The sequence below is a fragment of the Cellulomonas alba genome, assembly GCF_030362835.1.
Lineage (GTDB): Bacteria > Actinomycetota > Actinomycetes > Actinomycetales > Cellulomonadaceae > Cellulomonas > Cellulomonas alba.
This window is the reverse complement of sequence record NZ_JAUCGQ010000001.1, coordinates 686,667-801,164: the sequence shown is the minus strand read 5'-3', so window position 1 is coordinate 801,164 and position 114,498 is coordinate 686,667. Positions and strand designations below refer to the sequence as shown.

108 protein-coding genes and 3 tRNA genes (2 of these 111 running past the window's edge) are annotated in these 114,498 nt (G+C 74.6%); 80 read left to right on the top strand and 31 right to left on the bottom strand.

Features of this window, described 5'->3' with window-relative positions; all coding sequences use genetic code 11:
- Together QRT04_RS03610 and QRT04_RS03605 are read left to right on the top strand one after the other, a co-directional pair.
- Window positions 1–3,347 carry the 3' portion of a glycosyltransferase gene (locus tag QRT04_RS03610; RefSeq protein ID WP_289453553.1) on the top strand. It extends 193 nt beyond the left edge of the window, so only the last 3,347 of its 3,540 coding nucleotides appear in the window; its start codon lies off the left edge, out of view; its stop codon occupies window positions 3,345–3,347.
- A 14-nt stretch (window positions 3,348–3,361) separates the two neighbouring features.
- Window positions 3,362–5,152, top strand: a complete 1,791-nt coding sequence (locus tag QRT04_RS03605) for a DUF5719 family protein (protein ID WP_289453550.1) — start codon at window positions 3,362–3,364, stop codon at window positions 5,150–5,152.
- A 22-nt stretch (window positions 5,153–5,174) separates the two neighbouring features.
- Here the strand turns inward: QRT04_RS03605 and QRT04_RS03600 are convergent, their stop codons facing one another.
- Window positions 5,175–5,609: a metallopeptidase family protein gene (locus tag QRT04_RS03600; RefSeq protein WP_407653603.1), complete on the bottom strand. Its 435-nt coding sequence runs from the start codon at window positions 5,607–5,609 to the stop codon at window positions 5,175–5,177.
- Between the two features lie 137 nt (window positions 5,610–5,746).
- On the opposite strand from QRT04_RS03600, the gene QRT04_RS03595 reads away from it, so the two are divergent.
- From QRT04_RS03595 to QRT04_RS03575, 5 genes are all read left to right on the top strand, one after another.
- Window positions 5,747–6,109 (top strand): DUF3499 domain-containing protein, encoded by a 363-nt coding sequence (locus tag QRT04_RS03595; protein ID WP_289453548.1) that lies wholly within the window; start codon window positions 5,747–5,749, stop codon window positions 6,107–6,109.
- 67 nt (window positions 6,110–6,176) lie between these two features.
- A complete protein-coding gene (locus QRT04_RS03590) occupies window positions 6,177–6,392 on the top strand; it encodes a hypothetical protein (RefSeq protein ID WP_289453547.1) in 216 nt (71 codons plus the stop codon).
- Between the two features lie 19 nt (window positions 6,393–6,411).
- A complete protein-coding gene (locus QRT04_RS03585; protein ID WP_289453546.1) occupies window positions 6,412–7,863 on the top strand; it encodes a phosphomannomutase/phosphoglucomutase in 1,452 nt (483 codons plus the stop codon).
- Window positions 7,860–8,108: a Trm112 family protein gene (locus QRT04_RS03580; protein ID WP_289453545.1), complete on the top strand. Its 249-nt coding sequence runs from the start codon at window positions 7,860–7,862 to the stop codon at window positions 8,106–8,108. The genes QRT04_RS03585 and QRT04_RS03580 overlap by 4 nt, the downstream gene beginning before the upstream one ends.
- 68 nt (window positions 8,109–8,176) lie before the next feature.
- Entirely contained in the window at window positions 8,177–9,097 is a 921-nt protein-coding gene (locus QRT04_RS03575) for a cation diffusion facilitator family transporter (RefSeq protein ID WP_289453544.1), read from the top strand.
- A 68-nt stretch (window positions 9,098–9,165) separates the two neighbouring features.
- On the opposite strand, the gene QRT04_RS03570 is transcribed toward QRT04_RS03575, so the two are convergent.
- Window positions 9,166–9,981 carry an RDD family protein gene (locus tag QRT04_RS03570; protein WP_289453543.1) on the bottom strand — a complete coding sequence of 272 codons (816 nt, stop codon included), beginning with the start codon at window positions 9,979–9,981 and terminating at the stop codon, window positions 9,166–9,168.
- 189 nt (window positions 9,982–10,170) lie between these two features.
- Here QRT04_RS03570 and QRT04_RS03565 point away from each other — a divergent pair, with 189 nt between their 5' ends.
- Window positions 10,171–11,160 (top strand): stage II sporulation protein M, encoded by a 990-nt coding sequence (locus QRT04_RS03565; protein ID WP_289453542.1) that lies wholly within the window; start codon window positions 10,171–10,173, stop codon window positions 11,158–11,160.
- 18 nt (window positions 11,161–11,178) lie between these two features.
- Here the strand turns inward: QRT04_RS03565 and QRT04_RS03560 are convergent, their stop codons facing one another.
- The 7 genes from QRT04_RS03560 to QRT04_RS03530 are packed head-to-tail and all read right to left on the bottom strand — an operon-like array spanning window position 11,179 to window position 18,536.
- Window positions 11,179–12,351, bottom strand: a complete 1,173-nt coding sequence (locus QRT04_RS03560) for a winged helix DNA-binding domain-containing protein (protein ID WP_289453541.1) — start codon at window positions 12,349–12,351, stop codon at window positions 11,179–11,181.
- 9 nt (window positions 12,352–12,360) lie between these two features.
- Complete coding sequence (locus tag QRT04_RS03555) at window positions 12,361–13,032, bottom strand: hypothetical protein (RefSeq protein ID WP_289453540.1); 672 nt, start codon at window positions 13,030–13,032, stop codon at window positions 12,361–12,363.
- Window positions 13,033–13,087: 55 nt separating this feature from the next.
- Complete coding sequence (locus tag QRT04_RS03550) at window positions 13,088–14,380, bottom strand: DUF58 domain-containing protein (protein WP_289453539.1); 1,293 nt, start codon at window positions 14,378–14,380, stop codon at window positions 13,088–13,090.
- 1 nt (window position 14,381) lies between these two features.
- Window positions 14,382–15,485, bottom strand: a complete 1,104-nt coding sequence (locus QRT04_RS03545; RefSeq protein WP_456064473.1) for an AAA family ATPase — start codon at window positions 15,483–15,485, stop codon at window positions 14,382–14,384.
- Complete coding sequence (locus QRT04_RS03540) at window positions 15,482–16,687, bottom strand: DUF4350 domain-containing protein (RefSeq protein ID WP_289453538.1); 1,206 nt, start codon at window positions 16,685–16,687, stop codon at window positions 15,482–15,484. Before QRT04_RS03540 ends, QRT04_RS03545 begins: the two co-directional genes overlap by 4 nt.
- Window positions 16,684–17,331, bottom strand: coding sequence for a DUF4129 domain-containing protein (locus QRT04_RS03535; RefSeq protein ID WP_289453537.1), 648 nt, complete (start codon window positions 17,329–17,331; stop codon window positions 16,684–16,686). The genes QRT04_RS03540 and QRT04_RS03535 overlap by 4 nt, the downstream gene beginning before the upstream one ends.
- Window positions 17,328–18,536 (bottom strand): hypothetical protein, encoded by a 1,209-nt coding sequence (locus QRT04_RS03530; RefSeq protein ID WP_289453535.1) that lies wholly within the window; start codon window positions 18,534–18,536, stop codon window positions 17,328–17,330. Before QRT04_RS03530 ends, QRT04_RS03535 begins: the two co-directional genes overlap by 4 nt.
- A 212-nt stretch (window positions 18,537–18,748) precedes the next feature.
- Here QRT04_RS03530 and mtrA point away from each other — a divergent pair, with 212 nt between their 5' ends.
- From mtrA to QRT04_RS03490, 8 genes are all read left to right on the top strand, one after another.
- Complete coding sequence (gene mtrA / locus QRT04_RS03525; RefSeq protein ID WP_289453533.1) at window positions 18,749–19,432, top strand: MtrAB system response regulator MtrA; 684 nt, start codon at window positions 18,749–18,751, stop codon at window positions 19,430–19,432.
- A gap of 28 nt (window positions 19,433–19,460) precedes the next feature.
- Complete coding sequence (gene mtrB / locus QRT04_RS03520; protein ID WP_289453532.1) at window positions 19,461–21,164, top strand: MtrAB system histidine kinase MtrB; 1,704 nt, start codon at window positions 19,461–19,463, stop codon at window positions 21,162–21,164.
- Window positions 21,161–22,855: an LpqB family beta-propeller domain-containing protein gene (locus QRT04_RS03515; protein WP_289453530.1), complete on the top strand. Its 1,695-nt coding sequence runs from the start codon at window positions 21,161–21,163 to the stop codon at window positions 22,853–22,855. The genes mtrB and QRT04_RS03515 overlap by 4 nt, the downstream gene beginning before the upstream one ends.
- Before the next feature lie 94 nt (window positions 22,856–22,949).
- A complete protein-coding gene (locus tag QRT04_RS03510) occupies window positions 22,950–23,768 on the top strand; it encodes a ComF family protein (protein ID WP_289453529.1) in 819 nt (272 codons plus the stop codon).
- Window positions 23,769–23,979: 211 nt separating this feature from the next.
- On the top strand, window positions 23,980–24,624 hold the full coding sequence (gene hpf / locus QRT04_RS03505; RefSeq protein ID WP_289453527.1) for a ribosome hibernation-promoting factor, HPF/YfiA family: 645 nt from the start codon (window positions 23,980–23,982) through the stop codon (window positions 24,622–24,624).
- Between the two features lie 151 nt (window positions 24,625–24,775).
- Complete coding sequence (locus QRT04_RS03500; RefSeq protein WP_289453526.1) at window positions 24,776–26,038, top strand: winged helix-turn-helix domain-containing protein; 1,263 nt, start codon at window positions 24,776–24,778, stop codon at window positions 26,036–26,038.
- 136 nt (window positions 26,039–26,174) lie between these two features.
- Window positions 26,175–28,952, top strand: a complete 2,778-nt coding sequence (gene secA, locus QRT04_RS03495) for a preprotein translocase subunit SecA (RefSeq protein WP_289453525.1) — start codon at window positions 26,175–26,177, stop codon at window positions 28,950–28,952.
- Between the two features lie 180 nt (window positions 28,953–29,132).
- Complete coding sequence (locus QRT04_RS03490) at window positions 29,133–30,776, top strand: ABC-F family ATP-binding cassette domain-containing protein (RefSeq protein WP_289453524.1); 1,644 nt, start codon at window positions 29,133–29,135, stop codon at window positions 30,774–30,776.
- Window positions 30,777–30,793: 17 nt separating this feature from the next.
- On the opposite strand, the gene QRT04_RS03485 is transcribed toward QRT04_RS03490, so the two are convergent.
- On the bottom strand, window positions 30,794–31,474 hold the full coding sequence (locus tag QRT04_RS03485) for an Rv3235 family protein (protein ID WP_289453523.1): 681 nt from the start codon (window positions 31,472–31,474) through the stop codon (window positions 30,794–30,796).
- Complete coding sequence (locus QRT04_RS03480) at window positions 31,471–32,586, bottom strand: LysM peptidoglycan-binding domain-containing protein (RefSeq protein WP_289453521.1); 1,116 nt, start codon at window positions 32,584–32,586, stop codon at window positions 31,471–31,473. Before QRT04_RS03480 ends, QRT04_RS03485 begins: the two co-directional genes overlap by 4 nt.
- Before the next feature lie 127 nt (window positions 32,587–32,713).
- Here QRT04_RS03480 and QRT04_RS03475 point away from each other — a divergent pair, with 127 nt between their 5' ends.
- Window positions 32,714–33,235 carry a hypothetical protein gene (locus tag QRT04_RS03475; protein WP_289453520.1) on the top strand — a complete coding sequence of 174 codons (522 nt, stop codon included), beginning with the start codon at window positions 32,714–32,716 and terminating at the stop codon, window positions 33,233–33,235.
- Window positions 33,236–33,301: 66 nt separating this feature from the next.
- Here the strand turns inward: QRT04_RS03475 and QRT04_RS03470 are convergent, their stop codons facing one another.
- A complete protein-coding gene (locus tag QRT04_RS03470; protein ID WP_289453518.1) occupies window positions 33,302–33,547 on the bottom strand; it encodes a helix-turn-helix domain-containing protein in 246 nt (81 codons plus the stop codon).
- A 105-nt stretch (window positions 33,548–33,652) separates the two neighbouring features.
- Here QRT04_RS03470 and QRT04_RS03465 point away from each other — a divergent pair, with 105 nt between their 5' ends.
- From QRT04_RS03465 to QRT04_RS03445, 5 genes are all read left to right on the top strand, one after another.
- On the top strand, window positions 33,653–34,324 hold the full coding sequence (locus QRT04_RS03465; protein ID WP_289453516.1) for a CpaB family protein: 672 nt from the start codon (window positions 33,653–33,655) through the stop codon (window positions 34,322–34,324).
- 1 nt (window position 34,325) lies between these two features.
- Window positions 34,326–35,612 (top strand): AAA family ATPase, encoded by a 1,287-nt coding sequence (locus tag QRT04_RS03460; protein WP_289453514.1) that lies wholly within the window; start codon window positions 34,326–34,328, stop codon window positions 35,610–35,612.
- Window positions 35,613–35,632: 20 nt separating this feature from the next.
- Window positions 35,633–36,091, top strand: a complete 459-nt coding sequence (locus QRT04_RS03455) for a DUF6912 family protein (RefSeq protein WP_289453512.1) — start codon at window positions 35,633–35,635, stop codon at window positions 36,089–36,091.
- 193 nt (window positions 36,092–36,284) lie between these two features.
- Window positions 36,285–36,356: transfer RNA gene (locus QRT04_RS03450), tRNA-Gln, on the top strand.
- A gap of 89 nt (window positions 36,357–36,445) precedes the next feature.
- Window positions 36,446–36,518, top strand: a tRNA-Glu gene (locus QRT04_RS03445).
- A 376-nt stretch (window positions 36,519–36,894) separates the two neighbouring features.
- On the opposite strand, the gene QRT04_RS03440 is transcribed toward QRT04_RS03445, so the two are convergent.
- Window positions 36,895–37,614 carry an IclR family transcriptional regulator gene (locus QRT04_RS03440; protein WP_289453511.1) on the bottom strand — a complete coding sequence of 240 codons (720 nt, stop codon included), beginning with the start codon at window positions 37,612–37,614 and terminating at the stop codon, window positions 36,895–36,897.
- A 96-nt stretch (window positions 37,615–37,710) separates the two neighbouring features.
- Here QRT04_RS03440 and leuC point away from each other — a divergent pair, with 96 nt between their 5' ends.
- From leuC to QRT04_RS17200, 3 genes are all read left to right on the top strand, one after another.
- Window positions 37,711–39,192 carry a 3-isopropylmalate dehydratase large subunit gene (leuC, locus tag QRT04_RS03435; RefSeq protein WP_289453510.1) on the top strand — a complete coding sequence of 494 codons (1,482 nt, stop codon included), beginning with the start codon at window positions 37,711–37,713 and terminating at the stop codon, window positions 39,190–39,192.
- 25 nt (window positions 39,193–39,217) lie between these two features.
- Window positions 39,218–39,886 carry a 3-isopropylmalate dehydratase small subunit gene (gene leuD, locus QRT04_RS03430; protein WP_289453508.1) on the top strand — a complete coding sequence of 223 codons (669 nt, stop codon included), beginning with the start codon at window positions 39,218–39,220 and terminating at the stop codon, window positions 39,884–39,886.
- Between the two features lie 129 nt (window positions 39,887–40,015).
- Window positions 40,016–40,741 carry an HU family DNA-binding protein gene (locus QRT04_RS17200; protein WP_407653544.1) on the top strand — a complete coding sequence of 242 codons (726 nt, stop codon included), beginning with the start codon at window positions 40,016–40,018 and terminating at the stop codon, window positions 40,739–40,741.
- Window positions 40,742–40,765: 24 nt separating this feature from the next.
- Here QRT04_RS17200 and QRT04_RS03420 read toward each other — a convergent pair whose 3' ends face one another.
- Window positions 40,766–41,599, bottom strand: coding sequence for an LLM class flavin-dependent oxidoreductase (locus QRT04_RS03420; RefSeq protein ID WP_289453506.1), 834 nt, complete (start codon window positions 41,597–41,599; stop codon window positions 40,766–40,768).
- Window positions 41,600–41,804: 205 nt separating this feature from the next.
- Between QRT04_RS03420 and murA the strand changes: the two genes are divergently transcribed.
- From murA to QRT04_RS03405, 3 genes are all read left to right on the top strand, one after another.
- On the top strand, window positions 41,805–43,133 hold the full coding sequence (gene murA / locus QRT04_RS03415) for a UDP-N-acetylglucosamine 1-carboxyvinyltransferase (protein ID WP_289453504.1): 1,329 nt from the start codon (window positions 41,805–41,807) through the stop codon (window positions 43,131–43,133).
- A 128-nt stretch (window positions 43,134–43,261) separates the two neighbouring features.
- A complete protein-coding gene (locus tag QRT04_RS03410; protein WP_289453502.1) occupies window positions 43,262–43,999 on the top strand; it encodes a lysophospholipid acyltransferase family protein in 738 nt (245 codons plus the stop codon).
- Entirely contained in the window at window positions 43,996–45,039 is a 1,044-nt protein-coding gene (locus tag QRT04_RS03405; protein WP_289453500.1) for an NAD(P)H-dependent glycerol-3-phosphate dehydrogenase, read from the top strand. The genes QRT04_RS03410 and QRT04_RS03405 overlap by 4 nt, the downstream gene beginning before the upstream one ends.
- A 25-nt stretch (window positions 45,040–45,064) precedes the next feature.
- Here the strand turns inward: QRT04_RS03405 and QRT04_RS03400 are convergent, their stop codons facing one another.
- Window positions 45,065–46,207 carry a trans-sulfuration enzyme family protein gene (locus tag QRT04_RS03400; RefSeq protein ID WP_289453498.1) on the bottom strand — a complete coding sequence of 381 codons (1,143 nt, stop codon included), beginning with the start codon at window positions 46,205–46,207 and terminating at the stop codon, window positions 45,065–45,067.
- A 92-nt stretch (window positions 46,208–46,299) separates the two neighbouring features.
- Between QRT04_RS03400 and QRT04_RS03395 the strand changes: the two genes are divergently transcribed.
- The gene (locus QRT04_RS03395; protein WP_289453497.1) at window positions 46,300–47,451 is read left to right on the top strand and encodes a D-alanine--D-alanine ligase family protein; all 1,152 of its coding nucleotides are present in this window, start codon (window positions 46,300–46,302) and stop codon (window positions 47,449–47,451) included.
- 44 nt (window positions 47,452–47,495) lie between these two features.
- Here QRT04_RS03395 and QRT04_RS03390 read toward each other — a convergent pair whose 3' ends face one another.
- Window positions 47,496–47,996, bottom strand: coding sequence for a DUF3515 family protein (locus QRT04_RS03390; RefSeq protein ID WP_289453495.1), 501 nt, complete (start codon window positions 47,994–47,996; stop codon window positions 47,496–47,498).
- Window positions 47,997–48,102: 106 nt separating this feature from the next.
- On the opposite strand from QRT04_RS03390, the gene QRT04_RS03385 reads away from it, so the two are divergent.
- Complete coding sequence (locus tag QRT04_RS03385; RefSeq protein WP_289453493.1) at window positions 48,103–49,095, top strand: thiamine-phosphate kinase; 993 nt, start codon at window positions 48,103–48,105, stop codon at window positions 49,093–49,095.
- 45 nt (window positions 49,096–49,140) lie between these two features.
- Here the strand turns inward: QRT04_RS03385 and QRT04_RS03380 are convergent, their stop codons facing one another.
- Window positions 49,141–49,665, bottom strand: coding sequence for a GNAT family N-acetyltransferase (locus QRT04_RS03380; RefSeq protein WP_289453491.1), 525 nt, complete (start codon window positions 49,663–49,665; stop codon window positions 49,141–49,143).
- An 84-nt stretch (window positions 49,666–49,749) separates the two neighbouring features.
- On the bottom strand, window positions 49,750–49,941 hold the full coding sequence (rpmB, locus tag QRT04_RS03375; RefSeq protein WP_289453489.1) for a 50S ribosomal protein L28: 192 nt from the start codon (window positions 49,939–49,941) through the stop codon (window positions 49,750–49,752).
- A 290-nt stretch (window positions 49,942–50,231) separates the two neighbouring features.
- Here rpmB and QRT04_RS03370 point away from each other — a divergent pair, with 290 nt between their 5' ends.
- From QRT04_RS03370 to QRT04_RS03315, 12 genes are all read left to right on the top strand, one after another.
- The gene (locus QRT04_RS03370; RefSeq protein ID WP_289453488.1) at window positions 50,232–51,740 is read left to right on the top strand and encodes a DAK2 domain-containing protein; all 1,509 of its coding nucleotides are present in this window, start codon (window positions 50,232–50,234) and stop codon (window positions 51,738–51,740) included.
- Window positions 51,740–54,034 carry an ATP-dependent DNA helicase RecG gene (locus QRT04_RS03365; RefSeq protein WP_289453487.1) on the top strand — a complete coding sequence of 765 codons (2,295 nt, stop codon included), beginning with the start codon at window positions 51,740–51,742 and terminating at the stop codon, window positions 54,032–54,034. The genes QRT04_RS03370 and QRT04_RS03365 overlap by 1 nt, the downstream gene beginning before the upstream one ends.
- Window positions 54,035–54,089: 55 nt before the next feature.
- Window positions 54,090–54,779 carry an ABC transporter ATP-binding protein gene (locus QRT04_RS03360; protein ID WP_289453486.1) on the top strand — a complete coding sequence of 230 codons (690 nt, stop codon included), beginning with the start codon at window positions 54,090–54,092 and terminating at the stop codon, window positions 54,777–54,779.
- Window positions 54,776–56,380: a DUF6297 family protein gene (locus QRT04_RS03355; RefSeq protein WP_289453485.1), complete on the top strand. Its 1,605-nt coding sequence runs from the start codon at window positions 54,776–54,778 to the stop codon at window positions 56,378–56,380. Before QRT04_RS03360 ends, QRT04_RS03355 begins: the two co-directional genes overlap by 4 nt.
- Window positions 56,377–56,925 (top strand): 16S rRNA (guanine(966)-N(2))-methyltransferase RsmD, encoded by a 549-nt coding sequence (gene rsmD / locus QRT04_RS03350; protein ID WP_289453482.1) that lies wholly within the window; start codon window positions 56,377–56,379, stop codon window positions 56,923–56,925. Before QRT04_RS03355 ends, rsmD begins: the two co-directional genes overlap by 4 nt.
- Window positions 56,926–57,037: 112 nt before the next feature.
- Entirely contained in the window at window positions 57,038–57,532 is a 495-nt protein-coding gene (coaD, locus tag QRT04_RS03345) for a pantetheine-phosphate adenylyltransferase (protein WP_289453481.1), read from the top strand.
- Window positions 57,529–58,014 (top strand): hypothetical protein, encoded by a 486-nt coding sequence (locus tag QRT04_RS03340; RefSeq protein ID WP_289453479.1) that lies wholly within the window; start codon window positions 57,529–57,531, stop codon window positions 58,012–58,014. The genes coaD and QRT04_RS03340 overlap by 4 nt, the downstream gene beginning before the upstream one ends.
- Window positions 58,015–58,165: 151 nt before the next feature.
- Window positions 58,166–58,744: a YceD family protein gene (locus tag QRT04_RS03335; RefSeq protein WP_289453477.1), complete on the top strand. Its 579-nt coding sequence runs from the start codon at window positions 58,166–58,168 to the stop codon at window positions 58,742–58,744.
- 2 nt (window positions 58,745–58,746) lie between these two features.
- Window positions 58,747–58,941 carry a 50S ribosomal protein L32 gene (gene rpmF / locus QRT04_RS03330; protein ID WP_289453476.1) on the top strand — a complete coding sequence of 65 codons (195 nt, stop codon included), beginning with the start codon at window positions 58,747–58,749 and terminating at the stop codon, window positions 58,939–58,941.
- 43 nt (window positions 58,942–58,984) lie between these two features.
- A complete protein-coding gene (rnc, locus tag QRT04_RS03325; RefSeq protein WP_289453475.1) occupies window positions 58,985–59,737 on the top strand; it encodes a ribonuclease III in 753 nt (250 codons plus the stop codon).
- Window positions 59,738–59,743: 6 nt separating this feature from the next.
- Complete coding sequence (gene mutM / locus QRT04_RS03320) at window positions 59,744–60,652, top strand: bifunctional DNA-formamidopyrimidine glycosylase/DNA-(apurinic or apyrimidinic site) lyase (RefSeq protein WP_289453474.1); 909 nt, start codon at window positions 59,744–59,746, stop codon at window positions 60,650–60,652.
- A gap of 118 nt (window positions 60,653–60,770) precedes the next feature.
- The gene (locus QRT04_RS03315; RefSeq protein ID WP_289455692.1) at window positions 60,771–61,397 is read left to right on the top strand and encodes a response regulator; all 627 of its coding nucleotides are present in this window, start codon (window positions 60,771–60,773) and stop codon (window positions 61,395–61,397) included.
- Between the two features lie 22 nt (window positions 61,398–61,419).
- Here QRT04_RS03315 and QRT04_RS03310 read toward each other — a convergent pair whose 3' ends face one another.
- From QRT04_RS03310 to QRT04_RS03290, 5 genes are read right to left on the bottom strand one after another with little or no spacing between them, the layout of a single operon-like run.
- A complete protein-coding gene (locus tag QRT04_RS03310) occupies window positions 61,420–63,201 on the bottom strand; it encodes a sensor histidine kinase (protein WP_289453473.1) in 1,782 nt (593 codons plus the stop codon).
- Window positions 63,188–65,104 carry a thiol reductant ABC exporter subunit CydC gene (gene cydC, locus QRT04_RS03305; RefSeq protein WP_289453472.1) on the bottom strand — a complete coding sequence of 639 codons (1,917 nt, stop codon included), beginning with the start codon at window positions 65,102–65,104 and terminating at the stop codon, window positions 63,188–63,190. The genes QRT04_RS03310 and cydC overlap by 14 nt, the downstream gene beginning before the upstream one ends.
- Window positions 65,101–66,759, bottom strand: a complete 1,659-nt coding sequence (cydD, locus tag QRT04_RS03300; RefSeq protein WP_289453470.1) for a thiol reductant ABC exporter subunit CydD — start codon at window positions 66,757–66,759, stop codon at window positions 65,101–65,103. The genes cydC and cydD overlap by 4 nt, the downstream gene beginning before the upstream one ends.
- Window positions 66,756–67,808, bottom strand: coding sequence for a cytochrome d ubiquinol oxidase subunit II (gene cydB, locus QRT04_RS03295; protein ID WP_289453469.1), 1,053 nt, complete (start codon window positions 67,806–67,808; stop codon window positions 66,756–66,758). Before cydB ends, cydD begins: the two co-directional genes overlap by 4 nt.
- A 10-nt stretch (window positions 67,809–67,818) precedes the next feature.
- A complete protein-coding gene (locus QRT04_RS03290; protein ID WP_289453468.1) occupies window positions 67,819–69,312 on the bottom strand; it encodes a cytochrome ubiquinol oxidase subunit I in 1,494 nt (497 codons plus the stop codon).
- Between the two features lie 432 nt (window positions 69,313–69,744).
- Between QRT04_RS03290 and QRT04_RS03285 the strand changes: the two genes are divergently transcribed.
- The 15 genes from QRT04_RS03285 to QRT04_RS03215 all read left to right on the top strand — a co-directional run bounded on the left by QRT04_RS03285 (window position 69,745) and on the right by QRT04_RS03215 (window position 83,562).
- Window positions 69,745–72,864, top strand: coding sequence for an Rne/Rng family ribonuclease (locus QRT04_RS03285; protein ID WP_289453467.1), 3,120 nt, complete (start codon window positions 69,745–69,747; stop codon window positions 72,862–72,864).
- A 198-nt stretch (window positions 72,865–73,062) separates the two neighbouring features.
- Window positions 73,063–73,371, top strand: a complete 309-nt coding sequence (rplU, locus tag QRT04_RS03280; protein WP_289455691.1) for a 50S ribosomal protein L21 — start codon at window positions 73,063–73,065, stop codon at window positions 73,369–73,371.
- A 39-nt stretch (window positions 73,372–73,410) separates the two neighbouring features.
- On the top strand, window positions 73,411–73,668 hold the full coding sequence (gene rpmA / locus QRT04_RS03275) for a 50S ribosomal protein L27 (protein ID WP_289453466.1): 258 nt from the start codon (window positions 73,411–73,413) through the stop codon (window positions 73,666–73,668).
- Window positions 73,669–73,791: 123 nt separating this feature from the next.
- Window positions 73,792–75,312, top strand: coding sequence for a GTPase ObgE (gene obgE / locus QRT04_RS03270; RefSeq protein ID WP_289453465.1), 1,521 nt, complete (start codon window positions 73,792–73,794; stop codon window positions 75,310–75,312).
- Between the two features lie 254 nt (window positions 75,313–75,566).
- Window positions 75,567–76,736, top strand: coding sequence for a glutamate 5-kinase (proB, locus tag QRT04_RS03265; RefSeq protein WP_289453464.1), 1,170 nt, complete (start codon window positions 75,567–75,569; stop codon window positions 76,734–76,736).
- 43 nt (window positions 76,737–76,779) lie between these two features.
- Window positions 76,780–78,111 (top strand): glutamate-5-semialdehyde dehydrogenase, encoded by a 1,332-nt coding sequence (locus QRT04_RS03260; RefSeq protein ID WP_289453463.1) that lies wholly within the window; start codon window positions 76,780–76,782, stop codon window positions 78,109–78,111.
- Between the two features lie 83 nt (window positions 78,112–78,194).
- Window positions 78,195–78,341 (top strand): hypothetical protein, encoded by a 147-nt coding sequence (locus QRT04_RS03255; RefSeq protein WP_289453462.1) that lies wholly within the window; start codon window positions 78,195–78,197, stop codon window positions 78,339–78,341.
- Between the two features lie 19 nt (window positions 78,342–78,360).
- Window positions 78,361–78,957, top strand: a complete 597-nt coding sequence (nadD, locus tag QRT04_RS03250; RefSeq protein WP_289453461.1) for a nicotinate-nucleotide adenylyltransferase — start codon at window positions 78,361–78,363, stop codon at window positions 78,955–78,957.
- The gene (locus QRT04_RS03245) at window positions 78,954–80,747 is read left to right on the top strand and encodes a hypothetical protein (RefSeq protein ID WP_289453460.1); all 1,794 of its coding nucleotides are present in this window, start codon (window positions 78,954–78,956) and stop codon (window positions 80,745–80,747) included. Before nadD ends, QRT04_RS03245 begins: the two co-directional genes overlap by 4 nt.
- A gap of 8 nt (window positions 80,748–80,755) precedes the next feature.
- On the top strand, window positions 80,756–81,136 hold the full coding sequence (gene rsfS / locus QRT04_RS03240; RefSeq protein ID WP_289453459.1) for a ribosome silencing factor: 381 nt from the start codon (window positions 80,756–80,758) through the stop codon (window positions 81,134–81,136).
- Between the two features lie 74 nt (window positions 81,137–81,210).
- Entirely contained in the window at window positions 81,211–81,909 is a 699-nt protein-coding gene (locus QRT04_RS03235; RefSeq protein ID WP_289453458.1) for a histidine phosphatase family protein, read from the top strand.
- Window positions 81,910–81,995: 86 nt separating this feature from the next.
- Window positions 81,996–82,068: transfer RNA gene (locus QRT04_RS03230), tRNA-Ala, on the top strand.
- Window positions 82,069–82,303: 235 nt separating this feature from the next.
- On the top strand, window positions 82,304–82,651 hold the full coding sequence (locus QRT04_RS03225) for an ArsR/SmtB family transcription factor (protein ID WP_289453457.1): 348 nt from the start codon (window positions 82,304–82,306) through the stop codon (window positions 82,649–82,651).
- A gap of 65 nt (window positions 82,652–82,716) precedes the next feature.
- Window positions 82,717–83,112, top strand: coding sequence for an SRPBCC family protein (locus QRT04_RS03220; protein WP_289453456.1), 396 nt, complete (start codon window positions 82,717–82,719; stop codon window positions 83,110–83,112).
- Window positions 83,113–83,115: 3 nt separating this feature from the next.
- Window positions 83,116–83,562 carry a CoA-binding protein gene (locus QRT04_RS03215; RefSeq protein ID WP_289453455.1) on the top strand — a complete coding sequence of 149 codons (447 nt, stop codon included), beginning with the start codon at window positions 83,116–83,118 and terminating at the stop codon, window positions 83,560–83,562.
- Between the two features lie 121 nt (window positions 83,563–83,683).
- Here the strand turns inward: QRT04_RS03215 and QRT04_RS03210 are convergent, their stop codons facing one another.
- Window positions 83,684–84,139 carry a hypothetical protein gene (locus QRT04_RS03210; RefSeq protein WP_289453454.1) on the bottom strand — a complete coding sequence of 152 codons (456 nt, stop codon included), beginning with the start codon at window positions 84,137–84,139 and terminating at the stop codon, window positions 83,684–83,686.
- A gap of 897 nt (window positions 84,140–85,036) precedes the next feature.
- Between QRT04_RS03210 and QRT04_RS03205 the strand changes: the two genes are divergently transcribed.
- From QRT04_RS03205 to arfA, 6 genes are all read left to right on the top strand, one after another.
- Entirely contained in the window at window positions 85,037–86,389 is a 1,353-nt protein-coding gene (locus QRT04_RS03205; protein WP_407653602.1) for a DUF6421 family protein, read from the top strand.
- A gap of 238 nt (window positions 86,390–86,627) precedes the next feature.
- Window positions 86,628–87,698, top strand: coding sequence for a carbohydrate ABC transporter permease (locus QRT04_RS03200; protein WP_289453453.1), 1,071 nt, complete (start codon window positions 86,628–86,630; stop codon window positions 87,696–87,698).
- Between the two features lies 1 nt (window position 87,699).
- A complete protein-coding gene (locus QRT04_RS03195; RefSeq protein WP_289453452.1) occupies window positions 87,700–88,608 on the top strand; it encodes a carbohydrate ABC transporter permease in 909 nt (302 codons plus the stop codon).
- Between the two features lie 222 nt (window positions 88,609–88,830).
- A complete protein-coding gene (locus QRT04_RS03190) occupies window positions 88,831–90,075 on the top strand; it encodes an extracellular solute-binding protein (RefSeq protein ID WP_289453451.1) in 1,245 nt (414 codons plus the stop codon).
- A 135-nt stretch (window positions 90,076–90,210) separates the two neighbouring features.
- Window positions 90,211–91,251 carry a LacI family DNA-binding transcriptional regulator gene (locus QRT04_RS03185; RefSeq protein ID WP_289453450.1) on the top strand — a complete coding sequence of 347 codons (1,041 nt, stop codon included), beginning with the start codon at window positions 90,211–90,213 and terminating at the stop codon, window positions 91,249–91,251.
- Between the two features lie 191 nt (window positions 91,252–91,442).
- Entirely contained in the window at window positions 91,443–92,954 is a 1,512-nt protein-coding gene (arfA, locus tag QRT04_RS03180; protein ID WP_289453449.1) for an arabinosylfuranosidase ArfA, read from the top strand.
- 27 nt (window positions 92,955–92,981) lie between these two features.
- Here the strand turns inward: arfA and QRT04_RS03175 are convergent, their stop codons facing one another.
- Entirely contained in the window at window positions 92,982–94,217 is a 1,236-nt protein-coding gene (locus QRT04_RS03175) for a PP2C family protein-serine/threonine phosphatase (RefSeq protein ID WP_289453448.1), read from the bottom strand.
- Window positions 94,218–94,329: 112 nt separating this feature from the next.
- Window positions 94,330–94,944 carry a TetR/AcrR family transcriptional regulator gene (locus tag QRT04_RS03170; protein ID WP_289453447.1) on the bottom strand — a complete coding sequence of 205 codons (615 nt, stop codon included), beginning with the start codon at window positions 94,942–94,944 and terminating at the stop codon, window positions 94,330–94,332.
- Window positions 94,945–95,071: 127 nt separating this feature from the next.
- On the opposite strand from QRT04_RS03170, the gene QRT04_RS03165 reads away from it, so the two are divergent.
- Window positions 95,072–96,571, top strand: a complete 1,500-nt coding sequence (locus QRT04_RS03165; RefSeq protein WP_289453446.1) for an MFS transporter — start codon at window positions 95,072–95,074, stop codon at window positions 96,569–96,571.
- A 91-nt stretch (window positions 96,572–96,662) separates the two neighbouring features.
- Here the strand turns inward: QRT04_RS03165 and QRT04_RS03160 are convergent, their stop codons facing one another.
- Complete coding sequence (locus QRT04_RS03160; protein ID WP_289453445.1) at window positions 96,663–97,307, bottom strand: alpha/beta fold hydrolase; 645 nt, start codon at window positions 97,305–97,307, stop codon at window positions 96,663–96,665.
- A gap of 205 nt (window positions 97,308–97,512) precedes the next feature.
- Between QRT04_RS03160 and QRT04_RS03155 the strand changes: the two genes are divergently transcribed.
- The 10 genes from QRT04_RS03155 (at window position 97,513) to QRT04_RS03110 (ending at window position 108,181) form a co-directional block, all read left to right on the top strand.
- Window positions 97,513–99,099: an ABC transporter ATP-binding protein gene (locus tag QRT04_RS03155; protein ID WP_289453443.1), complete on the top strand. Its 1,587-nt coding sequence runs from the start codon at window positions 97,513–97,515 to the stop codon at window positions 99,097–99,099.
- Window positions 99,096–100,190 (top strand): ABC transporter permease, encoded by a 1,095-nt coding sequence (locus QRT04_RS03150; protein WP_289453441.1) that lies wholly within the window; start codon window positions 99,096–99,098, stop codon window positions 100,188–100,190. Before QRT04_RS03155 ends, QRT04_RS03150 begins: the two co-directional genes overlap by 4 nt.
- Entirely contained in the window at window positions 100,190–101,101 is a 912-nt protein-coding gene (locus QRT04_RS03145; RefSeq protein ID WP_289453439.1) for an ABC transporter permease, read from the top strand. The genes QRT04_RS03150 and QRT04_RS03145 overlap by 1 nt, the downstream gene beginning before the upstream one ends.
- A 129-nt stretch (window positions 101,102–101,230) precedes the next feature.
- Entirely contained in the window at window positions 101,231–102,397 is a 1,167-nt protein-coding gene (locus QRT04_RS03140; RefSeq protein WP_289453437.1) for a BMP family ABC transporter substrate-binding protein, read from the top strand.
- Window positions 102,398–102,402: 5 nt separating this feature from the next.
- Complete coding sequence (locus tag QRT04_RS03135; RefSeq protein WP_289453436.1) at window positions 102,403–102,963, top strand: isochorismatase family protein; 561 nt, start codon at window positions 102,403–102,405, stop codon at window positions 102,961–102,963.
- Window positions 102,964–102,989: 26 nt separating this feature from the next.
- Window positions 102,990–103,682 (top strand): biuret amidohydrolase, encoded by a 693-nt coding sequence (biuH, locus tag QRT04_RS03130; RefSeq protein WP_289453435.1) that lies wholly within the window; start codon window positions 102,990–102,992, stop codon window positions 103,680–103,682.
- The gene (locus QRT04_RS03125; RefSeq protein ID WP_289453433.1) at window positions 103,675–104,397 is read left to right on the top strand and encodes a GntR family transcriptional regulator; all 723 of its coding nucleotides are present in this window, start codon (window positions 103,675–103,677) and stop codon (window positions 104,395–104,397) included. The genes biuH and QRT04_RS03125 overlap by 8 nt, the downstream gene beginning before the upstream one ends.
- A 6-nt stretch (window positions 104,398–104,403) precedes the next feature.
- A complete protein-coding gene (gene atzF, locus QRT04_RS03120) occupies window positions 104,404–106,185 on the top strand; it encodes an allophanate hydrolase (RefSeq protein WP_289453431.1) in 1,782 nt (593 codons plus the stop codon).
- Window positions 106,182–107,633 (top strand): amidase, encoded by a 1,452-nt coding sequence (locus QRT04_RS03115; RefSeq protein ID WP_289453429.1) that lies wholly within the window; start codon window positions 106,182–106,184, stop codon window positions 107,631–107,633. Before atzF ends, QRT04_RS03115 begins: the two co-directional genes overlap by 4 nt.
- A 134-nt stretch (window positions 107,634–107,767) precedes the next feature.
- On the top strand, window positions 107,768–108,181 hold the full coding sequence (locus QRT04_RS03110) for a hypothetical protein (RefSeq protein WP_289453428.1): 414 nt from the start codon (window positions 107,768–107,770) through the stop codon (window positions 108,179–108,181).
- On the opposite strand, the gene QRT04_RS03105 is transcribed toward QRT04_RS03110, so the two are convergent.
- Window positions 108,153–108,818 carry an arsenate reductase/protein-tyrosine-phosphatase family protein gene (locus QRT04_RS03105; RefSeq protein WP_289453426.1) on the bottom strand — a complete coding sequence of 222 codons (666 nt, stop codon included), beginning with the start codon at window positions 108,816–108,818 and terminating at the stop codon, window positions 108,153–108,155. The genes QRT04_RS03110 and QRT04_RS03105 overlap by 29 nt on opposite strands.
- A gap of 46 nt (window positions 108,819–108,864) precedes the next feature.
- Here QRT04_RS03105 and QRT04_RS03100 point away from each other — a divergent pair, with 46 nt between their 5' ends.
- Window positions 108,865–109,284, top strand: a complete 420-nt coding sequence (locus QRT04_RS03100; protein WP_289453425.1) for an arsenate reductase ArsC — start codon at window positions 108,865–108,867, stop codon at window positions 109,282–109,284.
- A 58-nt stretch (window positions 109,285–109,342) separates the two neighbouring features.
- Here the strand turns inward: QRT04_RS03100 and QRT04_RS03095 are convergent, their stop codons facing one another.
- Window positions 109,343–109,576 (bottom strand): hypothetical protein, encoded by a 234-nt coding sequence (locus tag QRT04_RS03095; RefSeq protein ID WP_289453423.1) that lies wholly within the window; start codon window positions 109,574–109,576, stop codon window positions 109,343–109,345.
- A 1-nt stretch (window position 109,577) separates the two neighbouring features.
- Window positions 109,578–110,324: an arsenite methyltransferase gene (arsM, locus tag QRT04_RS03090; RefSeq protein WP_289453422.1), complete on the bottom strand. Its 747-nt coding sequence runs from the start codon at window positions 110,322–110,324 to the stop codon at window positions 109,578–109,580.
- Between the two features lie 104 nt (window positions 110,325–110,428).
- Between arsM and QRT04_RS03085 the strand changes: the two genes are divergently transcribed.
- From QRT04_RS03085 to QRT04_RS03065, 5 genes are all read left to right on the top strand, one after another.
- Window positions 110,429–110,797 (top strand): ArsR/SmtB family transcription factor, encoded by a 369-nt coding sequence (locus tag QRT04_RS03085; protein ID WP_289453421.1) that lies wholly within the window; start codon window positions 110,429–110,431, stop codon window positions 110,795–110,797.
- On the top strand, window positions 110,794–111,339 hold the full coding sequence (locus QRT04_RS03080) for a GNAT family N-acetyltransferase (protein WP_289453420.1): 546 nt from the start codon (window positions 110,794–110,796) through the stop codon (window positions 111,337–111,339). Before QRT04_RS03085 ends, QRT04_RS03080 begins: the two co-directional genes overlap by 4 nt.
- A 42-nt stretch (window positions 111,340–111,381) precedes the next feature.
- Window positions 111,382–112,002, top strand: coding sequence for a dihydrofolate reductase family protein (locus QRT04_RS03075; RefSeq protein WP_289453419.1), 621 nt, complete (start codon window positions 111,382–111,384; stop codon window positions 112,000–112,002).
- A 40-nt stretch (window positions 112,003–112,042) separates the two neighbouring features.
- The gene (locus tag QRT04_RS03070; protein WP_289453418.1) at window positions 112,043–112,366 is read left to right on the top strand and encodes a YciI family protein; all 324 of its coding nucleotides are present in this window, start codon (window positions 112,043–112,045) and stop codon (window positions 112,364–112,366) included.
- Window positions 112,367–112,487: 121 nt separating this feature from the next.
- Window positions 112,488–114,131: an Ig-like domain repeat protein gene (locus tag QRT04_RS03065; RefSeq protein WP_289453417.1), complete on the top strand. Its 1,644-nt coding sequence runs from the start codon at window positions 112,488–112,490 to the stop codon at window positions 114,129–114,131.
- Here QRT04_RS03065 and QRT04_RS03060 read toward each other — a convergent pair.
- Window positions 114,124–114,498: the 3' portion of an ABC transporter ATP-binding protein gene (locus QRT04_RS03060; RefSeq protein ID WP_289453416.1), read on the bottom strand. It continues 513 nt past the right edge of the window; the window shows 375 of its 888 coding nt (coding positions 514–888); the start codon falls outside the window, past its right edge; it ends in the stop codon at window positions 114,124–114,126. The two genes, QRT04_RS03065 and QRT04_RS03060, sit on opposite strands and share 8 nt — an antisense overlap.

Below are 114,498 nucleotides of genomic sequence, written 5' to 3'. Positions count from 1 at the left end.
GGCTGGGCGCGGAGCTGGCCGCCGCCTTCGCCGGTGTCGAGTCGCCCCTGCTGCTGTCGGTCGAGGCGCCGGGCGCCCGGACGTTCGGCCACGCGGTGCGCGCGGCCCTCGCGGCCGACGACGGCCCGGCGACGCCGTGGGTCTGGCTGCTGCACGACGACTCGGCGCCTGCGCCGACCGCGCTCGCCGAGCTGGTGCGGGCCGTGGGCCGGGCGCCGTCGGTCGCGGTCGCCGGCGCCAAGCAGCGCACGTGGACCGAGCCCGAGCGGCTGCTCGAGGTCGGTGTCCGCACGTCGCGCTTCGGGCGGCGCATGACGGACGTCGAACCCGGCGAGCTCGACCAGGGCCAGCACGACGGGCGCGACGACGTGCTGGCCGTCGGGCTCGCGGGCGCGCTGGTCAAGCGCGATGTCTGGGACGAGCTGCGTGGCACCGACCCCGCGCTGGGCCCCTTCGGCGACGGCGTGGACCTCTCGCGACGCGCGCGGCTCGCGGGGTACCGCGTGGTCGTCGTGCCCGGCGCCGTCGTCCGCCACGCGCAGGCCTCCTACCTCGGGCTGCGTGGCCGGGTGGCCGCCGCGGCGGACGCCACCGACCCGGACGCGGTCGGCCCGCAGGGGGTCGACGCCGACGGCGACGGCGAGGACGACCGCGCCGACCCGCGGCGCTCGTTCGTCGCGCGCCGCCGCTCCGTGCTGCACCAGCGCCTCGTGGGTGCGCCGCTGCCGGCGCTGCCCGTGGTGGGCCTCGTCGCCCTCGTCGCGGCGATCCTGCGCGCCTGCGGCCAGCTCGCCGTCAAGCAGCCCGGGCTCGCGGTCGGCGAGATGCGCGCCGCGCTCGCGGCCCTGCTCGCCGTCCCCGCCGTCGTCCGCGCGCGCGTGACCGCGACGCGCACCCGCCGCCTCGCGCGCCGGCGGCTGCGCCCGCTGCAGGCCGGGCTGCGCGACGTCTACGAGCAGTGGCGTGACCGCCGCCTCGCGCGGGCGGCGTCGCGCAAGGTGGTCCAGGCGCCGAGCGAGCTCGAGCTGTCCGAGCTCCGCGCGCTGGCCACGCGCCGCCGTGTGACGCTCGGCGCGCTCGCCGCGGTGCTCGTCGGCGTCACGGTGGTCGGCCTCGGGTCGCTCGTGGGACCCGCCGTCGGCGGCGCGCACCTGCTCGGCACCGCGCTCGCCTCGGCGTCCGGCGGCCTGGCCGACGTGTGGAGCGCGGCGACGTCGGGGTGGGTCGCGGACGGGCTCGGCGCGCGCGGCCCCGCCGACGCGCTGCTGACGGTCCTGGCCCTCCCGGTCGCCGTCACCGGGTCGCTCGCGGCCGTCGTGAAGCTGCTGCTGCTCGGGTCGCTCGTGCTGGCCGGCCTGGGCGCGTGGGCCGCCGCCGGCGCCGCCACGCGCTCGGTCGGGGTGCGCCTGTGGGTCGCGCTCGCCTGGGTCGCCGCGCCCGCGCTGCTGCTCGCGCTCGGCTCGGGCCGGCTGGGCGCGGTCCTCGCGCACGCCGCGCTGCCATGGGTCGCCTTCGGTCTCGCTCGCGCTGTCGGCGTCCAGCGGGTCGACCAGGTCCTCTCGGGCGTGTCGACCGCCAACCACGACCACGAGCCCGACGTGCCGTGGTTCCCCGACGACGAGGACGAGGCGGCGCCGGCGCTGCGGCGGCCGGTCGCGCTGCCCACGCCACGCCCGCCGATCAGCGGCTCGACGCCGCGCGTCGACGAGGTGCCGCTCGTCCGGGTGGGCGCACCCGACCCCACCGGGTCCGTCGCGGCCGCGGCCGGGGCCGCCCTCGCGTTCGCGGTCGTCGCCGCGGCCGCCCCCGCCCTGCTCGTGCCGGGCGTGCTCGCGCTGCTCGTCGTGGCGGTCTCCGTCCCGCGCCGGCGCGGTCGCGTGCTGCTCGTGCCGCTGCCCGCGCTCGTGCTGCTCGGGCCGCTGCTCGCGTCGGTGCTGCACCGCGGGTCCGCCGGGTGGCGGCTGCTCGCAGCGGACCCGGCGGGCCTGCCCGTCGCGTCGACCGGCTCGGATCCTGTTCACCGCCTGCTCGGCCTGCCGGACAACCCGTCGGTGCTCGTTCCGGACGGCATCCACGGCCTGCTCGCCACGGCGTGGCCGCTCGCGCTCACCGCCGTCGTGCTCGGTCTCGCCGTGCTCGCGCTGCTGCGCGGCACCCCGGCGGCACGAGCCGTGCGGGCCGCCTGGTGCGTCGTCGCGGTCGGGCTCGCGGCGGCGACCGCCTCCGTCGCGCTGCCCGTGGCCGTCGACGACGGCACCGTCGTGCACGGCTGGGCGGGTCCCGCGCTCTCGCTCGCGCTGCTCGGCATGCTCGCGGCAGCGGCGGTCGGCGCCGACCGGTTGGTCGAGCGGCTCGCGCGCTTCACGTTCGGCCGGCGCCAGCTCGCGGCCGGGTTGGTCGCGGCGGTCGCGATGCTCGTGCCGGTGGCGTCGCTCGCGTCGTGGGCGTGGCAGGCGCGCGGCGCCGACGCGGTCGCCCTGCACACGCTCGACCGCCCGGTCGTCCCCGCGGTCGGCCAGCAGGCGCAGGAGTCGCCGGACGCCTCGCGCGTGCTCAGCCTGACCGCGCAGCCGGCCGCCGCCGGGGACGCGGTCGTCCGGTGGCAGCTGCTGCGCGCCGACGGTCCCCAGCTCGCCGACCAGGCCGCGGCGGTCGCGACGCGCACGCTCGACGGCGGCGCGACCGACGTGACGCCCGCCCCCGCGGACCCGGCGACCACCGAGGTGGACGGGGTCGTGGCGCGCGTGGCCGGCGCGTCGTCGGGGGACGTCGCGGGGCGCCTCGGCGCGCTCGCGGTCTCCGACGTGCTCGTCCCGGTCGCGCCCGCAGGCGCGGCCGACGCGGCGCGGGCCGCGCGGCAGGAGCTCGTCGGCCGCCTCGACGCGACGGCGGGACTGGCACGCGTGACCGACAACGCCGCGGGCACGCTCTGGCGCGTGCAGGCGACCGCCGACCGGTCGGGCCAGGCAGCGCCCGACGTCGTGACGTCCTGGGCGCGACTCCTGCCGGGCGGCGCCGACGTCTCCGACGCCGCGGCTCCCGCCGTCGCGGTGCCCGCCTCGGGCCGCTCCGTCGACGCGACGATCGCCCCCGGCGGCGCGGACCGCGAGCTCGTGCTCGCGGAGCGCCGCGGCTCGGCGTGGCACGCGACGCTCGACGGCCACGCGCTGCGCGCGGTCGACGACGGCTGGCGTCAGACGTTCGCCGTCGGCGCCGCCGGCGGCCACCTGCAGGTGTCGTACCGCTCTCCGTCGCGCACGCCGTGGCTGGCGGCCCAGGGAGTCGTGGGCCTCGTCACCGTGCTCCTGGCGCTGCCGCTGCGCCGCCGTCGGGCTGGCCGGTCGTGAACGGGGAGCGGGACATGGAGCAGGACCGGGGGCCGCTCGGCGGCACGCCGGGCGCCGGTGGCGCGACCGGCGCGGGCGGGCAGGGCCGGGTCTGGCCGGGCCGCGTCGTGCGCGCGGTGTCGGGAGTCGCGGTGCTCGGCCTCGTCGGCGCGACCGTCGTCGCGGCGACGCGGCTGCCCGCACGCGACGAGCAGTCGGTCGCGGCGACGCGCGTGCCCGTGCCGGCCGCGACGGCGTCGCTCGTCTGCCCGGGCAGCCCGATCCTGCCGACGAACGCCGGCCGCGGCGACTCGGCGTTCAACCCCGTCCCGGTCGCGCCCGTCACGGGCGTGTCCGCGCTGACGGCCGGCCCGTCCGACGGGCCGGGCGCGATCCTGCCGCTGACGCAGGCGAGCATGCTCGCGACGATCCCCGCAGGCGCCGGCTCGGCGACCGTGCCGAACGTGACGGCGCCGCTCGTCGTCCAGGCCGAGCCCGGGGACGGGACGGCGGCGCGCCTCGCGGGCGTGAGCGCGTCGCTCGTCACGGCCGGTGACCTCCGCGGCCTCGTCGCCGCCTCGTGCCAGGCGCCCAGCGCCGACGCGTGGCTGCTCGGCGGCTCGACCGAGCTGAGCAGCACGGCGCACCTCGTGCTGGTCAACTCGGGCTCCACACCGGCCCAGGTCACGGTGCAGGTCTGGGGACCGAACGGGCTCGCGGACCTGTCGACCGACGAGTACCTCGTCGCGCCCCGCGGTCAGCGCGTGCTCCACCTCGGGGCGCTCGCCGCGCAGCAGCGCCGCGTCGCCGTGCACGTGACCGCGTCGGGCGGCCGCGTCGCAGCGTTCGTGCAGGACTCGTCGCTCGACGGCTTCACGCCGACGGGCACCGACCTCGTCGTCGCCGGCACGCAGCCCGCGGTCGAGCAGGTGGTGCCGGGCGTGTCCGTCACGGCGAGCACCGCCGCGGACGCGGTCGGACCTGCGCTGCGCCTGCTCGTGCCGGGCTCGAAGGGCACCAGGGCGACGATCACGCTGCTCGGGCCTGGGGGCCCGACGCGGCTGCCCGGCGCCGACGCGGTGACGCTCGCCGGCGGCTCGGTGACGGACGTGCCGCTCGGCGGCCTCGCCCCGGGCGCGTACACGGCAGTGGTCCGGGCTGACCGCCCGCTGCTCGCCTCGGCGGTCGTCACGCGACGCGGCGGCGCCGCACCGCAGGGCGGCGGCACGATGATCGACCGCGCGTGGGCGGCCACCGCCGATCCCGGCCGCTCGGGCGTCGTGGCGCTGCCCGCGGGCGCGACCGGGTCGCTCGTGCTCTCCGGCGTCGCGGGCACGGGCGTGACGGGCGACGCGACCGGGACGCTGCGCGTGCTCGGCGCGGGCGGCGCGGTGCTCGCGACGCGTCCGGTGCGGATCGCCGCCGGCTCGACGGGCGCGTGGTCGCTCGCGTCGCTCGCGAGCGGGGAGGAGACGCTCGCGGTCGCGCCCCCGACGCCGGACTCGGCGGACGACGCCGGCGACGACCCGACCGACGACCCGACGCCCGCGCTGCCCACCAACCTCGGCGGCGCGCAGACGTGGTTCGCGCCCGACCCGCCGCCGACGTCCACCGCACCGGCGACGCCGCCGCCGACCGCCGGGCCCGTCGTCACGGGCGTCGACCTCGTGACGGACGCCGGAGCGCACGTGCGCCTCGCGTGGGCGCTCGTGGCGACCGTCGACCGGCCGGACGGCCAGCTCGTCTCGGTGCTCGACCCGGTGCCCGTCGCGGCGGGGACGCCCGACGTCGCGGTCCAGCGCGAGTCGCGGGCCGGGATCCGGTAGCCCGGACGCGGGCCGCCGCGCGTCAGTCCCCGGCGTCGTACCCGGGGTCGACGTCCTCAGGCGAACGCCCGAGCATGTGCGCCACCTGCTCGACGACCACGTCGCGCACCAGGTCGGCGAGGTCGAGCGGGTCGTGCGCGCGGGCCTCGACGGGGCGCCGGTACACGACGATGCGCGCGGGCAGGCCCGCGTCGGCGGGGAAGTACCGGCCGAGCGGCACGCCGCCGCGCTCCCACGGCGCCGGGTTCGACGGCGGCACGTCCTCGACGGCGAACTCGGTGCCGTCCAGCTGGCGCGCCCAGCGGCGCTCGAGGCGCTCGACGGCGTCGAGCACGAGGTCGTCGAACCGCTCGGCCCGCGTGCGGTACGCGGGCATCGTCGCCGGCATGAGGGGGCCGCGCGGGCCGCGGCCGCGACGGTCGCGCCGGCGGACGGGCTGCACGGCGGCGCCCGGCATGCCGAGCGCGCGGCGGGCGCGGTCGGGGACGCGTCGGGACCGGTCGGGCACGGCTGCACTGTAGTCCGGCGCGACGCCCGCGGGCCGGTCCCGCGTGTGGGCGAGGCGGTGTGGGCGGGGCGTTGTACGGTCAGCGCGTGAGATCCGTCCGGCAGTGCTCGCGCACCGCGTGCGGCCGTGCGGCCGTGGCCACCCTGACCTACGTGTACTCGGACTCGACGGCCGTGCTCGGGCCGCTGGCGCAGACGGCGGAGCCGCACTCGTACGACCTGTGCGACTGGCACGCCGAGCGCCTCACCGCCCCGCGCGGCTGGGAGGTCGTGCGGCTGACGCCGGAGTTCGCGCCGGCGCCCCCGAGCCCTGACGACCTGCTCGCGCTCGCCGACGCGGTCCGCGAGGCGGGCCGTCCGCGCCACCTGGCCGAGCCCGTCGCGGAGCCCGTCGGCCTCGCCGAGGCGCCGCGCCGCGGCCACCTGCGCGTCCTGCGCGGGGAGGGCTGAGCGCGTGGCACGCCGCAAGGGAGACGCCGGCCGCGGTCGGGACGCCCACGCCGAGCCACTGGGCTCGGTGAGCCAGCCGCAGTCGATCGTCGTGCCGGGCACGCACGCGTGCCTGCGGTGCGGCGAGACCGAGCTGACGCGCATCCGCATGACGATCTCGGGCGGCCGGCCCGCGGTGTTCGTCTCGTGCCCGTCGTGCGAGCAGACCAACTGGTTCGCGCTCGACGGCGACGGGTCGCCGCTGCCGCGGGAGGACGTCATGGGGCCCGGGAAGCAGAGCTGACGGCCGCTAGGATCCGTGGGTGCCCTCGTCTGACGCCGTCGACCTGTCCGCCCTGATCAAGGCCTACGACGTGCGGGGGGTGGTCCCCGAGGAGCTGAACGCCGACGTCGCGCGCGCCATCGGCGCCGCCTTCGCCGACGTGGTCGCCGTCCCCGAGGGCGCGTCGAGCGTCGTCATCGGCCACGACATGCGCCCCTCGGGCCCCGAGCTGGTCGAGGCCTTCGCCGACGGGATCGCCGGCCGCGGCGTCGACGTCGTGCTGATCGGCCTGTGCTCGACGGACGGGCTGTACTTCGCGTCCGGCTCGCTCGCCACGCCGGGCGCGATGTTCACCGCGAGCCACAACCCCGCGCAGTACAACGGCATCAAGCTGTGCCGCGCGGGCGCACGCCCCGTCGGGCAGGACACCGGCCTGGCGCGCGTGCGCGAGCTCGCGGGCGAGTACCTCGGCACCTCGGTACCGGCCGTCGCGGACGACGAGCGCGGCACCGTGTCCGAGCGCGACATGCTCGCCGAGTACGCCGCGTTCCTCCGCTCGCTCGTCGACCTGTCGGGCATCCGCCCGCTCAAGGTCGTCGTCGACGCCGGGAACGGCATGGGCGGGTTCACGGTCCCGGCCGTGCTCGGTACGGGTGCCGGCCTCCCCGAGCTGCCGCTCGACGTCGTCCCGCTCTACTTCGAGCTGGACGGCACGTTCCCGAACCACGAGGCGAACCCTCTCGAGCCCGCGAACCTGCGCGACCTGCAGGCTGCGGTCGTCGAGCACGGCGCGGACCTCGGCCTTGCGTTCGACGGCGACGCCGACCGGTGCTTCGTCGTCGACGAGAACGGCGACCCGGTGTCGCCGAGCGCGATCACGGCGCTGGTCGGCCTCCGCGAGGTCGCCCGCGAGCAGGCGGCGGGCCACGCGACGCCCACCGTGATCCACAACCTCATCACGTCGCGGGTCGTGCCCGACCTGCTGACTGCGGCCGGCGCCAGGACCGTCCGCACGCGCGTCGGCCACTCGTTCATCAAGGCCCAGATGGCGGAGAACGAGGCCGTCTTCGGCGGCGAGCACAGCGCGCACTACTACTTCCGCGACTTCTTCTTCGCGGACACCGGCATGCTCGCGGCGCTGCACGTGCTCGCGGCGCTCGGGGGCCAGCCCCACCCGCTGTCGGCGCTCGCCGAGGTCTACCAGCCGTACGTGGCGAGCGGTGAGATCAACTCTCGCGTCGCGTCGGTGAAGGCCGCCCGGGCGCGCGTCGTCGAGGCGTACGTGACGCAGCAGGGCGCCGGCCCGGTCGAGGTCGACGAGCTCGACGGCCTCACCGTGTCGCACTGGGACGGCCACCCGCGGTGGTGGTTCAACCTCCGCGCGTCGAACACCGAGCCGCTGCTGCGGCTCAACGTCGAGGCCGCCGACGAGGACATCATGGAGAAGGTGCGCGACGACGTGCTCGCGCTGGTCCGCCAGGGGGAGTCATGACGAGCGACGCCGCGACGCCGACGCCGACGCCGGACGAGACTCCCGCCGCGACGCCCGTCGTGTTCGAGCAGTGGGCCCGCGACCTGCTGCGGTGCCCCGTGACGGGCGCGACGCTCGTCGACGCGACCGGCCCCGACGGCGAGCCCGAGCTGCACTCGACGGACCCGGACAACCCGCTCGCGTACCCCGTCCGCGACGGGATCCCGGTGCTGCTCGCCGACGAGGCGCGGTCGCTGCGCGCCTGACGCCGACCCGGCGGTCATCCCCTCGGACGCGCGCGGGGTGGTCGGGGCCGGGCGGCTAGGGTCGGCGCATGGCGCACGAGGGCGGGACCAGGGCGATCGTCGCGGCACTGGCCGCCAACATCGGGATCGCCGTCACCAAGTTCGTGGCGTTCCTGCTGACGCAGTCGAGCTCGATGCTCGCGGAGGCTGTGCACTCGGTGGCGGACTCGGGCAACCAGCTCCTGCTGCTGCTCGGCGGCCGGCGCGCCAAGCGCGCGCCGGACGCGGAGCACCCGTTCGGCTACGGCCGCGAGCGGTACATGTACGCGTTCATCGTGTCGATCGTGCTGTTCTCGCTCGGTGGCCTGTTCGCGCTCTACGAGGCGTGGCACAAGTGGCAGGACCCGCACCCGATCGAGGGCCGGTGGTGGTGGGTGCCCCTCGCCGTGCTCGGCGTCGCGATCGTGCTCGAGGGGCTGTCGTTCCGCACCGCGATGGGCGAGACGAACAAGCTGCGCGGCGACCGCTCGCTCGTGCAGTACGTGCGCGGAGCGAAGGAGCCCGAGCTGCCGGTGGTGCTGCTCGAGGACAGCGGCGCGCTCGTCGGCCTCGTGCTCGCGCTCTTCGGTGTCGGGCTCACGCTGATCACGCACGACGGCCGGTGGGACGCGCTCGGCAGCGCGAGCATCGGCCTGCTGCTCGTCGCGATCGCGGTCGTCCTCGCCATCGAGACGACGTCGCTGCTGGTGGGGGAGTCGGCGACGGCCGAGCACGTCGACGCCATCCGCGGCGCGCTCGTCGGCCCCGGGGTGCCGTCCGTGATCCACCTGCGCACGCTCCACCTCGGGCCGGACGAGCTGCTGGTCGCGGCGAAGATCGAGGTGCCCGCGGCGACGTCGGCCGCCGACGTGGCCTCCGCGATCGACGCCGCGGAGCAGCGGGTGCGCGCCGCGGTGCCGATCGCCCACGTCATCTACCTCGAGCCGGACCTGCGCCGCGCGGTCGGCTGACGGCTCACCCGCTCGACGCACCCGGCGTCCGGCGGCGCCGCACGCCGAGCGCGCACCGGGCCGGGCCGTCAGTCGACCGGGTCCGGGATCTCGTGGGGGAGGCGTTGCACCAGCGCGGCCTCGGCCGCCTCGAGCTGCGCCTCACGGTGCAGCCGGTGCAGCTCGCGGTCCCGACGTTCGGCGATCACCGCGGCGAGGAACTCCTCGGGGTGCGTGCCTGCCGGCGGCAGCGGGCGCACGTAGCGCTCCACCTCGCGCGTCAGCGCCGTGCCGAGCTCCACGCGGGACCCGGGGTGCAGCTGGGGCGCGCGCGCGAGGAACTGCCGGACCGAGAGAGCGAGGCCGTCGGGCAGGCGCGCGACGTCCGCGCTGCGGGCCCACCAGGCGAGCCGCGGCGGCATCAGCACGACGAACGAGTCGCGGCGGACGCCGCGCACCCGCACCGCGTACGTGCCCGCGAGGATGTCCCCGACGCGCTTGCCCTGCGGGTGCACGGCCGAGCAGATCACAGCGACCGAGCCGAACGTGAGCCACAGCTCGACGACGCCCACGAGCGCGCGCACGAGGGACTGCCGGAAGACGATCGGTCCGCCGTCGTCCCGCACGATGCGGATGCCCACGGCGAGCTTGCCCAGCGACCGCCCGCGCGACAGCGTGTCGACCGCCGTGGGCGTCACGACGGTCACGCCCGCGATCACGACAACGCCCAGCACCCGACCGACCGCATCGCTGTCGGGCAACGGCAGCAGGCCGATCAGCAGGAACAGCGCCAGCACGCCGGCGAACAGGACCGCGAGGTCGATGAGCGCCGCGAGGACGCGCGTCAGCACGGACGCCGGCCGCGCGTCGAGGAGCACGCCCTCGCCGATCACGATGCCGTCCACGCCGCCCCCTCTTGTCGTCTCGCCCGTGCTGGCCGTGCGTCCGCGACGCGCGGCCGCGCCGACCGTCGTCCGCGGCCGTCCGGGTCCCGCCGGTCGCGCCGGTCGCGCCGGTCGCGCCGGTCGCGCCGGTCGTCCACGGTGTGCGCAGACTAGCCGTCGGGCGGGGTGCCGGGATGGCAGGCTGTGCGCGTGGACCTGGACGCCTTCGAGCTCGCGCGCGCCGACCGGTGGCGCCGGCTCGACGAGCTCGCCTCGAGCCGCCGGCGCACGGGTGCGGAGGCCGACGAGCTCGTCCGGCTGTACCAGTCCGCGGCGACCGACCTCTCGGTGATCCGCTCGGCCGCGCCCGACCCCGCCACCGTCTCCCGGCTGTCGCAGCTGCTGGCCAGGGCCAGGGCGGCGATCGCGGGGACGCACGAGCCGAGCTGGCGGGACGTCACGCGATTCCTCGCGGTGCGGTTGCCCGCGGCGCTGTACCGGATCCGGTGGTGGACCGTCGCAGTCATGGGCGCGTTCCTTGCGCTCGCCGTCATCGCGGGCGTCTGGGTCGCGACGCAGCCGGAGGCGCTCGCGGCGATGGGGACGCCCACCGAGCGCGCGGACTACGTCGACAAGGCCTTCGCGTCGTACTACGACCCGGGGGTGGGCTTCGCGGCGACGGTGTGGACCAACAACGCGTGGATCACGGCCGTCTGCGTCGCCACCGGCATCACGGGCGTGGGGCCGGTGTGGATGCTCGCCACCAACGCCGTCGGCGTCGGTGCCGCCGGCGGCCTCATGGCGCACTACGGGCATCTCGGGGTGTTCTTCCAGCTCATCGCGCCGCACGGGCTGCTCGAGCTGACCTCGGTGTTCGTGGCCGGGGCGGCGGGCCTCAAGGTGTTCTGGACGTGGCTCGCCCCCGGCCCGCGGCCCCGCGGGCGTGCGCTCGCCGCCGAGGCGCGCGCGCTGTTCACGGTCGCGATCGGGCTCGCCGGCACGCTCCTGGTGTCCGGGCTGATCGAGGGTTTCGTCACCGGGTCCGGGCTGCCGTGGGGCGCGAAGGTCGCGGTCGGGCTGGTCGCCCTCGCGGCGTTCTGGACGTACGTGCTCGTGCTCGGCGGACGAGCCGTGCGGGCCGGCGAGACCGGCGACCTCGAGGCCGACCGCGCGGGCTACACGGTCGCGGTCGCGGGCTGACGCGCGCGGCGGCGCGCCTCAGCCGACGAGCACGCGGTGCTCTGCCGCGTCGTCGGCCATGAACCGCACGAACACCTCACCCTCCGCCACGAGCGCGCGGCGGGTCGCGCCGTCGACAGCCGTGAACGGCTCGACGTGCAGGGTCGCCAGCGATCGCCCGTTACGGGTGCGGGGCGGGTCGAGCGGCTCGCGGTCGACGCGCCACGTCGCCCTGATGCGTCCGTCGATCAGGACGGTCGCGGGGATGACGCCGTTGGCCCGCGTGAGCGCCTTGCGGTGCTCGTCGTCGACGATGCGGCGGCGGTCGGCGTGCGAGAGGAACAGGTTGTCGTAGTCCGGCAGGAAGCGCACCGGCGCGGGGACGTCCGCGTCCGGCAGGAGTCCGCCGGGCACGTCGAGCAGCTCGCGCGGACGGCCGCCCGGGCTGGCGGGCGGCCCCGGCAGGCGGACCACCGCGTCGCCGAGCCGGTCGACCACCGGCCGCAGGCCGGTCAGCCCCGACCACGTCTGCACGTCCGCGACGCTCGCCGGCCCGAACGCCGCGAGGTACCGCAGAACCACGCGGCCCATCGCGTCGGCCCAGGCGTCGGGCTCGGAGAGGTCCACCGGCGCGAGCCCGAGCCACGACCATGCCGTGGTGAGCGTCGGCGCGCCGGACCTGCCCCAGACGCCGCGCGGGGGCACCTGGACCAGCGGCAACGTGCCGCGGGCCGCATGGGCCAGGGAGCCGGGCGGGACGTCGGGGAAGCGTTCCGCCAGCAGCCGACCGAGCTCGGTGGTCGCGCGGGGCTGCTCCTCGACGAGCGTCCGCGCGGCCGCCGTGACCGCGGGGACGTCGACGCGCCGCAGGTGGGCGGCGTGCGCCTGGTTGACCAGCAGGTCGCGCGCGAGCAGGGGCCGGCACAGCGCGGGGAGCAGCACGGCGTCCGCGGCGGTGACGAGGTGGATCGTGCCGCGCACCACGACGATGCGCGCGACCTGTCGGGCGACGAGAGCGTCCGCGAGCTCGGCGTGCCGGAACCCGGCGAGGCGGCTCCACAGCCCGACGTAGGGCGACCATCCGTTCTGCGCCTGCAGGCCGACGAGCTCGTCGACCATCGACAGGGCCGGGGCGTCGGAGCGCTCGAGGAGGTGCTGGCGGGCGAGCAGCGCGCGGTTGAGCGCGGCCGTGGTCAGCGGTCCGTCGGGCACGGCACGACCCTAGGGCCCGCCGCCGACATCCCACGGGGCGAGCGGCAGGTGCTCGTCGTGCTCGCCGCCGGCGCCGCAGCCCGAGCGGTAGCCGTCCGGCATCCGCGGGTACGCCTGCGTCCAGTACTGCCGCGCGAGCGCCACCGCCTCGTCGCGCGTCGCCCCCAGCGCCATCGCGGTGCGGGCGTCGCGCTGGACGGCGGCGCACTCCGCCCGGGACTCGTCGAGGAGCCCCGCCATGTGCATCGACTCGTGCGTCAGGACGTGCACGGCGACGACCTCGTCGAGCGAGGCACGCCGCTTGTCGGACCCGAGCCACCTGCGCAGGTCACGGCACGCGTCGTACGCGAGCACGGTCGAGTGCTCCGGCACGCCCGTGGCGTCCCACCGCACGTAGCCGAGCTCGCCACCGGCATGGACGAACGTCTCGCTCGGGGTCTGGCAGTGCACGGTCACCGGCGCCCCGACGAGGCCGCCCGCCACCGCGGAGAGCCGGTGCTCGAGCCGGTCGTGGAGCCAGAGCGGCACCGCGCACGCCACGGCGAGACCGAGCGCGACCGCCACGGTGATCGTCGGGAAGGGACGCCGCCGCCCGAGCGCGTCGTACCGGCGCAGCACCCATCGGCTGCTCGCCACGCCTGCGACGGCGAGCAGCACGACGAGCGCGGAGGCGAGCACCACGTCCGAGAGATCGGCGCGCCGCGGGCCGCGCTTCAGTCCGTCGGGGGCTGAGGTCTCAGAGCCGGCCCGCGGCCTTGAGCGCGAGATAGGTGTCCGCGAGGCGCGGCGCGAGCTCGTCGGGAAGCGCCTCGAGCACCTCGACGCCGCGCTGGCGCAGGCGCGTCGCGACCGCCTGGCGCTCGAGGCCGACGCGCTCGGCGGCGGCGGCGTCGAACACGGCGGCCGCGTCGTCCCGAGCAGCCCGGAGCTCCGCCACCTCGGGGTCGGCGACGGACGCGAGCACCACCTGGTGGCGCGCCGTCAGCTGGCCGACGACGCCGAGCAGACCCTGCTCGACCGCGGCCGGGTCGAGTGCCGTGAGCAGCACGACGAGCGCGCGCTGGCTGAGCCGCTCCTGCACCTGCGCGACGACGCCGGACCAGTCGGTTTCTACGAGCTCGGCATCGACGGTCGCGAGCGCGTCGGCGAGCCCCGACATCAGTCGCGGGGCGCCCGTCCCCGCGACGCGCGCGCGCACGCGCCGGTCGTACGCGAGCAGCTCGACCCGGTCGCCCGCGCGGCTGGCGAGCGCCGCGAGCAGCAGGGCGGCCTCGATGGACGCGTCGAGCCGCGGCGCGTCGAGCACCCGGACCGCCGACGTGCGCCCCGCGTCGACCACGACGAACACGCGCCGGTCGCGCTCGGGCCGCCACGTGCGGACGACGACGTCGCCGCGGCGCGCGGTGGCGCGCCAGTCGATCGCTCGGACGTCGTCGCCGACGACGTACTCGCGCAGCGAGTCGAACTCGGTGCCCGGGCCGCGCACCTGCACGGCGGCGCGGCCGTCGAGCTCGCGCAGGCGCGCGAGGCGGCTCGGCAGGTGCCGGCGGGACGCGAACTCCGGCAGCACGCGCAGCCGCCCGGGCACGTCGATCGACGCCTGCCGGCCGGCGAGGCGCAGCGGGCCGACCGTCCGGATCGTCACGCGGTCGGCGACGCGGTCACCCCGACGCGTCGGCACGAGCGTCGTCGTCAGGCGCCGCGCCTCGGCCGGCGGCAGGTCGACCGGCTGACGCGACGGACCGGCGCCCGCCGACGGCGGCCACGCGTCGCGGACGAGACCGCGCAGGTGACGCCGTCCGACGTTCGTGAGCGTCAGAGTCGACGTCGCGCGCTCCGTCAGCCGCACCGATGCCGGGACGGCGCGCTCGATCGCGACCCGGCGCGGGGACGCCGCGAGCGCCGCGTCGAGGATGCACGCGAGCACGACGAGCAGCGCCCACAGCAGCACGGTCCCGGTGGCGGGCACGAGCAGCACCAGCGGGACCGCGAGCGCGGCGAGCGCGACGGCCCGCCAGGTCAGCGCCACGTCAGCGCGGCACCGGCACGGACGCCAGCACGCTGTCGAGCACGGACTCGGCGGTGACGCCCTCGAGCTCGGCCTCGGCGCGCAGCTGCACACGGTGGCGCAGCGTCGGGTGCGCGAGCGCCTTGACGTCGTCCGGCGTCACGTACGTGCGGCCCGAGAGCCATGCCCACGCTCGCGACGTCGCGAGCAGCGCGGTCGCGCCGCGCGGCGAGACGCCGAGGGCGAGCGACGGCGACTGGCGCGTCGCGCGGCAGACGTCGACGGCGTAGCCGAGCACCTCGCGCGCGACCTGGACGCGCGCCACCTCGGCCCGTGCACGGGCCAGCGCGGCGGCGTCCGCGACGGGCCGCACGCCCGCCCCGCGGAGGTCGCGCGGGTCGAAGCCGGCGGCGTGCCGCGCCAGCACCTCCACCTCGTCCGCGCGCTCCGGCAGCGGCAGCGTCAGCTTGAGCAGGAACCGGTCGAGCTGCGCCTCGGGGAGCGGGTACGTGCCCTCGTACTCGACCGGGTTCTGGGTCGCGACCACGACGAACGGATCGGGCAGCGGCCGGGGCGTCCCGTCGACCGTCACCTGCCGCTCCTCCATCGCCTCGAGCAGCGACGCCTGCGTCTTCGGCGGCGTCCGGTTGATCTCGTCCGCGAGCAGCAGGTTGGTGAACACGGGCCCCTCCCGGAACGAGAACTGCGCCGTCCGGGCGTCGTACACGAGCGAGCCGGTGACGTCGCCGGGCATCAGGTCGGGCGTGAACTGCACGCGCTTGGTGTCGAGCGACAGCGCGGCGGACAGCGTGCGGACCAGCAGCGTCTTGGCGACGCCCGGCACGCCCTCGAGCAGCACGTGCCCGCGGCAGAGCAGCGCGATCACGAGCCCGCTCACCGCGGCGTCCTGCCCCACGACGGCCTTGCCGACCTCGCCGCGCAGCCGGGCGAGCGCGTCGCGGACGTCCGACGCCGGCTCGGCCGCGGGCATCGTGGGGGGCGACACGGTCGCCGCGGCTGGCGCGGCGACGGGCGCGGCAGCCGGCGCCGTCGCCGGGACGGGTGACTGCGGCGTCGGCGGTGCGGCCGCCACCGGCGCGGGCCCGTTCGGGGTCTGTTCGCTCACGGGTGCTGAACCTCGCTCTCCAGGTCGTCCAGGTCCCGGGCCAGCCGGGTCAGGGCGCTGTCGTCGGTGGGTGGTGGTCCGTACAGCAGGTGCGCGACGGTGCCTGGCTCGCGTCCGGTGGCACGCGCGACGGCGGCGACGACGGCGGCCGGTTCCGCGGAGCGCGGCAGGCCGAGCCGCGCCGCGCACCGCGTGGCCGTCCCCGCGCGCAGCGCCGCCCCGGCGTGCCCGTGCGCGCGCGCCCGGCGGTAGAGCCGCCCGCGGCCGCGCGTCGCCTCGCCCGAGCGGACGACGACGGGCAGGGGCTCGAGCACGAGCCTGCCGAGCCGCCGTCCGCGCCAGAGCGCCGCGACCGCCAGCACGAGCAGCAGCGCGAGCCCCACGAGCGGCACGGTGCGCGGCACGAGGTCGACGAGGCTCGGCCCGGTGCTCGCGTCCGACGCGCCGCTCGTGTCGTCGACGGACGGGACGTACCAGACGAGGTCGCGGTGCCGGCCGAGCATCCGCAGCACGAGCGCCGCGTTGCCCTCGTCCGCGAGGCCGGCGTTCTCGAGGGGCGCGGCGTCGGAGAGCGCCGCGATGCGCGGGCTGCCCGCCACGACGGCGTACGCACCCGAGCGCGAGACCGCGCCGCTGCCGGGGAAGCAGACGACCGCGCCGGGGCCGAGCGCCTCGACCGCCCCCGCCGCGGTGATCGTCCCCGCGGCTCGCGCGTCGGGGTCGTCGCACGCGGCGTCGCGCGCCTCCACGTCCGACGAGGCCGACGCGCCCAGCGCGCGGAGCTGGTCCGTGAGCCGCTCGAGCGCCCAGCCGGCGTCCACGAGCGCGAGGTCCGCCCCGGTCGCGGCCAGGGCGTCGACCTGGTCCTCGTCGAGGAGCCGGTCGCTCGCGACGAGGAGCGTCGTGCCCGGGTGCGCAGCGGCGCGCACGTCGGCGATCCTGCGCACGTAGTGCACGTGCACGCCCTGGCGGCCGAGGATCTGCGCGGCGGCGCGCGCACCGTCGGGCGCCGGGTTGTCGGGGGCGAGGCGGACCGACGACGTCCGCGGCTCGGGCAGCGCCGCGAGCAGCGCGACCAGCACGAGCCCGACGACGATCGCGAGGAGCACCCGCCACCGGCGCCACCGGCCCGCGGCACGGGTGCGTGCGGTCGTCCCGTCGCCGACGACGGGTGCGCTGCGGGTCAGGACGGGCGTGCTCATCGGGTCGCACCCGCGAGCGAGGGCCGCGACTCGCGCCGTGCGGCCGCGACGCGGCGATCCACGTCCCGCAGCGCGGCGTCGTCCCCGGCGGACGGGTGCGCGTCGCCGTACGCGACGTCGTCGAACAGCTGGGCGGCCCGGGACAGCTCGGCCGACACCGTCGGCAGGCGCCCACCGGCCTCGCCCGCGGCCTCGTGCGCGGTGCGACCGGGCAGCTCGTCGAGCACCGCACGCTCCTCGAGCGAGCGCACGATCGCGCGGAACCGCTCGACGACGGCGGTCGACCAGTCGCCGCGGGCCGCCGCAGCATCCGCGTCCGCGCGCATCCGGGCTGCCGACCGGCGGTCGTCGTGCGCCAGCACCCCGCGCGTGCGGGGCGACCGGTGGTTCCGCCGGACGGGACCCGCGACCCAGAACGCGACGGCCGCGATCACGGCCAGCACCGCCACCACGACCAGCACCGCCGCCGGTGCGGGCAGCCCGGCGGTGTGCAGCCCGGAGAGCTGCTGCGCGATCCAGTCGACGATCCGCTCGAGCAGCGAGCGCCCCCGGTGGTAGACGGGATCGGTCAGCTCCTGCTGTGCCCACCGGCGAGCCGTCGGTGCGTCGGGCTGGACGGGCACCCGACCGAGGGCGAGCGTCACGCCGCGCTCTGCGCCGCCCGCGCGAGCTCGACGTCGAGCCCCTCGCGCCGCATGCGCACGTCGATATACAGCAGCGCGACGACCGCGGCGAGGAACGTCGTGGCGAGGGTGTCCGCGACGATGTTCGCGAGCGCGACGACCGCGATCGAGGCGAACGAGTCGGCCTGGCCGTCGAGCAGGAACTGCGCGACGGCCGTCGCGGGCACCGAGATCAGCTGGACCACGACGCTGACGATGATCGCGGACAGCAAGTAGATGCCCAGCAGCCGCCAGTAGCTGCCGCGGGTGAGCCGCCACGCGCGCGCCACGGTGCGCCAGAAGCCCTTGCCCTCGAGCATCAGCGCCGGGGGCACGAGCAGCGTCCGCACGAAGAACCACGCGAACCCGACCACCAGCCCGAGCCCGAGCGTCAGCCCTGCCAGGACCGCCGCACCCGCGCCGACGGAGTCCGCGAGCACGACGACGAGCCCCACGCCGAGCGCGACGACCAGGCCGGAGCCCAGCGCCGTGAGCAGCGAGAAGCCGACGACCCACCACACGCGGGTCGACCGGAGCACCTCGCCGATCGAGACGGTGCGCCCGAGCACCGACCGGCTCACCGAGACGATGACCAGGCCGGTGAGCACCGTGGTCGCGATCGAGACGAGCGGCAGCGTCAGCAGCGTGCTCAGCGACGAGCCGAGCGAGTCGCTCGCGCCGAGCTCGCCCGTCGGGTCCACCTGGTCGGCGACGCCGGCGGTCTGCTCCTCGAGGAACCCTCGCAGGTACCAGGCGAGCGCCGTCTGGATCACGACGCCGACGGTCACGACGAGCGCGGCGACGCCGAACATGACCCGCGGGTTGGCGCGCACCGCGCGGAACGAGCCGTCGAGGATCTCCCCGAGGCCGAGCGGGCGCAGCGGCACGATGCCCGGCTGGAGCGCCGGCGGCCGCCAGCCGGGTGCCTGCCACCCCGGGCCGGTCTGCCAGCCGGGTCCACCCGGTCCGGGCGCGCCGGGTGCCGTCTGCCAGCCCGGCGCGGACTGCCAGCCCGTGGGCGCGCCGGGCGCGGCCTGACCCGGGACGGGAGCCGGCACCGGTGCGCTGCCCGGCTGCGGCGCGGGCACGGGCACGGGCGCCCCGGACGAGCCCGCGGTCGGCTGACCCGACCCGCCGGGCGCCGTCCACGCCGGGGGGCGTGGTGCGTCGTCGTGCGGGTTCGTCATGCGCGCGCGGCTCCTCGCTGGTCGTCGCCCGGCTGTCGGGTGACCGCCGCGCCCTCCGGTCGTGGACCGGCGGCGGTCGGCTGCCGCGGCGAGCCCTCATCGTGCCACGGTGGCAGGAGCGTCGGGGGACCTTGTGGGTGATCTGTGCAGGCGAGCGCCCCGGAGGGCCGGAACGTCGAGGTCACGGCGTCCCCCGGTGCGAGAATGCGCGCATGAAGGGACGCGTGCTGGTGGTCGACGACGACACCGCGCTGGCCGAGATGATCGGGATCGTGCTGCGCTCGGAGGGCTTCGAGCCGGTCTTCTGCGAGGACGGTGACGAGGCGCTCGCGACGTTCCGGGCCACCCAGCCGGACCTCGTCCTGCTCGACCTCATGCTGCCCGGCAAGGACGGCAACGAGGTCTGCCGGCAGATCCGCGGCGAGTCGGGCGTGCCGATCGTCATGCTCACCGCCAAGAGCGACACCGTGGACGTCGTGCTGGGCCTCGAGTCCGGCGCCGACGACTACATCTCCAAGCCGTTCAAGCCTAAGGAGCTCGTCGCGCGCGTCCGCGCCCGGCTGCGCCGCAGCGACGAGCCCGCGCCGGAGCACCTGTCGATCGGCGACGTGACGATCGACGTGCCGGGTCACCGCGTCGCGCGTGCGGGCCGGCCGATCTCCCTGACGCCGCTCGAGTTCGACCTCCTGGTCGCGCTCGCGCGCAAGCCGTGGCAGGTGTTCACGCGTGAGGTCCTGCTCGAGAAGGTCTGGGGCTACCGCCACGCCGCGGACACCCGTCTCGTCAACGTCCACGTGCAGCGCCTGCGCAGCAAGATCGAGACCGACCCCGAGCAGCCCGAGATCGTCGTGACGGTCCGCGGCGTGGGCTACAAGGCGGGCGTGACGCCGACGTGACGTGGAAGGGGACGGCGCAGTGCCGCGGGTGAACGGCACCTGGCGGCTCGTCCGGGCACGGACGCTGCGCCGGGTACGGAGCTGGCCGCGCGCGTGGCGTTCGTCGCTGCAGCTGCGCGTGATCGCGACGACGCTCGCGATCGGGCTCGTCGCGCTCGCGTGCATCGGCGCGTACGTCACGGACCGCATGCGCGACGGCCTCTTCGACGCGCGGGTGCAGCAGGTGCTCGAGGACAGCGCGCGCAGCACGCAGCAGGTGCAGGACGCGTTCAACTCCTCGACCGCGTTCAGCTCGTCGACCGGGTCGACCGGGGCACAGATCCAGCGCCTGCTCAACGACGTGACGGCGGCGCAGCGCACGGGCGGCCTGGGGGAGCGGCGCGACGTGTTCCTCCTGCGCGCCCCGCGGCAGCCCAGCACCGTCCCGGTGTTCAACCTCGGCTCGGAGAAGCTGGTCGGGCTGATCAGCCACGACCTCATCACCGCCACGGCAACGGGCGGCCAGCACTGGCAGTCCGTCGGAGCCGAGTTCGACGGACGCGTCGAGCCGGCCGTGATGGTCGGGCAGGACGTCACGGTCCCCGTCGTCGGGACGTTCCAGCTGTTCTTCCTCTACAGCCTCCAGTCGGAGCAGCAGCGCCTCGACTTCCTCGAGCGCACCCTCGGCCTGGCGGCGGTCGCGCTCGTCGCGCTCCTCGGTGGGATGACGTTGCTCGTCACGCGGCAGACGGTGAGCCCGGTGCGCAGCGCCGCCCAGGTCGCCGAGCGCCTCGCCGACGGCCACCTCGAGGAGCGCATGCCGGAGCGCGGGGACGACGAGATGGCGACGCTCGCACGCTCGTTCAACGAGATGGCGGAGTCCCTCCAGGACCAGATCGGCCAGCTCGAGGAGCTGTCGGCCGTCCAGCGGCGGTTCGTCTCCGACGTCTCGCACGAGCTGCGCACCCCGCTGACGACGATCCGGATGGCCGGCGAGGTCATCCACGCCGCGCGCGGCGACTTCGACCCCGCCGTCAAGCGCTCGGCCGAGCTGCTGCAGACCCAGCTGGACCGGTTCGAGGACCTGCTCGCGGACCTGCTCGAGATCAGCCGCTTCGACGCGGGCGCCGCCGTGCTCGACGCCGAGCGTCGCGACGTCCGCGACGTCGTCATCTCCGCCGTCGACCACTCCGCGCCGCACGCCGAGCGCCGCGGCTCGTGGCTGAGCGTGCAGCTGCCCGAGGACCGGTGCTTCGCCGACATCGACCCGCGCCGCGTCGAGCGCGTGCTGCGCAACCTGCTGGTCAACGCCGTGGAGCACGCCGAGGGCTCGCCGATCGAGATCACCGTCGGCGCCGACGAGTACGCCGTCGCGGTCACGGTCCGCGACCACGGCGTCGGCATGACGAAGACCGAGTCGGAGCACGTCTTCGACCGCTTCTGGCGCGCCGACCCGGCGCGGGCGCGCACCACGGGCGGCACGGGCCTCGGCCTCGCGATCTCGCTCGAGGACGCGCACCTGCACGGCGGCTGGCTCGAGGCGTGGGGGCGGCCCGGCCGCGGCGCGAGCTTCCGGCTGACGCTGCCTCGCCGCGCGGGCATCCGGCTCACGGACTCGCCGCTGCCGCTCGTGCCGGACGAGACGCCGACCACGGTGCCCGTCCCGGTCGCACGGCCCCGCACGGACCCCGCCGCGCTCCCCGACATGCCCGACCTGCCCGACGACCACCTGCTGCCGGAGGAGGTGCGATGACCGAGAACCGCGTGCACCGCACCCGAGGCTCCCGGCGCGCCCGCCGCGCGCTCCCCGCCGCGATCACGGCGCTCGCCGCCCTGGCGCTCGCCGCGTGCACCGGCCTGCCGACCTCCGGCGCCGTCCAGGCGAGCGACGTCAAGGTGAGCGCCGCGCCGGACATCGACGTGCTCGCCGAAGGCCCGGAGCCGGGCGCGAGCGCCGACGCGATCGTGGGGCGCTTCCTGCTGGCGCAGGGCTCGGGCTTCGCCGACAACTTCGGCGTGGCGCGCGAGTACCTCGCGGGCGACGCGCGCTCGGCGTGGAAGCCGCTCGCCGGGGTCGTCGTCGCGGGTGACGTCCACGTCGGCGCAGCGGCGCACGGCGAGGTCGCGGTGGACGTGTCGGTGCTGGGTCGCGTCGACGCGTCGGGGAACTACGCCGAGGCGGCGCCCGACGCGCACGAGACGGTGACGTTCGGGATGGTGCAGGACTCGAACGACGAGTGGCGCATCTCGACGGCGCCCGACGGCCTCGTGCTGCTCAACGACGTGTTCCAGCGGCAGTTCCGCCAGGCCGCGGTCTACTTCCTCTCGGCCGACAAGACGTACCTCGTGCCCGACACCCGCTGGTTCCCCGCGAAGAACCTGCAGACCTCCGTGATGGATGCCCTGCTCGCGGGACCGTCGCCCTGGCTCCAGGACGCGGTGACGACCGCGGTCCCGGCCGGCCTGCAGCTCAAGCCCGAGTCGGTGACGACCGCGGAAGGCGCGGCGCAGGTCAGCCTCGGGCCGTCGCCCGCGATCGCGAAGGACGACCGTCCGCTGCTGCTCGCGCAGATCGACGCGAGCCTCGCCGTGCTGCCCGGCGTGTTCTCGGTCCACGTCGACGCCAACGGCGTGCCGCTCGACGGCGCGCAGACGCTCAAGGGCGGCCCGATCGCGGCAGGGATCTCCAAGCCCCTCACGTTCCTGTCGGGTGGCCGGCTGGTCGAGCTCGACGGCGTGACCGTCTCGCCCGTGCGCGACGTCGGCTCGCTCGAGGGGCTCGGCGCGTCCGACCCCGCGACGGGTGCCGACGGCACGCGCGTCATGCTCTCGCACGGGCGGTCGCTCGTCACCGTGCCGACGGCGTCGGAGGCGGCCCAGGTGCTCTACGCCAGCGGGCCGCTCGTCGCGCCGTCCGTCGACCGGTTCGGATGGGCGTGGACGAGCAACGGCACCGACGTCGTCGCGGCGAGGGCCGGCGCGGCGCCCGTCACGATCCGCGCGGACTGGCTCGCCGGACGCACCGTCCGGTCCCTCCGGGTGGCGGCGGACGGCGCGCGCGTCGCGATCGTCTCGCACGGCGCCGACGGCGTGCGGGTCGACGTCGCGGGCGTCACGCGGGACGACCACGGGGTGCCGCGCCAGCTCGGCGTGCCGACACGCGCGGGCACGACGCTGACCGACGCGACGCAGGTCACGTGGGTCGACGAGGCCACCCTCGGCGTGCTGGGCCAGTCCGACGGCAGCACCTCGCCGTACGTCAACCTCGTGCCGGTCGCCGGTCCGACCACCGTCCTGCCGCAGATCGCCGACGTCGTGGATCTCGCGGGCGGCCCCTCGCTCGTCGTCGCCACGAAGGACGGCACGCTGCGGCGGTTCGTCACGCCGACGTGGGTGCAGGTCGACGGCGTGACCGGCGCCTCCGACCCGTCCTACCCCGGCTGACGTCGAGCCGCCCACAGCCCCGCAGCGGACGCGCGCGTCCCCCACCCGGGGCGATGGAGCGTGCCCGGGCGCCCGGGCGGCGCACCCTGGCTGCGTGCCGCGACCGTCCGCCTCGAGCCTCCTGCCGGCCCTGCCCGTCGCCGGTGCGCGGGTCGCCGGCCCGCGGAGCCTGCTGGCTGAGCTGGCCGGCCTGGTGGTCCCCGTCGCCTGCGGGGGCTGCGGGCTGCCCGACGTGCCCTGGTGCGCCGGCTGCGCGGCGCTGCTGACCGTCCGGCCGTGGCGGTGCGAGGAGCGCGCGGCCCGGCTCGACCGGCTCGACGGCAGACCCCTTCCGGTCTGGACGCTGGCCGAGGGCGTCGGCGCGGCGCGGCAGGCGGTCGTCGCGTGGAAGGACCGCGGACGCGTCGACCTGACGCCGCGGTTCGCCGCGGCCCTGCGCGACGCCGGCCGGACGGTCGCACTGGCGGCTCCCGCGGTACCCGCATCGGCGGCGCTGCGCGTCGTGGGCGCGCCGTCGTCGCCCGCGGCCCGGCGCCGTCGAGGGGGCAACCTCGTGGACGCGCTGGCACGCGGAGTCGCGGCCGGGCTGACGGCGGGCGGTGTCGCGGCCGTGCCTTCTGACGCGCTGCGCCGGCGACCCGGTGCCGACCAGGTGGGCCTCGGGGCGCGCGGGCGGGCGCGGAACCTCGCAGGGCGCGTGCGCGTGCGCGGCGGCGGCGAGCTCGAGGTGCGCGGGCGGGCGGTCGTCCTCGTCGACGACGTGCTCACGACCGGCGCCACGCTCGCCGCGTCTCGCGCCGCGCTCGAGTCCGCGGGTGCCGTCGTGGTCGGGGCGTTCACGCTCGCGTCGACGCCGCCGCCGGGCGTGGCGCCGCCGTCCCACGAGGTGCCGAGTGCCCGGCCGCCCGGGTGAACACGTCCCAGGGGCGAGACGGTGGGACGTCTGGGCTGCCCCTGCGCGTGCAGCGGGACTAGCGTTGAGGCTCAGAGCCGACGCCGTCGGACCGGGTCCTGAGCCCCGGTCCGCGACACCGGGAGGAGGTGAGGCCCCCCGACTGCCCGCGAGGGCGGCCCCACTCACCCGGGCGGGCGCGTTCCCGCCCCAACACTCCCAGGAGGCTCCTATGGAGATCGTGGTTGCCGGCCGGCACACCGAGGTGCTCCCGAAGTATCGGGCGCACGTCGAGCAGAAGCTCGCGAAGGTCGAGCAGCTGGCCCCCCGTGCGCAGCGCGTCGACGTGCTCGTGTCGCGCGAGGCGAACCCCCGCCAGTCCGAGAGTCGTGAGCGCGTCGAGCTCACGGTCGTCGACCGGGGGCCCGTCATCCGCGCCGAGGCGTGTGCCGACGACCGCTACGCAGCGCTCGACCTCGCGCTCGGCAAGCTGCTCGAACGGCTTCGCCGCTCGCGCGACCGGCGCAAGGCGCACCGCAACCACACTCCGCTCGCGCCCGTCGACGTCCGCCCGCCCGAGGCGGCCGACGAGCAGGTGCCCGCCGCGGCGTCGTCAACCGACGGCACTGTCGAGACCACCCTCGGCGACTCGCCGGTGGTGATCCGCGAGAAGGTGCACCCGGCGCAGCCCATGACGGTCGACGACGCGCTCTACGAGATGGAGCTCGTCGGCCACGACTTCTTCCTGTTCGTCGACGCCGAGACGGCTCAGCCCTCGGTCGCCTACCGGCGCCACGGCTGGAGCTACGGCGTCATCAAGCTCGACACGCCCGTCGCGAACGGGGCCGAGACCCCGGCGCACGCCGCGGTGGGCTGACCGGCAGGACAGACGGCGCCCGGCGCGCGGCCCGAACCCGCGCCGGGCGTCGCCGTGCCCGGCCACCGACGTCCGCCGGGCGCTGCCCGAACCGCCGGCGGCGGCCTCTCGTGCCCGCCGCGATGTCGGTGGTCCGCGGCAGGATGGCGCCGTGCCCCGGCCCGAGAAGCTGTCCCTGTCCCACGCGCGTCGCACGTTGCTGCGGGCGCACGGCCTGGACGCGCCGCGACCGTCGCGGACCGGACCGGTGACGCTGCGGCAGGTCGAGCAGCTCGGCACGCGGCTCGGCGTCGTGCAGATCGACTCCGTGAACGTGCTGGCGCGCGCGCACCTGGTCCCGGCGTTCTCGCGGCTCGGTCCGTACGACGTCGGGCTCCTCGACCGCGCGACGGGAAGCGCACCGCGTCGGCTCGTGGAGTCCTGGGCGCACCAGGCGTCGTTCGTGCCGGTCGAGTCGTACCCGTTGCTCGAGTGGCGCCGCCAGGCGTACCAGCGCGAGGCGTGGGGCGGCATCGCCGCGGTGGCGACGACGCACGGGAACATCGTCGACGACGTCCGCGCGATCGTCGCGGAGCGCGGCCCGGTCACCGCGAGCGAGGTCCAGGTGGAGTTCGAGGCCGAGCACCCGACGCGCAAGGTCGAGTGGGGCTGGAACTGGTCGATCGCCAAGCGCGTGCTGGAGTTCCTGTTCTTCACGGGAGAGGTCGCGTCGGCGGGCCGCAACCCGGCGTTCGAGCGCCGCTACGACCTCACCGAGCGGGTGCTGCCGGCGCACGTCTTGGCGGCGACCCCGCCCGACGAGCCGGACGCGGTCCGCGAGCTCGTCGCGATCGCGGCTCGCGCGCACGGCATCGGCTCGACCCGCTCGCTCGCCGACCACTTCCGCCTGCGCATGGCGCCCACGCAGCGCGCGATCGACGAGCTCGTCGAGGACGGCGTGCTGACCCCGGTGCAGGTCGACGGCTGGGGCCGCGCCTACCGGCACCGCACCGCGACCACGCCGCGTCGCGCGACCGGCGCGGCCCTCCTCAACCCGTTCGACCCGCTCGTCTTCGAGCGCCGCACCGTCGAGGCACTGTTCGGGCTGCGCTACCGCATCGAGGTCTACGTGCCCGAGCCGAGACGCGTGTGGGGCTACTACGTCCTGCCGTTCCTGCTCGGCGAGGAGCTCGCCGCGCTCGTCGACCTCAAGGCGGATCGCGCTGCGGGCGTCCTCGAGGTCCGCGCGGCGCACGGCACGCTCGGGACGGCTGGCGCGGGACCCGCCGCCGTCGCCGCCGCGCTCGCGGCGGAGCTCGAGCTCGCCGCGCGCTGGCTCGGCCTGGACTCGGTGCGCGTCGGGTCCGCGACCCGGCCGGCCGCGGGTGACCTCGCGGCCGAGGTCCGTGCCGCGACCGCCGCCGTCGCAGCCTGACGCCGGGATCCGGTCGGCCCGGATCGCCTCGACCCCCGGTCGCCTCGCCTACCATGGACAGGCCCGGCCGTGCGGCCGGACCACAGCCGCCCCGACGCCGTGCGCGGACGGGCACCCACCACGTCGGGAGTCATGCGTGTCCGCGATCGTCGACAAGATCCTGCGCATCGGTGAGGGCCGCGTCCTCAAGAGGCTCGCGGGCATCGCCGAGCAGGTCAACGTGCTGGAACCCGACTTCAAGGGCCTCAGCGACGCCGAGCTGCGCGAGGAGACCGACCGGTTCAAGGCGCGTCTCGCCGAGGGCGAGACCCTCGACGACCTCCTCGCCGAGGCGTTCGCCACGGTGCGGGAGGCCAGCCGCCGCACGCTCGGCCAGCGTCACTTCGACGTCCAGCTGATGGGCGGCGCGGCCCTCCACCTCGGCAACATCGCCGAGATGAAGACCGGTGAGGGCAAGACGCTCGTCGCGACCGCGCCCGCGTACCTCAACGCGCTGTCGGGCAAGGGCGTCCACGTCGTCACCGTCAACGACTACCTCGCGGGCTACCAGAGCGAGCTCATGGGCCGCGTGTACCGCTTCCTCGGCCTGACCAGCGGCTGCATCATCGCGACGCAGACTCCCGCCGAGCGCCGCGTGCAGTACGCCGCCGACATCACCTACGGCACCAACAACGAGTTCGGCTTCGACTACCTGCGCGACAACATGGCGTGGAGCACCGACGAGCTCGTGCAGCGCGGCCACAACTTCGCGATCGTCGACGAGGTCGACTCGATCCTCATCGACGAGGCGCGCACGCCGCTCATCATCTCGGGGCCCGCGTCCGGCGACACGAACCGCTGGTACGCCGAGTTCGCCCGCGTCGTGCGTCGGCTCGAGCGCGAGCGTGACTACGAGGTCGACGAGAAGAAGCGCACGGTCGGCGTCCTGGAGCCGGGCATCGCGCGCGTCGAGGACTACCTCGGCATCGACAACCTCTACGAGTCGCTCAACACGCCGCTCATCGGCTTCCTCAACAACGCGATCCGCGCCAAGGAGCTGTTCAAGCGCGACAAGGACTACGTCGTGCTCCAGGGCGAGGTGCTCATCGTCGACGAGCACACCGGCCGCATCCTGCCGGGCCGCCGCTACAACGAGGGCATGCACCAGGCGATCGAAGCGAAGGAGGGCGTGGCGATCAAGGCCGAGAACCAGACGCTCGCCACGATCACGCTGCAGAACTACTTCCGGCTGTACTCGAAGCTCTCGGGCATGACGGGTACGGCCGAGACCGAGGCCGCCGAGTTCCAGGGCACGTACAAGCTCGGCGTCGTCCCGATCCCGACGAACCGCGACATGCAGCGCATCGACCAGAAGGACTTCGTCTACAAGTCGGAGGACGGCAAGTTCGACGCGGTCGTCACCGACATCGTCGAGCGGCACGCCAAGGGCCAGCCGGTGCTCGTCGGCACGGTCAGCGTCGAGAAGTCCGAGCTGCTGAGCTCCAAGCTCAAGAAGCAGGGCGTCCCGCACGAGGTCCTCAACGCGAAGCAGCACGCGCGCGAGGCGTCGATCGTCGCGCAGGCGGGCCGCAAGGGAGCCGTCACGGTCGCGACGAACATGGCCGGCCGCGGCACCGACATCATGCTCGGCGGCAACGCGGAGTTCATGGCGGTCGCCGACCTGGCGGCGCGTGGCCTCGACCCGGCGGAGAACGCGGAGGAGTACGAGGCCGCCTGGCCGGACGCGCTCGACAAGGCCAAGGAGGCCGTCTCCGCCGAGCACGACGAGGTCGTCGAGCTGGGTGGCCTCTACGTCCTCGGCACCGAGCGCCACGAGTCCCGCCGCATCGACAACCAGCTGCGCGGGCGTTCCGGCCGTCAGGGCGACCCGGGCGAGTCGCGGTTCTACCTGTCGATGCAGGACGACCTCATGCGCCTGTTCAACTCGGGTGCGGCCGAGGCGCTCATGACGCGCGCGGGCTTCCCGGAGGACATGCCGCTCGAGTCGAAGATCGTCACGCGCTCGATCCAGAGCGCGCAGGCGCAGGTCGAGTCGCGCAACTTCGAGATCCGCAAGAACGTCCTCAAGTACGACGACGTTCTCTCCCGCCAGCGCGAGGTCATCTACGACCAGCGTCGCCGCGTGCTCGAGGGCGAGGACCTGCAGGACCAGATCACGCACTTCCGCGGCGACGTCCTCAAGGCGTACATCCAGGGCGCGACCGTCGAGGGCCGCCCGGAGGACTGGGACCTCGAGGCGCTGTGGACCGCTCTCAAGGCGATCTACCCCGTGTCGATCGAGGTCGACGAGGTCGTCGAGCAGGCCGGCGGCCTGACGCGGCTGACGCCTGAGCTCGTCGAGACCGAGATCCTCTCCGACGCCGAGCACGCCTACGCCGAGCGCGAGGAGGCCATCGGGTCGGAGAACATGCGCCAGCTCGAGCGCCGCGTGGTGCTGTCCGTGCTGGACCGCAAGTGGCGCGAGCACCTCTACGAGATGGACTACCTCAAGGAGGGCATCGGCCTGCGCGCGATGGCTCAGCGCGACCCGCTGGTCGAGTACCAGCGCGAGGGCTTCCAGCTGTTCAACGCGATGACCGACGCCATCAAGGAGGAGTCGGTCGGCTACCTCTTCAACCTCGAGGTGCAGGTCGCCGAGGACGAGCAGCCGGCGGTGTCCGTGGACGCCGCTGCTGCCGCGGCCACCTCGGGCGGCGCCGCGGCGGCGCTCGGTGGCGGCGCGCGTCTGGTCGCGAAGGGGATCGACGGCCCGGAGGAGCGCGCCCCGCTGCAGTACTCGGCGCCCTCGACCGACGGCGACGGCGGCGTCGTGACCATCGGTGACGCGGGTGGCGGCGCGGCCGGCTCGTCGTCGGGCGACGGCGCGGGCAACCGTGCGGACCGCCGGAAGGCCGCCAAGCAGCGCAAGCGCTGAGCAGCGCAAGCGCTGAGCAGCGCGTGCGAGGGGCCGGGAGCTGCACGCTCTCGGCCCCTCGCGCGTTGGCCGGAGCGGCGCGGGTCGCCCGGCGCCGGGCGCCTCGGCGAGGTGCCGCGACCGTCGGCGAGCGGGCTTAAGTCGTAGGACGATCCCCGCCGCCCGGGTGAGGATGAGGCCATGAGTGCGACCGTCCAGGCCCGCGGCGTGGCGGCCGCCTTCGGTGACCGCGAGCTGTTCTCCGGGCTCGACCTCGTCGTCGCGCCGGGTGACGTCGTCGGCCTCGTCGGACCGAACGGCGCCGGCAAGTCCACGCTGCTGCGGATCATCGCCGGCCTGCGCGCGCCCGACGCCGGCTCGGTCACGGTCTCGCCCACGGACGCGCAGCTCGGCTACCTGGCTCAGGAGCCCGAGCGGATCGAGGGCGAGACCGTCCTGGCACACCTCGAGCGCCGCACGGGCGTCGCCGCCGCGCAGGCGGCGCTGGACGCGGCCGCCGACGGCCTCGCCGCGAGCGCGCCCGGCGCCGACGACGCGTACGCCCACGCGCTGGAGCGGTGGCTCCACCTCGGTGGCGCCGACCTCGACGCGCGCGCGGGCGCGGTCGCGGACGACGTGGGACTCGGCGTCGGCCTCGACCACCCCATGACGGGCCTGTCCGGCGGCCAGGCCGCGCGGGTCGGGCTCGCGGCGCTGCTGCTGTCGCGCTACGACCTGTTCCTGCTCGACGAGCCGACCAACGACCTCGACGCCGACGGGCTCGACCTCCTCGAGGACTTCGTGCGCCGCGCGGCCGCGCCGATCGTCGTGGTGAGCCACGACCGCGAGTTCCTCAGCCGCACGGTGACGTCCGTCGTCGAGATCGACCGCAGCCTCCAGCGCGTCGCGACGTACGGCGGCAGCTACGACGCGTACCTCGACGAGCGGTCGACGGCGCGCCGCCAGGCGCGCGAGGCCTACGAGGACTTCGCGGCCCGCCGCGACGCCCTCCAGGCGCGCGCCCGCATGCAGCGTGCCTGGATGGAGAAGGGCGTCCGCAACGCCCGCCGCAAGGCGACGGACAACGACAAGTTCATCCCGGCGTTCCGCGCCGACTCGGCCGAGAAGCAGGCGGCCAAGGCACGCCAGACGGAGCGGATGATCGAGCGGCTCGAGGTCGTCGAGGAGCCACGCAAGGAGTGGCAGCTCCGCATGACGATCGCGGCGGGCCCGCGCTCGGGTGACGTCGTCGCGACGGCGCGCGAGGCGCTCGTGCACCGGGGCGAGTTCGCGCTCGGACCCCTGTCGCTGCAGCTGGACCGGCTCGATCGCGTGGCGGTCACCGGGCCGAACGGCGGAGGGAAATCGACGCTGCTGGCGATGCTGCTGGGCCGGCTCGAGCCCGATGCGGGTGCCGTGTCGCTCGGGTCGGGCGTGCTCGTCGGCGAGATCGACCAGGCTCGCGACGCGTTCGAGGGCGAGGCGCCGCTGGGCGACGCGTTCGCGCGCGAGGTGCCGGACTGGCCGACGGCCGACGTACGCACGCTGCTCGCCAAGTTCGGGCTCGGCGGGCACGCCGTGGGCCGCCCGGCGACGGAGCTGTCGCCGGGGGAGCGGACGCGCGCAGCCCTCGCGCTGCTCCAGGCGCGGGGCGTCAACCTGCTCGTGCTCGACGAGCCGACGAACCACCTCGACCTGCCCGCCATCGAGCAGCTCGAGCAGGCGCTCGACTCGTTCGACGGCACGATCCTGCTGGTGACGCACGACCGGCGGATGCTCGACACGGTGCGGCTCACGCGCCGCTGGCACGTCGAGGCGGGCCGCGTCACCGAGGTCAAGCCCTGACCGTAGGCGTGCGCGCGTCAGCCGATCTCGAGCGCCGTCGCGCGCCACTGGCCGCGCCAGCCCTCGAGCCGCACCGCGACGGCCCGGACACGGTCCGCGTCCTCGGCGACGACCGCAGCCTCGACGACCCCTGGCGCGACGACGCACACGCGCACCCGGCGCACCGACGGGTGGCGCCCGGCGGCACTGCCTGATCCGATCGCCTGCGCGGTCAGCGCCGCCCGCATGCGCAGCACCTCGTAGACGCCCGGCGTGACCCACCGCGCGAGCTGAGCCACGCTCCGCCGCCCGGCGAGCACCTCGACGGCGCCCAGCGCGATGCCGCACGCCACCTGCTGCGGGTCGGCGTCGGGCGGCGCGCCCGGCTCGTCGGCACCGTCGAGCACGAGCTCCCGATCGGCCGCGCGCAGCGCGCGGACCCGCTGCCGCAGCGTCGGCACCGCCGGGACGACCGGGTCGGTCGCGACCGGCGGCCGGCCCGACGGCAGCGCCGGCACGAGGCGCATCCGCGGTCGGCTGCTCGTCGCCGGGGGTGAACCGACGTCAGCGCGGTCGCGGTGCTGCGTGGCCGGCACCGCCTCGATGTGTCCCGGGCCGCCGGACCCGCGCGTGCCCGGCCGTGACTGACCGTCGGCGCGCGTGGCCAGCTCGCCGAACGTCTGCTCCGCGGGCGTCGTCTCGACCGCCAGCGCGCTCACGGCGCGACCCCGGCGGGGACCGCGAGCACCTGACCGGGAAGCAGCAGCCCCGGGTCGTCGCCGATCGTGTCGCGGTTCGCGGCGTACCAGGCCGGCCAGGCGGCGGCGATGGTGGCGTCGTCGGCACCGGGCGGGAGGTGGCGGGCCGCGATTCGCCAGAGGCTGTCGCCCCGACGCACGACGACCGTCGCGGCTCGTGCCGCGGGCCCTCCCGACGGGTGCGGCGAGGCGGCCGTCGCGGCGACCCCGGTCGCGGCGCGGCTCCGGGTCGTCCCGGCAGGGTGCAGCGGGTGCGCCGCGGCGGCCGACGCGGGAGCGTCCTGCTCACCGACCGTCAGCTGATCGGCACCCATGCCGGCAGGACGCGGTGAGTCGCCGCGCGCTGTCTGGTCCGGGCCGGTGTCCGCGGCCGGCGCCCGCCCTCCGTCGCCCGGCACGGTGGCGCCGCCGGCGGCGCCGCCCGGGACTGTGCCCCCGGGTGTGGTGGTGCGTCCGCGTGGCTCAGGGGCGTCGCGCGGCACCGACCCGCTGCCCGCCTGGGCGGCCGCTTCCCGTGGCGTCCCCGGGACGGCAGTGCCGGCCGGTGGTTCTGCCGCCCGGTCGCCGGGACGAGGATCCGCGGCCGCGGTGTCCTGCCCGGAGGTCACGACCCAGCCCAGGTCGATGGTGCTCCCCGCCGCCTCGACCGACGCGCCCGTCGACGGGGGTGCCGGGGCGTCAGCCGCGTACGCGGCTGACGCGAGCCCCGCACCGAGACCGCCGACCACCGCGACGGTCAGCGCGCGGCGCACGACCGCCGGCGCGAACCGGTGGAGCGCACGCTCCCCGGTGCGCCACGTCGCACCGACCAGGCGCAGTGCGAGACAGGCGGCGGCCAGTGCGGCGCACGCAGCCATCCACGCCGCGACGAGCGCGCCGACGCCGACGACGGCCGCTTCGACGGCGACGTCGACCTGCATCGGAACGGGGCCGCTCGCGAGGCCGCGCGCGGTGGTGCCGAGCACGAGCGCCGTCCCCCCGGCGACACACGCTCCGAGCCCCATGCCCGCGGCGCGTCCGGCGGTCGCACCGGCCGCCCGTGCGCGGTCGGCGGTCCTCTTCGTCGTCGTCATCGACGAGCCCCCTTGGTCGAGTTTGATGTCGTTTGGTGCGCATAGGTCTACTTAGACCAGAGTCGGCTGTCCACCGGTGTCCGCGAATCGGACATCACGGGCGCGCGGCCTCGCCTACGGTTCGGGGGTGCGGTGGGAGGCATTGTTCGGGGACCTCGAGGCGCAGCTGGACGCGACACGACGCGCGGACCTGCAGGCCGAGCTCGGTGAGCGCGTGCGCGCCGAGCGCTCGAGCGTCTCGGTCGTCGACCGCGTCCGAGCGGCGTCGGGCGCGCGGCTCAGGGTCTGGGTCGCGGGCGGCCTCGTCGTCGAGGGCGACGCGATCGAGGTGGCGACGCAGTGGGTCCTGCTCGCGGACGGGGTGCGGCGCGTCCTGGTCCCGACCGACGCGCTGGTCGGGATGGCGGGTCTGCCGGCCATCGCCGCGCCGCCGGCCGGTGCCGTCGAGCGGAGGCTCTCGCTCGGACACGTGCTCCGTGCGCTCGCGCGCGACCGGGCCGCCGTGGTCGTGGTCGCGGACGGCTACGAGCTCGGTGGGCGGCTCGAGCGGGTCGGCGCCGACCATGTCGACGTGACGCCGGTCGGCGGCGGCGCGGCGGCGCTGCGCACCGTCCCGTTCGGCGCCCTGCGGGTCGTCCGCTCGGGCTGACCGGCGCCGGCGCGCACGCGGCGCCCCCGCGCTGACCGCGGCGGCGCGCTGGCCGGGCGGGCTGCCTCAGCGCTCGGCGGCAGCCTTGTCCGGGGTCGAGCCCTCGCGCTCGCCCCGGCGGATGCGCCGCTCGGTCTCCGAGTACATCCGCTGGATGTACTCCTCCAGGTCGTCCTGCGAGATGCGCCACTGACCGCGGCCACCGATCTGCATCGCGCGCAGGTCACCGTTGTGGACGAGGGCGTACGCCTGCGGCATCGAGACGTTGAGGATCTCGGTCACGTCGGTGAGCGTGAGGAACCGGGAGACCATGCCCGCAGTGTGGCACGCGGTGGCGGCGTGTCCGGGTTGTCCACAATGCTCCCCCCACGACATCCGGCCCGTCGGCAGGATGTGCCGACGAGGAGGTGGTCGACCGTGCAGACGGCCGTGCTGGAGCTGCCCGCGCCTGCGGCGAACCGGCTGCGCCGGCCGAGCTGGCGCGACCCGCGGCTGCTCGCGGGCATCGCGATGGTCGCGGCGGCGGTGGCGCTGGGGTCCTGGATCGTGCGCTCGGCGCAGCACGAGGTGCCGGTCTACGCGGCGCGGCACGCGCTCGTGGCGGGGGAGCAGCTCCACGCGGACGACCTCGTGGTCGTCGGCGTCCGTGGAATCGCGCTCGACCGGTACCTCGCCGCGCGCGGCGCGGTCGCCACCGACCTCGTCGCGCTGCGCACCGTCGGGGCGGGGGAACTCGTGCCACGGGCCGCGGTCGGGGACGGCTCCTCGGTCGACGTCCGGTCGGTCGCCGTGCCGCTCCAGGCCCCCCCGGGGCGCGACCTGCAGGTGGGCGCCGTGGTCGACCTGTGGTTCACGCCCCGGCCGGACGCCGACCGGGCAGCAGGCGCGCCGGGTGCGCGACCGATCGCGCAGAAGGTGGTCGTCTCGGAGGCCAGCTCGGGCGACGGCGCGTTCACGACCGGGTCCGGCGCCACGGTGCACGTGCTCGTGCCGACGGCCCAGCTCGCGGACGTGCTCGAGGCGCTCGCGGCCGACGGGACGGTCGACGTCGTGCCCCTGCCCGGCGGCGTGCCGGGGTCGGAGGGCTGACATGGCCGTCGGCGTGCTCTGCGCGGTCAGCGGCGAGTCCGAGACCGCCATCGTCCGGGCCGTCGAGGACACGCGCGGGCGGTTGAACGTCGTCCGACGGTGCGCGGACCTCGCCGAGCTGCTCGCCGCGGCCGAGGCGGGGCTCGGCGGGCTCGCCGTCGTGTCGTCGGACCTCGAGCTCCTCGACGCCGAGTCGGTCGACGTGCTGCACCGCGCGGGCGTGCAGGTGGTCGGCGTCGTCGAGCGCGACCGGCCCTGGCTCGCGGAACGGCTCGCGGCGTGCGGGGTGGACCTCGTCGTGGAGGCACCCGACGACGAGCTCGCCGCGCGCAGCCTCGTCGAGGACGCCCTCGTCGTCCTCGACCGCGGGTCGCCGCGGCCGCCCGAGATCCGCCTGCCGGCCGGCGGCCGACCGGACGCGCCGATGCCGCTCCCGACGGAGCGCGGTCGGCTCGTCGCCGTGTGGGGCCCCACCGGAGCGCCGGGCCGCACGACCGTCGCCGTCAACGTGGCCGCCGAGCTCGCCGCCGGTGGGAGCCGGACGCTCCTGGTCGACGCGGACACGTACGGCGGCTCGGTCGCACAGGTCGTGGGCCTGCTCGACGAGGCCCCCGGTCTCGCCGCGGCGGCCCGGGTGGGAGTCCAGGGTGCGCTCGACCTGGTCGGGCTCGCCCGGCTCGCACCCGTCCTGGCGCCGGACCTGAGGGTGCTGTCGGGTATCTCGCGTGCCGACCGCTGGCCCGAGCTGTCGGCACCGGCGCTCGAGCCCGTGTGGCGCACCGCGCGGTCGCTCGCGCGGTGGACGGTCGTCGACTGCGGGTTCTGCCTCGAGGAGGACGAGGCCCTCAGCTACGACACCCGTGCGCCGCGCCGGAACGCCGCCACGCTGAGCGCGCTCGAGGCCGCCGACGTCGTCGTCGTCGTAGGTGCCGCGGACCCGGTGGGCGTCCAGCGTCTCGTGCGCGGCCTCGGTGAGCTGTCCGACCACGGGCTGGGCGCGCACCGGGTGGTGGCGGTCAACCGCGTCCGGGCCTCGGTCGCCGGTCCGCGTCCCGCCGAGGCGGTGGCCGACGCGCTCGCGCGGTACGCCGGCGTGGCGTCACCGCACCTGCTCCCGGACGACGGCCAGGCGCTCGACACGGCGCTGCTCTCTGCGCGCACGCTGCGCGAGATCGCCCCCGGATCGGCGCTGCGGCGCGCGATCGCGGCGCTGGCGGCGGCGCTCGACGGCGTGGCAACGGCCGCGGACCCCGACGACGTGGCGACGCTTGCACGGGCCGGCGCCTGACCACCGGGCACACTGTCCCCGTGCGCATCTACCTGCCCGCGACGCTCGACGAGCTCGACCCTGCGGCCCCGCTGCTGACCGGGAGACGCGCCCACGCGGTGACGACGGCGCTTCGCGCGGCCCTGCCGGACGAGGACGAGGAGGGGCTCGAGTTCGTCGCCCAGCTCGAGGCCGCCGACCTGTCGCTCGAGCTCCTGGCGCGCGATCCGGGAGCCCCGCGCCTGCGGCTCGTCGTCTCGGCCGACGTGCCCGAGACCTCCGTCGGGGCGGTCGAGGACGACGACGCACCGCCGAGCGCGGTCGACGTCCTGCAGGAGGTCGTGGCCGCGCAGATCGTGTGCTTCCTCGTCGACGAGCCGGCGGCGTCGGAGGACGTCGCGCTCGCCGCTGCCGGCGACGCGGCGGCGCTCGAACGGCTCGAGGAGGCCGACCTGCTCTGGTACGACGCGTCCGAGCTCGGGGCGGTCCCGCGCCCCTGACCGGGCCCGCTCCGCCGCGCGCGATCCGCGCGCCGCGAGCTTCGGGTGGGCTTCGTCACGTCCGAGCCGCGACGGCGGTGCGCGGTTGGACCACTGGCGCGAGGCTCGGGTAGTGTTCACCGCCGGTACGACGTCCGGTGGACGGCGGAGGGCCCACGGGTCGCCCGCCCAGCCGTCGGGGGTCATACCCCCATGGGGTATGGTGTAATTGGCAGCACGACTGATTCTGGTTCAGTTAGTCTAGGTTCGAGTCCTGGTACCCCAGCGCGAGCACCGCTGGCCGTGCGTTCCGAGTTCGGGGCGTCGGGTAGAGTGTTCACCTGCAGGAGGCCCCCGGGTCTCCACGGCAGCAAGGCCCCCGTTGTGTAGCGGCCTAGCACGCCGCCCTCTCACGGCGGTAGCGCCGGTTCGAATCCGGTCGGGGGTACGTCAAGGCCCGGTCACCCAGGTGACCGGGCCTTCGTCGTTCCCCGGCGCCGCTGCCCGCCGTCGACAGCTCCGCCGTGCGAGGAGCGGGGGTTGCAGGTCCGCGCCGACCGGTCTCAGGCGACGGGAACACGATCGTGCCGACGTGCGGCCGGATCCCACCGCGCCGACACGTGATCGCCGCGCGGACGCGTGAGAGCCGTGCCGACGCGTGATGGCCGTGCCGACACGCGATCGCCGTGCCGACACGCGACAGCCGTGCCGACGCGAAGGCCGCCCGCCCGCCGGCGAGCGCCACGAGTCGCGGGCGCGTGCCCGTGACGACGAACGCCCCGGCCCCCGACGTCGGGGCAGGGGCATTCGCGAGGTTCGACGCGTCAGTCCGCGGTGCGGCGCAGCACCTCGGTGAGCCGGTTCGCGGCGGAGACGACCGCAGCGGCGTGCAGGCGGCCCGGCTGGCGCGACAGCCGCTCGAGCGGTCCGGACACCGAGACGGCCGCCACGACGCGCCCCGACGGCCCGCGCACGGGAGCGGAGACCGACGCCACGCCGACCTCGCGCTCGGACACCGACTGCGCCCAGCCGCGCCGACGGACGCCGGACAGGATCGTCGCGGTGAACTTGGCGCCCTGGAGGCCGCGGTGCAGCCGGTCGGGCTCCTCCCACGCGAGCAGGATCTGCGCGGCCGAGCCGGCCTGCATCGTCAGCGTCGCGCCCACGGGGATCGAGTCGCGCAGGCCGATCGGACGCTCGGCGGCCGCGACGCAGATGCGCATGTCGCCCTGGCGGCGGTAGAGCTGTGCGCTCTCGCCGGTGTGGTCGCGCAGCGCCGCGAGAACCGGGCCGGCGGCGGCGAGCAGGCGGTCCTCGCCGGCTGCCGTGGCGAGCTCCGACAGCCGCGGCCCCAGGACGAACCGCCCCTGCATGTCGCGCGCGACCAGACGATGATGTTCGAGAGCAACTGCGAGCCGGTGCGCGGTGGGGCGCGCCAGGTGGGTGGCCGTCACCAGCTGCGCGAGGGTGGCAGGGCCGGCCTCGAGAGCGCTGAGGACGGACGCGGCCTTGTCCAGCACGCCGACTCCGCTAGAGTTGTCCATAGGTCGATATTGGCGTCTCAGGGGCTGAGATGCAAGCCGATCGGCCTTCGAACCCCGGAACACCCCCATCCGGGCTAGCAGAACAGGACCGAGAACATGGCCGGCACGTTGGCGGAGAAGGTCTGGGACGCGCACGTCGTGCGACGTGGCACGGACGGTGCGCCCGACCTCCTCTACATCGACCTCCACCTCGTCCACGAGGTGACGAGCCCCCAGGCGTTCGAGGGTCTGCGGCTCGCGGGCCGTCCGGTCCGCCGACCGGACCTGACGATCGCGACCGAGGACCACAACACCCCGACGCTCGACATCGACCGGCCGATCGCCGACGCCACGAGCCGGACGCAGATCGACACGCTGCGCAACAACGCGGCCGAGTTCGGCGTGCGCATCCACTCCCTCGGCGACGCCGACCAGGGGATCGTCCACCAGGTGGGACCGCAGCTCGGGCTGACGCAGCCCGGCCTGACGGTCGTCTGCGGCGACAGCCACACGTCGACGCACGGCGCGTTCGGCGCGCTCGCGTTCGGCATCGGCACGTCCGAGGTGGAGCACGTGCTCGCGACCCAGACGCTGCCGCTCGCCCCGTTCAAGACGATGGCGATCACGGTCAACGGGCAGCTCCCGCCGGGCGCGACGAGCAAGGACATCATCCTGGCGATCATCGCCAAGATCGGCACCGGCGGCGGGCAGGGCTACGTGCTCGAGTACCGCGGCGAGGCGATCCGCGAGCTGACGATGGAAGCTCGCATGACGATCTGCAACATGTCGATCGAGGCGGGCGCGCGCGCCGGCATGATCGCGCCGGACGAGACCACGTTCGCGTACCTGAAGGGCCGGCCGCACGCGCCCGAGGGCGAGGACTGGGACGCCGCCGTCGAGTACTGGACGACGCTGCGCTCGGACGACGACGCGGAGTTCGACGCCGAGGTGGTCCTCGAGGCCGCCGACCTCGAGCCGTTCGTCACGTGGGGCACCAACCCGGGCCAGGGCCTGCCGCTGTCGGGCGCCGTGCCGGTCCCCGAGCAGATCGCCGACGAGAACGAGCGCGTCACCGCCGAGCGTGCGATCGAGTACATGGGCCTGACGCCCGGCCAGCCGTTGCGCGAGATCAAGGTCGACACGGTGTTCATCGGCTCGTGCACCAATGGGCGCATCGAGGACCTGCGCTCGGTCGCGAAGGTGCTCCAGGGCCGCAAGAAGGCCGACGACGTGCGCGTGCTCGTCGTCCCCGCGTCGGCGCGCGTGCGGCTCCAGGCGGAGGCCGAGGGGCTCGACCGGATCTTCCTCGACTTCGGTGCGGAGTGGCGCAACGCCGGCTGCTCGATGTGCCTCGGCATGAACCCTGACCAGCTCGCTCCGGGGGAGCGCGCGGCGTCGACCTCGAACCGCAACTTCGAGGGTCGCCAGGGCAAGGGCGGTCGTACGCACCTCGTGTCGCCTCTCGTCGCGGCGGCGACCGCCATCCGCGGCACGCTGTCGTCCGTGGCCGACCTCGACCTGCCGGCCGACACCGACCTGTCGTCCTTCGACGGCACGCCCCTCGCCCCGCTCGACCCGCGCGTGCTCGTGCAGGTCTGACGCCGAAGACGACCGGAGAAGACTCATGGAGAAGTTCACCCAGCACACCGGCGTCGGCGTCCCGCTGCGGCGCAGCAACGTCGACACCGACCAGATCATCCCAGCCGTCTACCTCAAGCGCGTCACGCGCACGGGCTTCGAGGACGCGCTGTTCGCGGCGTGGCGCGGCGACCCGTCGTTCGTCCTCAACCAGGACGCGTACCGCAGCGGTTCGGTGCTCGTGGCCGGCCCCGACTTCGGCACCGGCTCGTCGCGTGAGCACGCGGTGTGGGCGCTCAAGGACTACGGCTTCCGCGTGGTGATCTCGGCGCGCTTCGCCGACATCTTCCGCGGCAACTCGGGCAAGCAGGGTCTGCTGGCCGCCGTGGCCTCGCAGGAGGACATCGAGCTGATCTGGAAGATCCTCGAGACGCGCCCGGGCACGGAGATCACCGTCGACCTCGAGTCGAAGACGATCACGTGCGACGACGTCGTGGTGCCGTTCCAGGTCGACGACTACACCCGGTGGCGTCTGCTCGAGGGGCTCGACGACATCGGCCTGACGCTGCAGCACGCGGACGAGATCGCCTCGTTCGAGCAGCAGCGCGCGTCGTGGCGGCCGACGACGCTGCCCGCGAAGCATCTCCCGACGGTCGAGATCAAGGCCGCGCGCCCGGTGGTCCCGGTCGAGATCGGTCACCGACCCGGCGCCTGACCGCCGCACCGACCAGACCGGAGCCCGCAGCGACACGCTGCGGGCTCCGGTCATTTCGGCCATCTCGCCGCGCACGGTGGCCTAGCGTGTTCGCGGGTGGTCCGCGCCCCGCGGGCCACGATCCCTGCGGTGAAGGGAACGTCCATGGTCGGCAAGGCTCAGATCGTCGAGGGGATCGCGGCCCGCGGTGCCAGCCGGGCGGCCGCCACGGCGGCACTCGATGCGGTGCTCGCGGAGATCACGGACGCGCTCGCCGCGGGTGAGCGGGTCACGCTCACCGGGTTCGGCACGTTCGAGGCCGTGGCGCGCACCGAGCGCACGGCGCGCAACCCGCGCACGGGATCGACCGTGACCGTCGCAGCCACGACGGTCGCCCGGTTCCACCCGGGCGCCGGGCTGCGCGAGGCCGTCGCCGCAGGTGGTGGCCACGACGGCCGGCCGCCGATCGACCTCTCGGGCCTCGACACCACCGTGACGGGCAACGTCAAGAAGTACCGCGCGACGCCGCCTCCGGCCGAGGCGCCCAGCCCCGCCGCAGCCGGCGCCGCCACGGCCGCTGTGGCGGCGAGCGGTGCTGCCGACGGCGGCAAGGCGACGGGCGGGCGCGGCGGCAAGGTCACGGACGCGAAGCGCGCCCACGCGAAGGACGTGACGAAGGACAAGGCGAAGAGCAAGGACAAGTCCCACGGCAAGGACAAGTCCCACGGCAAGGACAAGTCCCACGGCAAGGACAAGTCCTACGGCAGGGACAAGTCCTACGGCAGGGACAAGTCCTACGGCAGGGACAAGTCCCACGGCAAGGGCAAGTCGAAGGGCGACAAGGCGAAGGCCAAGGGAAAGAAGAAGAAGAAGTAGCCGACGGGCGGGACCCGCCGTCGATCAGGCCGGCGGGCCGCCGCGCGCCAGGGCGAGCAGGTCCGCCGGCTTCGTCGCAGGCGCCCAGTGCGACTCGATCCACCACGTGACGCCCGCCTCGGCCAGGGCCGCGAGACGGTCCGCGCGCTCCGCGCGGTCCGTGGGCAGCGTGCCGTCGAGCACCACGTCGTACGGCTCGTCGGGCAGTCCCTGCTCGGCGCGCAGCTCGTGCACGCGCGTGACGGCCCGAGCCGCGTCCTCGGGCGTCCAGGGCTCCTCGCTGCGCAGGCGCTGGAGGAGCACGCCGTCCCACCGCGCGGCACGCGCGAGCGAACGGTCGCTCGGCCACGCGCCCACCACCCAGACCGGTGGCCGGGGCCGCTGGACGGGGAGGGGGAGGAAGTGCGCGTCCTCGATGCCGTGCGCGGCGCCGTCGAACGAGAACTTCTCGCCGCGCAGCGCCCGCTCGAGGAACTCGAGGCTCTCGTCCAGGAGCGCCGCACGATCGCGCGCAGCCGACGGCAGGCCTCGCACGCGCGCCACGGCCGCGTCGTCCGTCACGCCGAGCCCCACGGGCAGCACGAGCCGGCCGCCCGAGAGGTGGTCCACCGTGAGCACGTCGCGGACGAGCTCCCACGGCAGGCGCCTGCCCGGCGCGAACACGACGGCGCCGAGCCGGAGGCGGCTCGTGGCCTGCGCCGCCGCCCCCAGCAGCGTCCACGGGGCCCACGACGGCCAGTCGCCGAGGCTGACGCCGTCCCACGTGAACCACCCGTCCCAGCCTGCGCGCTCGGCCTCGACGGCCACCTCCAGCAGCTCGGACGGCGAGCCCCACGTCCCGGTGATGCCGAACCTCATCTGACCCCGACCTCTCGCACTCGGACGGACGCGAACCCGCACTCCACGTCGACCCGGCCGCCCCAGGGACGCGCCGCGGCCGCCGTGGCGGTGTCGTCGCCTCCGTCGACCGTAGCCGGGGCCGCCGACACGCGGCCCCCGCGGATCCGCCACACGCCGCGCGCAGGATGTGACTCGGCCCGGGTCGTGATGGACCATGGGGCGCGTGACAGACCTGCTCTACGTCGACGGCGGCAACCCCCTCCGGGGCGAGATCACCGTGCGCGGCGCCAAGAACTTCGTGTCCAAGGCCATGGTGGCGGCGCTGCTCGGCGAGACGCCCAGCCTGCTGCGCAACGTGCCGGAGATCCGCGACGTCGCCGTCGTCACCGGCCTGCTCGAGCTGCACGGCGTCCGCGTGGACGCCGACCCGGGGGCCGGCACGCTGCACCTCGACCCCAGCGCCGTCGAGTCCGCGCACGTGGCCGACATCGACACGCACGCGGGCGCCTCACGCATCCCGATCCTGTTCTGCGGGCCGCTGCTGCACCGCCTCGGAGAGGCGTTCATCCCGGACCTGGGCGGCTGCCGGATCGGCGACCGGCCGATCAACTACCACCTGGACATCCTGCGGCAGTTCGGCGCCGAGGTGGACAAGACCCCGACGGGCATCTACCTCCGTGCGCCGCGCGGCCTGCAGGGCACGAAGATCGCGCTCCCGTACCCGAGCGTCGGCGCCACGGAGCAGCTGCTGCTCACGGCGGTGCGGGCCGAGGGCATCACCGAGCTGTCCGGCGCCGCGATCGAGCCCGAGATCATGGATCTCGTCAACGTGCTGCAGAAGATGGGCGCGATCATCTCGGTCGACACCGACCGCGTCATCCGCATCGAGGGCGTCGACCGCCTCGACGGCTACCAGCACACGGCCCTCGCGGACCGCGTGGAGGCGGCGTCGTGGGGGTCCGCGGCGCTCGCGACGGGCGGTGACGTGTTCGTCCGCGGCGCCACGCAGCCCGAGATGACGACGTTCCTCAACACGTTCCGCAAGGTCGGTGGCGAGTTCGTGGTGCAGGACGAGGGCATCCGGTTCTTCCACCCGGGCGGCGACCTGCACTCCATCCAGCTCGAGACCGACGTGCACCCCGGCTTCATGACGGACTGGCAGCAGCCGCTCGTCGTGGCGCTGACGCAGGCGCGCGGGCTCTCGATCGTGCACGAGACGGTGTACGAGAACCGCTTCGGCTTCGTGGACGCGCTGATCGGCATGGGCGCGACCATCCAGGTCTACAAGGAGTGCCTCGGCGGCCGGCCGTGCCGGTTCGGCCAGCGGAACTTCTACCACTCGGCCGTCATCAGCGGTCCGACGCCCCTGTCCGCCGCCGACATCGAGGTGCCCGACCTGCGTGGCGGGTTCAGCCACCTGATCGCGGCGCTCGCGGCCAAGGGCACGTCCGCGGTCCGCGGCATCAGCCTGATCGACCGCGGCTACGAGCACTTCACCGAGAAGCTCGAGGCGCTCGGCGCCGAGTTCAGCCGCGAGGCGGTGCGCGACTGAGCGGCGCGCCGGCGCGCGCGGCGGGTGCCACGACGGGCCGCGCCCGGCTCGCGACCGAGCCGCGACCGAGCACCGTCGCGGACGCGTCGCGTGCTGGGGCGTCGCCCGCGCCGGTAGCATCGGGCCCCATGCGTTCGCCCACCAGCGCCAACCGCGCCTACCGCAACGTGGCGCGGATCCTGCGACCGCCGCTGATGGCGATGACGAAGCGGGACTGGCGCGGTCAGGTGAACCTCCCGGCCGAGGGCGGCTTCATCGCCGCGGCGAACCACATGACGAACATCGACCCGCTCACGTTCGCGCACTTCCTGTGGGACAGCGGCCGCGTGCCGCACGTGCTGGCGAAGTCGTCGCTGTTCAAGGTCCCCGTGGTCGGCCGCGTGCTCTACGCGACGCGCCAGATCCCGGTGCACCGCGGTACCGCGTCGGCGGGCGAGTCGCTGACCGCGGCGGTCGCGGCGCTCGAGGCGGGTGCGTGCGTGGCGGTGTTCCCCGAGGGCACGCTGACGCAGGAGCCGGACCTGTGGCCGATGGTCGGCAAGACGGGTGTCGCGCGGCTCGCGCTCACCACTCGCAAGCCGGTCATCCCGGTGACGCAGTGGGGTCCGCAGGACCTCATGGCGCGGCGCGGCAAGATGCTGTGGGCGTTCCCGCCGAAGAAGGTCACCATCGTGGCCGGGCCGCCCGTCGACCTGTCCGACCTGTACGACCGCCCGCAGGACGCGATGACGCTCCGCGAGGCGACGGAGCGCGTGATGCAGGCCATCACGCGTCAGCTCGAGGAGATCCGCGGCGAGGAAGCCCCCGCCGTGCGGTACGACCCCCGCAAGGCTGCCCGTGGCGGCGCGGGGAAGGAGGCGGCGTGACGGCGGACCAGGCCGTGCTCGAGCAGCAGCCCAGCCGTCGGCTGCGTGCCGCGGTGCTCGGCGCCGGCACGTGGGGCACCACCTTCGCGGCCGTCATGGCGGACGCGGGCTGTGCCGTCACCGTGTGGGGCCGGGAGGAGAAGGTGTGTCGGCAGATCGCCGACGAGCACCGCAACGAGGCGTACCTGCCCGGGCTGACGCTGCCCGACGGCGTCACGGCCGACCTCGACGCGCGCCGTGCGGTGCGCGACGCCGACCTCGTCGTCGTCGCGGTGCCGTCGCAGAGCGCGCGGTCGGTGCTCGAGCCGCTGCGCGACGCGATCGCGCCGGGCGCGGTCGGCGTCTCGCTGATGAAGGGCGTCGAGCTCGCGACCGACCGGCGGATGAGCGAGGTGATCGCGGAGTCGCTCGACCTCGCGGTGGACCGCATCGCCGTCGTGTCGGGGCCGAACCTCGCGCGCGAGATCGCGAACCGCCAGCCGACGGCCACGGTGGTCGCGTCCACGTCCGACGAGACGTCCCGGCTCGTCGCGCAGGCGTGCGCGTCGTCCTACTTCCGGCCGTACACCAACCGCGACGTCATCGGCGTCGAGCTGTGCGGCGCCGTGAAGAACGTCATCGCGCTCGCGGTCGGCATCTCCCAGGGCCGCGGACTCGGCTACAACACGATGGCGACGGTCATCACGCGCGGGCTCGTCGAGATCACGCGGCTCGGCCTCGCGCTCGGCGCCGACGCCGAGACGTTCCCCGGTCTCGCGGGCATGGGCGACCTGATGGCGACGTGCGCGTCGCCCGACTCGCGCAACCACACGCTCGGCGGCCACGTGGGCCGCGGCATGAGCCTCGAGGAGGCGATCGTCGCGACGGGCGGGACGGCCGAGGGCGTGAAGTCCTGCCGTCCGGTCCTCGAGCTCGCGACCACGCTCGGCGTCGAGATGCCGATCACCGAGGCGGTCGTCCGGGTGCTCTACGAGGGGCTGCCGGTCGAGGACCTCGCGCCGCTGCTGCTCGCCCGGCCGTACAAGTCCGAAGGGCTCTGAGCCCGCGGGCGACGCCCGAGGGCTGTCACCGGCCGCGGGCGCCCCGCAGCGCCTGGTCGAGGTCCCGCCACAGGTCCTCGACGTCCTCGATCCCGACCGAGAGGCGCAGCAGGTCCTCGGGCACGGTGGGCGACTCGGTCGCGTAGCGCCGGCGTCGCTCGAGGCTCGACTCGACGCCGCCGAGGCTCGTGGCGGGCAGCCAGAGCGCGAGCGCGGCGACCACGGCGTCGGCTCCCGCGGCTCCGCCCACCGGCCTCAGGCCGACGATCGAGCCGTAGCCGGTCATGAGCCGCGTCGCGCGCTCGTGGCCGGGATCCGACGGCAGGCCCGGGTGGCGCACCTCGACCACGTCGGGGTGGGACTCGAGCCGGCGCGCCAGCTCGAGCGCGTTCGCCTGCTGGCGCTCGACTCGGAGTGCCAGGGTCCGGACGCCGCGCAGCGCGAGCCACGCCTCGAACGGCCCGGCGATCGACCCGTGCAGCGTGCGGTACGCCACCAGGCGGGCACGCAGCGCGGCGTCGTCGGTCACGGCCGCGCCGAGCACGACGTCGGTGTGGCCCGCGAGGTGCTTCGTCACGGAGTGCACGACGAGGTCGGCGCCGTGGGCGAGCGGGCGCTGGCCGAGCGGCGTGGCGAACGTGTTGTCGACCGCGACCGGGACCCCGGCGGCGTGCGCGGCGGCGACGAGCGCCGGCAGGTCGGCGACCTCGAGCATCGGGTTGGTCGGCGACTCGACCCACAGCAGGTCGGCGCCCGGCAGCGCTGCGACCACCGCGTCGGTGTCGGCGATCTCGACGGCCGTGACGCGCACGCCGTAGCGCTCCGCGAGGTCGGCGGCGTAGCCGAGCGTGACCTGGTACGCGTGGCGCGGCACGACGAGGAGCCCGCCGGCCGGCACGAGCGACATCGCCGCGGCGATCGCGGCCATGCCCGAGCCGAACAGCACCGCCGGGTGGGCCGCCCCCTCCAGCGCTCCGAGCACCTGCTCGAACGGCTCCCAGGTCTCGGTCCCGGCGCGCGCGTAGAACTTCTCGCCGGCACCGACCTCACCCTGCGAGACGTAGGTCGAGGACAGCACGATCGGCGCGTTGACGGGCGCGCCCTGCTGCCGCTCGGGACGACCGGCAGCGACGGCGAGGGTGGCGGGGGAGAGGTCGTCCGGGGTCACGTCGGCAGGCTACCCGCGCCCGGTGCGAGACCCGGTCGGCGGCGGGCTCGCCGCCCGGGACGCTGCGGTGCGCACGGTAGGGTCGGGGACCGATGAACGCCCTCCCCGCCCTCGAGACGTCCACCACGTCGGCCCCCCGCAAGCCCCGCGTCATGGTGCTCTTCGGTGGCCGCTCCGGCGAGCACGCCATCAGCTGCGTGACGGCGGGCGGCGTGCTCGGCGTCATCGACCGGGACCGCTACGACGTGCTCGCGGTCGGGATCACGCCGACCGGTCGCTGGGTGCTCACGTCGGACGACCCCGAGCGCTGGGCGATCACGGACGGCACGCTGCCGAGCATCGAGGACACCGACGCGCACGTGCTGCTGCCGCAGGACGTCGGCGACCGTGAGGTGCAGGTGCGCGAGGACGGCGGGGTGCCGCGCGCGCTCGGCGAGGTCGACGTGGTCTTCCCGCTGCTGCACGGCCCGTTCGGCGAGGACGGGACGCTGCAGGGCATGCTCGAGCTCGCCGACGTGCGCTACGTCGGCTCGGGTGTGCTCGCCTCGGCGCTCGGCATGGACAAGCACGCGATGAAGGTGGTGCTCACGGGCAACGGGTTGCCGGTCGCGCCGTACGCCGTGGTGATGCCGGGCGAGCTCGACCGCGACCCGCAGGGTGTCCTGGCGCGCGTCGCCCCGCTCGGGCTCCCGCTGTTCGTCAAGCCCGCGCGCGCCGGGTCGAGCCTCGGCATCTCGCGCGTCGACGACCTCGCCGACCTGCCCGCCGCGCTCGCGGAGGCCGCGCAGCACGACCCCAAGGTGCTCGTCGAGTCCGCCGTGGTGGGCCGCGAGGTCGAGTGCGGGGTGCTCGGCGCGCCTGCCGGGGGCCGGCCCCGCGCGTCGCTGCCCGGCGAGATCGTCGTGAGCGACCCCGAGCACGCGTTCTACGACTTCGAGGCGAAGTACCTCGGCGAGGGCGGGGTGGTCCTCACGTGCCCCGCGGACCTCGGGCCCGAGCTCACGGAGCGCGTCCGCGACGTCGCGGTCCGGACGTTCGAGGCCATCGGGTGCGAGGGCCTGGCGCGCGTCGACGTCTTCGTGACGCCCGACGGCGACGTCGTCGTCAACGAGATCAACACGATGCCGGGCTTCACGCCGTTCTCGATGTACCCGCGACTCTGGCAGGCGACGGGTCTCGAGTACCCCGAGCTGGTCGACGAGCTCATCTCGCTCGCGCTCGCACGGCCCACCGGCCTGCGCTGACGCCCGCGGCGTCCGGCGGGCCCACGGGCACGCGCGGACCCCGGTCAGACGCAGGCGCGCTCCTTCCTGGTGTGCGAGACGGCCTGGCCGAGGGCGTCGAGGAACGCCGTCGAGTGGGCGGTCGCGACCGCGGCCGGCACGTGCACCTCGACGGCGGGGACGCGCCCGTAGGTCGTGAACGTCCAGTCGCTCGACGGGTCGTCCTCGCCTTGGCTGGCGACCGCGACCCAGTCGATGCTCGGTCCGCCCGGGGTCTCGACCGTGACGCACTTGTCCGTGGTCGGGCCGAGCGGCGTCACGCCGCACCGCAGCACGATCGGGTCCGACGGGCTGCCCCAGGCCGTCGTCGCCTGCGCGTCGGTCCGCCGCCGCTCCAGGCCGGAGCCGAGCGACGACGGCGTGTCGAGCACCACGCGTGCGCACACGGGGTCCGTCGCGCTGGGTGCCACGTCGACCGGGACGGCTGACGCGCAGCCGGCGAGCGCCCCGAGCAGCAGCGCTGACGACGCCGTCGGGACGACGACGCGAGTGAGGTGGCGAGGCACCCCGCCACGGTAGCCCGCGCGCGCGTGCGCCCTGTCCCGCCCGTCCGTGACGCCTGCCACGCCGGCCCGGACTCCCGCGGGCCGGACCCTCGTCTAGCGTTGCGCCGTGCCCGACCCGCTGCCGCCGACCCCGGTCCCCGACGCGCCCCTCGTGCGGGACCTGTCCGAGGAGGCGCTGCTCGCTCGCATCGTGCCGCTGCTGCCGCGGGGTCGCGCGACGCTCCTGCCGCCCGGCGACGACGCGGCGGTCGTGACCGCGCCCGACGGCCGCTTCGTCGTGACGACCGACATCCTGGTCGAGGACAGGCACTTCCGGCGGCGCTGGTCGCACGGCGAGGACGTCGGTGCGCGCGCGGCGGTCCAGAACCTGGCGGACGTCGCGGCGATGGGGGCGGAGCCCACCGCGATCGTCGTCGCACTGGCGGTCCCCGGTGACCTGCCGGTCGACTGGGTCGAGGGCCTCGCGCGCGGGCTCGCCGGCGTGTGCGCGCCGCTCGGCGTCGGCGTCGTCGGCGGGGACCTGTCGGGCGCGCCTCTGGTCGTGGTCTCGGTGACGGCGCACGGCGACCTGGGGGGTCGGGCGCCGGTGCTGCGCTCGGGTGCGCGCGTCGGCGACGTCCTGGCGCACGCGGGCGTCCTGGGTCTGTCTGCCGCGGGGCTCGCGCTCCTCGAGGCGGGGCGGCCGCAGGACGACCCGACGGCGGTCGCGCACCACCTGCGGCCGGTGGCGCCCCTCGCGTCGGGCCCCGCGGCGGCTCGCGCCGGCGCGACGGCGATGATGGACGTGTCCGACGGGCTGCTGCGCGACGGCGCCCGGCTCGCGGCGGCGAGCGGCGTGGTGCTCGACCTCGACGGCGCCGCTCTCGGCCCGGAGCTCGAACGGGTGGCTGCCGCGGCGGAGGTGCTCGGGTCGCGCGCGCTGGACTGGGTGCTGGGGGGCGGCGAGGACCACGGCCTGCTCGCCACGTTCCCGGAGGGGGTGCCGCTGCCCGAGTCGTTCCGTGCGATCGGGCGCGTGCGTGCGGGGGAGGGCGGCGCGGTGCTGGTCGACGGGCGGACGCCCGGCGGCCCGCGCGGCTGGGACCACTTCGGCGGCTGACCGGCCGACCGGCTGACCCGCCGACCAGCTGACCCGCCGACCAGGTCAGCCGCGGCGGTAGCGGACCTCGAGCAGCTCGGCGCCACCGACCTCGTCGATGCGCTCGACGCCATCGGGCTGGAAGCCGTGGCGGCGGTAGAAGTGCCGTGCGCGCTCGTTGTCGGCCAGCACCCACAGCGACACCCGCGTGTGCGCGCCCAGCTCGCCGAGCATCGTGCGCATCAGGTCGCGTGCGACGCCGTGGCCCCACGTGCCGGGGTCGAGGTAGATCGAGTAGATCTCGCGGTCGCCGCGCTGCGCGTCCTCGTCGCGGCTCGGGCCGAAGGACAGGAAGCCGATCACCTGGTCGCCGCTCTCGGCGACCCACGTCGTCACCTGGTCCTGGGGGCCTGTCCGGAGGTGGTCGGCCCACTCGCGGGCGCGCTGCTCGGGGTCGAGACCGGCGAGGTAGACCTCGGGCACGATGCCCTCGTAGGCCTCCTGCCACGACCGGACGTGGACCGCGGCGATGGCCGCCGCGTCGTCCGGGCCCGCGGCGCGGATGGTCACCTCGTCGATCTGCTCGGCCATGCCGTCACCCTGCCACATGGTCCGGGAACGGCGAAGGCCCGCGAGGTCGGAACCTCGCGGGCCTTGGCTGTGAATCGTGTCGTGTCAGATCGCGCGCTGGACCTTGCCGGCCTTGAGGCACGAGGTGCACACGTTGAGGCGCTTGGGGGTACCCGCGACAACGGCGCGCACGCGCTGGATGTTCGGGTTCCAGCGGCGCTTCGTCTTCCGGTTGGAGTGCGAGACGCTGTGCCCGAAGCTCGGGCCCTTGGCGCAGACGTCGCAGGTGGCAGCCACGGTCTTCTCCTGTGTTTCGGGCGGTGTCACGCCGCGTGAGCGGCGAAGTGAGGGGGTGGGGTGCCCGGTCGTCGGGCGCCTCCAGGTACCCGACGCTCGCCGGGCAACCGGACAAGACTAGCCCACGGCCCGACGGTCGCCCAAATGTCGGCGGCGTGCGGCAGGGTGTGACCTCGGCGACGTCGGTACGTCGGACGCCGCGGCCCACCCGCGGTCGCCCGGCAGCGGGACGGCGCGCGGCGTGATCGGCGAACGGATCGACGACGGTCGGCGGACAGGACGGAGGCGGCGTGGACGTGCTCGATGCCGCGGCCGTGCGCGCGTGGGCCGTGGCCGCCCGCCGGGCGCTCGAGCTCGCGCGCGACCGGATCGACGCCGTCAACGTCTTCCCCGTCGCGGACCGCGACACCGGCACGAACGTGCTGCTCACGGTGACGGGAGGGGCCGACGCTCTCGCCGCCGCGCCGGACGCCGCCGGCGCCGACGAGGCGGCGCGGGTCCTCGCGCGCGGCGCGATGCTCGCGGCCCGTGGGAACTCGGGCGTGATCGTCAGCCAGTACCTCGCCGGGTTCGCCCGGGCGCTCGTGCCGGCCGCCGGACCGGCCGACGTCGCGCGCGCCCTGGTCGCGGCCGCCCGGGCCGCGCGCGAGTCGACCGGCGACCCGCAGGAGGGCACGGTGCTCACGCTGGCCGACGCGGTCGGGCAGGGTGCACGCGTCGCGGTCGACGCCGGGGCCGGTCTCGACGCGATGCTGCGCCAGGCCTCTGCCGACGCGCACGGCTCGCTCGCGGCGATCAGCGCGGCGCACCCGCTGCTGCAGGCCGCGCACGTCGTCGACGCCGGCGCGTGCGCGCTCCTCGTCGTGCTCGACTCCCTGACCGCGGCCGTCGAGGGCGCCGAGGGCGATCTCGACCTCGACTGGCTCCCCGCGGCCGGCCCGCGGCCGGCCGCGGCCCCCGACGAGGGCGGCGCGTACGAGGTGATGCTCCTCGTCTCGGCGTCCGGCGGCGAGGACCTGGCGGACGCGTTGCTCGCGGCGATGCGCCGCGTGGGGGACTCCGTGGCGGTGGTGGGGACGGAGGCGATCTGGCACGTGCACGTCCACACGGACGACCCCGAGGCCGCGATCGAGGCCGCGGCACTCGGTCGCCGCGAGCAGGTGGTCGTGCGGCTCGTCGACGCGCCGCACCTTCCGGGCACCTGGCCGGTCGACCCGCCGGAGCGCGGGTCGCGGTGGGGCGTCGTGGCGTGCACGCCGTCGGCGCCGCTGGCGCGGTGGTACGCCGGCGCCGGGGCCGTCGCGCTCGTCGCCTGCCCCGAGGTGCCCGTGCGCGCCGGCCACGTGCTGCGCGCGGTCACCGACACCGGCGCCGCGAGCGTGGCTGTGCTGCCTGGCGAGGTGGTGTCCGCCGATCAGCTCGGCACGCTGCTCGACGACGAGCACGCCGGCCCGGTCGTCGAGGTGCTCGGCGCGGCCGACGAGCTGGCCGTCGCGGTGGCCGCGCTCGCGCTCGCGGGCTCGGAGGCCTCGGCGGTGCGCACCCGCGCCGCCGTCGAGGCGCTCAGCCGGCTGCGCGTCGCGGAGGGCGCGGACGCGTCGGCGCCCGCTGTCGTCGCGCTGATCGACGTGGTGCGGGACGTCGCGCCGGACGCCGAGGCGGCGACGGTGCTGCACCGCGACCCGCTGGGTGCGGGCGTCTCGGCCGAGGTCGCGGCGGCAGCCGAGCTGCGCGGGCTCGAGGTCGCGTTCGTCGGCCCGACCGGTCGCGGCCCGGCGGTCGTCGTGGGGCTGGACTGATGGCACGCGGGCTCCGCTACGCCGACGGTGTCGACAGCGGCGGCGACCGGCTCGGCGAGCCGCTCTCGGCGGTGCTCGGCCCGGCCCTCGCCAAGCGGTTCCTCGCGCTCGACGTCCACACGGTCGGCGAGCTGCTGCGCCACTACCCGCGTCGGTACGCGACGCGCGGCGAGCTGACCGAGCTGTCGAGCCTCGTGGTCGGCGAGACGGTGTCGGTCGTCGCGCGCGTGGTGCGGACGGACGTGAAGCATGCGCGGAACACCGGCGCGCCGCGCATGGAGGTGGTCGTCACGGACGGCCAGCGGTCCCTGCGGCTCACGTTCTTCGCCCGGCACCAGGGCGCCCTCCGCGGGTTCGAGCGGTCGCTGCAGCCGGGCGTCGTCGGGCTGTTCTCGGGGCAGGTCACGATGTTCAACGGCGCCCTGCAGCTGACCCACCCGGACTTCGAGCTGTTCGACGACCTCGACTCCGAGGCGCGGGCTCTCGCGCACGCGGACTGGCCGGTGCCCGTCTACCCGGCGAGCGCCAAGCTCGACTCGCGGACGATCCGGCGGGCCGTGCGGCAGGTGCTCGACCCGCTCCGCGAGACGGACGTCCCGGACCCCGTGCCGGACGAGGTCCGCGCGGTGCACGGCCTCGGCACCCTGCTCCACGCGATCCAGCAGGTGCACGTGCCGCACTCCGACGACGACTGGCACGCGGCGCGCGCCCGCCTGCGCTTCGAGGAGGCGTTCGTGCTCCAGGCGGAGCTCGCGCGCCGGCGCGCCCGTGCGGAGCGCGAGGCCGCCACCGCGCGCCCGCGGGTCTCAGGTGCGGTGCTCGACGCGTTCGACGCCCGGCTGCCGTTCGCACTGACGGACGGCCAGCGGGTGGTCGGCGACGAGATCGCCGCCGACCTCGCCCGTCCCGTGCCGATGCAGCGGCTGCTGCAGGGCGAGGTCGGCTCGGGCAAGACGGTCGTGGCGCTGCGCGCGATGCTCCAGGTCGTCGACGCGGGCGGGCAGGCGGCGCTGCTCGCGCCGACCGAGGTGCTCGCCGCGCAGCACATGTGGACGCTGCGCGCGCTGCTCGGCGAGCTGTCTGACGTCGGCCTGCTCGGCGGCGCCGACATCGGCACCCGCGTGGTGCTGCTGACAGGGTCGCAGGGCGCGGCGGTGCGCAGGGAGAGCCTGCTCGACGCCGCGAGCGGCCGCGCGGGCATCGTGGTCGGCACGCACGCGCTGCTGTCGGCGAACGTGCAGTTCGCGGACCTCGGCCTGGTGGTGGTCGACGAGCAGCACCGGTTCGGGGTCGAGCAGCGCGACGTGCTGCGCAGCAAGGCGGCCACCGCCCCGCACATGCTCGTCATGACCGCGACGCCGATCCCGCGGACCGTGGCGATGACGGTGTTCGGCGACCTCGAGACGTCGACGCTGCGCGAGATCCCCGCGGGCCGCAGCGGCGTCACGACGCACGTCGTGCCGGGGGACCGGCCGGCGTGGCTCGCGCGGACGTGGGCGCGCGTCCGCGAGGAGGTGGACCGCGGCGGCCGCGCCTACGTCGTCTGCCCCCGCATCGAGGGCGACGACCCCGCGGCCGAGGGCGGGACCGGACGGCGGCGCGCGCGCGACGAGGACGGCGCGGACCTGGTGCTCGACGACCCGGCGACCGTCGGCGAGGGGGACGCGGCGCCGCGGCGGCCGTTGCGAGCCGTGCTCGAGGTCGCGGACGAGCTCGCGAGCGACCCGGTGCTGCGCGGCGTGCGCGTGGGCATGCTGCACGCGCGCATGTCGCCCGACGAGAAGGACCGCGCGCTGACGGCGTTCGCCTCCGGGGAGGCCCCGGTGCTGGTGGCGACCACGGTGGTCGAGGTGGGAGTCGACGTACCCGCCGCGACCGCGATGGTCGTGCTCGACGCCGACCACTTCGGGCTGTCCCAGCTGCACCAGCTCCGGGGTCGCGTCGGCCGGGGCGCCGCGCCCGGCGTCTGCCTGCTGGTCTCCGGCGCGGCCGAGGGCAGCCCGGCGCAGGCGCGGCTCGAGGCGCTCGCGGCGACGACCGACGGCTTCGAGGTCGCGGCCGCCGACCTCGACCTGCGGCGCGAGGGCGACGTGCTCGGCGCCGCACAGTCCGGCGTCGCGAGCTCGCTGCGGCTGCTGCGCGTCGCGAAGGACGCCGCCGTGATCGAGCGCGCCCGCGCGGACGCGCGAGCCCTCGTCGCGGCCGACCCCGAGCTCGAGCAGCACCCGCGGCTCGCCGCCGCGATCGGGTCGATGCTCGCCGGCGACCGCGAGGAGTTCCTCGACCGGACCTGACGCGCACCGGCCGGTCCGGTCCGCGCGCACACGCGCCGCGGCTACCCTGGCGGGCGTGTCGAAGCCCGTCGTGCGCGCCCAGGACCTGCTTGTCGGCTACGACGGAGCACCGGTGTGCGCGCCGGTCACGTTCACGCTCAACGCCGGCAAGGCGGTCGCGCTCGTCGGCGCCAACGGCTCGGGCAAGTCGACCGTCCTGCGCGCCGTGATCGGGCTGCTCGAGCCCGAGGGCGGCACGCTGCAGGTGCTCGGCGCGGCCGTCGACGAGCGTTCGGTCGCGTTCCGGACGCAGGTCTCGAGCGTGCTGGACGACGACGCGTACTTCCCGGCGCTCACCGTCTCCGAGCACCTCTACCTCACGGCGCGCGGTCACGGAGTACGGGGCGCCGACACGGTGGTCGAGTCGCTGCTCACCGACTTCGGCCTCACCGACCACGCTCGCTCGCTGCCGCCGGCGCTGTCGTCCGGCCAGCGCCGGCGCCTCCTGCTCGCCGCGGGCTTCGCGCGGCCGCGCTCGCTCCTCGTGCTCGACGAGCCGGAGCAGCGCCTCGACCACGCGATGCGCGACCGGCTCGCGGACCGGCTCGTCGCCGAGAAGCGCGCGGGCGGCGCCGTCCTGCTGGCGACCCACGACCCCGAGCTGCTGCTCGCCGTGACCGACCGCGCGGTCCACGTGCACGAGGACGCGACGCGGGTGCTGTCGCCGGCCGAGGCCGCGGCCGTGATCGGCCGGGAGCAGCCGTGACCGACGAGGTCGACCGCCCCGCGGCGCCCGCCGTGCAGCCGTACGAGCTCGGCCCGGTCCCGGCGCCGCGCTCGATCCGGCGCTTCACCGCCCAGGCGGGCAACGCGCGCGGTGGCGCGAGCCTCGGGTCGCTCCTCTCCGACGTCTACTACGCGGTCATCACGATCGCGATCAGCATCGCGCTCGCCCTCGGCTTCGCGCAGGCGATGCGCGTCGCGCTCCCGCCGGCGCCCACGGTCGAGCCGCCACGCGGGCTGAGCCTCGCGACCCTCGCGGTGCTGATGCTCGTGGGGCTCGCGGGCGTGCTGCTGTCGCTCGCCGGCCGGCTCGGCCCGGTCGGTGCGGGCGGTGCCGAGGCGGCGTGGTGGCTGAGCCTGCCGGTCGACCGGCGCGGTCTCCTCCGACCCGCCGCACGGCGGCTCCCGATCGTGGCGGCGCTCGTCGGTGCGGTGCTGGTCGCGTTGCTCGACGCGGGGCTGCTGGCCGACGTCGGCGGGCGGTGGCCGCGTGTCGCCGCGACCTCCGCGCTCGTCGCCGCCGCCATCGTCCTGGTCGCGGCGCTCGTCCAGTCGGGCGGTGTGGCGCGACGCCGCACGGCGCTCGTCGGCGACCTGCTGCTCGCTGCGGCACCGGTCGCCGCGGTGGCGCTCGCCGTCGCGGGCTCGTCGCTCGACGAGATCCCCGCGCCGCCGTGGTGGCTCGTCGGCGTCCTCGCCATCGTGGTCGCCGCGCTCGCGTTCGTGGTCGACGCACGGCTCGGCCGGATCCCGGAGCGCACGCTGCGCGAGAGCGGGTCGGTCGCCACGCAGGCGGTCGGTGCCGTGGTGTCGATGGACTCCCGCGAGCTCGGGCGCGCGCTGTCGGACGGCTCCGCGCCCTCGAACCGGCGGTACGTGTCTCGGCTGCGCACCGTGCGCGGGCCGCGGTCGGCGCTCGTCTCCGCGGACCTGGTGGTGCTGCGGCGCTCGACGCGGCACCTCGTGCAGCTCGTCGTCGCGGCACTCGTGCCGGTGCTCGTGGCGAGCGTGCCGCAGCTCGCGTCCGAGGGCGGCGTGCTCCTGGCGGTGCTCCTTGCCGGCTACGTCGCGATGAGCGCCACGGGTGACGGCGCGCGGCGCGCCGAGATGGCGCCCGTGCTCGACCGGTTGCTGCCGCTCGAGGCCAAGCAGGTGCGACGCCTGCGCATGCTCGTGCCGGCCGCGGCGATGCTGGTGTGGTCGGTCGTCGTGTTCGTCGCGATCGGCCGCTGGGCGGGCGACGTCGCCGGTTGGGTCGTGCTCGGGCTCGCGACGACGCCGGTGTGGGCTGCGGCGGCCGTCCGCGCGTCCTACCGGCCGGCACCCAACTGGGGCGGCCCGCTCGTGTCGACGCCGTTCGGTGCGCTCCCGGGCGGCGTCGCGAGCGTGCTCTCGCGCGGGCCTGACGTCGTGGTGATCGGGCTCGTGCCGCTCTGGATCGCGATCCTGCTCCGCACCGTGACGCCCACGCTCATCGTCATCCAGCTCGTCCTGGCGGCGGCCGCCGTCGCGCTCAGCTCGTCGATCCAGACCAAGGGCTTCATGGAGCGGATGATGGCGCAGGCCGACGAAGGTCGCCGGTGACGCGGATCGTCGCGGGCCGGGCCGGCGGTCGGACGCTGCAGGTGCCGCGCCGCGGCACGCGGCCGACGAGCGAGCGCGTCCGCGAGGCGCTGTTCTCCCGCCTCGAGCACCTCGGCGTCGTGGACGGCGCTCGCGTGCTCGACCTGTACGCCGGCTCGGGTGCCCTCGGGCTCGAGGCGGCGTCCCGCGGCGCGGTCTCGGTGGTGCTCGTGGAGGCGGCGCGCGAGGCCGCCGACGTGTGCCGCTGCAACGTCGGGGCCCTGGGTCTGACGGGCGTGAGCGTCGCCGCCGAGCGCGCCGAGCGGTTCGTCGAGCACCCGGGCGGACCGTTCGACCTCGTGCTGATCGACCCGCCCTATGACGTCGCCGAGCCTGCGCTCGCGGATGTCCTCGCCGGCCTCGCCGGGGCCGTGGCCGCCGACGGCGTCGTCGTGGTGGAGCGCTCGTCGCGCAGCCCCGAGCCGACGTGGCCCGACGCGCTCGCGCGGTTCGACCGGCGCGCGTACGGCGAGACGGTCGTGTGGTTCGCCGAGCCGGCGGTCTGACGGCGCGCGCCGCTGCTCGCCCGGCGACCGGCGGCCCGTGCCCGGAGCCCGCACAGACCCGCGGGCGCGGCGCTCCCCGTGCCGTCACGGCGGGCTGGCCTAACCTGGCCACGTGAGTCTCGCCGTGTGCCCGGGGTCCTTCGACCCCATCACGCTCGGGCACCTCGACGTCGTCCGGCGGGCACGCTCGATGTTCGACGAGGTCGTCGTCGGCGTCGCCGTGAACTCGTCGAAGCGCGCGCTGCTCGACCTCGACACCCGCGTCGCGCTCGCGCAGAAGGCGGTGGCCGACCTGCCGGGAGTGCGGGTCGAGGTGGTGCCCGGCCTGCTCGCGGACTTCGTCACGCAGGTCGGTGCGGTGGCGGTCGTCAAGGGTCTGCGCGGCGCCGCGGACGTGGACGCCGAGACGCCGATGGCGCTGATGAACCGGCACCTCTCGGGCGTCGAGACGGTGTTCGTACCGGGCGACTCGGCCCTCGCCCACATCGCGTCGTCGCTGGTCAAGGACGTGGCGCGGTTCGGCGGCCCGATCGACGACCTGGTGCCGCCCGGTGTCGGCGACGCGGTGCGGGCGGCGCTCACGACGGACGGAGGGGAAGCCCGATGACGGACCAGGACCCGACCACGCGCGCGGAGGGCCTCCAGGGCGTGCTCGACGCGATCGAGGGCGCCGTGACGCAGGCGCGGGCGATGCCGATGTCGTCGTCCGTGCTGGTGAACCGTGCCGAGCTGCTCGAGCTCGTCGACCAGGCTCGGGAGGCGCTGCCGACCCAGCTGAGCGCGGCCGACGAGGTGCTCGCGGACGCCGATCAGGCGCGGGCACGCGCTCAGGCCGAGGCGGACGCGATCGTGGCCGCGGCGCGTCAGCAGGCCGCAGAGCTCGTGGAGGCCGAGGCGGTCACGGTCCAGGCGCGCGAGCGCGCGGCGGAGATCGTCGCGGAGGCGCAGGCGACCGCCGAGCGGCTGCAGCGCGACGCGGACGACTACTGCGACCGGCGCCTCGCGGACTTCGAGATCGACCTCGGCAAGCTGCTCTCGCAGGTGCAGGGCGGTCGTGCCAAGCTCGCGGGGCGGCTCGGCGACGTCTGACCGCCGGCCGCACCGTCGCGCGCCGCGGCGTGCGCCACGCCACTGCCCGCTGACGTGCGGCGATTTGGGCGGGCCAGACGCCGTGCCGTAGACTCGTCCGCTGGTCCTGCCGGTCGTGGCGAGGGCCGAGATCGACGAGGGGAAGGCCGCCGTGCAGCGCCCGGTTCACCTCGATCCCCGTTCGCCGTTCGTGCTCGACACCCACGAGCTCGGCCGACGTCCGGGATCGACGCGGACGGTCCGCCGGACGGTGGAGGCCCCCCAGGATCTCGGCACCGACGTGATCGGCATCCCCACCGGGACCGACCTGGAGCTGGATCTGCGGCTCGAGGCGGTCATGGAGGGGGTCCTGGTCACCGGATCCGTCCGCGGCCGGGCGGTCGGGGAGTGCGTGCGCTGCCTGGGTGAGGTCGTCGAGGACGTCGACGTCTCGCTCACGGAGCTGTACGTCTACCCCGAGCGCGCGGCGGTCGCGGTCGAGGACGGCGACGAGGACGAGGACGTGCGCGAGCTGGTGGACGACCTGATCGACCTCGAGCCCGCGCTCCGGGACACGCTGGTGCCGGCCCTGCCGTTCCAGCCGCTGTGCCGGCCCGACTGCCCGGGACTGTGCTCCATCTGCGGTGCACCCCTGGCGGACGACCCTGACCACTCGCATGAGACGCTTGACCCCCGATGGTCCGCACTGAGCGGACTCGTGGGCTCGAACGACGAGACGAAAGAGAGCTAGCCGTGGCGGTTCCGAAGCGCAAGATGTCGCGCAGCAACACCCGTGCGCGTCGGTCGCAGTGGAAGACCACTGCCACGACGCTGACCTCGTGCCCCGTCTGCAAGGCGGACAAGCAGCCCCACACGGCCTGCCCGGCCTGCGGCGCCTACAACGGCCGCCGCTACGCCGAGGCCGTGCGCTCGTCGCACGAGGCCTGAGCGAGCGACACCGCTGCCGCATGACGACGACCGGACACCCGGCATGAGCGTCGCGGCCGCAGAGCTGACCGAGAAGCTCGGGGTCCATCTGGACCCCGAGCTTCTCGTGCTTGCGCTGACCCACCGGTCGTTCGCGCACGAGGCCGGCGGGATCCCGACGAACGAGCGGCTCGAGTTCCTCGGCGACACGGTCCTCGGGCTCGTCGTCACCGAGGCGCTGTACCGCGACCACCCCGACCTGCCGGAGGGGTCGCTCGCGAAGATGCGGGCCGCGACGGTGTCGCAGCGTGCGCTGGCGCAGGTCGCGCGCGAGCTCGACCTCGGCGCGTACGTGCTGCTCGGCAAGGGCGAGCTCGCGACCGGCGGCGCCGACAAGGACTCGATCCTGTCGGACACCCTCGAGGCGATCTTCGGCGCGGTGTACCTGTCGCACGGCCTCGAGGTCGCCCGCACGATCGTCGACCGGCTCGTCGGCCCCACGCTGCAGGCGGCGGCGGACCTCGGCGCCGGGCTCGACTGGAAGACGTCCCTGCAGGAGCTCTCGGCGTCGCTCGGCCTCGGTGCGCCGTCCTACGCGGTGGCCGGCGAGGGCCCGGACCACGCGCGGGTCTTCACGGCACGTGCGGTGATCGCCGACGAGGTGCGCGGCGAGGGCACCGGTCCCGCGAAGAAGCTCGCCGAGCAGGAGGCCGCCGAGCAGGCGTACCGCGTGCTGCTCGCGCTGCGCGACGGCACCGGTCACGCGGCCGCTCCCCAGGCGGGCGTCGACCGCCCCGCCGCGGGCGCGCACGCCTGACGGCCCGTGCCCGAGCTGCCCGAGGTCGAGACCGTCCGGGACGGCCTCGCGCGCCACGTGCTCGGTCGCACGGTCGCGCACGTGGACGTCCGCCGCGACTACTCGGTCCGGCGGCACACCGGCGGTCCGCTCGACTTCACGGGCCGGCTGACGGGCCGCCGCCTCGACGCCGCGGTGCGTCGCGGCAAGTTCCTCTGGCTGCTGCTCGACGAGGGCGACGACGCGCTGCTGGCCCACCTCGGCATGAGCGGTCAGCTGCTGGTGCGCGACGGCGACCTGCCCGACCACCCGCACCTGCGGGTGCGGCTCCGGTTCGACGACGGCGGCGCGCTCGACTTCGTCGACCAGCGCACGTTCGGCCATCTCGCCGTCCCTGAGCTCGTCCCCACCGCGGACGGCGGCCCCGGCGGTACCGGCACGGGCGTCGACGCCGACCGCCCGGCGGTGCCCGCGCCGGTCGCGCACATCGCGCGCGACCTGCTCGACCCGCACGTCGACCGGGCGCGGCTCGTCGACGCGTTCCGCGCCCGGCGCACGGGGATCAAGCGCGCGCTGCTCGACCAGACCCTCGTCTCGGGCATCGGCAACATCTACGCAGACGAGGGTCTGTGGCGTGCGCGCCTGCACTACGCCCGGCCGACGGAGCGCCTGACACGCGCCGAGGTGAACCGCGCGCTCGACGGGGCGGCCGAGGTGATGACGGCGGCGCTCGGGCAGGGCGGCACGAGCTTCGACGCGCTGTACGTCAACGTCAACGGCGCGTCCGGGTACTTCGACCGCTCGCTCGCCGTGTACGGGCGTGAGGGCGAGCCCTGCCGTCGGTGCGGGACGCCGATCCGGCGCGACTCGTTCATGAACCGCTCGTCGTTCTGGTGCCCGGTATGCCAGCCGAGGCCGCGCCGGCCGCACCGCTGAGGGCACGAGCGCGGCGACACCCCGCGCTGAGGGTGGGACCGCGTCGCCGCAGGTCGATAGAGTGCGAGACGTGTCAGCCACTCCCGCGACGCAGGGACGTCAAGGTCCGATCACCGTGATGATCGTCGACGACCACGAGGTCGTGCGGCGCGGCATCGCGGAGGTCGTCGAGCGGACCGAGGGCATGACCGTCGTCGCCGAGGCGGGCTCCGTCGCCGACGGCGTGCGGCGCGCGGGCCTCGTCCGCCCGCAGGTGATGCTCGTCGACCTCCAGCTGCCCGACGGCACGGGCATCGACGTGCTCAGGCAGGTGCGCGACATCCACCCGGAGGCGCGCCCGATCGTGCTGACGTCGTTCAACGACGACGACGCGCTCGCCGCGGCCCTCGACGCAGGTGCCGTCGCCTACCTGCTGAAGACCGTGCGCGGCGCCGAGATCACCGACGTGATCCGCGCCGTGGCGGCCGGTCGCGTGCTGCTCGACGACCGCACGGTCACGCGCCGACGTGCGGCGACGGACGACCCGACGGAGAACCTGACGCCGAGCGAGCTCCGCGTGCTCGACCTGATCGGCGAGGGGTTGTCGAACCGCGAGATCGCGGAGCGGCTCGGCGTCGCCGAGAAGACCGTCAAGAACCACATCACGTCGCTGCTCGCCAAGATGGGCCTCCAGCGGCGCACCCAGGTCGCCGCGTGGGTGGCCTCGCGGAAGCACTCCGGCTGGCGCGCCGAGCCCGGCCACTGAGCCTCTGACCCGACCGGCCGCGTCACTCCTGTGCGAGCGGGGCGGTCCAGACGAGCAGCGTGCCGCGGCCGTCGGCGTTGTCGCCGATCTCGAACGTGCCGCCGTGCTGCCGAGCGCGGGAGAGCAGGTTGCCCACGCCCGACGAGCGGTCCCGGTCGGGCGGCAGCCCCCGGCCGTCGTCCGAGACCTCGACGCAGACCGTTCCGCCGACGCCCTCGCCCGTGACGATGACGCGCACGGCGACGCTCGAGGCGTGCGCGTGGCGGGCGGCGTTGGCGAGGCCTTCGCGGACCACGGCGACCACGTCGTCCGTCAGGTCGGCGTCGACGCGCTCGTCGATCCGCGCCTCGCTGAAGTCGTCGTCGGAGTCGCCGACCACGGCGTCGTCGATCGTCAGGACCAGCGACGGCGCGAACCCGAGCCCGGTGCGCGCAAGCGACGCCTCGCGGCGCAGGCGCTCGACGAGGCCCGTCGCGGCGTCGGGGTCGCGCAGGGCGTAGACGATCTGGCGGATCTGGCGGACGGAGCTGTCGACGTTGTCCAGCGCCTCGTCGACGATGCTGAGCAGCTCGCTCGGGTCGACGCCGCGGGCAGCGCGCCGGCGGACGGTCTCGAGCTGCATGCCGGTGGCGAACAGCTGCTGGATGGCGAGGTCGTGCAGGTCGCGCGCGATGCGCTCCCGCTCGTCGAGCAGCGCCGCGACGTCCTGCGCGTGCCGGGCCTCGGCGAGGATGTACGCGAGCGCCGCCTGCGCCGCGAACGACTCGGCCGTCACGAGGTCCGCCTCGGCGAACGGCGGCGCGCCCAGCTCCCGGAGCACGATGAGCACGCCGACGCCCAGTCCGGACGCCTGCAGCGGCGCGAAGATCCCCGAGCCGAACCGCTGCCACGCCTCGCCGTGCACGGGCGAGCTCGCGAGCGACGGCGCGAGCATGCCGCGACCCTCCGTCATGACGGTCCATGCGCGGCTGCCCTCGGGCATCACGAGCCCGACGAGCTCCCCGGCCTCGTGGCCCTGCGCGAGCTCGATCAGCAGCTGGCCCCCGACGCCCGGCAGCGCCACCGCCGCGGTGTCGGCGTGCGCCACCTCGCGCGCCGTCTCGACGATGTGCTCGAGCGCCTCCTCCTCGTCGAAGCCCTCGAGCAGCATGGTCGTGATGTCCTGGCCGGCGCGCAGCCAGTGCTCGCGGCGCGCCGCCTCGGCGTACAGCTGCGCGTTCTGCACCGCGACGCCCGCGGCCGCCGCGAGCGCGACGACGGTCTGCTCGTCGCGCTCGTCGAACCGCGTCCCGTCGAGCTTCTCGGACAGGTAGAGCTGGCCGTAGACGCGGCTCGCGACGCGGACGGATGCGCCGAGGAACGAGCCCATCGGCGGGTGGTCCTTCGGGAACCCGATGAAGGCGGGGTGCTGCGTGAGGTCGTCGAGCCGCAGCGCGCCCTCGGCGGGGATCTGGCCGAGCACGCCGAGCGCGTGCGGGGCGTTGCGCATCATGCGGGCGACCGACGTCGGCACGCCTGTGTAGACGAACGTCGTCGACGTGCCGTGCTGGTCGAGCACGTTGATCGCGGCGTACCGCGCCTGCGTGAGCTCCGCGCTGACCTGGACGAAGCGGTTGAGCACCTCGGGAAGCTCGAGCTCGCGCGCCACGGCGAGGATGGCGTCGAGCAGGTCGGCGAGCGGGTTCCCGGTCAGCGCCACGGGCGTTCCCACCACCTGGGCGAGGACACCGTCGGCGAACGGCGTGCCGGCGTTCGCGGGGATCCGCTCGATGAGCCCCTGTGCGCTGTCGTCATCGGTGCGCAACGTCCTGTCCCTCCGCCACGGCGCCCTCACGGCGCACCGCCTCACGGTAGTCCGCGTGGGTGGCGAGGAGGGTCGCGTGGGTGCCGCGCCGCGTGGCGCCGGGGGAGAGCCACAGCACCTCGTCGGCGGCCCCGAGGGGCGCGAGGCGGTGCGTGACGACGACGGTGCCGCGACCGTCCGCCGCCGCGCTCAGCAGGTCGGTGACGAGCCGGTCCGCCGCGTCGGGGTCGAGGTGCTCGGCGGGCTCGTCGAGCAGCAGGAGCGGGGCGGGGCTCAGCAGCGCACGCGCGACGAGGAGCCGGCGGCGCTCGCCGCCGGAGACGGTGCGGGCATCGGGGCCGATCGGCGTGTCGACGCCGTCCGGGAGGCCCGCGAGCCAGTCGTCCAGCCCGACGCGGCCGAGCACGGCGCGGGCCTCGTCGGGCGTCACGTCCCCGCGCGCGACGCGCAGGTTCTCGAGGACGGTCGTCCCGAAGACGTGCGCGTCCTCGGGGCTCGCGACGACGGCGGCGACCACGGTCGAGCGGTCGAGGTGCGCGATGTCCGTGCCGTCGAGCTCGAGCACGCCGCCGTGCCGGGGGAGGAGGCCGGCGAGCGTGAGCAGCAGCGTGGTCTTCCCGGCCCCGCTGGGCCCGACGATCGCGAGCGACCGCCCGGGCACGAGCTCGAGTTCGACGCCCGCCACGGCCGGCTCGCGAGCGGGCCAACCCGCGGCGAGGCCGCGGGCCACGAGCCGGGGGCCGCCGGTCGGCGCGGGGACGCGGTCGTCCGCCGTCCGGCTGCCGCTGGCTGTGTGGGTGTCCCGTGGACCATCGCCGCCCGGCCCGGCGATGTCGCTCGTCGCGCCCCCCTCGCGGCGGCCTCCGACGCCCGTCGTCCCGCCGGCGGCGGGGTCGTCGGCGGCCGCGTCGAGCAGCGCGAGCACCCGACCCGCCGCGGCCCGCGACCGCTGGACCTGGACCGCAGCGGCGGGCAGCAGCGCCGTCGCCTCGAACGCGGCGAGCGGCGTCAGCACGACCACGGCGAGGGTGACGGCCGCGAGCCTGCCGTCGGCCACCGCGGGCACCCCGGTGACGAGCGCGGCCACCACGGCGAGCCCGACCGCGAGCTGACCCACGGCGGCGGCGAGCGCCGACGACGCCGCGCCGCGGTCGGTGGCCCGGGCGACGCGGACGTCGGCCGCGCGCAGCGCCCCGAGCTCGCCACGCAGCCGCCCAGCGACGGCGAGCGGCCCGGCGTCCTCGAGCACGCCCAGCGCGACCGCCTGCGCGTCCGCGCGCGCACCCAGTGCCGCGTGCTCGGCGTCCCGCGCGCCGCGCGCGGCGAGCAGCGGCGCGACGACCCCGGCGAGCAGCAGGCAGGCGGCGAGCGCGAACCCGGCGGGCGGCCAGAGCAGTCCCATCGCGAGGCTCGTGCCCGCGCCGAGCACGGCGGCGACGCCGGCCGGGAGCAGGCCGCGCACCACGACGTCGCCGATCGCGTCGACGTCCGCACCGACGCGCGCGAGCAGGTCGCCGCGGCGCAGACCGAGCGTCGCGGCGGGTGCGCCCGCGGCGAGCCGCTCGTACAGGCTGGTGCGGAGCGTCGTCATGCCCCGGAGCGCGAGGTCGTGCGACACGAGCCGCTCGACGTACCGCAGGACGCCGCGTCCGATGCCGAACGCGCGGACGGCGACCGTGGCGACCGACAGCTGGAGGACGGGCGGCATCTGCGACGCGCGGGCGATGAGCCAGGCGGCGACGGCGGCGAGCGCGACCGAGCAGCCGAGCGCGAGCGCGCCGAGGAGCACCGCCTCCACCGCGCGCCGGCGGTCGACCTCGAGAAGCGCGACGGCGCGCCTGAGAGTGCCGCGCGGAGGGGCGAGCGTGAGTGGTGGCACCGCGGCCGGGACCGGCGCGGTCATGCCGCCACCGTCTCGCCGAGGTCGGCGGCGTCGGCCCGCTGGACCGCGATCACGGAGTCGGCGAGCGCCAGGAGCGACGGCCGGTGCGCGACCAGCACCACGGTGCGGCCGGCCGCGCGGAGCGCCTCGACCGCGTCGAGCACCACCCGCTCTCCGTCGGCGTCGAGGTGCGCGGAGGGCTCGTCGAGCACGACGAGCGGCGCGTCGGCCAGGAGCGCGCGCGTCAGCGCCACCCGCTGGCGCTGCCCGACGCTCAGCCCGGAGCCACCGCGCCCGAGCTGCGTCTGCCAGCCCTGGGGGAGCGTCGCGACCACGTCGGAGAGCCCGGTCAGCCGCGCGGCGGCCAGGCGGGCGCCCTCCGACCCGCCGCCCACGACCGCCGCGAGCGTGCCGGGCTCGAGCACCGGCCGCTGCGGCAGCCACGCCACCTGTGACCAGAGGGTCTCGCGGTCGAGGTCACGCGCGTCGACGTCGCCGAGCAGCACCCGACCCTCGTCGGGAGCGAGCAGACCCAGCAGAGCGTCCACGGCGGTCGACTTCCCCGCACCGGACGGCCCGACGAGCGCCACGACGCGGCCCGGCTCGATCGTGGCGTCCAGCCCGCGCGGCGCCCAGCCGCCGGTGGCCCGGACGCCGAGGCCGACGAGCTGGATCGTCGTCGCGCGCAGGTCCGGGGCGGCCACCGTGCCGGCCGCAGGCGCCGGCTCGTCGAGCACCGCGAACGCCTGCTCGGCCGCCGCGACGCCGTCGGCCGCCGCGTGGAACTGGGCGCCGACCTGCCGCAGCGGCAGGAACACCTCGGGCGCGAGCACGAGCACCGCCAGACCCGTCACGAGCGACATCCCGCCGTCCACGAGCCGCAGCCCGATCGCGACGGCGACGAGCGCGACGGACAGCGTCGTCAGCAGCTCGAGCACCATGCCCGAGAGGAAGGCGATCCGCAGCGTGCCCATCGTCGCGCGGCGCTGCGCGTCACCGAGCTCGCGCACCCGCGCGGCCGGACCCCGCTCGCGGCCGAACGCGCGCAGCGTCGGCAGTCCGGCCAGCAGGTCGAGCACCTGCGCGCCGAGCCGCTGCATCGCGACGAGGCCCCGCTCGGCGCGTCCCTGCGTGAGGCGCCCGACCAGCACCATGAACAGCGGCACGAGCGGCAGCGTCGCGATCACGAGCACGCCGGACAGCCAGTCCAGCCCGAGCACGACGAGCAGCGTCGCGGGTGTGACGGTCGCGGCCAGCACGAGCTGGGGCAGGTACCGCACGAAGTACGGCTCGAGGTTGTCAAGCCCGCGGGTCGCGAGGGTGACGAGCGCGGGCGCGTCCCCACCGGCGAGGCGGCGCGGCCCCAGGGCGGCGGCGCGGTCGACGACGCCCTCGCGCAGCTCGGCCACGGCGCGCGTCGCCGCCCGGTGCGCGTACCGCTCCTGCACCCCGACGACGAGCGCCCGCGCGCCGACCACCGCCGCGAGCCATCCGACGAGCGGCGCGAGCGCGCCGAGCGACACCCCGTCGGTCACCGCGCGCCCGAGCGCGTGCGCCAGGAGCAGCGCCTGGGCCACGACGAGCGCGGCCGTCACCACCCCCAGCGTCGCCGTGAGCGCGACGTACCGGCGTGCCGAGCGGGCGTACCGCAGCAGGCGCGGGTCGAGCGGTCTCATCGGTCTGCCGAGGTCACCTTCGGGGCGAACGTCAGGCCGGTGGGCTCAGGGATGGAGTGCGCGCTGATCCGCTTGCGGAACACCCAGTACGTCCACCCCTGGTAGAGCAGCACGACGGGCGTGAGGATCACGGCGACCCACGTCATCAGCCGGAGCGTGTAGGGCGTCGAGGCGGCGTCGGCGGCCGTCAGCGAGTTGGCCGGGTCGAGCGCGGGCATGACGTCGGGCCAGAGCGACCCGAAGATCAGCACCACGGCGGCGACGATCGCGACCGCCGACGCGAGGAACGCCGGCCACTCGCGCCGCGTCCGCGTCGCCACGACCACTGCGACGAGCGCGAGAGCGGCGACCGCGACGGCGATCCAGGTCCATCCCACCGAGTACGCGACCTGCGCCCAGACGGCCCACGCCCCGGCGACGACGAGCGTCGCGACGGACGAGACCGACGCGAACCGCGCGGCCCGCTCACGGACCAGGCCGTCGGACTTGAGTGCCAGGAAGACGGCGCCGTGCGTCAGGAAGATCAGGCACGTGGTCGCGCCGGCGAGCAGCGCGAACGGGTTGAGCAGGTCGAGGAACGTGCCGGCGTACTCGTGGGTGTTGTCGAGGTGCACGCCGCGCACAAGGTTGCCGAACGCGACGCCCCAGAGGATCGACGGCACCCACGACCCGAAGATGAGCCCGCGGTCGATCCACGCGCGCCACCGGTCGGAGTCGATCTTGCCGCGCCACTCGAAGCAGACGACGCGCACGATCAGCGCCAGCAGGATCAGCAGGAGCGCGAGGTAGAAGCCCGAGAACATCGTGGCGTACCACTCGGGGAACGCCGCGAACGTCGCACCGCCGGCCGTCAGCAGCCACACCTCGTTGCCGTCCCACACCGGGCCGATCGTGTTGATCATGACCCGGCGGTCCTTCTCGCGCTGGCGGTGGTCGCCGCGCGGCAGCACGCCGAGCAGCATGCCGACGCCGAAGTCGAAGCCCTCGAGCACGAGGTAGCCGGTCCACAGGACCGCGATGAGCAGGAACCAGACCGTCACGAGATCCACGGGTCGCTCCTCAGTACGCGAACGACAGCGGCTGCTCGGCGTCGTCGCCGGCCCTGTCGGGGTTGTCGGGGCTCACGTCCTTCTCGACGTCCGCCACGCCCTCGATCGCGTAGCGGTGCATCAGCCGGTACCAGACCACCGCGAGCACGGCGTAGAGCGCGGTGAAGGCGACGAGCGACGTGACGACCGTCCCCGCCGAGACGGACGTGGACACACCGCGCGCCGTCAGCAGCCACACGCCGTCGACGCCCGACGGGTTCGGGTTGGGCGCGACGACCCACGGCTGCCGGCCCATCTCGGTGAAGATCCAGCCGAACGACGAAGCGAGGAAGGGCGTGACGATCGCGATGATGCCGAGCCGGCCGAACCACCGCTTGTCGCTGACGCGTCCCTTGCGGGTCAGCCACAGCGCGGCGAGCGCCAGTGCGGCCGAGCCGACGCCCATGCCGATCATCAGGCGGAAGCCCCAGTACGTGACCGTGAGGTTGGGCTGGTACGAGATCGGGTTGCCGGCGGAGTCGGTGTAGCCGAACTTCTGCTCGTACTGCTGCTGGAGGTTCTCGACGCCCTGGATCGTCGCGTTCGTGTCGCCGTCCGCGAGGAAGCCGAGCAGGCCGGGGATCTGGATGACGTGCGTGACGTCCTCGCACGAGTTCGACAGGTTCCCGATCGCGAGCACCGAGAACGCGGGGCCGGTCTCCGTCTGGCACAGGGCCTCGGCGGACGCCATCTTCATCGGCTGCTGCTGGAACATGAGCTTCGCCTGCTGGTCGCCCGAGAGCGCGACGCCGATGCCGCCGATGAGCATCACGACGACGCCGAGCACGACGGCCGGGCGGTAGACGTCTCGCGCCTTCTCGGCCTGACCGGTCCGCGCCAGCCTGACCATCCACCAGGCCGCGATGCCCGCGACGAACGTGCCGGCGGTGAGCAGCGCCGCGGTGATGGTGTGGGGGAACGCGGCGAGCAGCGTCGAGTTCGTCAGCACCGCGCCGATGTCGACCATCTCCGCGCGGCCGCGCTGCGCGTTGTAGATGGTCCCGACCGGGTGCTGCATCCACGAGTTCGCGGCGAGGATGAAGAAGGCCGACAGGTTGGTGGCGAGCGCGACCGCCCAGATCGTCAGCAGGTGGACCTTCTTGGGCAGGCGGTCCCACCCGAAGATCCAGAGGCCGAGGAACGTCGACTCGACGAAGAACGCGGCGAGCGCCTCCATGGCGAGCGGCGCGCCGAACACGTCGCCCACGAACCGGCTGTAGTCGCTCCAGTTCATGCCGAACTGGAACTCCTGCACGATGCCGGTCGCCACGCCGATCGCGAAGTTGATCAGCAGCAGCTTCCCGAAGAACTTCGTCAGCCGCAGCCACCGGCTCTTGCCCGTGACGACCCACACGGTCTGCATGATCGCGACGAGCGGCGACAGGCCGATCGTCAGCGGCACGAAGATGAAGTGGTAGACGGTGGTGATCCCGAACTGCCAGCGTGCGATGTCGAGCGCGTCCACTGTGGTGCTCCGTGGGTCGGTGGCCTCGTTGATGCAGGTCGCGCCGCCGGCGACCTGGGGGGAACGCTAGGACGAGGTCCAGTCTGCTCCTGGGACCAAGGTCCCCGGTACTGACGTTCCGTCGTGAACCGGCGCGTCGCTGACGCTGCCCGGACGAGGGGCCTGTGCGATACTGACGGCGGCTCCGAGGGCGACCACACCGCCCCTGGGACCCGTGAGCTCGCAGCACCAGCGCGTCGCGCACGCCAGCCGCCGCCCGGCCACGTCGGGCCCATCCAGGGCCTGCGACACGGCCCCGCAGGCGATGGCGCCGGCCCGGTACCTGCAGCCACGACCGACGACTTCCGTCGCCGCCGAGTGCGCGCGACGACCGACCGACCGAGGACCACCGAGACGTGTGGCGTGGTTTTCCGGTACCCAGGAGCACTCCGCGTGAGCCCCGAGATCACCCCCGAGAACGAAGCAGCTGCATCGACGGCCGGGGGTGAGGCCGCCCCGGCCGCCCCGCGCCGTCGCCGCGCGACCCGCGCCGTCGCCGCGCCTGTCGCGGCCGAGCAGTCCGCCGAGCCGACCCCCGACGCCGCTCCGGCGGCGACCGAGCCCGCCGCGGTGAGCGCCGACGCGCCGGCCGAGGCCGAGCCCGCTGCCGCCCCCAAGCGCACCCGCGCGCCGCGCCGCGCGACGAAGGCGACCGCGCCGACCGAGCCGGACGCCCCTGCCGCGGCCGCCGAGGCGGAGCCCGCCGCAGCAGCCGCCGACGCGGTGACGTCGGACGAGCCCGCGGCCGAGACCAAGCCCGCGCGGCGCCGCCGTTCGAGCACGCGCGCCGCCGCGGCCCCCGCGTCGCGGCCCGAGCCCGCCGAGGAGCCGGCCGAGGGCGCCGAGGAGCCGGCCGAGGACGAGGCCGACGAGGCGACCGCCGCGTCGGACGCGCCGCTCGACGTCCTCGCCGAGCTGGCCGCGACCGTCGGCGAGCCCGCCAAGCAGCCCGAGCGACCCGCCGGGGGCGCGCGGCTCGCGACCACCGCGCTGCTGTTCCAGGCGCCCGACCCCGCGGCTCGGCCCCGGCGCCGGCGCGCCCAGGCCGGTGCGGGCTCGCCCGAGCAGATCTCCGAGGCGGCGCGCGCCGAGCACGCGCAGGCCGAGCCCGCGAAGTCCGAGGGTGCCGCCGTCGCGACCCCCGCCGCCGACGAGACCGGCCCGTCGCGGTCGTCCCGCCGTCGCCGCGGCGGCCGCGGCCGCAGCGGTGCGTCCGCCGCCACGGACGAGACGCAGGAGGCCGCCGCACAGCCCGCCGAGGCGGCGGACGAGCCCGAGGCCGAGGACGTCGTGCTCGACGAGACCGGCGAGCCCGTCGACGTCGACGAGGTCGCCGAGGGCGACGAGGACGAGTCGACCCCGTCGCGCCGTCGCCGCCGTCGTGGTGGCCGCGGCCGCCGCCGGCCGGACGCCTCGCGCGACGCCGCGGACGAGGTCGCCGCGACCGCCGAGGACGAGCCCGAGGACGACGAGGAGCCCGCAGGCGACGAGACCGAGGCCGAGTCGGCTGACGGCGGCCCGTCGAGCCGCCGCCGCCGTCGCCGTCGCCGCGGCACGTCGTCGGGCGAGGGCGGCGAGACCCGGACGCGCACGCGCGCGCCCAGCGACGAGGTCACCGCGCTGCGCGGCTCGACGCGCCTCGAGGCCAAGCGTCAGCGCCGCCGCGAGGGCCGCGACGCCGGTCGTCGCCGCCAGATCATCACGGAGGCCGAGTTCCTCGCGCGCCGCGAGTCGGTCGAGCGTTCGATGATCGTGCGCGAGCGCCACGGCCGTACGCAGATCGCGGTGCTCGAGGACGGCGTGCTCGTCGAGCACTACGTCTCGAACCAGGCGCAGGTCTCGATGGTGGGCAACGTCTACCTCGGCCGCGTGCAGAACGTGCTGCCCAGCATGGAGGCGGCGTTCGTCGACGTCGGCAAGGGCCGCAACGCCGTGCTGTACGCCGGCGAGGTCAACTGGGACGCCGCGGGCCTCGACGGCGGCCAGCCGCGCCGCATCGAGCAGGCGCTCAAGTCGGGCGACTCCGTGCTGGTCCAGGTCACCAAGGACCCGATCGGCCACAAGGGCGCTCGCCTGACCTCGCAGGTCACGCTCGCCGGTCGCTACCTCGTCTACGTGCCGGGCGGCGGCATGACGGGCATCAGCCGCAAGCTCCCCGACACCGAGCGCAACCGCCTCAAGAAGATCCTCCGCGAGGTCGTCCCGGACTCCGCCGGCGTGATCGTGCGCACGGCAGCCGAAGGGGCGAGCGAGGACGAGCTCCGCGCCGACGTCGAGCGGCTGAGCAGCCAGTGGGAGGCGATCGAGAAGAAGGCGAAGACCGCGTCGGCGCCCGCGCTGCTCCAGGGCGAGCCCGACATGGCGATCCGCGTGGTCCGCGACATCTTCAACGACGACTTCAGCTCGCTCGTCGTCGAGGGCGACGAGGCGTGGTCGACCATCTCGTCGTACATCGCCGAGCTCGCGCCCGACCTCGCGCAGAAGGTCCAGAAGTGGACCGGCACGCAGGACGTCTTCACGGTGCACCGCATCGACGAGCAGCTCGCCAAGGGCATGGACCGCAAGGTCTGGCTGCCGTCCGGTGGCTCGCTCGTGATCGACCGGACCGAGGCGATGACCGTCGTCGACGTCAACACCGGCAAGTTCACCGGCTCGGGCGGCACGCTCGAGGAGACGGTGACGCGCAACAACCTCGAGGCGGCCGAGGAGATCGTGCGCCAGCTCCGGCTGCGCGACATCGGCGGCATCATCGTCATCGACTTCATCGACATGGTGCTCGAGTCGAACCGCGACCTCGTGCTGCGGCGCCTCGTCGAGTGCCTCGGCCGCGACCGGACCAAGCACCAGGTCGCCGAGGTCACGTCGCTGGGCCTCGTGCAGATGACGCGCAAGCGCGTCGGGCAGGGCCTCGTCGAGGCGTTCTCCGAGACGTGCGAGCACTGCCACGGCCGCGGCTTCATCGTCCACGACGAGCCCGTCGAGAAGAACGGCCGCCCGGACGCGGGCGCGCAGCAGCAGCCGGAGACGGGCGAGCCGAAGCGGTCGCGCCGCAAGCGCGGGGGAGCCAAGGAGGCGGCCCCGGCCGCCGGTCCGCACCCGGGCGTGCCGGTCCTGCCCGAGGCTCGCGAGGCCGTCAAGGCGACGCTCGCGACGATCGCCGCCGCGGCGGCGCACGCGCACGAGCACGACCACGAGCACGACCACCCCGCGGGCGTCGCGGTGGCCGAGCCGGGCACCGAGCTCGTCGCCGAGCCGGCCGTCGTCGGCGAGGACGAGGCCGCGACGCAGGACGTCGCGGACGCACCTGTCCTCGACGTCCTCGCGGAGCTCGACGCCGCCGGGTTCGGCGAGCACGGTGACGACGTCCCTGCGGTCGCCCGTGACGAGGCCCCCGCGCCCGTCGACGACGCACGGACGGCGGACGCCGACACGGACGCCGACGAGGCCCAGACGCTCGAGCTGACGCCCGTGGACCCGCAGGTCTTCGACGCGGAGACGCCCGAGGACGACTGACCGTCACGGGGTGCGGGGAGCGCCCCGGTGAGTTTGACCCTCGTCCGGCGCCCCCGTACCCTAGGACGTCGGTGCGCGCAGCGCGCCGGTCCCCGTGTGCCCATGGTCAGGTCGCACTCCCACGCCGCGGCGTGAGCGAGTTCGCCCAAGCCGACCGCCATGACGAGCACGCCAAGACTAGGAGAGATGAGCAGCAACGTGGTGTACGCGATCGTGAAGGCCGGCGGCCGCCAGGAGAAGGTTGCGGTGGGCGACATCGTCGTCGTGGACCGCCTCGGCGCCCAGGCCGGTGACTCGGTGGAGCTGCCCGCGCTGCTGCTCGTCGACGGTGCCAAGGTCACCACCGACGCCGCGGCCCTGGCCAAGGTGAAGGTCACCGCGGAGGTCGTCCGGGACGAGAAGGGCCCGAAGATCGACATCCTGCGGTACAAGAACAAGACGGGCTACCGCAAGCGTCAGGGTCACCGCCAGAAGCTGACCCGCCTCAAGGTCACCGGCATCAAGTGACCCCTCGCGGGCACTGACTTCTGAGCTAGGAGAGCAGCAATGGCACACAAGAAGGGCGCGAGCTCCTCGCGCAACGGTCGCGACTCGAACGCGCAGCGCCTCGGCGTCAAGCGCTTCGGCGGCGAGGTCGTCAAGGCCGGCGAGATCATCGTCCGCCAGCGCGGCACGCACTTCCACCCGGGCAACAACGTCGGCCGCGGTGGCGACGACACGCTGTTCGCCCTGACCGCCGGCTCGGTCGAGTTCGGCACGCGTCGTGGCCGCAAGGTCATCGACATCGTCGCAGCCGAGGGCTGACGACCACAGACATTCACGCGAAGGGGCGCACCGGTGCGGTGCGCCCCTTCGTCGTTGGACGATGGAGCAGTCCGAGCGGCCCCGAGCGTGGGGGCGGCGGGCTGACGAGCACAGGAGGTAGCCGTGGCGACGTTCGTCGACCGGGTCGTGCTGCACGCGACCGGCGGTGACGGTGGGCACGGCTGCGCGTCCATCCATCGCGAGAAGTTCAAGCCGCTGGCCGGCCCCGACGGCGGCAACGGCGGCAACGGCGGGTCGGTGATCCTCGAGGTCGACCCGCAGGTCACCACGCTGCTCGAGTTCCACCACCTGCCGCACCGGCGCGCGTCGTCGGGCACGCAGGGCATGGGCGACCACCGCTCGGGCTCGACGGGCGCCGACCTGGTGCTGGGCGTCCCCGACGGGACCGTCGTCAAGGATCCCGACGGCGAGGTCCTGGCCGACCTGGTCGGGGTCGGCGCGCAGTACGTCATCGCGGCGGGCGGTCGCGGGGGGCTCGGCAACGCCGCGCTCGCTTCGCCGCGCCGCAAGGCGCCCGGGTTCGCGCTGCTGGGGGAGCCCGGCTCGGAGCAGTCGGTCGTCCTCGAGCTCAAGACGATCGCCGACGTCGCCCTCGTCGGCTACCCGAGCGCCGGCAAGTCGAGCCTCGTCGCGGCGATCTCCGCCGCGCGGCCGAAGATCGCGGACTACCCGTTCACCACGCTCGTGCCGAACCTCGGCGTCGTGCAGGCGGGCGCCGCGCGGTACACCGTCGCCGACGTGCCGGGCCTGATCCCCGGCGCGTCCGAGGGTCGGGGGCTGGGGCTCGAGTTCCTGCGCCACATCGAGCGCTGCGCGGTGATCGTGCACGTGCTCGACTGCGCGACCCTCGAGCCGGACCGCGACCCGATCAGCGACCTCGACGTGATCGAGGCTGAGCTCGCCGCGTACGCGGGGGACCTCGACATCGAGGGTGGCCGCGTCCCGCTCACCGAGCGTCCGCGCGTCGTCGTCCTGAACAAGATCGACGTGCCGGAGGCGCGCGACCTGGCCGACCTCGTCCGGCCCGAGCTCGAGGCGCGCGGCCTGCGCGTGTTCGAGGTGTCGACCGCGAGCCACGAGGGTCTGCGTCCGCTGACGTTCGCCCTCGCGGAGCTCGTGGAGCGCGCACGACGCGAGGCGCCTGCGCCCGAGCCGACGCGCATCGTGCTGCGGCCGAGGGCCGTCGACGAGTCCGGCTTCACGGTGACGCGCCGCGAGGGCGGCGGCGCGGTCTGGTTCCAGGTGCGCGGCGAGAAGCCCGAACGTTGGGTGCGGCAGACGGACTTCGCGAACGACGAGGCCGTCGGCTACCTCGCGGACCGCCTCGCGCGCCTCGGCGTCGAGGACCAGCTGTTCAAGGCGGGTGCCGTCGCCGGTGACGAGGTGCGCATCGGCCCTGACACGAACGCGGTCGTCTTCGACTGGGAGCCGACGCTCATGACCGGCTCGGAGCTGCTCGGCTCGCGCGGCACCGACGCGCGGCTCGAGGACCGCCTGCGGCCGACGCGCGGCGAGAAGCGCGCCGAGCACAAGGACCGCATGGACGCGAAGGCCGCGGCCCGCGCGGAGCTGTGGACGGAGCGCGAGTCGGGCATCTGGACCGACCCGGACCGCCAGGACTGACCGGAGCGCAGCGGACGGTGGGGGTCGCGCGCAGCGCGGCACCCGCCGGGAGCGGAGCGGAGGTCAGGCCTGGCAGCTCACACCGCCAGGACTGACCGGAGCGCAGCGGACGGTGGGGGTCGCGCGCAGCGCGGCACCCGCCGGGAGCGGAGCGGAGGTCAGCCCTGGCAGCTCACACCGCCAGGACTGACCGGAGCGGCGCCGCGTGCTGGACCAGTGGTCGGGCGCGGGCGGCCGTCCGGCACAATGCGAGCGTGTCCGCCGCCACCCTCGTCGACCGCCAGCAGCTGCCGTCTGCCGCGCGGGTCGTCGTCAAGGTCGGCTCGTCGTCGCTGACGAGCCCCGACGGCCGGCTCGACCCGGATCGCCTGCGCGCGCTGGTCGAGGTCCTCGCGGCGCGTCGCGCCGAGGGCGGGCAGGTCGTCCTGGTGTCCTCGGGTGCGATCGCGGCCGCCATCGGCCCGCTCGGCCTGCCGGGCCGCCCGCGCGACCTCGCGACCCAGCAGGCCGCCGCGACGGTGGGGCAGGGGCTGCTCGTCGCGCACTACACGCGAGCCTTCGCGGAGCACGGGCTGCGCGTCGGGCAGGTGCTCCTGACCGCTGAGGACACCGTGCGGCGCGTCCACTACCGGAACGCGCACCGGGCTCTGAACCGGCTGCTCGACCTCGGCGTGGTGCCGGTCATCAACGAGAACGACGCGGTGGCGACGGACGAGATCCGGTTCGGCGACAACGACAGGCTCGCGGCGCTCGTCTCCCACCTGGTGCACGCGGATGCGCTGGTGCTCCTCACGGACGTCGACGCGCTGTACTCGGGGCCGCCGTCCCGGCCGGGCTCGCGCCGCATCGGGCGGGTCGAGGGACCGGCGGACCTCGAGGGCATCGACGTCTCGTCGCGGGGGTCGTCCGTCGGCACGGGCGGCATGGTGACGAAGCTCGAGTCCGTGGCGATCGCGTCGCAGTCGGGCATCCCGGTCGTCCTGACGTCGGCCGAGCAGGCCGCCGCGGCGCTCGCGGGCGAGGACGTCGGGACGTGGTTCGCCGCGACGGGCCGGCGCACGTCGATCCGGCTGCTCTGGCTCGCGCACGCGGCGCGCACGCGCGGGCGGCTCGTGCTCGACGACGGCGCGGTGCGGGCCCTCGTCGAGCGGCACAAGTCGCTGCTGCCGGCGGGCGTGACGGGCTTCGAGGGCGAGTTCGAGGCCGGCGACCCCGTCGAGATCGTCGGTCCGGACGGCGTGGTCGTCGCGCGCGGCCTGGTGGCGTACTCGTCCGACGAGGTGCCCGACCTGCTCGGGAGGTCGACGTCGGACCTGCGCGCCGAGCTCGGGCCGGGCTACGACCGCGAGCTCGTGCACCGCGACGACATGGTGCTCGTGCGCCGCCGTCGTCCCCACGCGGCCACCGTGCCCACCCGCGCGTGAGCGTCCCGTGGAGCTCGCGGACGCCGGGGCTACCCTTGGTCGCATGACCGCCTCCCTCGACGCACCGCTCGACACGGCTCCCACCAGCGCGGACGCGCCGGTGCCCCCGGTCGACGGTGCAGAGTCGGTCGAGGCGGTCGCCCGCCGGGCGAAGGTCGCGTCCCGCGCGCTGGCGACGGCGACGCGCGCGACGAAGGACGCGGCGCTGCACGCGCTCGCCGACGCCCTCGTCGCGAATGCCGACCGGATCGTCGCGGCGAACGCCGACGACCTGGCGCGCGGGCGCGAGAGCGGGCTGTCGGCCGGGCTGCTCGACCGCCTCGCGCTCACGCCGGACCGGATCGACGGGATCGCCGCGGCGCTGCGCGAGCTCGCCGGGCTCCCGGACCCGGTGGGCGAGGTCGTGCGCGGCTCGACGCTCCCCAACGGACTGCGCCTGCGCCAGCTGCGCGTCCCCATGGGCGTCGTCGGCATGATCTACGAGGCGCGCCCCAACGTCACGGTCGACGCCGCGGGCCTTGCGCTCAAGAGCGGCAACGCCGTGATCCTGCGCGGCGGCTCGGCGGCGGCGTCGAGCAACGCGGTGATCGTCGGCGTGCTGGCCGACGCGCTCGAGACCGTCGGGCTGCCCGGCGCCCTCGTCCAGTCGATCGACGCGTGGGGTCGTGCGGGCGCGGTCGAGCTCATGCACCTGCGAGGGCTCGTCGACGTGCTCGTGCCGCGCGGCGGCGCCGACCTGATCCAGACCGTGGTCCGCGAGTCGACCGTGCCCGTGATCGAGACGGGCGTCGGCAACTGCCACCTGTTCGTCGACGAGAGCGCGGACCTGGGCGACGCGATCGCCATCGTCCTGAACGCCAAGACGCAGCGCGTGGGCGTCTGCAACGCGCTCGAGACGCTGCTGGTGCACGACGCGGTGGCGGACGAGTTCCTGCCGATCGCGCTCGCCGAGCTGGCCGACGCGGGCGTCACGATCCACGGCGACGCACGGACGCTCGAGCTCGCGGGCGACGAGGTCGCGACCGTGCCGGCCACGGACGAGGACTGGGCGACCGAGTACCTCTCGCTCGACCTCGCGGTCCGCGTCGTCGACGACCTCGACGAGGCGCTCGACCACATCCGCACGTGGAGCAGCGGCCACACCGAGGCGATCGTCACGCGCGACCTCGCGTCGTCCGAGCGGTTCGTCGCGGAGGTCGACGCGGCGGCGGTCATGGTCAACGCGTCGACGCGCTTCACGGACGGCGGCCAGCTCGGTCTCGGCGCCGAGATCGGCATCTCGACGCAGAAGCTGCACGCGCGGGGTCCGATGGGCCTCGCGGAGCTCACGACGACCAAGTGGGTCGTCCAGGGCGACGGTCACGTCCGACCCTGACCCCGACGGGTGTCTCGGACCCTGAGTCTCAGCCACCCGTGCGACACTGGCTGTTCATCCGGACCCGTCCCAGGAGGATCGACGTGCACGCTGTCCTGACCGAAGCCGCGGAGCACGCTCGCGAGCTGCCCTTCGACCCGGTGGTCTTCGGCGTCGGCGCGTTCGTCGGACTGGTCGCGATGCTCCTGATCACGTTCGCGTTCCGCAGCGCCGGCACGCGCCACGAGTGATCCTGGGTACACGGGGACGATGACGCAGCCGCCGCGCGTCGGAGTGATGGGCGGCACGTTCGACCCGATCCACCACGGGCACCTGGTCGCGGCGAGCGAGGTCGCGGCGCGGTTCGAGCTGGACGAGGTCGTGTTCGTGCCGACCGGCGTCCCGACCTTCAAGCAGGACGTCGAGGTCACGGTCGCGGAGCACCGCTACCTGATGACGGTGATCGCGACCGCGTCGAACCCGCGGTTCACGGTCAGCCGCGTCGACGTCGAACGCCCGGGTGTGACGTACACGGTGGACACGCTCCGCGACCTCAAGGAGCGGAGGCCGGATGCCGACCTCTTCTTCATCACGGGAGCCGACGCCGTCGCGCAGATCCTGGAGTGGAAGGATGCCGAGCAGCTGTTCTCCATGGCGCGGTTCGTGGCGGTCACCCGCCCCGGGCACGCGCTGTCGGTGGAGGGTCTGCCGGTGGACCGGGTGAGCGTGCTGGAGATCCCGGCGCTCGCCATCTCGTCGACCGACGTCCGTGCGCGAGCGCGCGCGGGTGAGCCGGTCTGGTACCTCGTCCCCGACGGGGTCGTGCAGTACATCGCCAAGCATGGGTTGTATCGAGGTCAGTCATGAGTGAAACCGGAGGGCGGCCGCGTCGTCGCGACCTCCACCGCAGCGACGCACCGGGCGTCCCGTCGTGGTCGGCAGCCGCCGAGCACGAGCAGGAGGTGCCCAACCAGGCGTCGATCGAGCGCGGTGGGACGCCGTCAGCGCCCACGAGCGTCTCCCGCCGGGCGCTGCGGGCGCAGCAGCCGCAGGGGAGCGCGGAGTGGCCCGCGGCGAGCGAGCCCCAGGCCGCGACGCCCGCGTGGGCGCCTGCCGCGCCGGTGCCCAGCGCGCACGCGCCGAGCCCGCACACGCCTGGTCCGCAGACGCCTGGTCCGCAGACGCCGAGCCCGCACACGCCGAGCCCGCACACGCCCAGCGCGCAGGTGCCGGGCGTCCAGCCGTCGAGCGTGCCGAACGTCGCGCCGTCGCCCACCCGAGCCGCCGCGCCGCAACCCGTGCAGCCACAGGAGAGGCCGGGGCAGCAGCCTGCGGCGTCGTCGGCGACCGCCGCGTGGGGCGCCGCCGCGCGTCCGCAGCAGGCCCCCGACGAGGTCGCACAGCCGTCGCGGCGGACGTACCGCGACACCCTCGACCCGACGGTGAACCCGACGTGGTCCGCTCCGCAGGCGCAGCGCCCCGCGGCTCCCGCCACGCGGCAGCCGACCGGCCCGGTCGGCAGCCCCGACGAGCGTGTGATCTCCCGGCCGGGGATGCCCGGCCCGCAGGCGCCGTCGGCCACCCCGCGCGGCTTCGCACCCGACGCCGGCGGCCAGCCGCCCGCGCGCCCCGCCGGGACGGGCGGCTCGAGCCCGTCACAGGCCCCGGGCGTCTCGACACCCCGGCCGACGAGCACGTCGCCCGAGGAGTGGCCGACCGCCGGCTGGTCCGCGGGCACGCCCTCCGCCCGCCCGTCGGCGACCGGGGGCGCACAGGCGCCGACCTGGGTGCCCGGCGGTACGAGCGCACCGGCGCCCGGCCGCGCCGAGCCGCCGCGACCGGCCGCAGCGTCGCAGCCCGGTGCCGGCTCGTCCGGCGCGCCGCAGGCTCAGCCGTCCGCGTTCGGCTCGTCGCCGCAGGCCTCCCCGCAGTCGCTCCCGTCGGCCGTCGGCCCTGCCCGGCCCGACGCGGAGGGCAGCTCGGCGTACCCCCTCCCGTCGGCGCTCGGGCCGACGCCCCAGGCCGGCGCCGGCGGTTCGTCGCCGTCGCTCCCGTCCGCCGTCGGACCCGCCAGGCAGCCGGACTCGGGCGCGTGGGCCTCGCGGCAGCCCGCGCCCGCCGCGGGTCCGCGCGCCGACGGCGCTCGGCCTCAGGCCGGCGCTGCTCCCGCGTCCCCCTCGGCGGCCGGCGGCGCGAGTGGTCCGCGCTCGTGGACGCCCGTCCCGTCGTCGGCCGCGCCGCAGGCGTGGGGCGCACCGGCGGAGCCCGCCGCACCGCCGCAGCCCGCCGCGCCGCCGCACCAGACGGCTGACGCGACCGAGGTCGCGGCACCGGTGGTCTCGTCGCTCGCGGGTCGCTCGGCCCAGCAGGCGCCGGCGTGGTCCGCCGCGGGCCAGGCGCCCGTCGAGGGGGCGTCCGCCGCTCCCTCGAGCCGCGCCGCCGACCACGAGCCGTACGGCGACGAGGACGACGAGTCCGGGGACCGCCCGCGGCACCCGTACACGTGGTTGCACCTGATCGTGCTGGCGCTCGTGGCGTTCGTCCTCGGGTTCCTGATCGTGCTGCTGCTCGCCCACACGACGGACGGCGCCAAGGACGGCGGCTCCGGCCGCTCCGGCGCCCAGGCGCCCGTCTCCGTCGTCCAACCCACCACCTGAGGAGATCCGTGACTGCGACCGAACGATCGATCGAGCTGGCCGTCGCCGCCGCGAGGGCCGCGAGCGACCGCAAGGCGCAGGAGATCATCGCCCTCGACGTGAGCGAGCAGCTCGTGCTTACCGACGTGTTCCTCATCGCGTCGGGGACCAACGAGCGTCAGGTCGGCGCGATCGTGGACGCCGTCGAGGAGGCGCTGTTCCACCTCGGCGCCAAGCCGATCCGCCGCGAGGGCAAGTCGCAGGGCCGCTGGGTGCTCGTCGACTTCGGCGACATCGTGGTGCACGTGCAGCACGCCGAGGACCGCGTCTACTACGCGCTCGAGCGGCTCTGGAAGGACTGCCCGCTCATCGAGCTGCCGGCCGACGCGCACGGCACGCTCGAGGACTGAGCGAATCCCGCTGCGGCGGGTGCGCGCCGGTCGCTAGGGTCCGGCGCGGGTTCTCGGACGACGAGGGGAGCGCCGTGGGCGCGGGTCGGATCGTTCTCTGGCGGCACGCCAGGACGGCGTACAACGCGTCGGCGCGGCTGCAGGGGCAGATCGACATCCCCCTCGACGCCGTCGGCCGCTGGCAGGCCCGCACGGCCGCCGCGCGGCTGCTCGGACGGCACGAGCCGACCCGGGTCGTCAGCTCCGACCTGACGCGGGCGCGCGAGACGGCCGCGGCCCTCGCGTCGGCCGCCGAGCTCGACGTCGTGCTCGACGAGCGCCTGCGCGAGCGGGCCTTCGGCGAGTGGGAGGGCCTGAGCGGCGAGGAGATCGCCGAGCGGTGGCCCGCCGAGTACGCCCTGTGGCGCGGCGGCGGCGAGCCGGAGCGCGTGGGCGCCGAGATGCGTGCCGCGGTCGCGGCCCGGATGGCCGAGGGCGTCGCGGCTCACGTGGCGACGCTCGAGCGGACCGACACGCTCGTGGTCGTCTCGCACGGCGCCGCGCTCTCGTCGGTGGTGGCGGAGCTGCTCGACCTGCCGGCCGCGTCGCGCGCCTTCGCGGGCATGCTCAACGCGCACTGGGCCGAGCTCGTGGCCGCCCGCAACGACGTCCGCCCCGCGTGGCGCCTCGTCGGCTACAACGTCGGCCCGTCCGACGTCTCGACCGACTGGAACGCAGGCCCCGACCGCGCCGGCGACGTCGACCCCGACACCGAGACGCGCGATCCGGACTGATCGGGGTGGTCCGGGCGGCGCCCGGCGCCGATTTCCGTTCCGGGGCGCGTTCGTCCTAGACTCTCCGAGCGCCTCCGGGCGTGAACGGGGCTGTGGCGCAGCTGGTAGCGCACCTGCATGGCATGCAGGGGGTCAGGGGTTCGAGTCCCCTCAGCTCCACCGTTCTTGCAGGTCAGGGGCCACGTCGAGATCCCGAACCGAGGGGTCTGACGTGGCCGCTTGACGTTTACCGGACAGCTTGCGGTCATCGCTCGACCTGGCTAGACCTCGCTAGGAGGCGCGCGTCGCGTCCTGGCCGCCCGTGTGCACACCTGGCCGGGGCCGCCCCTGTTCACGCAGCGCGCGCCCCGCATCCACCCTTGACCCTTTGCGCAACCCGTGAATAATTGCGGATATGGACAATCAAGGCGCGACTGGGCGCTTCGCAGCCCTCGCTGATCCCGTCCGTCTCGCGACGGTTGAGGTCCTGTCACGGGGCCCGTGCAGCGCCGGGGAGCTGGCGCGTCACGCCTCGGTCTCACCGTCCGTCATGAGCCGCCACCTTCGGACCCTTCAGGAGGCCGGCCTGGTCACCGACAGTCGCGACCCGCACGACGCACGCCGCCGCGTCTTCACGCTGCGCGATGAGGGGCTGGTCGCTGCCAGAGCCTGGATGGACCAGGTGCAGGCACAGTGGAACGAGCAGCTTGCAGCGTTCCGCGCCCACGTCGAAGCGCCCTCGCGCCGGCGGCCGGGCCAATGAACCGTCCGGACGGCGCCGCAGGCCGATCTGAGCGCCCGGAAGCCCGTGCGAGCATCGACGTGGGGGTGCCGCCTGCGCGAGCGTTCGAGGCGTTCACGGCCGAGATCGGCTCGTGGTGGATCCCCGGGCCGATCAACTACTTCGACGCCGGACGGTCTCCGACGATGCACGTCGAGACTCGGCTCGGGGGACGAGTGCTCGAGGTGTACCCCGACGGCGAGCTCGTCATCGCTGAGATCACCCGATGGGAGCCCGGCGTCCGCCTCACCTATCGAGGGGTCGTCGACGACAGCCAGACCGACGTCACCTTCGAACCGACGACCATGGGCACCCGAGTGCACGTGCACCAGTACCTGCGCGACGGTGGCGAGCGGGCATTCCTGTTCTGGCCCAACGTCATCGGCTGGCTCGTCCCTTGGTGCGACAGCCAGGCCATCGGAAACCCGACAACTGAGAGGTAGGAGATGGACCCCATCGAGATCCTGCGCTCTGCCCGGGCGGCGGTGCTCCACGACTGGCCCTCCGAGGACGTCCCCCGCGCCCTCGTCCTCGCGGGCCTCGACGTCACCTTCCAAGGTGGCCCCGACCCGACAGATCTTTACGTCATGCGACTGGTCGATGGTCATCCGGAAACGAGCCCGGTCACGGGCCTGCCCGAACGAGCGGACATCATCTACAGCCACCGGCCCGCGGCAGAGCTGCCCGGTCTGCTGGCGCAGGCTCAGCGACTCGGTGCCGCCACGCTCTGGCACCAGTCCGGCCGCAACGAAGAAGGCGAGAAGGACGCCACTGGCGTCTACCTCACACCCACCGAGGTAGAGCACATGACGGCGCTCGCACACGCGGCAGGCGTCGCGTTCGTCAGCGCGCCCTACATCGTCGCCGCTGCAGCGGCCGCCCGCTCCCACTAGCGCGACCCCTGGCCTGCGCCCCGACCGTGCGGAGGAGTCGTTCAGCCGGGCTGCGCACGTCTGACGGACACGGGGCCCGGTCGGCGATCCGACCGGGCCCCGCGTCGTTCGTCGGTGCGGATCAGCTCTCGGCGTTCTTGACCGCCGCGATCGCCGTGTCGAGCGCGGTCTTCGCGGCGTTCATCTTGTCTTCGGCGGTGCGCAGCGCCTGCAGCTTCGTCTGCGCGGTGGCGGCGTCGTCGACCGGCTTGTAGCTGCCGATCGGGTCGATCGCTCGGGCGGCGTCCGTCGCGGCGGTCAGGTTGTCGAGCAGAGCCGTGTCCTCGACCTTGCCCGTGGCCTCGGTCGCCAGGTCGCGCGCCTCGGTGATGCTCGAGCTGAGCTCCTGGTAGGCGTCGGCCGCGACGTCCGTCTCGCTGGCGGCCGCGTGGTTGGCGGTGGCGACCTCGTCGTCCTTCGGCGAGCCGCCGGCGCTCGAGGCGCACGCCGCGGCGACGGCGCCCACGCCGAGCGCCAGCACGGCCGTGACGGCGGCCGTCGTGAGGCGGCGGAGAGCGGTCGAGGTGGTGTGGCTCATGGGGTGCGACATCCTTCGCGTCAGTTTCGTTCGGTGGTCGAACTAAACCTATGCGGTTCACAGGACCGAGCCGGGCCGTCAGGCCTCGATCGCGCCGCGAACCGTGTGGGATACCTAACAGCGCTCGCCGCGCGACCCCGCTCAGGCCCGGAAGAACGTCCGCAAGTCGGCCGCGAGGACACACCCAGGTCAAAGACCGTGCCCCCCGGGGGAGACGGCCTCTTTTGGCGTCGAGCGGCCAGGAACGACCGCGCCGCGCCGGCAACGATGACGGCCGCGAACCCCCGAGCTGCTGGCTGGCCGCGCCCCGGGCCCGACCGGGGTTGACCGCCATCGGGGCAAAACGTACGGTGCAGTAACCCAACGTCCCGGATAGTGAGATTGCCCATGAGGCTGTTTCCGACTGTCCACGCCGCCGTCCCGTTGCCTGACGCACACCGCGACCACCTGCAGCGGCACGGCCTCGTGCTCGTCGGCGCCGACGAGCGGCCCGACGTGGTGCTGGTCGCGGCCGATGCGCGCGTCGCGCGTCCTGGGGCGCCCGGCGTCATCGTGGTTCCGGCCGGCCCGGTATCGGGCACGCCGGACTGGCTGCGCGACCGCGGCGTCGAGATGCGTGCTGCGGCACCCTCGACGATCGCCGTCGGTCGCCCGCTGCCCGGCGGCGCCCCCGGCCCGGACCTCCTCGCGTGGACGTCGGGCGATCCGCTTCGCGTGGTCGCGACGCTCGGCACGGAGCACGGCGCGGCCGTGCGGGTCAGCGGGCCCTTCGACGCCGACGGAGCTCGCGGCGCGGCGGTCGTGGCTGCCGTCGACGACGCCGAGGGTCGGCTGGTCGTCCTGGGGATCGACGTGCTGGCTGCGGGGGAGGACGGTGCAGCGCTGCTGCTGAACGCGGTGAGCTGGGCCGCGCCGCCGCTCGCCGACGATGCTTCGCGATCCGCTCGCGCGGCGCTCCCCGCGGCCTGGACGATCCTGCGCGACGCCGTGCAGGAGCTGCGCACGCTGCAGGCGCACGACGGGTCCGTGCCTGACGAGGTCGAGCACGCGCGGGCCTCCGAGCTCGTGGCGACCGCGTCCGCCGCGATCGCCACGCTCGCGCCGGGGTTCCCGCACGACGAGGACTACCTGGTTGCCGTCACCAAGGACCTGGCCCGCTGGGTCGACGGCGGCTTCGGCGTCCCGGACTTCCTCGACTCGTTGCTGCTGTTCCACCCGGAGCGGGCGCGCGTGGACGGGCTCCGGCACCTGGTCGTCCTCCCGATGTACACGCAGAACGGCAGCACGGACCGCCGCTTCGAGGCCGTGCTGTTGGAGGTGCGCTGGCCCGAGGTGGCGGCGCGCCTCGAGGCCGAGCGGTTCTCGAACTCCCTGTTCGTGCCGGTGCGCTTCCTCGGCTTCACCGGCGGGTACGACACCCACTCGGCCGTGCTCTTCCCCGAGACCGTCGCCGTCCGCGAGCTGCCGGCGTTCACGTGGGGCGCGATCTTCGCCGACCGCGAGACCGCCCGCTTCCGGCGCGTGGTCCGCGCGGCCGCGGACACCACGCGCCTCGCACTGCCCCCCGACGCGGCCCGGATGCTCGCCGACCAGCGGCTCGCCGAGGAGGTCTTCGTGCTGTGGGACCTGGTGCACGACCGCACCCACATGCGCGGTGACCTGCCGTTCGACCCGTTCATGATCAAGCAGCGCATGCCGTACTTCCTCTACTCGCTCGAGGAGCTGCGCTGCGACCTGACCGCGTTCCGCGCCGCCGTCGAGCTCGAGCGCGACGGCGTGCCGCACGCCCGGCTGGTGCAGTACGCGATCGTCTTCGACCGCATTTTCCGGTTCCCGATCTCCGGAACGCGGGTGCGGAACTACGACGGCCTGGGCGGTCAGCTGCTGTTCGCGTGGTTGCACCAGCACCACGTGGTGGACTGGACGGACTCCCGCCTGCGCATCGACTGGCTGCGCGTGCCCGGGGCGGTCGTGGCGCTCGCCGAGCAGATCGAGCAGCTGTACTGGCGCTCGATCGACCGGCCGAAGCCCGCCCACTGGCTCGCCGCCTACGCGCTGGTGTCCGGCACGGTGAGCCCGCACCCGGCGTCCGTCTGGGCGCAAGGCCCGGAGGCGCTCCCGCTGGACGGCCCACCGAAGGGTCTGACGGACGCCGTGCTCGACGACGAGTTCCCGCTGTCGATGTTCTACGAGGCGCTGGGTCGCAAGCTCGCGGACGTGGTGGCGTCGACGTCCGGCATCACGGACTGAGCGAGTGTCACCGGCCGGGCAGACGGCGCCCGGCCGGTGCGGCGTGCGGGGGCAACGCGCGCGTCGACCGACCGCGATCGCGCTGGTGGCGCTGCGTAGACGAGGCACTGGCGGACCGGCGCCTGCCCACCCGAGCGCGCCCTCGCGAGCGACGAGCCGGTCGGTTCATTGACACGGCGGATCCACGTGGATAACGTCCCGCTTGCCTTTCGTACAACGATGAACGAAGGAGGGCGCCATGCGCCGCTCGCGCGCCGTGGGACGTGCCGGACTCGGGACCGGCATGTCGTTCGTCGGGCCGTTCCTTCTGGTCTACGCCGCGTTCCTGCTCTACCCGCTCGTCCAGGCCGTGCGGATGAGCCTCTACGACTGGGACCTGCTCGGCATGGCGCCGCAGTGGCGCGGAGCCGACAACTACGTGCAGATGCTCTGGGGCACCCAGATGGAGTGGGACCTCGCGCACCTGTGGCAGCTGAGGCTGCTGATCCTGGTGGTCGCGGCCCTCGTCGCGTGGAGGGCTGCACGGTCCCGGTCGCGGATCCAGTACTGCGGCGTCGCGGCGCTTCTCCTGCTCGCGACGGTGCTCGGTTTCCATCCCGGACCCGACGGGATGTGGTACGACCCGTTGTTCTGGGAGTCGTTCACGCACACGCTCCAGTTCACGCTCATGTCGACGCCGCTCATCATCGGGCTCGGGCTGGCCATGGCTCTCGCGGTGAACAACTCCCGGCACCGCGGCGGCAAGATCTACCAGGTCGCATTCTTCGTGCCGTACGTCCTGCCGATCTCGGTCGCAACCCTGGTGTGGACGAACGTCCTCAGCCCGGGGCGCGGAATCCTGTCGGCATTTCTCGCGAACTTCGGCGTCGAGCCGATCTCGTGGCTGGGGGACCAGCACCTCGCGATGCCGGCGATCGTCGTGATGACCGCCTGGTGGACCGTCGGGTTCAACCTCGTCATGTTCTCGGCGGGCCTGCAGGACATCGACCCGACGCTCTACGAGGCGGCCATGCTCGACGGCGCCAACACGTGGCACCGATTCCTGCACGTCACGATGCCGGGGCTCCGACACGTCACCGCCCTCGTGCTCGTGATGCAGATCATCGCCGGCTTCGTCGTCTTCGGTCAGGTGAACATCATGACGAGCGGCGGCCCAGGGAATGCGACGCGAACCCTCGTCCTCCACCTCTACGAGACGGGCTTCACGCAGAAGCACCTCGGTGCCGGGGCGGCGATGGCCCTCTTCCTCTTCGCGGTGATGTTCGTGATCTCGCTGGTGCAGCTGCGCCTCATGCGTGAGGAGAAGTGACGTGGTGACTCAGATCAGCCGTTCGGCGCCGCCGGTCGAGGCGGACCGGCTTGCGGAGAATGCCGCCGAGCGCCCACGCAGCAGACGCAGGATTGCCGGTTCTGTCGTGTACCACGTGCTGATGGCGGTGTGCGCATTCATCTGGCTCGTCCCGCTGTTCTGGATGCTCTCGATGTCGCTGAGCAAGGACGAGGCGCTTCGGGTGAATGCGTCGAGCCTCATCCCGCAGGACTTCACGTTCGAGAACTTCCGCAATGCCTTCGCGATCAGTCTCGTGGGGCGGTGGTTCCTCAACTCCGTGATCGTGACCGCCAGCACGACGGTGCTCACCGTCGCGCTCTGCACCATGGCGGGCTACGCGTTCGCGCAGGTGCCGTTCAAGGGACGAGCGGTGCTCTACGCACTCGTCCTCGGCGGGCTCATGGTGCCGTTCGAGGCCGTATTCATCCCGCTGTTCACGATGTTTGCCGGCGTCGACCAGCACAACACGTACCACGCACTTGTCCTGCCGCGACTCGCGTCCGCTCTCGGCGTCTTCGTGATGACGCAGTTCTTCTCGAAGGTTCCGAAGGAGTACTCGGAAGCCGCGATGGTCGACGGTGCCGGAAGGTGGACGGTCTTCTTCCGGATCATGGTGCCGCTGGCGCGGCCCGCGATGCTCTCGCTGGGAATCATCGTCTTCGTGTGGAGCTGGAACGACTACATCTGGCCCCTCGTCTCGGTTTCCGACCGGGAGATGTTCACCATCACGCCGGGGCTCGCGTCGCTCAAGCTCCAGTGGTCCAACGCTCAGAATCTCGGATCGATCATGGCGCGCGGGGTCGTCGGGGCGGCGCCTGTCCTCATCGTGTTCCTGCTCTTCCAGCGGCACCTTATTCGGGGAATCACACTGTCGAGCGGTGAGAAATAGTCTCGTCCCCGGAGACTTTTCGCGACCGCGCGCAGTTCAGCGCAGTTCGGGCTTGTGACAGAAAGGGAATCGGCAATGAAGCGGAGACCATTTGTCAGCGCTGCGACGCTGGGCGTCGCGGCAGCATTGATGCTCGCGGGGTGCTCCCAGAGCGGGGCCGGCGGCGACTCCTCGCCGGGTAGCACCGTCGCGGCGGGCGATCTCGCGTCGAAGATCGCCGCCGTGACTCCTGAGCAGCTCAAGGGCACGAAGCTCACCGTGGCCGACTACCACGGTCAGTGCCCCGAAGCCACGGACGGCGTCACGGACCTGTCGAAGGCGACCAACCAGTGCGACACGTTCGGGATCCTCGTCAACAAGTTCAACGCGTCCGGCACCGGCATCACGGTCGAACGCGTCGCGAGCGCGGACTGGAACGACTACATGGCCGCGATCGACACCTCGTTCGCCGGGCATCAGCAGGCGGACGTCATCGAGATGAACGGCTCGCGCGTCGCTCCGTACGCGTCCCGCGGCCTGATCCTGCCGATCGACGCCGCCAAGTACGGCGTCGACATCCCGGAGCTCACTGAGGCGGGGGCGTCGGCGGCGACCATCGACGGCACGCAGCAGGCCATCCCGTTCGACATCGCCGCCGAGCTCATCAACGTCAACCTCGACATCCTCGGCGACGCCGGGGTGCTCGGCCCCGACGGGTCGTTCGTACCGCCGAAGAGCGCCGACGAATTCCTGCAGCTGTGCAAGACCATCAAGGAGAAGACCGGCAAGCAGCCGTTCGGCCTCGCGTTCGTCGACGACATGGCGTCGACGTGGCTGTTCATGACGAGTGTGTGGCAGCAGGGCGGGGACTTCGTCAACGCGGATGGTTCCGCGCCCACGGTGAACACCCCGGAGGCGGAGAAGGCGCTCACGTTCCTCAACGAGCTCATCAAGCTCGGCTACGTCGACAACTCCGCCGACTACGCGACGTCCAACCAGGACTTCCTCAACGGTGACGTCGCGATGGTCTTCAACGGCGGGTGGGAGGTGAACAACTTCGTCACGCAGGCGAAGTTCCACTACTACGCGACGGACTTCCCCAACCTCTGGGGCAAGCCCTCGGTACTGGCCGACTCCGACGTCTGGACGGTCTCCCGGAACAAGGGTGACGACCCGGTCAAGTACCGAGCCGCGCTCGAGTTCCTGAAGTTCCTCACGGACAACAACGCGGGCTGGGCCCGGGGCACGGGCCTCATCCCGGTGACGAAGGAGGTGCTCGCGTCCGACGAGTACCGCAGCCTTCCGCAACGTGCGAACTACCTGAAGACCGCCGAGAGCTACGCCCACATGCCTCCGCAGGTGGCCGACTACAGCGCGCTCGAGGCGGCGATGAGGGCGGGCGTCACGAACTCCACGCTCAACGGCGTCGCCCCTGACGCGGCGTTGAAGGAGGCCCAGGCGCAGGCCGAGCGGGACTTCAAGAGGTAGCGGAGACGCGCCGGCCGCAGACGGTCGACGCCCTCGGCAGCCAGGGGTGGGATCGCGGTTCGTGCTCAGCCGCGGTCCCACCCCGTCATCCACCAAGCACCTCTCTGCAGGTCACAGATGCGGAAGGATGTCCCCGTGCCGGTCACCATGCGCGACGTCGCCGAGCGGGCCGGCGTGTCGATCAAGACCGTCTCGAACGTGCTCAACGGGTACTCCTACCTGCGCCCGGCGACCCGCGAGCGGGTCGAGGTCGCCATCGCCGAGCTGGGCTACCGGATCAACATGTCCGCCCGGCACCTGCGCAAGGGCCGCACGGGGATGATCGGGCTGGCGCTCCCGGAGCTGGCACACCCATACTTCGCCGAGTTCGCCGACCTGATGATCGTCGAGGCGGAGAAGGTCGGCTTCCGGGTGCTGATCGAGCGGACGGGCGCCACTCGTGACGGCGCGCTGACGTCGCTCGACAGCTCCCAGCGTCGCATCACGGACGGCTTGATGTTCTTCCCGCTGGGTCTGGACCCGGACGACGGTGAGCTCCTCGCCGTCGACTACCCGCTGGTGCTACTCGGCGAGCGGATCTTCGGCGCGCCCGTCGACCACGTCACGATGGCAAACGTAGAGGCGGCGCGCGCCGCCACGGTCCACCTCGCGGAGCAGGGCTGCCGACGGATCGTGGCGCTCGGCGCACGGCTCGACGAGGGGATGGGTTCGCCCACGCTGCGACTCGAGGGGTATCGGGAGGGCCTGGCCTCGGCGGGGCTCGCGTTCGACCCGGCGCTCGTGGTCGAGGTGGACCCCTGGACGCGCCAGACCGGCGCCGACGGGATCGCTCGCCTCCTGGACTCGGGCGTGGACTTCGACGGGGTCTTCGCGATGAACGACTCGATGGCCTTCGGCGTCCTGCACGAGCTGCACACCCGGAAGATCGCGGTGCCGGAGGACGTCGCGGTCATCGGGTTCGACGACGTGGACGACGCGGGTTTCCACGAGCCCCCGCTGTCGTCGATCGCACCTGGCCGCGTGCAGATCGCCCGCGAGGCCGTGCGCATGCTCGTCGAGCGCATCGACGGCGACACCCAGCCGCCTCGGCTCGCGATAGCCGACTTCGAGCTCCGGGCGCGCGAATCGTCCCGGCGCCCCCAGCCGGCGCTGTCGAAGGTCGACGCAGCCGGCTGACGGAGGTCAGACGTCCCGAGCCACCAGAGCCCTTCGCCGCAGCAGGGCTCGTCTTCCGGACGGCGTGCGACGTCCCGCCACCTCACGGTTCGGGCGCGAGCACCCGCGACCGACGGGACCACCGGATCCTGACCTGCACCGACCGCACGAAGCAGAGCGCGACCGACACCGACGACAAGGAACAGAGAGAGATGACCACAGCGCGCATCACCGTGGATCCCGGCTTCGTCGTCGGTCCCGTGCGCAGGCGCACGTTCGGTTCGTTCGTCGAGCACCTCGGCCGGAGCGTCTACACGGGCATCCACGAGCCGGCCCACCCGAGCGCCGACGACGGCGGCTCCAGGACAGATGTGCTCGAGCTGGTGCGCGAGCTCGGGGTGAGCACCGTGCGATATCCCGGCGGCAACTTCGTCTCGTCCTACCGCTGGGAGGACGGCGTGGGTCCGCGCGAGCAACGCCCGGTGCGGCTCGACCTCGCGTGGCACTCGGCCGAGCCGAACACCTTCGGGCTCGATGAGTTCATGCGCTGGTGCGTCAAGGCCGGCGTCGAGCCGATGATGGCCATCAATCTCGGGACGCGGGGCATCACCGAAGCGCTCGACATCCTCGAGTACTGCAACGTCGCCGGCGGGACCGCGGTGTCGGAGCAGCGTCGTCGCAACGGTGCCGAGCGCCCCTACGGCGTGAAGATGTGGTGCCTCGGCAACGAGCTGGACGGGCCCTGGCAGGTCGGCCACAAGACGGCCCACGAGTACGGCCGGCTCGCGGCCGAGGTGGGCCGGGCGATGCGCATGGTCGACCCGGACCTCGAGCTCGTCGCGTGCGGCTCCTCGAATACGGGCATGCCGACGTTCGGCGAGTGGGAGCGGGTGGTGCTCACCGAGACGTACGACGTCGTCGACCTGATCTCGGCGCACGCCTACTACTGGGAGGAGGACGGCGACCTGGGCTCGTTCCTCGCGTCCGCCGTCGACATGGACGAGTTCATCGCCGGGGTGACGGCGACGGCAGACGCGGTGGGCGCCGCGAAGAAGACCGACAAGAAGATCCACGTCTCGTTCGACGAGTGGAACGTCTGGTACCAGACGCGTGCCGAGTCGAAGGTCCCCGAGGGCGCCGACTGGCCGGTGGCGCCGGTGCTGCTGGAGGACAGGTACAACGTCGCGGACGCGGTCGTGGTCGGCAACCTCCTGATCTCGCTGCTGCGTCACACCGACCGAGTCCATTCGGCGTCGCTCGCGCAGCTCGTCAATGTGATCGCGCCGATCATGACCGAGCCCGGCGGCCCGTCGTGGCGCCAGACGACGTTCCACCCGTTCGCACTCACGGCGCGCCACGCCAAGGGCGACGTGCTCCGCGTGTCGGTGAGCTCCGAGACCTACGACACGGCGAGGTTCGGTGCCGTTCCGGTCATCGACGCCGTGGCGACGCACGACGAGGAGACGAGCGAGATCACCGTCTTCGCCGTCAACCGTTCGGTGGGTGACGCGACTCGCGTCGCCGTGGACCTGCGGGCGTTCGGTGACGGCAGCGTGATCGAGGCCCTCGAGCTGTCCAATCCGGACCTCACCTGGCACGCCACGGCAGAGGACTCGACCTCGGTGCTGCCGAAGCCGCTCGCCGACGTCAAGGTCGAGAGCGGGCGGCTCACTGCCGTCCTGCCGCCGGTCAGCTGGGCGATGATCCGCATCTCGACCGCGTGACGGGTCGCCGGGCCGCCCTGCCGCGCCCTACGCGTACGGCTCCGTGCCGGGCGCGGCCGTGTAGCCGAGCTCGTGCCCCGTGGACCACTCCGCGACGAGGAGCGTCGCGTCGTCCTGGAGGACGCCGTGCTGGTACTCGAGCACGTCGCGCGCGACGAGCCGCAGAGTCTCCGGGGCCGGGAGCCCGCCCGCGGTCGAGCGCTCGAGCTGGTCGACGAGCCGCTGGAGCCCGAACTGCGTGCCGTCGGGCGCCCGCGCCTCGGTGACGCCGTCGGTGTAGAAGATCACCCGGTCACCGGGCTCGAGCCGTTCCTGGCCGACGGTGGCTGCACGCTCGCCGAGGCCCAGCAGGGCGCGGCGACCGTCGTCGAGCGACTTCACGACCTTGCCGTTCCGCATCAGGAGCGGCGCGGGGTGCCCGGCGTTGACGTAGCGCAGCTGGCCCGTCTGCAGGTCCAGCTCACCCACCACCGCGGTGACGAAGGACTCCCGCCGACCCTGCAGCTCGACGAACCTGTCCATGGCCCCGAGCGTCTCGGCGAGGTCCAGGCTCTCGCGACGGCTGTTGCGCAGCGCGGCCAGGGCGACCGCGGCCAGCATGGTGCCGGGCAGGGCGTGCCCCGTCGCGTCCATGACGGCGAGATGCGCCACGCCCTCGATCACGCTGTAGTCGAACGCGTCGGCCGCGACGTCGTACGTCGGCTCGAGGATCGCCGAGACGACGATGTTCCAGGCCCCGAAGGTGAGGGGTGGCAGGAGGTCCAGCAGGAGCTCCGACTCCACCGAGCGCCGTCGCAGCCGCGTGACACGCCGCAGGGCGTCCCCGTAGGGGGACTTCGCGGCGAAGAGGTGGCCGGCGTTCTCGGCCAGGACGCGGTAGGCGTCCTTCACGGCGCGCGAGCCGACGTCCGTGCCGGCGGGCAACCCGAACCGCACGACGCCGAACCGGTGGACCCCGTCGAGCAGGGGCACCCACAGCGCGACCTCGTCGCCGTGCGCCTGCACCGGCTCGAGCAGCCGGAACGCGCGCCCGGCGAGGGTGCCGTCGATCGACAGCGGAGCGGCGACCTCCTCGGCGTGCGGACCGACGGGGATCAGGACCCGCTGCTCGTCGTCGGCGAGGAAGACCTGCGCGGTCCAGCCGATGACGCGGGCCGCCTCGGCGAGCGCTTCCGGGAGCTCGCCGGGCGCGGCAAGGTGTGCGCGATCGAGGAAATCGCGCGTGGCGTCCAGCACCCCGGGCTCGGGTTCCCGTCCTCCCATGAGCCGACCGTAACCGCCGCGGCCGGTCAGGGCTCGGGCGAGTCGCGCGCGCTGCGAGGGGCGCCGCGCCGGACGGGTTCGTGCCCCCGCAGGCACCACGGTGCGGGTGGGCTCAGCGAACGTCGAGGACGAGCGGAAGGATCACGTTGTCGATCATGCGGACGACGAAGTCGTCGTCCACGCGCTGGCCGGCGACCACCTTGCGGTAGGCGATCATCGCCGGTGCGACGGACGCGACCATGTCCAGGTCGACGTCGTCGCGCAGCTCACCGCGGAGCCGGGCCCGTTCGAGCAGGTCGCGCATCAGTGTGATGCGGGACCGGACGAACTGGGCGTGGAACACGGACGCGACCTCGGGGTTCTCCCGGACGGCCGACATCAGGCCGGACATGATCTCGGTGTCGTCGGGCCGGTGCCGCCCGAACCGGACGGCCATCAGGTCGTCGCGCAGGCTGCCGGTGTCGGGCAGGTCCTCGATCGTCAGAGGGACGCCGGTGCCGCAGGTGACGGCGTCGACGGTCATCTCGACCTTCGACGCCCAGCGGCGGTAGACGGTGGCCTTGCCGGCGCCGGCGCGCGCGGCGACGGCGTCCATCGTCATGCCGTCGAAGCCACGCTCGGCGAGCAGCTCGCGCGCCGCGAGAAGGATCGCGTCGTCCTTCGAGTCGTCGCGCCGGCGCCCCGCGCGGCGCGCGACGACGTCGTCTGCCGCCTGGGCGCTGGTCATGGCGCTCCTCCCGCTCCGTGCCGGGCCTCAACCTACCGTTGACGTCAACGATACTGGGGGGTTTCGGAACTAGCGAGTTCTGGAATACTCTCGGAGGCATCGACCACGACGTCCCAGGAGCATCGCCATGTCGTCACCGGACCTCACCGCCCCGCCCCCCGAGGGCCGCCACCGCTGGCTCGTCCTCGCGACGGTCGCGCTGGCCCAGCTCATGGTCGTGCTCGACGCGACCATCGTGAACATCGCGCTGCCGTCGGCCCAGCAGGACCTCGGGTTCAGCGACAACGACCGCCAGTGGGTCGTCACCGCGTACGCGCTCGCGTTCGGCAGCCTCCTGCTGCTCGGCGGGCGGCTCTCCGACATGTTCGGGCGCCGCCGCATGTTCCTCATCGGACTCGTCGGGTTCGCCGTGGCCTCCGCCCTCGGCGGTGCGGCGCGGAGCTTCGAGTTCCTCGTCGGCGCCCGGGCGCTGCAGGGGATGTTCGCCGCCGTGCTCGCACCGTCGGCGCTGTCGGTGCTCACGACAACGTTCACGATCCCGAAGGAGCGCGCCCGCGCGTTCGGGGTGTTCGGCGCGATCGCCGGCATCGGCGGCGCGATCGGCCTGCTGCTCGGTGGCTACCTGACGGAGAACTTCAACTGGCGCTGGAACCTCTACGTCAACGTCTTCATCGCGGCGATCGCCCTGGTCGCGGGCACGATGCTGCTGCCGCGGCGCGAGGAGACGCACAGCACGCAGATCGACGTCCCGGGCGTCATCCTCGGCTCGACCGGGCTGTTCGCGCTCGTGTTCGGCTTCTCGCAGGCCGAGCCGAAGGGCTGGGACGCGCCGCTCGTCTGGGGCTCGCTCGCGGCGAGCGTCCTGCTCCTGGCCGCGTTCGTGGTGCGGCAGCGGTCGGCCGCGCACCCGCTGCTGCCGCTCGAGGTCGTCGTCGACCGCGACCGCGGGGCAGGGTTCCTCTCGATCCTCGTCGCCGGATCCGGCATGTTCGGCGTGTTCCTGTTCCTGACGTACTACCTGCAGCTGACGCTCGGGTACTCGCCGCAGCAGACCGGCGTCGCGTTCCTGCCGATGGTCGTCTTCATCATCATCACCGCGCAGATCCAGACGAACATCCTGGTGCCCCGGATCGGGCCGAAGGTGCTCGTGCCGGTGGGCATGGTGATCGGCGCGCTCTCGATGCTGTGGCTCAGCACGCTCGAGGCCGGGAGCGGGTACCCCCACGTGCTCGTCGGCCTCATCGGGATGGGCATCGCGATGGGCTCGATCATGCCGTCGTCGTTCCAGTTCGCGACGCTCGGGGTCGCGCGACGGCAGGCCGGTGCCGCCTCCGCGATGGTCTCGACCAGCCAGCAGGTCGGCGGCGCGATCGGGACCGCCGTCCTCAACACCCTCGCGGCGACCGCGGCGACCGCGTACGTGCGTGACCACGGGCCGGCGACGCCCGACGTGATCGCCGCCGGTGCGCTGCACAGCTTCTCCGTGGCGTACGTCTGGTCGGCAGGGATCTTCGTGCTCGGCGCGATCGTCGCGGCGAGCCTCTTCCGGACCCGGACCGACCGCGCGGCTCGTGCGGCCGTCGAGCCCACCCCCGAGCTGGCGGAGGGGCCGGTGCTCGCGCACTGAGGGTGTCGGATCCGGCCGATGGCGTCCGTCGCGGCGCGGTCGCGGGTGAGCGGCGCGCCGCGCGCCGTGCGTCACGTCCACGAGGCGCTCGTCAGCCCTGCCGCGTCGCCACCCATCGGTCGAGCTCGGGCGTCGAGCCGCCGGGCAGGTAGCCGCCCTCGAGGTGCGCGGCATGCCCGACGCCGGGCTGGATGCGCCACGGGACCCCGAGCAGGTCGGACAGTGCGCGGACCGAGGCGTAGCGCGGCGGGGGAGAGTTCGCACCGACCGTGAGCACGACGTTCACGGCGGGGGCGAACGGTCGCGGCTCGAAATTCCGGAACATCGCGAGCTCGGCGCCCACGGTCGCGCTGTCGGCGGTGGTGCACGTGGGGTCCCACGTCGGTCCGTACAACGCTCGGCCGAAGCCCGCGACGCCGTCGTCGGCGAACCCCTGGACGACGTGCCGCAGCAGCCCGGGCGCGAGCGAGCCCGCCGCCGGCTCGTGGAGCAGGGCGCCGGCCAGGGGCGCGCCCCGGGCGGCGAGCTCGAGCCCCAGCGTCGCGCCGCCGCTGACGCCGATCACGTAGGCGCCGACGCACCAGGGGGCGAGGAACGCGAGCTCGGTGTCCAGGTCGCCCGACTGAGGTCGAGCCGGGGTCTCGACGCGGAGGCCCGTCCGGTGGGCGATCGCCCTCGCGGTGGGCTCCCAGACGGCCGGGTCGACGGCGGCACCGTGGACGAGCACGACATGCATGGCGTCACTGTAGGGACGCGACATGGCACCGCCGAGAGTCCGGCGAACCCGACCCAGAACTGTCGAGGGACGGAGACCGGCCGGAAACAATCCGTCCCTACGTTCCTCGCATGGCCACCCCCTTCGCGTCCCTGGGAGACGCGACCACGAGTGTGTATACAACCGCGTATGCATCTCTGGATGCAGCATTCGGGGAGTCCCGCGCATGACGGGCGGGACCGTCCCTCTGCTCGCCGTCGAGGGCCTGACGAAGCAGTTCGGCAGCCTCGTCGCCAACGACGACGTGAGCTTCACCGTCCGCGCGGGCGAGGTCCACTGCCTGCTGGGCGAGAACGGCGCCGGGAAGAGCACGCTGGTCAAGGCGCTCTACGGCATCCACCGGCCTGACGGCGGCCGCTTCGTGGTCGACGGCGCCGAGGTGGACATCGCCTCGCCCGCCGTGGCCCGCGACCTCGGCGTCGGCATGGTGTTCCAGGACCTGCGGCTGGTCCCGGCGCTGACCGTCTGGGAGAACGTCGCCCTCCAGCTGCCCGACACGGCGCGCGTGCTGCACCGGCGCGCCATCCAGGACCGGATCGCCGCGGCGTCGCTCGAGTACGGCCTCGAGGTCGACCCCACGGCCCGCGTGCGCGACCTCTCCATCGGCGAGTGGCAGCGCGTCGAGCTGCTCAAGGTGCTGCTCGCCGGCGCGCGGCTGCTGATCCTCGACGAGCCGACCAGCGTGCTCACGCCGCAGGAGGTCGGCGCGCTGTTCAGCGTGGTCCGGCGACTCGCCGCGCGCGGGGTCGGCGTGGTGCTCATCGCGCACAAGATCGGCGAGGTCCGGCAGATCGCCGACCGCGTCACGGTGCTGCGCGGGGGGCGCACGGTGCTCGCCGACGCCGACCCGGCGTCGCTCTCCGACGACGAGCTCGTGCAGGCGATGGTCGGACGCAGCGTCACGGCGGTCAGCCGCCGCGACCGCGGCGTCGACCCCGTCACCGGTGCGCCGTCCGACGAGCCGGCGGTGGGCGCGGGCACCGCGGCGGTGCCGCCCGACGCGCCGTCGGTGCTGTCCGTGCGGGCGGTCGACATCGAGCGGCCCGACGGGAGCCGTGCGCTCGCGGGCGTGGACCTCGAGGTCGCGGCCGGCGAGATCCTCGGCGTCGCCGGAGTGGCCGGGAACGGCCAGGCGGAGCTCGTCGACCTGCTGGTCGGCGCCGTCACGGCGTCCGCCGGCGAGGTCCGGGTCGGCGGCGAGCCGCTCACCAGCCCACTCGCGTTCCGGCGCGCCGGGGTCGTCGACGTCGTGCCGCACCCGAGCCGGCAGTTCGTGGTGCGGACGCTCACGATCGGCCAGCACGCCGCCCTCTGGGACTCGGCCACCACCACGGGCAAGCGGTTCGACGTCCGGGCAGCGATGCGGCGGTTCGCCGGGCGCGACGCCGAGGCCGGCCTGCGCACCGCCGAGCCGCGCCGCCGGCTCGACCGCCTGTCCGGCGGCAACGTCCAGCGCGTCATGCTCACGCTCGCGCTCACGGGCGACGCGCGGCTCGTCGTCGCGTCGTACCCCACGCGCGGGCTCGACGTGCTGACGGCCGCCCGCACGCACGAGCTGATCCTCGACGCCCGGGCGCGCGGCGCCGCCGTCGTGCTCGTGTCCGAGGACCTCGACGAGCTGCTCGCGCTCAGCGACCGCGTCGCCGTGCTGAGCGGCGGCCACGTCGCCGGGATGGTGTCGGCGGCGTCCGCGACGCGCGAGCAGCTGGGAGCCCTGATGACCAGTGACCTCGGTGAGGGGGTGGCCGCATGAGCGTCGTCGACGAGCCCGTCAAGGCCCGCACGGCCGGCCGGGCGACCCGCCCCGCGCCGGAGGACTACCTCGGCCGCCCTTGGTGGCACCGCGCGGTGCTCGCCGTCGCCGCGTACGCCGTCTGCCTGCTGGTGTTCGCCGCCTTCGCGGTGGCCCAGGGTGCCAACGCGTCGACGCTGTTCAGCACGATGCTGAACTCGTCGGTGCTCGACTGGCAGACGCTGCAGCAGACGCTCATCCGGTCGGTCCCGATCGTGCTCGCGGCGCTCGCGTGCACCGTCCCGGCGCGCGCCGGACTTGTCAACGTCGGCGGCGAGGGCCAGATCATGATCGGCTCGGTTGCCGCGATCGGCGTCGGGCTCGGGCTGCACGGCCGCGGCGGGCTCGTGGGCTGGACGCTGATCGCGCTCGCGGGCGCGCTCGCGGGTGCGGTCTGGTGCGGCATCTGCGGCTGGCTCCGCGTGCGGCTCGGCGCGTCGGAGTCCGTGACGACGCTGTTCTTCAACTTCATCGCCGCCGACGTGATGCTCTACGCGATCTACGAGGTCTGGCGCGACGGCGGCGCCGGCAGCCTGCCGCAGACGCGGCCGCTCGCGCCCGAGCAGATGCTCCCGAAGATCGGCTCGCTCGACCTCACCTGGGCCGTGCCGCTGACCCTCCTGGTCGTCGTCGTGGTCTGGTTCCTGCTCACGCGGACGGGCTGGGGATTCGCGCTGCGGGTCGCCGGCGGCAACGTCGAGGCCGCGCGCCGCTCGGGCCTGCCCGTGCGGCGGCTGCTCCTCGGCTCGATGGCAGCGGGCGGCCTGCTCGCGGGGCTCGGCGGTGCGCTCAACCTCATGAGCGTCGAGGGGGCGCTGCGGCCGGGCATGACGGCCTCGTTCGGGTACGTCGCGTTCCTCGCCGCGTTCGTCGGCGGCAACAAGCCGTTCGCGGTGCTCGGCTCGGCGGTGCTGTTCAGCGCGATCGCGAACAGCGGCAACGGCCTCCAGCTCACCGAGGGGCTGCCCGGCAGCACGGTCAACGTCCTGCTCGGTCTCATCGTCCTGACGACGCTCTTCGTCGCCGGGCGCCGGAAGGAGGAGTTCGCCTGATGGACGCGTTCGAGCAGATGCTCGTCGGCGCGCTGAGCGTCGGCACGGTCCTGCTGTTCCCCGCGCTCGGAGAGCTCGTGTCGGAGCGCAGCGGGGTCATCAATCTCGGCACCGAGGGCGGGATGCTCGCGGGCGCCATGACGGGGGTCGGCGTGGCGCTCGGCACCGGCAGCCTGCCGCTGGGCCTCGCCGCCGGCGTCGCCGCCGGGGCGGTCGCCGGGCTGGTGCACGCCGTCGCCGTGGTCCGGTGGCGCGCGAACCAGCTCGCCAGCGGCCTCGTCGTCTGGTTCCTCGTGCTGGGCGTGACGTCCGTGGTCGGCGCCGGGTTCTACGGCGAGGTCGTCGACCCGATGGCCCCGATCCGCATCCCGTTCCTGGCCGACCTGCCGGTGGTCGGCACCGCGCTGTTCGACCAGTCGCCGCTCGTCTACCTCGGCTACGTGCTCGTGCCGCTGACGTGGTGGGTCGTCCACCGCACCCGGGCCGGGCTCGTGCTCTGCGCGACGGGGGAGCGGCCCGAGGTCGTGCTCGCCGCGGGCCGTCGGCCCCAGCTGACCCGGATGGTCGCCGTCGTCACCGGTGGCGCGCTCGCCGGTCTGGGCGGCGTGGCGCTGACCCTCGGATCGGTCGGCAACTGGAGCGACGGCATGACGAACGGCTACGGGTTCGTCGCCGTGGCGATCGTCTCGTTCGCGCGGTGGAGCCCCGTCTGGACGATGGCCGGCTCGTACCTGTTCGGGTTCGCGCTCGCGGCCGGGACGGTCGTCCAGGCGCACGGCGTCGCCGTCAACCAGTACGTGCTCGACGTCCTGCCGTACGTGCTCACCGTGCTCGCGCTCGTCCTCACCTCGGCGCGCGGTCGGTGGTGGGGCCCCGAGTCGCTGCGTGCGGCCATCGGATCGTCGCTCTGACGCGCCCTCCGGCCCACCCCTCCGACCTACCCCTCCGGCCTACCCCTCCAACCCACCCGTCCGGCCCCGTCCCTCCGACCGCACGCCTTCCCGAGCACGTCCTCCCCACCCCGAGAGAGAGGCACATCCGTGATCAAGAGGAGCTTCCTGCGCGCCGCCGGCGCCGTCGGGCTCGCGACCAGCATCGCCGCCCTGGGCGCGTGCGCGTCGTCGGGCACCGGCTCGTCGGGCACGTCCGGCTCGTCCGGCTCGAGCACCGGCTCGTCGTTCACCGCCGGGTTCGTCATGGTCGGCTCGACCAAGGACGCCGGCTACAACGAGGCCGTCGCCGACGCGGCGGAGAAGGTCAAGAAGGACCTCGGCATCAAGGTCCTGACGGCCGAGCAGATCCCCGAGAACAGCAACGTCACGCAGACGATGCAGGCGATGGTCGACAAGGGCGCGAAGGTCATCTTCGCGACCAGCTACGGCTACCTGCCCTACGCGCAGAAGTTCGCCGAGTCCCACCCCGACGTCGTCGTCCTGCACCAGGGCGGCTTCGTGACGTCGGCCTTCCCGGCCAACTTCGGCACCTACTGGGGCGAGTCCTACGACCCGGTGAGCCTGGGCGGCATGGCGGCCGGCGGCGCGACGCAGAGCCACAAGCTCGGCTTCATCTACGCGTTCCCGATCGCGCAGACGCTGGCGAACATCAACGGGTTCGAGCTCGGTGCGCAGCAGGTCGACCCGACCGCGACGACGTACGTCGAGACCACGTCGAGCTGGTGCGACCCCGTCAAGCAGAAGCAGGCCGTGAGCTCGCTGATCGGCCAGGGCGTCGACGTGATCTCCGACCACCAGGACTGCCAGGCGACGATCCTGCAGGCGGTCAAGACGGCGGGCAAGAAGTTCGTCGGCTACCACTACGACGCGCAGTCGCTGTACCCGGAGGGCTGGCTGACCGGCTCGGCCTGGAACTGGGCGCCGCTGTACGAGAACGAGATCAAGGCGGTCCAGGGCGGGACCTTCAAGGGCAGCGAGTACAACGCCAACTGGGTGGGCTCGTTCGCGAAGGGGAACAACCCCATCGAGCTCGCGTCGATCGGCTCGTCCGTGAGCGCCGAGGTCAAGTCCAAGATCGAGGCCGCCGAGGAGGCGCTCAAGAAGCCCGACGCGTCGCCGTTCGTCGGGCCGATCTCCTGCCAGGACGGAACGGTCCTGGTCCCGGCCGGCCACAAGGCGACCTACGAAGAGGTCAACTCGTGGAGCTGCCTCGTCAAGGGCGTCGTCGGCGAGCTGCCGAAGTCGAACGGCTGACCGGCGTGCACGTGCTGGGCAGCGAGCCGTACCCCTGGCCGTACGACGGCGCCGACGTCGCCTCCTGGGCGGTGCTCGCGATCGCGAGCGCCGGGTCCGCAGGAGGCGGCCTGGCGGGCCGGGCGGCGGCGCGCGTCGCCGCGGCCGCCAGGGGTGCGGGCTGCCCGGTCGTGCACGTCGACGTCGGGACGGCGCCGGCCGGGCCCCCGCGGGCCGGCGCCGTCCCCGACGGCCCACCGCCCGTCGTCGAGCCCGGCGACGTCACGGTCGCGGCGCCCGGCTGGAACGGGTTCGACGGCTCGCCGCTCGACGCCGTGCTCCGGCGGCTCGGCCGGACCACGCTCCTGGTGACCGGCCGTTGGCTCGAGACCGGCGTGCACTCGACGCTGCGCGCGGCCAACGACCGGGGCTACGAGTGCGCGACGGTCGCCGACGCGTGCGAGCCGTGGGACGCGGCGCTCGCGCCGGCCGCGTTGTCGAGCATCCGCTTCTCCGGAGGCATCTTCGGCGCGGTCGTGGCGACGGGACCCGTCGTCGCCGCGCTCGGCGGCGTCCCCCACTCCTGATCCCGCACGAGAACGAGGACGAGCACATGACGACCTTTCCCGCGGTCGAGGCCGACCCGTACGCCTGGCCGTACGACGGCACCATCGACCCCGCGCGCACCGCCCTCATCAACATCGACTGGCAGGTCGACTTCTGCGGCCCCGGCGGCTACGTCGACACGATGGGCTACGACCTCTCGCTGACGCGGGCGGGCCTCGAGCCGTCGTCGCGCGTGCTGGCGGCGGCACGTCGCGCCGGCTTCACGATCGTGCACACCCGCGAGGGGCACCGCCCGGACCTCTCGGACCTGCCGTCCAACAAGGCGTGGCGCTCGGCGCAGATCGGCGCCGCGATCGGCTCGTCCGGGCCGTGCGGGCGGATCTTGGTGCGCGGCGAGCCCGGCTGGGAGCTCGTGCCCGAGATGGCGGCCGCCGACGGCGAGCTCGTCATCGACAAGCCCGGCAAGGGCGCGTTCTACGCGACCGACCTCGACCTGCTGCTGCGCACGCGGGGGATCACGCACATCGTGCTCACCGGCATCACCACCGACGTCTGCGTGCACACGACGATGCGGGACGCGAACGACCGCGGCTACGAGTGCCTGCTGCTGTCCGACTGCACCGGCGCCACCGACTACGGGAACTACCTCGCAGCCCTCAAGATGGTGACGATGCAGGGCGGCGTCTTCGGGTCGGTCGCGACCTCGCAGGCTCTGCTGGAGGTGCTCGACGGTGAGTAGTGGTTCCTCGGCCGGCCGGACCGACCTCGACGCGGACGCGCCCCGCTCGCAGCGGGACAAGGTCTACCTCGCGCTCCGCGACGCGCTGCTCGACGGGACGCTGAGCCCGTTCGAGCGGCTGGGCGAGGTCCGGCTGGCCGAACGCTTCGAGACCTCGCGGACGCCGGTCCGCGAGGCGCTCGCCCGCCTGCGCTCGGACGGCCTCGTCGAGAAGCGCGACGGCGGGCTCTACCTCCACGTGCCCAGCCTCGAGGGCCTCGTCGAGCTGTACGAGCTGCGCATCACGCTCGAGCTGCGCGGGATCCAGCGCGCGGTCGAGGACCCGACGCTGCACCACGACCGGGCGGTGCTCGAGCCCGAGCTGGTCCGCTGGTACGAGATGCGCGACCGCCGGCCGGAGCCCTCGGCCCGCTTCGTGGTGACGGACGAGGCGTTCCACACGACGCTGCTGCGCTCGGCGGGCAACGGCGCGATGTCGGACGCCCTCACGACGGTGAACCGGCAGATCCGGCCGGTGCGCATGTACGACTACCTCACCGAGGACCGCATGGAGGCGACCGTGGACGAGCACATCGAGATCGCCGAGAAGGTGCTGTCCGGCTCGTTGCGCCAGGCCCTCGACGCGCTGCACGCGCACATCGGCGCGTCGCGCGACGTGGTCACCGAGCGGGCCGCGCGCGTGCTCTCCGCCGCGAACCTGGTCCTCACCCGGTAGCGGCGCGTGACGACCCGCGACGCCGGTGCTGCCGCCCCGGCGCGAGACCCCCGTGTCCCCGGAACCGCCCGTGAGCGCGTCGAGCGGGCCTACGCGCGGCTCGCCGAGGTCGGCCGGCCGGAGGCCTGGATCACGCTCCGCGCCGTGGACGACGCGCTGCGAGACGCCGACGAGGTGGACGCCGCGCTCGCGGCCGGGCGCTCGCTGCCGCTGGCCGGCACCGTGTTCGCCGTCAAGGACAACATCGACGTGGCCGGCCTGCCGACGACCGCCGCCAGCCCGACGTACGCCTACGTGCCCGAGGTCAGCGCGACCGCCGTGCGCCGGCTCGTGGACGCCGGTGCCGTGGTGCTGGGCAAGACGAACCTCGACCAGTTCGCTACCGGGCTCGTCGGCACCCGAAGTCCGTACGGCGTGGTCCGCGGCGCGCGGTTCCCCGAGCGGGTCTCGGGCGGTTCCTCGTCGGGATCGGCGGTCGTGACCGCGCTCGGGGTCGTCGACTTCGCGCTCGCGACCGACACCGCGGGTTCGGGGCGCGTGCCCGCCGCTCTGAACGGGATCGTCGGCATCAAGACGACCCTCGGTCTCGTTCCGACCGCGGGCGTCGTCCCGGCGTGCCCGTCGTACGACGCGACGACCGTGCTGGCGCCGACCCTGGCGCTCGCGGTCGCCACGACGCGCATCGTCGCCGGCCCCGACCCGGCCGACCCCCATTCGCGCACGTGGCCGGACGACGTGCGCCTCGCGGCGCCGGCCGCGCCGGTGGTGGGCGTGCCGCCCGACGACCAGCTCGAGCTCCTCAGCCCCGCGGCGCTCGTCGCGTTCCATGCGCAGGTCGACCGGCTCGTCGCGGGCGGCGCTCGGACACGTGGCGTCGACATCTCGGCCATGCTCGCGTGCGCACGGCTGCTCTACGACGGCGCGCTGGTCGCCGAGCGCTACGCGTCGTTCGGCGCGGCGGTCGAGGCGGCGACGACGGGCGTGGACCCGGTCGTGGCGGGGATCGTGGACCGCGCGCGCGGCGTGACGGCCGCGGACCTGGTCCGCGACCAGCAGCGCGTGCTCGCGTACCGGCTCGAGGCGGCGGAGGCCCTGAGCGGGTGCGACGTGCTCCTGCTGCCGACCGCGCCGTGCCACCCGACGATCGCGGAGGTCGAGGCCGACCCGGTCGGCGTGAACTCGCGCCTCGGCACGTTCACCAACTTCGTCAACCTGCTCGACCTGGCCGCCGTGAGCGTCCCGGCCCTCGGGCCGGACGGCGAGCCGGGCGTCGTCGACGGGGGGCTGTTCGGCGTGACGGTCGTCGCGCGCGCGTTCGACGACCAGGTGGCGATCGACGTGGCCGCGCGGTTCACCGGCGAGTCCGTTCCCGAGCCGCTGCCCGGCGTCGGCGTCGACCTCGTGGTCTTCGGGGCGCACATGGCGGGTCTGCCGCTCCACGGTGAGCTCGAGGCCGCCGGCGCGCGGTTCGTCGAGCAGGTCAGCACCGCGCCGCGCTACCGGATGGTCGCGCTGCCCGGGTCGCCCGCCCGGCCCGGCGTCCACGAGGCGGCGCCCGGCGCCGCGCTCGCGGGCGAGCTGTGGCGCGTTCCGCCCGCGGGGCTCGGCACGTTCCTGGCCGGGCTGCGCGCACCGATGACGCTCGGCCCCGTCGAGCTCGCCGACGGCCGCACGGTCGTCGGCTTCGGCTGCGCCCGGCCGGTCGGCGAGGACATCACCCACCACGGCGGATGGCGCGCCTACCTGGCCGCGCTTGCCGAGCAGCCCGACGAGAGGACCGCCCGATGAGCCTGACCCCGACCGTCGTCCGGCACGCCGACGACACGTCCGGCCCGCTGACCACGTGGTCGGCCACGTCGCTGCACCGTGCCCTGCACGCAGGTGACGTCTCGGCGCGCGAGGTCGTCGGCGCGTTCCTCGACCGCATCGACGAGCTGAACCCGCGGATCAACGCGGTCGTCTCGAGGCTCCCCGCGGAGGCGGCGCTCGCCGAGGCGGACCGGGCGGACGCGCGGCGGCTCGCGGGCGAGCCGATCGGCGTGCTGCACGGCCTGCCCGTCGCCGTGAAGGACCTCTCCGACGCCGCCGGGCTGCGGACCACGCTCGGCTCGCGCGCGTTCGCCGACGCGCCGCCCGCCGAGCTCGACGCCCCGTTCGTGGCGCGGATGCGCGCCGCCGGCGCGATCGTCGTCGGCAAGACGAATGCCGCGGAGTACGGCGTCGGCGCGCTTGCGCACAACGAGGTCTTCGGCGTGACCCGCAACCCGTACGACCTCGACCGGCACTCGGGCGGCTCGACGGGTGGGGCGGCGGCCGTCGCGGCGGACCTGCTGCCGTTCTCCGACGGGTCCGACTCGGGCGGCTCGATCCGCGTGCCCGCGGCGTTCTGCAACGTCGTCGGGCTGCGCACGACGCTGGGCGTCGTGCCGGGCAAGGGCCACGCGAACTGCTGGGACCCGCACGCCGTGCAGGGGCCGATGGCACGCGACTCGCGCGACGCGGCGCTGCTGCTCGCGGGCATGTCGGGCGCCGACCCGGCAAACCCGACCTCGTGGTGGAGCACGCCGACGGCGCCCGTCGAGACCGGGGCGTGGGGCGACGCGCCCGTCCGGCTGGCGTGGAGCGACGACCTGGGCGGCGTGCCCGTCTCGGCGGAGATGCGTGCCGCGATGGCGGCGACCCGTGCGCTCCTCGAGGGCGCCGGCGTCGAGGTCGTCGACGTCGCGCTCGACCTCTCCGAGGCCGACTTCGCCTGGCCCGTCATCGAGAAGTTCGACCTCATGGGCTGGGGCGGCCCGCAGGTGCTGGCGCGCCCGGACTTGTACGGCGCGGAGATGGTCCGCAACGTCCGGGAGGCGACGGCGCTGGAGCCGGGCCAGCTCGGCTACGCCAAGCACCTGAGGTACACGCTCTACGCCCGCACAGCCGCGGCCCTCGTGGGCTTCGACGCGCTCGTGGCACCGACGACGCCCGTCGTCGCGCCGCCGGCGGAGGCTACCTCGGTCTGGGAGGTCGACGGCTCACCCCTGGAGCGGTACTACGACTGGCAGGCGCTGGCCACGCGCCTCGCCCTGACCGCTCACCCGGTGCTCGCGCTGCCCGCCGGCTTCACGACGAGCGGCCTGCCGTACGGGATGCAGCTGGCGGGGCCGCTCGGGTCCGACCGCCGCCTGCTGGCGCTGGGGGACCGGCTCGAGTCGATCCTCGGGGTGCACCGCGTGCGTCCCGTCCTGTAGCCGTCGGTTCCGTGTGCTCGGGCTCGTCGGCGCCGCGACGGCGGCACGCCGCGAGACCCGACACCGGCGCTGGCTTCGTGGCGCTCGGCCCGGGACCACGTCGCGCCCCGCGAGGCCGCGTCGTTGACGGCTCAGTGCGTCCGGCCGGCGCGCCGCGCCGCCAGCACCAGGGCGCCGCCGAGCACGAGGAGCGCGAGGGCGGCCAGACCGGCGGGGCCCGTGACGGCACCCCGCAGATCGGTCTCGTCTTCGCGCTCGTCGCCCTGCCGCTGGCGATCAACACCGCGTTCGTCTACGCGGTCGCGGTCATCGACCAACGCGTCGAGCGCGCCGCGGAGGCGTGGCTCGCGGGGGTCGAGGGTGCCGTCCTCACGCAGGTGTCCTTCAGCGGGTCGACCATCGAGGTCGACGTCCGGGTGCCTGGTCCGCTACCCGACACGTCGACGCTCCTCGACTCGCTCGCCGGCCAGGTCCCCAGCGGAACGCCGCTGGTCGTCCGGCTCGAGCTCGCGGACCACGTCAGACGAGCCGTGGCGCCAGATCCGTGACGCGGCGGTCGAGCTCGGCGACCGCGCGGTCGAACGCGGCCGCGCTGCCCGAAGGGACGGGGTCCGGGACCGACCAGTGGACGTCCGCGGCGCGGCCGACCTCCTCGTGCGCGCGGTCGCACACGGTGACGACGAGGTCACCGGCCTGGCGCACGGCGTCGAGCTGCCGGGGTCGGGCGTCGAGGAGGTCGAGGCCGTGACGGCGCGCCGCGGCGGCGGCACCCGGCGCGATCCTGGCCGCGGGGTGCGTGCCGGCGGAGGCCGCAGGGACCGTGCTGGCCCGACGCCACAGGGCGACGGCCAGGTGCGAGCGCGCGGAGTTCGCGGTGCAGACGAACAGGACGCGGTCGGGCCGGGGGAGTGCGCTCGTCACCGGCTCGAGCTCGTGCGCGAGCAGGCGCAGGTAGGTGCGGCGCCGGTCTCCCTCGGACCGCGTGCGCGCGACGAGGCCGTGCTCGACCAGGACGCTCACGTGGTGCGCGAGGAGGTTGGACGGCATCGAGAGGGCGGCGGACAGCTCGGACGGTGAGGCGTCGCCCCGCGCCAGGAGCTCGACGACGGCGAGGCGGCCGGGGTCCGAGAGTGCGCTGTGGAGCTCGGCCCGGCGGCGCAGCCCGTCTGTCCACTCGGCGTTCATTGAGTCAATGTTGACTGAGTGAGTGCGCGGAGGTCAACATGTCGCCATGACAGCCGACCAGCCCAGCGTCCTGTTCGTGTGCGTGCACAACGCCGGTCGCTCGCAGATGGCCGCAGGCTTCCTGACCGTCCTGTCCGGTGGCGCCGTCGAGGTCCGGTCCGCCGGGTCGATGCCGGCCGACCGGGTCAACCCCGTCGCGGTCCAGGCGATGGCCGAGCTCGGGATCGACCTCGCCGGCGAGCAGCCGAAGGTCCTCACCGCCGAGGCCGTGCAGGCGTCCGACGTCGTCGTGACCATGGGCTGCGGTGACGCGTGCCCGATCTTCCCCGGCACGCGGTACGAGGACTGGGAGCTGGACGACCCGGCGGGACAGGGCATCGAGGCCGTGCGGCCGATCCGGGACGAGATCCGCACGCGGGTCCTCGGGCTGCTCGACGAGCTGGGGGTCGTGCCGGCGACCGCGTGACGGTGTGCGCACCCCGCGAGGGTCGGCGCCCGGACCGGGCGTCGACCCCTCGCGTGGGTCAGCAGCCGGCGGCCGGGCAGCACTCCGCGGCAGGCCGAGGCCGGAGCTGGCCCACCGCCTCGCGCACGGAGCGGGTCGTCGTGGCCCATCGGAGCGCGAGCGACCGCCGGCCCGCCGGGCTCTCGTGCGGTGCGACTCCCGTCCGCTCGCGCAGGACGAGCGCCCGGGCGAGACGCTGCTCGAGCTCTCGCTCGCGCTGCGCGTGCAGCACGGCGTACAGGTCGGGGTGCATCTCAGGCCTCCGGCTTCGTCGCGCGCACGATCGCGCCGTGCATCCCGTCGGCGACGGGGTGGGTGAAGGTCACCTCGGCGTCGGCGAAGCCGGCCGCGGCGAGCCCGTCGAGGTACTCCTGGCGGGAGAGCGCGCCCGCGATGCAGCCGACGTAGGAGCCGCGCTGGGCCCGCTGCTCGGGGCTGAGGTGGTCCTCGGCGACGACGTCCGAGATGCCGACTCGGCCGCCCGGCACGAGCACGCGGTAGACCTCGGACAGCACCGCCGGCTTGTCGGGCGAGAGGTTGACGACGCAGTTGGAGATGACGACGTCGACCGACGCGTCGGGGAGCGGCAGGTCCTCGATCGTGCCCTGGTGGAACTCGACGTTCGTCGCGCCGGCCCGCTCGGCGTTCGCGCGGGCCAGCGCGAGCATCTCGTCGGTCATGTCGACGCCGTGCACGAAGCCCGTCGGACCGACGCGCTTCGCGGACAGCAGGACGTCGATCCCGCCGCCCGACCCGAGGTCCAGCACGCGCTCGCCCTCGCGCAGCTGGGCGACCGCCAGCGGGTTCCCGCAGCCGAGCGAGACGAGCTGTGCCTCGAGCGGCACGTCGGCGAGGTCGCTCGCGTCGTAGAGGGCCGCGCCGAACGTCTCGGCCTCGCCAGTCGGCCCGCAGCCCCCGCCTCCGCAGCAGCCCGCGTCGCCACCGACCTGGATCGCCGCCAGCGCGTAGCGCTCGCGCACCTGCTCCCGGATGTCCGACATCTCCGCTCCATTCATCGACACTGATCAATACGTGGCGAGCATGAACCGAGGCATCGATGGTTGTCAACATAGACAGACGTGAATGTTTGCTGCACGATGGTCAGATGGCATTCGATCTGCTGCCCGTCGTCGCTGCGTCCGGCGCCTGCTGCACGCCCGTGACGAGCCCGGCCATCAGCGAGGACGACGCCCAGAGCCTCGCGCGCACGCTCAAGGCGCTCGCGGACCCGACGCGGCTCCGGCTGCTGTCGCTGATCGCGGCGCACGAGGGCGGCGAGGCATGCGTGTGCGACCTCACCGAGCCGGTCGGGCTGAGCCAGCCGACGGTCTCGCACCACCTCAAGCAGCTCGCCGAGGCCGGGCTGGTGACGCGCGAGAAGCGCGGCGTCTGGGCCTACTTCACGATCGTGCCGGGCGCCGTCGAGGCGGTCACGAACCACCTCGGGCGACATCTGCAGGTCCACCCGGCATGACGACGGGCGACGTCACGGTGGTGCCGCTCGCGTCGGAGCACTGGCCCGACGTCGCGCGGATCTACGCGGCCGGCATCGCCACGGGCCACGCGACGTTCGCCGACGCCGTCCCCACGTGGCAGGAGTTCGACGCAGGCAAGCTGCCCCAGCACCGGTTCGTCGCGCTCGACGCCGACGGCGCGGTGGTCGGCTGGGTCGCGGTGTCGCCGGTCTCCGAGCGGTGCGTGTACGCGGGCGTCGTCGAGCTGTCCGTGTACGTCGACCCGGCGGCGCGCGGTCGAGGCGTCGGGCGCCTGCTCGTCGACGCCCTGCTCGCGAGCACCGACGCCGGGGGCGTCTGGACGGTGCAGGGCGGCGTGTTCCCCGAGAACGTGGCGAGCCTCGGCCTGCATGCCGCCGCGGGCTTCCGCGTCGTCGGCACGCGCGAGCGGCTCGGCCTGATGACGCACGGGCCGCTCGCGGGGCGGTGGCGCGACGTGGTCCTGCTCGAACGGCGCGCCGGCGATGTCGGATCGGGCGCGGCGCGTTCGTCGGAGCTGTGAGACCGCCCACGAGGTGCGGCGCGACAGCGGAGGGACGCGAGCATGAAGCTGACGACCATGACCCAGCTGACGATCGACGGCGTGATGCAGGGCAACGGCGCGACGTCCGACGACCCCAGGAACGGCTTCGAGCGCGGCGGGTGGGCGCTGGGCGCGGGTGACGACGACACCCGCGCGTTCATCACGGACACCTACCAGCAGGCCGAGGCGTTCCTGTTCGGCCGGCGCACGTACGAGCTGTTCGCCCGCTCGTGGGGAACCGTCGCCGAGATGCGCACGCACCCCATCGGCGTCGCGTTGCAGGACGCGCCCAAGTACGTCGCCTCGACGACGCTCACCGCGCCGGGCTGGGCGGACACCACCGTGCTCGGCGGGGATCTCGCGGGCGCAGTCGCCGAGCTCAAGGGCAAGCCGGGCGGCGAGCTCCAGGTGCACGGCAGCGGCGCGCTGGTCCGGTGGCTGCTCGAGCACGACCTCGTCGACGAGCTGACGTTGATCGTGGTGCCGGTCATCCTCGGCCAGGGGACGAGACTCTTCCCCGACGACGGTCCGGACCAGGCGCTCGAGCTCGTCGAGTGGCGCGTCGACACGAGGGGCGTCGCGACGCAGGTCTACCGGCCCACGACGCGTCCTCGGCGGTACGCGACCGCGTCGCGTGCCTGACCGCCGCACCCCACCTCGGCAGACGGGAGATGAGCGACCGATGCAGTTCCTGGTCTCGGTGATCGACGACAGGGAGAACCCCGGCAGCCCGGACCGGCGGCCGGCCATCAGCGCGTTCAACGAGCGGCTGGTCGCCGAGGGCTACTGGGTCTTCGCCGGAGGCCTCGCGGACACCGACGCGGCGGTCGTCGTCGACAACCGCGGCGACCGGCCCATCGTCAGCGACGGGCCCTTCGTCGAGTCGAAGGAGTACCTCGCGGGCGTCTGGGTCTGGGAGGCGCCCGATCTCGACGTGGCGCTCAGGCTGGGCGCCGAGGCCTCGCGCGTCTGCGACCGGAAGGTCGAGGTCAGGCCGTTCGCGTAGCGCCCAGTCGGGTGACTTTGTGGTGATATGTCCGAATCGATGACAGGGTCGCCACCATCGGCAGCGCAGCGGAGCGCTGCCACCCCCAGAGGCGGGGTCGGTGGTGCGCCGGGTCGGTGGTGTGGCCCTCGTGGTCGCGGTCCTGTCGCTGGCCGCGACCTCGAGCGCTGCGGCCGCGGACGCCACCGGTGCCGACGCCGCGGCGTCACCCGTCCCCCTCCACGCCTACGTCGTGACCGTGGCCGACCCGGGCACGGCGAGCGTCCCGCTCGGCACCGCCGTCGACTGGACGCGTGAGGCGATCGCGTACTGGGCACGCGAGGCGCGGGGCGCGATCGACGTCGCGGACGTCGCCGGTGCGGCGACCCTCGCGCTGAACGACTCGTGCTCGGTCGGCCCGGAGCGGCTCTGGGACGAGGCCGAGGCCCTGTTCCCGGACGTCGACTTCGGGCACGGCACCGGGAACCACGTGGTCGTGGCGTCGCCGGCGGGGTGCGCGTACGGGTGGGCCGGCTACGGGACCGAGGGGACCGGGTTCGCGTCGTCGGGCGCGGTCCAGGTCGTCGCGGGCGGCGCGCGGTCGGTGGCGCACGAGCTCGGGCACAACTTCGGCCTGATGCACTCGAACCTCGAGGTCGAGACGGGTGCCCCGCCCACGGAGCTCGACTACGAGGCGCCGTACAGCCCGATGGCGGGCATCTACGCCGGGACGCTGCCCTCGCTCGACCTCGCGTTCCAGGAGCTGCTCGGCGTGCCGGGCGCCGCGGCTGCGGTCCTCCCCGTCGACCCGACCACCGCCGGGACGCGGACCGTCGACCTCGCGCCCGCCTCCTTCGCCGGGGACGGCGCACGTGGCGTGCGGTTCCCGCTGGGCGACGGGTCGACCGGCTACGTGGAGTACCGTCCGGGGGCCGGCGTCGACGCTGACGCGTCCTTCACGCGGTGGCACACGGGCGACGTGACGCTCGGCGGCGTGCCGGTCTCGGCCGGGGGAGGCGTCCGCGTCTACCGCCTCGACACGACACGGCAGGTCACGACGCTCGCGCCGCTCGCCTGCGGCGTGTACGAGCAGGCGCTGCACGCCGGGGACGTGTGGTCGGACGTCGCGGCCGGCGTGTCGGTCCAGGTGGTCGCGATCGGCCCGGCGTCGGCGCGCGTCGTGGTCCGCACGCAGCAGGTGGCGCCGGCGCCGGGTCCGTGCGCCACGCGGACGGACGTCTCCGTGGGGACCGCCCGGTACGGCGCGCCCGTGACGGTGCGGTTGGCCGTCACCTCGCCCGCGGGCGCGGTGTCCGGCTGGGCGCGGGTGTACCGGGACGGCGTGCTCGTCGGCCGGGTGCCCGTCACCGCGGGGAGCGCCCGGTACACGTTCCCCGCCGGAGCCCTGCACGCCGGCAGCTACGCCATCACGGCCGTCCTCGTCGGCGACGAGCGGTTCCGGACGTCCACGGCGACCGCGAGCGTCCGCGTGGCGAAGGCGGTTCCGCGCGTGCGCGTCGTGGCGCACACGGCACTCGTCGCGGGGCGGCCGGCGACGCTCCGGGTCCGCGTGTACCCCGGCGCGTCGGCGCCGGCTGCCGGCGTGGTGCGGGTCAAGCTCGGGTCGCGGTACGTCTCCGCCCGCGTCGAGGTGGTCGAGCACGCGGGCTGGTCGTCGGCGACCGTCCGGACGTCGCGGGCGCTCGGCCACGGGCGGCTCGTCGTGGTCTATGCGGGCGACGCGGACCACCGCCGGGCCGTCTCGGGCGCGCGGCTGGTCAGCTGACCGACCGCGCTCCGTCCCGGTCGGCGCCCCGCGCGAGCACGAGCATGCGCTCCTCGATGGTGGCGGGTACGGCGGTCACGGTGGCGGCGAGGCCCGCCTGCTCCAGGATGCGGCGGACGTCGTCGGCGTCGGTGTCGGCGACGCGCACCGCGCGGCCGTCGAGGATCACCGGCACCTGCGCGGCATTGAGTGCCGCGAACGTCGCCGCCCAGTCGTCCGTGCGGACGGCGAGCGCGCGGGTGTCGCCGATGAGGTCCGCCTCGCTGCCCTGGCCCACGAGGCGGCCGCGCGCCATCAGCAGCAGCCGGTCGCACTGCTGGGCCTCCTGCATGTAGTGCGTCGTCACGAGGACCCCGACGCCCGCGTC

Coding starts and splice junctions, on each gene's coding strand:
- QRT04_RS03605 (WP_289453550.1), top strand. CDS start 3,362: ATGGAGCAGGACCGGGGGCCGCTCGGCGGCACGCCGGGCGCCGGTGGC.
- QRT04_RS03600 (WP_407653603.1), bottom strand. CDS start 5,609: ATGCCGGGCGCCGCCGTGCAGCCCGTCCGCCGGCGCGACCGTCGCGGC.
- QRT04_RS03580 (WP_289453545.1), top strand. CDS start 7,860: ATGACGAGCGACGCCGCGACGCCGACGCCGACGCCGGACGAGACTCCC.
- QRT04_RS03575 (WP_289453544.1), top strand. CDS start 8,177: ATGGCGCACGAGGGCGGGACCAGGGCGATCGTCGCGGCACTGGCCGCC.
- QRT04_RS03540 (WP_289453538.1), bottom strand. CDS start 16,687: ATGAGCACGCCCGTCCTGACCCGCAGCGCACCCGTCGTCGGCGACGGG.
- QRT04_RS03530 (WP_289453535.1), bottom strand. CDS start 18,536: ATGACGAACCCGCACGACGACGCACCACGCCCCCCGGCGTGGACGGCG.
- mtrA (WP_289453533.1), top strand. CDS start 18,749: ATGAAGGGACGCGTGCTGGTGGTCGACGACGACACCGCGCTGGCCGAG.
- QRT04_RS03515 (WP_289453530.1), top strand. CDS start 21,161: ATGACCGAGAACCGCGTGCACCGCACCCGAGGCTCCCGGCGCGCCCGC.
- hpf (WP_289453527.1), top strand. CDS start 23,980: ATGGAGATCGTGGTTGCCGGCCGGCACACCGAGGTGCTCCCGAAGTAT.
- QRT04_RS03490 (WP_289453524.1), top strand. CDS start 29,133: ATGAGTGCGACCGTCCAGGCCCGCGGCGTGGCGGCCGCCTTCGGTGAC.
- QRT04_RS03480 (WP_289453521.1), bottom strand. CDS start 32,586: ATGACGACGACGAAGAGGACCGCCGACCGCGCACGGGCGGCCGGTGCG.
- QRT04_RS03470 (WP_289453518.1), bottom strand. CDS start 33,547: ATGGTCTCCCGGTTCCTCACGCTCACCGACGTGACCGAGATCCTCAAC.
- QRT04_RS03460 (WP_289453514.1), top strand. CDS start 34,326: ATGGCCGTCGGCGTGCTCTGCGCGGTCAGCGGCGAGTCCGAGACCGCC.
- QRT04_RS03440 (WP_289453511.1), bottom strand. CDS start 37,614: ATGGACAACTCTAGCGGAGTCGGCGTGCTGGACAAGGCCGCGTCCGTC.
- leuC (WP_289453510.1), top strand. CDS start 37,711: ATGGCCGGCACGTTGGCGGAGAAGGTCTGGGACGCGCACGTCGTGCGA.
- leuD (WP_289453508.1), top strand. CDS start 39,218: ATGGAGAAGTTCACCCAGCACACCGGCGTCGGCGTCCCGCTGCGGCGC.
- QRT04_RS03420 (WP_289453506.1), bottom strand. CDS start 41,599: ATGAGGTTCGGCATCACCGGGACGTGGGGCTCGCCGTCCGAGCTGCTG.
- QRT04_RS03410 (WP_289453502.1), top strand. CDS start 43,262: ATGCGTTCGCCCACCAGCGCCAACCGCGCCTACCGCAACGTGGCGCGG.
- QRT04_RS03395 (WP_289453497.1), top strand. CDS start 46,300: ATGAACGCCCTCCCCGCCCTCGAGACGTCCACCACGTCGGCCCCCCGC.
- QRT04_RS03380 (WP_289453491.1), bottom strand. CDS start 49,665: ATGGCCGAGCAGATCGACGAGGTGACCATCCGCGCCGCGGGCCCGGAC.
- QRT04_RS03365 (WP_289453487.1), top strand. CDS start 51,740: ATGGCACGCGGGCTCCGCTACGCCGACGGTGTCGACAGCGGCGGCGAC.
- QRT04_RS03340 (WP_289453479.1), top strand. CDS start 57,529: ATGACGGACCAGGACCCGACCACGCGCGCGGAGGGCCTCCAGGGCGTG.
- rnc (WP_289453475.1), top strand. CDS start 58,985: ATGAGCGTCGCGGCCGCAGAGCTGACCGAGAAGCTCGGGGTCCATCTG.
- QRT04_RS03315 (WP_289455692.1), top strand. CDS start 60,771: ATGATCGTCGACGACCACGAGGTCGTGCGGCGCGGCATCGCGGAGGTC.
- cydC (WP_289453472.1), bottom strand. CDS start 65,104: ATGACCGCGCCGGTCCCGGCCGCGGTGCCACCACTCACGCTCGCCCCT.
- cydD (WP_289453470.1), bottom strand. CDS start 66,759: ATGAGACCGCTCGACCCGCGCCTGCTGCGGTACGCCCGCTCGGCACGC.
- rpmA (WP_289453466.1), top strand. CDS start 73,411: ATGGCACACAAGAAGGGCGCGAGCTCCTCGCGCAACGGTCGCGACTCG.
- QRT04_RS03260 (WP_289453463.1), top strand. CDS start 76,780: ATGACCGCCTCCCTCGACGCACCGCTCGACACGGCTCCCACCAGCGCG.
- nadD (WP_289453461.1), top strand. CDS start 78,361: ATGACGCAGCCGCCGCGCGTCGGAGTGATGGGCGGCACGTTCGACCCG.
- QRT04_RS03245 (WP_289453460.1), top strand. CDS start 78,954: ATGAGTGAAACCGGAGGGCGGCCGCGTCGTCGCGACCTCCACCGCAGC.
- QRT04_RS03225 (WP_289453457.1), top strand. CDS start 82,304: ATGGACAATCAAGGCGCGACTGGGCGCTTCGCAGCCCTCGCTGATCCC.
- QRT04_RS03215 (WP_289453455.1), top strand. CDS start 83,116: ATGGACCCCATCGAGATCCTGCGCTCTGCCCGGGCGGCGGTGCTCCAC.
- QRT04_RS03210 (WP_289453454.1), bottom strand. CDS start 84,139: ATGAGCCACACCACCTCGACCGCTCTCCGCCGCCTCACGACGGCCGCC.
- QRT04_RS03200 (WP_289453453.1), top strand. CDS start 86,628: ATGCGCCGCTCGCGCGCCGTGGGACGTGCCGGACTCGGGACCGGCATG.
- arfA (WP_289453449.1), top strand. CDS start 91,443: ATGACCACAGCGCGCATCACCGTGGATCCCGGCTTCGTCGTCGGTCCC.
- QRT04_RS03175 (WP_289453448.1), bottom strand. CDS start 94,217: ATGGGAGGACGGGAACCCGAGCCCGGGGTGCTGGACGCCACGCGCGAT.
- QRT04_RS03170 (WP_289453447.1), bottom strand. CDS start 94,944: ATGACCAGCGCCCAGGCGGCAGACGACGTCGTCGCGCGCCGCGCGGGG.
- QRT04_RS03165 (WP_289453446.1), top strand. CDS start 95,072: ATGTCGTCACCGGACCTCACCGCCCCGCCCCCCGAGGGCCGCCACCGC.
- QRT04_RS03160 (WP_289453445.1), bottom strand. CDS start 97,307: ATGCATGTCGTGCTCGTCCACGGTGCCGCCGTCGACCCGGCCGTCTGG.
- QRT04_RS03155 (WP_289453443.1), top strand. CDS start 97,513: ATGACGGGCGGGACCGTCCCTCTGCTCGCCGTCGAGGGCCTGACGAAG.
- QRT04_RS03150 (WP_289453441.1), top strand. CDS start 99,096: ATGAGCGTCGTCGACGAGCCCGTCAAGGCCCGCACGGCCGGCCGGGCG.
- QRT04_RS03145 (WP_289453439.1), top strand. CDS start 100,190: ATGGACGCGTTCGAGCAGATGCTCGTCGGCGCGCTGAGCGTCGGCACG.
- biuH (WP_289453435.1), top strand. CDS start 102,990: ATGACGACCTTTCCCGCGGTCGAGGCCGACCCGTACGCCTGGCCGTAC.
- QRT04_RS03115 (WP_289453429.1), top strand. CDS start 106,182: ATGAGCCTGACCCCGACCGTCGTCCGGCACGCCGACGACACGTCCGGC.
- QRT04_RS03105 (WP_289453426.1), bottom strand. CDS start 108,818: ATGAACGCCGAGTGGACAGACGGGCTGCGCCGCCGGGCCGAGCTCCAC.
- QRT04_RS03100 (WP_289453425.1), top strand. CDS start 108,865: ATGACAGCCGACCAGCCCAGCGTCCTGTTCGTGTGCGTGCACAACGCC.
- QRT04_RS03095 (WP_289453423.1), bottom strand. CDS start 109,576: ATGCACCCCGACCTGTACGCCGTGCTGCACGCGCAGCGCGAGCGAGAG.
- arsM (WP_289453422.1), bottom strand. CDS start 110,324: ATGTCGGACATCCGGGAGCAGGTGCGCGAGCGCTACGCGCTGGCGGCG.
- QRT04_RS03085 (WP_289453421.1), top strand. CDS start 110,429: ATGGCATTCGATCTGCTGCCCGTCGTCGCTGCGTCCGGCGCCTGCTGC.
- QRT04_RS03080 (WP_289453420.1), top strand. CDS start 110,794: ATGACGACGGGCGACGTCACGGTGGTGCCGCTCGCGTCGGAGCACTGG.
- QRT04_RS03075 (WP_289453419.1), top strand. CDS start 111,382: ATGAAGCTGACGACCATGACCCAGCTGACGATCGACGGCGTGATGCAG.
- QRT04_RS03070 (WP_289453418.1), top strand. CDS start 112,043: ATGCAGTTCCTGGTCTCGGTGATCGACGACAGGGAGAACCCCGGCAGC.